Source organism: Streptomyces sp. NPDC002889, assembly GCF_042888425.1.
Taxonomy (GTDB): Bacteria; Actinomycetota; Actinomycetes; order Streptomycetales; family Streptomycetaceae; genus Streptomyces.
On sequence record NZ_JBIAPT010000010.1, the window covers coordinates 1 to 111,762 of the forward strand.

Consider the following 111,762-nt stretch of genomic DNA (forward strand, 5'->3'; position numbering starts at 1 on the left):
CTGCGCCCGGAGCAGGCGGCGTACATCGGTGTCGACGTCGAGGGCCCGTACAAGCCCGACCACTACCGCTACTGACCCACCGCCGCCGATCCACCCAGAGACCAGGCCCTCGCCACATCCCCCGGGCGGGGGCCTGCCCCTGTCCTTCGCACCGGTTCTTCGTACGGGTCAGCGCAGTGCGGCGATGGCCCACTCCGCGACGATCGCCACCGCGACGCCGACGCCGAGCACGGCCGAGGCCACGCGTGTACGCCCCACCCGGCTGAGTACCAGAGCGCTGCCCGAGAGGATCAGCGCGATGCCGTAGAAGCCCAGGGTGAGCACCGAGTGCGTGCTGCCCAGCCGCAGTACCAGAGTGACCGCCACCGCGATCATGATCGCGGCGGAGAGCGCAATGCGTACGTGGCGTGCCTGACGTGGTGTGAGCCCCTGCCGCTCCGGGCTCGTGTTGGCTTCTGACATGCCCGGAAGCCTAGCCTTCGTCCGCTGCCGCGGGTCGGACAACCCCGGTCATGGCCGGCCCGTGCGGACGCCGGCCGACCACAGCGGTGTGGTGCCGGTCAGCTGGCAGGCCATCAGATACAGGGGGATCGGCGGGGTGTACGCGCTGGAGGTGTCGGGCCGGCCGACGAGCCGGGGACTGGTGGCGGGCACCCGCGCCCCGCGGGCGTAGTGGGACGGCAGCGGCCAGGTCAGACCGACGTCCGAGCCGGCCGGTACGATCCACCACCACCAGTGGCTGTCGGCGTAGACACAGCCGTTGCGCGGCAGCCGTGCGAGAAGCCGCAATCCGTAGCGCGCGGGGACGCCCACGGCGTCGCAGCCGAGGGTGAGGGGCAGCCCGGCCGGCACGACGAGCCGGATGAGCCCGCTGTCGGCGCCCCTGACCGCGCCGACAGCGGGCCGACCGGCCGTGAGCGCACCGGTCGTGCTCGCCGCGGTCGTGCCCGCAGCGAACGTTCTCGCACCGAACGTGCCCGCCGCGCCCCGGGGTGCCCCGTCACCCCTGGCGGCGTCCTCTTGGCGTCCGCTCCGTGTGAGAAGCGCCGCCAGGTTCCTCAGCACGTCCAACCCGCGTTGCGGGGCAGTTCCGCCCAGACGATACGGCCGGTGCCACGCTCACAGTCGTACGTCCCCCAGGCGCTGCTGACGGCCTCCACCAGCAGCAGCCCGCGTCCACGCTCCTCCTCGACCGCACAGCCCTCCTGGGCGACACGGCACACCCGTGGTCCGGTGGGGGCCGATCCCTGGTCCTGCACGGTGATGCGCAGAACCCGGTCGTCGTTGTGGAGTTCGCAGGCGACCAGATGGCCCTCGGTGTGCACCACCGCGTTCGTGACGAGCTCGGAGACGACGAGCAGCGCGGTGTCGTAGGTATCTCCGCCGATGTCCCAGCAGTCCAGCTGCCCAGCCGTCAGTTTTCGGGCATGTGAGACGAATTCGACGCGCGCCGGCAGCTCGAAGCGGTACCGGTTGAGGTCGGTTCCCGAGTGGGGGTCCAGGAGCTGGGCAGTGAGCGCGTCACGGTTCACGCGACCACTCTCCCGCTGCACCACACACCTTGGCAAGGCCCACTATGAAAAATACAGAGTGGAGCATATTCATGGTTGTAGGGCCGTGGCACACTGCTCGCAACAGAGCACGTGGGGAGGATCCAGAAGTGAGTGAACCGCGCTCCGCCCCCACCGTGGGCCAGGTGGTTCTCGGCAAGCGCCTGCAGGATCTGCGGGAGCGTGCCGGTCTCAAGCGCGAGGAAGCGGCAAAGGTCCTGCGCGTCGCCCCCGGCACCATCCGCAGGATGGAGACCGCCGAGGTCGCGCTGAAGATCCCGTATGTACAACTGCTGCTCGCCGCTTACGGGATAGCGGACGAGGAGGCCCGCGGGTTCCTGGAACTGGCCGAAGAGGCCAACAAGCCCGGGTGGTGGCAGCGCTTCCACGACGTACTGCCGGGCTGGTTCAGCATGTACGTCAGCCTGGAGGGTGCGGCGAGCCTCATCCGTGCGTATGAACCGCAGTTCGTGCCCGGCCTGCTGCAGACCGAGGACTACGCCCGCGCGATCATGCTCGGCGGAGCCATCGGCCACACCGAAGAGGAGGAGATCGAGCGGCATGTGGCCCTGCGGATGGAGCGGCAGAACCTGCTGACCCGTCCGGACGCGCCCAGGTTCTGGGTGATCGTGGACGAGACGGTGCTGCGCCGTCCCGTCGGCGGGGCCGGTGTGATGAAGGCGCAGATCGACAAGCTGCTCGAGGGCGCCGAGCTGCCTCATGTGACCTTGCAGATGGCGGAGTTCAGGACCGGGCACCACCCGGGCACCTACGGACCGTTCGTGCTCTTCCGGTTCGCTGTCCCAGAGCTCCCCGACATGGTCTACAGCGAGTACCTGACCGGCGCCGTCTATCTGGACGCCCGCCCCGAGGTCGCCACGCACCTCGAGGTCATGGACCGTATGGCGGCCCAGGCTGCGACTGCGCACCGCACGAAGGAGATTCTCCGGGATCTCCGCAAGGAGCTGTGAATGGATCACATATACAACGGCATGCCCGCCGCCGAACTGGGTGACGAGGGCTGGCACAAACCGTGGAGCGGCGGCAACGGCGGCAACTGCGTCGAGACCATGAAGCTGGCCGACGGCCGGGTCGCGGTACGCCAGTCCGCCGATCCCGACGGCCCCGCACTGATCTACACGTCCGGCGAGATCGCCGCCTTCATCCAGGGCGCGAAGTCGGGCAAGGCGGATTTCCTGGTCAACTGACCTGTTGCCGCGGGGGGAACAGTGTCTCCAGGAACTTCATCGGCTCGCCGCCGTTTCCGGCCCAGTCGACGGTCCGCTACTCGATGGCGGGGTGCCGTGGTCCGGCGTCGCATCGTCCCGGGGCACCACACGCGGCGTGCCGAGCTTGTCGTACCGCGCCTGCAACACAATGCCGCGAGTGCGGCCCATATTCCGGTGGCGGGCGGGGCGCCACTCGGACATGATCGCGCGCATGGCCTCAGCGGTGACGAACATAGCGATCGACTGTGCAAACGCCTACCAACTGGCGCGGTTCTGGAGCGAGGTGACCGGACACCCGCTGGATCCCGAGGACGAACCGGGTGATGACGAGACCGAGATCATGCTGCCCGGCGGCCCGGCCTTGCATTTCAACGAGGTGCAGGAGCCGAAGTCGGCCAAGAACAGGCTCCATCTGTGCCTGCGCCCCGACACCTCGAGGGACACAGAGGTCGAGCGGCTGCTGAAGCTGGGCGCCTCCCTGGTCGCCGATCGCCGCAAGCCCGACGGATGGGGCTGGGTCGTTCTCGCCGACCCGGAGGGCAACGAGTTCTGCATATTGCTGGCCGAATCCGAGCGGGCCGCATTGTCCCCTTGACGTCAGCCCTTGCTCGAACCCGGCGTCAGCCCCGCGAAGTGCCGCTGCAGTGCTACGGCCTGTCCGGCGGATCATGTGATCCGTCTCGCGTCGGGCCATGGGGGTCTCCCGGAACGGAAGACCCCCTGCCCTTCCTGCGGGTGTTCTTCCGGTCAGCCTTCGGCGTTCCGGCGTCGCTTCCACCGGACGAGGCCCGCGCCGGCGGCCACCGCCGCGGCGGCGATGCCGGCGATCAGGCTGATGGGGGTGTCGCTGCCGGTGTCGGCGAGGTCGCCGTCCGGGTCGGGCTTGTTGTCGCCGGTCTCGCCCGGGTCGGTGTGGTTGGTGACGGTCGGGTCGGGCTTGCCAGGGTCGGTCTCGCCCGGGTCGGTCGGGGTCGGGTCGGGCTTGCCGGGGTCGGTCGGTGTCGGGGTGGGGTCGGGGGTGCCGCCGCCGTTGTCGTTCTTCCCTGCGCCGTTGCCGCCCGGGTAGGACGTGTCAGTGTCGCGGGCGGAAGTCACCGCGGGCGCTGCCTTCGCCGACCGGGCCCGGACCGTGCCGAGCCTGCCGAAGTCCGCCGGCATCACCCGGCTGGTCCACCCGGAGGCGGGCGAGCTGCGGCTCGCGTACGAGACGCTGGAACTGCCCGCCGACGACGATCAACGCCTGGTCGTCCACCTTCCCGCCGACGACACCACGGTCGCCGCGCTCGACGGCCTCACCGGCCGCCGCCCCGGGGCACTGCAAGCGGTCTCCGGCTGAAGCCGGGCCACGGCGCGGCGCAGCCCGACCCGCGCAGACCGGTCCTCAGGGCCGGTTCAGATACGCCAGAGAGGGATGCTCGGCCCGGTACGCGTCGAGCAGCCGCCGCGCCACGCTCACCGAGTCGACCAGCGGATGCAGCGCGAAGGCCTTGACCGCGCTCGCCCGCGAACCGCTCCCGGCCGCGGCCAGCACCTCGCGTTCGACGGCCTTGACCGAGGTCACGAGCCCGGACGCGTGAAAGGGCAACGGGTCCACCGCGACCGGATGCGCACCGTTCGCGTCCACGAGACAGGGCACCTCGATCACGGCGTCCGCGTCCAGTGCCGAGAGGGTGCCCCGGTTGCGGACATTGAGGATCAGCGTGGTGCGCTGGTCGCGGGCGACGGCCCGCATCAGGGCGAGGGCCACCTTCTCGTACCCGCCCGACTCCAGGTCGCCCTCGTCGCGCTCGCCGACGCCGGCGGCCTCGCGGTTGGCGGCCATGTAGGTTGCCTCGCGCTCGGCGAGAGTACGGCGCCAGGTACCCAGCGCGGGCGTTCCGGGGTGCTTCATCCTCTCGTAGAATCCGGCCTGTTGGGCCTCCAGGAATGCGCCCCGGGTCTGCTCCGCCTTCTGGTACGCGCGTACCGTCTCGCGGTTGAAGTAGTAGTAGTGCAGGTACTCGTTGGGCACCGCGCCCAGCGACCGCAGCCACTCGGGCCCGAAGAGCCTGCCCTCCTCGAAGGAGCCCAGGGCCTCGGTGTCCGCGAGCAGCCGTGGCAGCTCGTCGCGCCCGCCGACACGCAACCCCCTTAGCCAGCCAAGGTGGTTGAGGCCCACATAGTCGATCCACGCCGTCGTCGGGTCGGCGCCCAGCACCTTGGCGACCCGGCGCCCGAGCCCGACCGGAGAGTCGCAGATGCCGATGACCCGGTCGCCCAGGACCCGGCTCATCGCCTCGGTGACCAGTCCCGCCGGGTTGGTGAAGTTGATGACCCACGCGTCGGGCGCGAGCGCGGCGACCCGGCGCGCGATGTCCACGGCCACCGGGACCGTACGCAGCCCGTACGCGATGCCGCCCGCGCCCACGGTCTCCTGCCCGAGCACGCCCTCGGCGAGCGCGATCCGCTCGTCGGCCGCACGCCCCGCCAGGCCGCCCACCCGGACCGCCGAGAACACGAAGTCCGCACCGCGTACGGCCTCGTCCAGATCACGGGTCACGGCCACCTCGGGCGCGTCCGGGTCCGCGGCCGCCTGCTCCATGAGCACCCGGGCCACCGCGTCCAGCCGGTCGCCGTCCACATCGTGCAGCGTGACCCGGGTGACCCGGCCCTCACGGCGGTCACCGAGCAGCGCCCCGTACACAAGGGGCACCCTGAATCCGCCGCCGCCGAGAATCGTGAGCTTCATGCCCGTACGCTACTCGGGGCCTTACGCCGGTCAGCCCAGGTCGAGGGCGTTGCGCAGCCCCAGCCGGTACCGGGTGCGGTCGTGACGCTTGAGGACCTCGATCTCCGGGGCGCGGAACAGCGGGGTGATCGTGCAGCGGGCGGCCGCCGAGCCGGTGCGGTCCAGCAGTGCGTTGACGGCGGCGCGCGCGGAGGCGTTGGCGCCCTCCATCGTCGCCAGATCGATGTCGACGGACACGTAGTCGCCGGCCAGGAAGAAGTTGGGGATCGCCGTCGCGGCGCGCGGTCGGTTGTGGAACGTGCCCACCGGGTGGATGAGCAGCTCGTCGTCGTTGGTGGGGTTCGGGGTGCCGAGGCCGTCGACGCCCGGATCGAGGTACCAGGAGTGCAGGGCGCTGTCCTTGAGCACGGTCTTGCCGGTGTCGTTCACGGCCGCCTTCAGCTGGGCCCACACCTCCCGCGCGACCTCGGTGCGGGTGCACTGCTTCGCGGTCCTGCCGTACAGGATCCCGGGCCGGTCCCATTCGGAGATGTCCACGGAGAGGCAGTCGACCGCGTCGCCGTCGCCGTAGTCGGTGGCGAAGTCCTTGCCAGGCCAGTGCGGTGCCTGCTGAATGGCAGTCAGGGACCAGGGCGAGTCGATGCAGTTGAAGTGTCCATGGAGCAGCGGTGCGCTCTCGGTCAGATAGAACTGTATGCCCGTCATCCAGTCCGTCTCCAGTTTGTCGCACCGCGCGAGCTGCGGGTCGGCCGCCCGCAGCTGCGGACTCCATGTCCGCCGTGCATGCTCGACGGGCATCGCGCAGACGTAGTGGTGGGCACTCACCGAGGAGCGCACGCCCTGCGGGTCATCGATGACGGTGCTCGTGGCCCTTCCGCCGCCGTACGTGACCTGACGTACGGTCCAGCCGACGCGGAAGTCCACGCCCAGCGCCCGCAGATGCTTCACCCAGGGGTCGATCCAGGCTTCGTTGGTGGGGGCGTTGAGGATACGGTCCAGGGGGCCGTCGGCGCCCCGGCCCATCGCATTGAACAGGAACGCCTCGAGCAGTGCGGCGACCGTGCGGGTGCTGGCCTCCTCGGCCTTGGTCGCGACGATGTTGCGGGTGACGCCGACGGCCAGGATGCGCTGGTAGTCGTGGCTCATCTGCCCGGCCCTGACGAAGTCCCACCAGGGCGTGTGCTCCCACTTCCGGTCGCGCCGCTCGTCGCAGCTGGTGAGAAAGACCAGGACGCGGTTGACGAAGTAGGCCGCCTCATGGGGCGGTATGCCGTGCAGCGTCTGAAGCAGACCGGTCAGCGCCCGGCGGATGTCGTCGAGGGTGAGGTCGGCCGGTTTGTGCCCGGGCCAGGGGAGAGGCAGCCGTAGATCCTCGCGACCGGTGCGGGCGAAGGACATCTCGGAGGGGGCCACCAGGTTGTCCCAGACGCCGTTGGCGTTTCCGGGAAACGGGATGCGCCGCATGGTGTCCGGCAGGTTGTGGTAGATGCCGGGGATGAAACGGAAGCCGTGCTCGGCGGGTAAGGGCCGACGGCCGCCTTTTCCGCTGCCCGGAACATCCATGCTGCGGGCCTTGCCGCCCAGCGCCCGGCGCTCGTACACGGTGACACTGAAGCCCCGCTCGGCCAGCTCGTGCGCGGCGGTCAGCCCGGCGACGCCGCCGCCGAGCACGGCGACGGACTGTGCGGCCGCCGCTCCACCGGCTGCCGGTCTCGCGGCCGCGGCCGCGGCCGCGGTACCGGCCGCCCCGGCCGTGGCCAGTGCGGCGGTCCCGCCGACCGCGGCAGCCCCCGCCATGAAGGTGCGTCGTGAGGTGCTCGACCGGTCCATCCCCATCCCCTTACCGACGGTAACTGTCGCGTCCGGCGCAGGAGCATACGGAGAAGCCCCGTGACCCGGAAGCGCGCCGCGGGCCCATTCGTGCAATGGCTGGAAAATGGACTCATGGCCCGACGCATCTCACGCCCGAAGCAGCACACTGCCGCTCCCGCCCTCACCGCCGAATCGCCGTGCCCGTGCGGGTTGCCCGCGACCTACGGTGAGTGCTGCGGCCGCTTCCACAGCGGCGAGGAGTCCGCCCCCACCGCCGAGCGGCTGATGCGTTCCCGCTACAGCGCCTTCGCCGTCCAGGACGTGGCGTATCTGCTGAAGACCTGGCATGCGTCCACCAGGCCCCGCCATCTCGACCTCGACCCGGGGATGCACTGGACGGGTCTGGAGATCGTGGACGTGAGGGACGGCAGCGCGTTCCACTCGACCGGCACCGTCACCTTCCGGGCCCGCTACCGCCACCACGGCCAGCGGGGCGAGCTGCACGAGCGCAGCAACTTCGCGCGGCAGAACGGGGCGTGGGTGTACGTGGACGGCACGTTCGTGGAGTGAAACGCAGTGGCCGCTCGGCCCACGGCACGGATACCGTCCGATCTCCTGACCAGCCGTACCTGCCCGGAGAGCGATACCTGCCCATGAACAGCCGCCTCGCGACGACAACCCTGTGGCGCCCGACGGGCCCCAAGGAGCTCGAGCTGGTCCGGGAGTTGGAGTGGCGTGCCTGGCCCCCGCGGCTTCCGGAACAGCCGATCTTCTATCCGGTGGTCAACGAGGACTACGCGATCAGGATCGCGAGGGACTGGAACGTGCGGTACGACGGGGCCGGCTTCGTCACCCGCTTCGAGGTCGAGTCCGGCTTCGTGGCCCGCTACCCCGTCCAGCAGGCCGGTGGACGGACGATTCTCGAACTGTGGGTACCGGCCGAGGAGCTCGACGACTTCAACGCGCACATCGTCGGCACGATCGACGTCGTCCACGAGTTCCACTGAGCCGGCGCCGCCGCGTGGCCCCGAGAGGGTTACGCGGTGCGTCGCGCCGCACGCCACGGGTGCTGCGGTCCAGCCGGCCGGGTTCTGAGAGGTGTGGCGTGGTCGGCGGCGCCGACGAGCGAGAATGGGAACGTGAGTGCGAATATGGGGGAGACCCGCCCGCTGCTGACCGCAGCCCTGCCGGGTTCCGAGCTGCTGCGCTGGTACTGGACGCTGGCCGAACTGACCCGGCTGGCCCGGTCGATGCGAGTGCCGGCCACCGGAGGCAAAGCGGCACTGACGGCGCGGCTCGCGGCCGCACTCGACGGGGCGCCTCTGCCGGTCATGGTGCGGGCCGTGCCCGCCCGCCGTCCCCGAGCCGCCGCACAGCTCGCCGCGCCGGTCGGCGCGGGCACGGTGATTCCCGAGGGGCAGCGCTGCAGCCAGGTGCTCCGGGCCTACTTCGCTCGGGAGATCGGCCCGGCGTTCCACTTCGACGCCTTCATGCGCGCGTTCATCGCCGATGGCGCGGGACGGACCCTGGGCGAGGCCGTACGGCACTGGCACGACACGCGGGAGGCGGCGGCAGGGCCGCAGGAGGTCGGCGCGCAGTTCGAGTTCAACCGCTTTGTGCGGAAATGGCATGCCGGGCATCCGTCGGGTACGCGCGCCGAGGCGCTGGACGCCTGGCGGGAGCACCGGGCGAGGCCCAGGAACCGGGAACGGCCGGACGATTCAGGAAGGTGAGCCAGGCGGCAGCCGGTCTGCCGACGCGTGCGTGTGCGCGGTCACCAGGCCCGGCCCGGCCTCACCGTCAGTCGCGGGTTGTATGCGGCCAGTACCTTGTTCGCCCTCGCCAGCACGGACAGCGCGTGCTCCCGGTCCGCCCGGTCCTCGGCACACAGCGGCCCGCGGAAGCGGTACACCTCACGTGCGGCGCACTCTGCCTCGATCTCCGCCTGCAGCACATGCGCCGGCATGCAGGAGCCGATCAGCACGGCGACGCGATCGGGGATCGGCACGGGGATGAGGGGGGAGGCGGTCACGTGATGTCCTTGTCTGCTTCTCTGCTCCACCCCTCCATTGCTATCGGAGAGGCTTCCGGGTTTGTCGGCGGGGATGTCTCCGTGCGGCAACCGTTTCGGATCACCCGTTTCCGGATCGCCCGTTGATTTCTCTTGACGCGGGAGAACAGGAGCCGACCTGGATGTACGCGGGGGTCTGAAAAGGGCGAAACGGCACAGCGATCTCGCCGATCGCGTCCCGATCGAACTGCTCAGGGGGTCCGGTGTCGTACGAGAGGCGCGTACCGCACGCCTCGCCCGGCCGGCTGCCGGTGGCAGCACCGCCGACATACCTTACGCGAACGCCGACGACTCTCCCGAACCGGTGGCCCCCGGCGCCACGGGCGACGACGGTGGCGGGCAGCCCTTCACCGCCTTCGCGCGTGGCCGCCAAGTCGCCGCGACGGCAGGAGTGTTGATCGCAGCGGCGCCGGCTCCGGGTGGCCCGGTCGCGTTCATGACCACACCCCCCACGAGCGGACCGTCCTCGACCTCGCCGTATAGGCGGGACGGAGTGCAAGAGCGTCCCGATCCACGCCACATCCTCCGCCGCCCGTCAGGTCGAGGAATCCTCAGGGGCGGCGAGCCCGCCCCCTGGCCGCCCGGAGCCGGCAGCACGCCGAGATTGTGTCCACCGTCACACGAGAGGGCGACCGAGGAGAAGATCGGCCGTGGTGCCTTCCCCGGCATCCGCGCGCACCGCGCCGACCAGGAGCAACGGTGCACGGCACCTGCTCACCTCCCGGGACCGGACAGCACCTCGGACAGGTCGTACCGCAAGGGCTCCTCCAGCTGCGCGTACCCGCAGTCGGAGGGGTCCCGGTCGGGCCGCCAGCGCCGGAACTGCGCTGTGTGCCGGAACCGGTCGCCCTCCATGTGGTCATAGGCCACCTCGACCACCCGCTCGGGCCGCAGCGCCACCCACGACAGATCCTTCTTGCCCGACCAGCGGCTCGGCGCGCCCGGCAGCCGGGCACTGTCATGCGCGCCCTCCTCCGCCCACGCCGCCCAGGGATGACCTTCCGGCGTATCCATCCGCAGCGGCTCCAGCTCCTCGACCAGTTCCTCCCGCCGCTTCATCGAGAACGCGGCGCACACGCCCACATGCTGGAGGGCGCCGGAGCGGTCGTACAGGCCCAGCAGCAGCGAGCCGACGACCGGCCCGCTCTTGTGGAGGCGATAGCCCGCCACGACCACATCGGCGGTCCGCTCGTGCTTGACCTTGAACATCAGCCGGGCATCCGGCCGGTACGGCAGATCGAGCGGCTTGGCGATGATTCCGTCGAGCCCTGCCCCCTCGTACTGCTCGAACCACTCCTGGGCGAGCGCGGCGTCCGTCGTCGCCGGGGCCAGATGGATCGGCGGGCGCGCCCCGGCCAGGGCCTCGGTGAGCACCGCCCGCCGGTCGGACAGGGGGGTGTCCAGCAGGGCCTTGTCGCCGAACGCGAGCACATCGAAGGCGATGAAGCTCGCCGGTGTCCGCCCGGCGAGCATCCGCACCCGTGAGTCGGCCGGATGGATGCGTTCGGTGAGCCGGTCGAAGTCGAGACGTCCCTCATGGGCGATGACGATCTCCCCGTCCACCACACAGCGGTCCGGCAGATTGGCCAGCAGCTCGGTGACCAGCTCGGGAAAGTAGCGGGTCAGCGGTTTGCCGGTGCGGGAGCCGATGACCAGCTCGTCGCCGTCGCGGTGCACGATCGCCCGGAAGCCGTCCCACTTGGCCTCGTACTGCATACCGGGCGGGATCTTCTTCACGGCCTTGGCGAGCATCGGTTTCACGGGTGGCATCACCGGCAGATCCATACTGCGATTGTCCGGTATGCGGGGAATCTCGGCACGGCCTACGCTGGCGGGCATGGCCGGAGCGGTGGAACTGGAAGTGGGGGAGCGGACCGTCCGTGTGTCCAATCCCGACAAGGTGTACTTCCCCGAGCGCGGCTACACCAAGCTGGACATGGTCCGCTACTACCTCGCCGTCGGCGACGGCATCACCCGGGCCCTGTACAACCGCCCCACCACCCTGGAGCGCTATCCGGACGGCGTGAACGGCGAGTCCTTCTTCCAGAAGCGCGCACCCAAGTACCTCCCCGACTGGATTCCCACCGCGCACATCACCTTCCCCAGCGGCCGGTCCGCGGACGAGATGTGCCCGACGGAACCCGCCGCGGTGATCTGGGCGGCCAACCTCGGCGCCGTCACCTTCCACCCGTGGCCCGTCCGCCGCGACGACACCGACCACCCCGACGAGCTGCGCCTCGACCTGGACCCGCAGCCCGGCACCGACTACGCGGACGCCGTGCGCGCAGCCCACGAGCTGCGCGCCGTTCTCGACGAAGCCGGACTGCGCGGCTGGCCCAAGACGTCCGGAGGCCGTGGACTCCACGTCTTCGTCCCCATCGAGCCGCGCTGGACCTTCACCCAGGTCCGGCGCGCCGCGATTGCCTGCGGCCGGCAACTGGAGCGTCGTATGCCGGACCGCGTGACGATCAAATGGTGGAAGGAGGAACGCGGCAAAAGGATCTTTGTCGACTACAATCAGACGGCTCGCGACCGCACCATCGCCTCCGCCTACTCCGTACGCCCCCGCCCGCACGCCCCGGTCTCGGCGCCACTGCGCTGGGAGGAGATCGACGACGTCGAGCCCGAGGACTTCGACATCAGGTCGATGCCGGCCCGGTACGCGGAGGTCGGCGATGTCCACGCGGACATGGACGACCACCGGTTCAGCCTGGAGAGCCTGCTGGAAATCGCCCGCGAGGACGAGGCGGAGCACGGCCTCGGCGATCTGCCGTACCCCCCGGAGTACCCGAAGATGCCCGGCGAGCCCAAGCGCGTCCAGCCCAGCCGCGCCAAGAAGAAGACGGCGGAGCCCGCGGCGCGCGACGCGGAAGACTCCTAGACCAGGTGGACCAGGGGCGCGGATACGGCCACGGCAGCAGCCCCACCGCCGTGGACGGTGGGGCCGGCCGGCATCCTCCGGGCGCTCACCCCCGGGAGGGGATCACAGCTCCTTGATACGGATGTTGCGGTACGAGATCACATCCGTCGTCCCATGGACCTGGAGGCCGATGTAGCCGGTGGCGTAGCGCCGGCCGTCGGTGCCGGGGTCGTCGGCGCGCGGCGGGGTGAAGACCTGGCCAAGGGCGTTGTCGAACTCGTTGATCAGGACGCCGTTGCGCAGGACCGAGTAGTGCTGGCCCTCCACCCGGATCTCGTAGTCGTTCCAGGTGCCCTTCGGGGTCACGCCCACGCCGCCGAGGCCGACCCGGTCGAAGCCGTAGACCGAACCCGTCTTGTACATGTCGCCGTCGGGCCGGTCCAGGACCTGCACCTCGTGGCCGTACTTGATGGCGACCCACTCGGGACGGGACTCCTCCGCGTTGTTGTGGACGTAGGGGAAGCGCACGAAGACACCGCTGTTGGCGTTGCCGGTGCCGGGCGCGTCGTCCCGCCACTGCAGCTTCAGCGAGAAGTCCCCGTACTGCCGCTGCGGGAACCACAGCATGCCGAGACCGCCCTTGGTGGTGCCGCTGGTCATCGACCCGTCGGGATTGAGACCGAACGAACCGCCGCCCACGTGCTGCCACTTGGCGAACGATTCCTGGGTGCCGTCGAACAGGCCGCGGTATCCGCCCGTCCGGCCCGGCTTGCCGATGGCGGACTGCCTGGCCGCCCGGTAGATCTTCTTGTGCTCACGCCCGTCGACCACACCGTCGGCGAGCAGCTTGTCGAGCACCGTGTCCACATGCTTGAGGAACAGGGCGTGCGAGGACCAGTCCTTCTCGTCCTCGATCAGCTCGTTGACGGTGCAGCGACTGCGGGTCATCCGGTTCGGCACACCGGTGTCCACCGTGCCCACGATGACCGTCAACCGCTCGTCGTACTCGGGGCAGTTGGGCGCCGGCACCCCGCCGCCCCCGGCGACGGCGAACGACGCGCTCTTCGCCTCGGAGGTGTTGCCGGCCTTGTCCGTCGCCCGGTACAGCACCGTGTGGTGGCCGACCCGGTCGACGATCACCGGTGTGGTGTACGCGAGATACGGGCCGCCGTCGAGGGAGTACTCGACCCTGTCGAGCCCCGAGCCGGTGTCGGCGGCGACCACCGTCACCTTGGCGCTGGTGATGTACGCGCCGTCGGAGTTCTTCTCGCCCGAGACACCGGCCGTGGTCCGAGGCGGCGTCCTGTCCTCCACCGGAGGCGCGACGACCGCGAAGTCGACCGCCTTCTCGGCGGCCGCGTTGCCCGCCTTGTCGGTCGCCTTGAACCTGACCTTGTGCGTCCCTGTCCCGTGCACCATCACCGGCGCGGTGTACGGCTGCCACGCGCCGTCCGCCCCGGTCGCGTACTCGATGGTGTTGACGCCGGAGCCGGTGTCGGAAGCGGTCACGGTGACCGTGGCCATCCCCAGGTACCGGCCCTGCTCGTCCTTCTCCCCGCTGACCGTGGCCGAGGTCTCGGGCGCTGTGGTGTCGTCCGTCGGCGGGGTGGCGACGGCGAAGTCGACCGCCTTCTGAGCGGCGGTGTTGCCGGCCTTGTCGCTCGCGCGGTAGCGGATCCTGTGGGTGCCGACCCGGTCCACTACCACCGGAGTGGTGTACGGCTGCCAGGGGCCGTCCGCGCCCACGGCGTACTCCACCCTGTCGACACCCGAGCCGACGTCGGTCGCGCCCACGGTCACCGTGGCCTGGCCGATGTACGCGCCGTCGGCGTTCTTCTCGCCCTCGACCTTCGCCGTCGTCTCCGGGGCGGTGATGTCCTCGCCTCCGCCCTCACTGACGGTGAGCACGCCCTGCATGGAGCCATGGCCGGGGATGGTGCATTTGAACAGGTACCGGCCGGGTGTGAGCGTGACCTCGGCGGTGTGCCTGCCGCCCATGTCGTCGCTCGGATTGGCCAGGATGTTCAGCGGCACGTCGTGGTTGTACTCGGGGTCGGACAGGTCGAAGGTGAGCGTGTGCGGCATACCGGTGGTGTTGCCGGTCGCCCTGCTGTTCTCGAACACGATCGTCGTCGTCCCCGCGACCGCCGTGGTGGGGAAGGACAGATAGCGGTCGATGGGGTCGCCCGCCGTCCAGGTCAGTACCTGGGCGGCCGCGGTGCGCCGGTCGTTGTCGGTCGTGCCGTACGCGGTGGCGGACGTCAGCCCGACGACCATCCCCACCGCGGCGAGCAGCGCCGTCCAGAATCTCGCCGTTCTGTGTCCCGGCTGCCTGAGCCGTCCGCGTTTCACTGTGCCGCCGCCTTCCTTGCCAGCTGGTCCGCGGCCGGCGTCGCCTCGCCGCCCTTGTAGGTGACGCGCCACAGCGCGGACGCGGAGTCGGAGGTGAAGAAGCCGCGGCCGTAGTCCAGGACGTACAGCGAGCCGTCCGGGGCGAACTTCCAGTCCATGAGGTTGCGGATGCCGGCGGAGCCCACCGGGATGATCTTCTTCAGTGACTCGGCGTGCACCGGGATACCGCCCTTGCCCACCGTCCTGGGGTCGGTGAGCACCGCGTGCCGCGGCTGGTCGCCGTCGTAGAAGTCACCGACGAACCACTTGCCGTCCCAGTAGGACGGCCACTTGTCGGTGCTGGTGCTCGCCGCGTCGTAGCGGTAGACCGGGCCGTTCATGGTGGCCTGACCGCCGCCCTTGAGCCACGGCAGCAGCTGCTTCTGCTCCTCCGTCCGGTAGCTGGGGACGCCGCCCGCGTCGCGCGGGTAGTCGACGCCGCCGCCCTGCGGCGAGTACCAGATGGTGTTGGAGGTGATGGGCGGCAGGTTCACCAGACCGTCGTTGTTCGGCGACTCGTTCTTCGGGGCGTCGCAGTTGTACCAGCCGAGCGGCTTGCTCGGGTCCGGCAGATTCCGGTCGCGGTAGGGCTGCTTGTTGCCCATGCAGTACGGCCAGCCGTGGTTGCCCGCCTTGGTGATCGCGGCGAAGGTGTCGTACTTGGCCGGGCCCCAGGTGGTCGACGGGGAGCCGGCGTCCGGGCCGACCCACCCCGCGTAGAGGATGTCGGTGGCCTTGTCGACAAAGATGCGCGCCGGGTTGCGCACCCCCATCACATAGATCTCGCCGCGGGTCTTGCCGCCGCCCTCGTCAGGCTCCTGTCCGGTGAAGAGATTGCCCGCCGGCAGCGTGTAGCTGCCGTCGTCCTCCGGGTGGATGCGCAGGATCTTGCCATTGAGGTTGTTCGTGTTTCCGGCGGTGCGTCGCGCGTCGGCGAACGAGACGCCCTTGAAGTCGGGCTCCGGGTTGTTGCCTGAGTAACCGCCGCTGAATCCGGAGGAGTTGTTGTCCCCGGTGGCGATGTAGAGATTGCCCTTCGAGTCCCAGGCCATCCCGCCGCCCGCGTGGCAGCAGCTGTGGATCTGCACCGGCCACGTGAGCAGCACCTTCTCACTGGCGAGATCCAGTTTGTCGGTCGCGAGGTCGAGCGTGAAGCGGGAGACCCGGCGCTCGGCCATATGGCTGTCGCGGTTGATCCGCGAGTGCGGTGTCCAGTGAAGGTACACCCAGCCGTTGGTCATGAAGTCCGGGTCCAACTCGATGCCGAGCAGCCCCTCCTCGACCTTGACCAGCTCGTCGCCGCCGCCCTTGTTGCCGAAGACCGTGAGGGCCCCTGCCTTGGTGACCTGTTCGGTCCTGGGGTCATAGACATGGATCTCGCCCTGGCCTTTGCCGATGTCGGGTCTGTTCCAGTCGGTGACGACCGGCTTGCTCGAGTCGGCGCCGCCGCGCCCTATGTACAGCACCCGCCCGTCGGGGGCGACGACCAGGCCGTGCGGCTCGCCGATCTGGTCGTTCTGTCCGGGCTGATTGGGCCGGGTGACGCGCTCGGCGGTGTAGTTGGCATGGATCGTCGCCTTGCAGTCGGCCTGCGAGAGGCGCGTCGTCCAGGCCAGTGCGCCGCGCAGGTGGTCGCGGAAGTCCGTCTCCCCGAAGCTGTCGGCCGTACCGCCCATGCCGGTGTAGAAGGACCGGCCGCCGTCGTAGTCACGGCACCAGGAGACCGGATGGTCCCAGCCGTTGGCGCCGGCGCCGGGAGTGTAGGAGTTCTCCTTGAGCCGGGCGACCGTGTGCACGCTGCCGGACGGGTTCACCGCCCAGTTGAACCACCTGTCGGGCCGCTTCCACTGCAGGGGGAGCGACGCGGTGGCCGGGTGCCGGCGGTCGCCGACCTCGACCGTCGCCCGCTGGACCGCACTCGCCGCCCCCGCCGGACGGGCGCCGATCAGTCCGGTGAACCAGTCCGAGTACGGCTCGGTGCGGGCGGCGTCATGGATGCCGACGAAGCCGCCGCCGGCCTCCAGATACGACTCGAGACCGGCCTCCTGCTCCGGGTCGAGAACATCGCCGCCGCCCGTCAGGAACACGACTGCGTTGAACGTGCCGAGCCGCCTGGCGTTGGTGAAGACGGCAGGGTCGTCGGTGGCCACGGTCCTGAACCGGCCCGCGGCCGGCCCGCTCAGGCCGATCGTCTCGATGGCCGCAATACCGGCGTTGACGGTCGGCGACTCGTCGGTCGCCGAGGCATGGAAGACGAGCACCTTCACATTCGCCCCACCGGGCGGCGAAGGGAGAGACAACGTTGTCGGTGGTTCAGGATAGGGCCGGGCACTGGCGACGTTCCCGCCCAGCAGGGAGGCCGTCAGAGCGCCGACGCCAAGTACCGCCGCCAGAACGCCCTTTCGGGACCTTGATTTTGTCGACCGGTGATGTGGTGCGCGCTGCATGTGGTCACCCACCCCTCTTTGGTCACAACAACAGCCGCTGAAGCTAGACCTCTTTTCGCGGTTCGCCAATAGGTATGACCGCAATGGCACAAACTTTGTCCTGAGCGTGGATAAACGAAGATCACCGGGCTACCGTGAGGCCGTCCCCGGGGTCAACTGCGCCCCGTCAATCTCCGTACGCGACTGGGGAGTTCGATATGGACAGACGGCGCTTCAACCGGCGGCTGCTCACGGGTGGCGCGGTGGTGGCCACAGGGATGACATCGTTGTCCGTGGCCTCGTCCTCTCGTGCTGCCCCCGCGGTGGACGCACCGAAGACTGCCCCTGCCGGAGGCCGGATACGCCATCTCACGCTGTACGCGGAGAAACTGACGGACGGTCGGATGGGCTACGGCCTGGAGAAGGGCAAGGCGACGACCCCCGGCCCGCTGATCGAACTGGTCGAAGGCGACACCCTGCACATCGAGTTCGAGAATCTGATGGACGTCCCGGTCAGCCTCCACCCCCACGGCGTGGACTACGACATCGTCAACGACGGCACACGGTTCAGCAGGAGCCATGTCGAACCGGGGGCCACGCGTACGTACACCTGGCGCACCCATGCACCGGGCAGGCGCGCCGACGGCACCTACCGCCCGGGAAGCGCGGGCTACTGGCACTACCACGACCATGTGGTGGGCACCGACCACGGCACGGGCGGCATCCGCAAGGGCCTCTACGGTCCCGTGGTCGTGCGCAGGAAGGGCGACATCCTCCCGGACAAGCAGTTCACCATCGTCTTCAACGACATGACGATCAACAACAAGCCGGCTGCCGAGGCACCCGACTTCCAGGCGACGGTGGGCGATCGCGTCGAGATCATCATGATCACACACGGTGAGTACTACCACACCTTCCATATGCACGGTCACCGCTGGGCGGACAACAGGACGGGCCTGCTCTCGGGCCCCGACGACGTCAGCCGGGTGATCGACAACAAGATCACCGGCCCGGCGGACTCCTTCGGCTTCCAGATCATCGCGGGCGAACACGTGGGCGCGGGCGCGTGGATGTACCACTGCCACGTCCAGAGCCATTCGGACATGGGCATGGCCGGCCTCTTTTTCGTGGCCAAGCCGGACGGCACGGTCCCCGGATACGAGCCGCACCATCCGGCGGCCGCGGGTGCTCATGCCGGAGCGTCCGTCGCGTCCGGCCCCGCGGGTGGGCACCACCACTAGCGTGTGCGTGCTGGCTCGGTGGCACTGACCTCCTACTGGGAGGAGACAGGGAGAAGTCCGCGCTCGCCGAAGACCTTCTTGGCGACGAAGGTGGCGTTGAGGGCCTTGGGCATGCCGCAGTAGACGGCCGAGTGCAGCAGCGACTCCACGATCTCCTCCCGGGTGAGTCCGACGTTGAGAGCCGCGTTGATGTGGACTTCGAGCTGGGGCTCGCAGCCGCCGAGAGCTGTGAGCATGCCGAGAGTGACGAGCTGGCGGTCGCGAGGAGCAAGGCCCGGCCGGTCGTAGATGTCGCCGAAGGCCCAGGCGACGATCTGGTGGCCGAGTTCGGGGGAGATGTCGGCCAGCGAATCGACGACCCTCCGGCCGGCCTCCCCGTCGACGCGGGTGAGCACCTCCATACCGTGGTCGAACCGGTCCTGGCGGGCCTTCGCTGAGGACGAATCGGTGCTGCTCATGGGCGGCGGTCCCTTTCCTGTGGCTGGATGGGGGCGACAACGGTGCGCAGCGGCTCTTCGCCGACTGGGTAGTGACGGTAGGACGTGGAGTGCGCTTCAAGCCAACCCCTGGAAGCCGGCTCGCGTGCGGGCAACGTAGGCTTCCGGGCCGTGAGCGCGGTGGGCGGCGTCGGGAAGACGCGATATCTGGTTCTTCATGACTACGGGATGGGCGGACTGTGGTGGTGGGTGTGGGCACAGTCCGAGCATGAGATCGTCCTCGCCTGCGCCGAGGTCGAGGTGGTCACGGACGCGGAGACCGTACGGCGTGCACAGACCTGGTCCCTGGAGGAGACGAGTGTCGACGCGCCCGATCCCAACCCGTTGTCCGACCTTCGCGCGAAGCGGGACGCCCAGCGCGATCAGCCTGGTTTCGGTGCTCTGGCGGGCCGGGACCACGTGCACCTGCGGGAGCGGGAGGACGACGACGAAACGGTCTGCTTGACGGAAATCGGACCGGACGGGCGACGCCTGCGCCAGGTCGAGATCGAGCCGGACGGCGGCTGCGTCAGGACGGGCGTCGACGACTGGCCGTTCAACCCGCCCTACGATCTCCATGATCCGCGGTACGCCTCCATGGAGATCGGCCGGGAAGAGTTCGAGGAGGCGTGGCGCCGCGCCCGTCGCGTACCCGAAGGTTCCTGATCCGGCGCCCGCCGACGCCGGTCTCCCCGACACGCTCTGCTCACTCGCGTGCGTCGAGCGCGTCGGCGAGGTGCGGGTCGATGTGTCTGAGCGCCGCCACGGCGAACTGGGTCGTGAACTCGGCGGCCGATGACGGATCCAGCGAGTCGGCGACCAGCGTGTACCGCGCGCCCTCGACGACCAGGCCGACGACGTAGGAGGCGCAGAGCTCCGCACTCGTCCCCCAGGTGCCACGGCCGTGGCGCTTGGTGAAGTACCGGATCCGGCGTGTGATCTCCCGGGTGGCGGCCGACATCAGCCGTTGTCTGGCCTCGGTCGCCGACCCCGTCGCGTGCGCGCCGAAGAGCAGCCGGAATCTCGCCGGATGGACGTCCGCGTAATCGAAGAACGAGGCCACGCCCGCGCGCACCTGCTGTTCGAGCGGGAGATCGGCCGCTGCTGCGTAGGCCTCGAAGAGCGCGCTCGCCAAGGTGTCGGCTGCGAGGTCGGCGCATTTGCCGAACAGGTCCTCCTTGCTGCCGAAGTGTGCGTACAGCGTGGGTTTGGTGGATCTCGCGCGTGCGGCGACGACGTCCATTGTCGCCGCGTGGAATCCGGCCTCGCTGAAGACCGCGGAGGCCGCGTCCAGCATCTCCTCGTCGGTCGGGCGTGCCGCAGGGGGGCGGCGACGGACCGCTTGACGCTGTGGCGCGGGGCCGGCCTCGGGCAGGTGATCAGCCATGTCCACCACTTTACTTCAGCGTAAATCCGGATTACGGTTTTACTCCACAGTAAATGCGGTTGTGATCGACTCCCTGACTGGAGAACCGGCCAGGGCCTTGTGGAGGCTTTCATGCACCACACTCACCTCGTACGGCCCGCCGCGACCGCCGCAACGCGCCCTGTCCCTGCCCCGTCCCCGGGCTTCGCCCCCGACCGGGAGCTGACCGTCGCCGGCCCCTGGCGGCTTCCGCGGGCTCCGGACGCCTGCGGTCAGGCCCGCAGTGCGGTGTGCAGCACCCTGGCCGACTGGGGCCTGGACCATCTTGCGGACACGGCCGAACTCCTGGTCAGCGAACTGGTCGGCAATGCGCTGCTTCACGCGTACGGTCCCGTCCACCTCACCGTGGTCCGCCGCGAGGTCATCTGTTGCCAGGTCCGCGACGGCAGCCGGGAACTGCCGCAGCTCCGTTCGGCGCAGACCACCGACGAATTCGGCCGCGGCCTGCATTTGGTTGACCTGATGGCGAGCAAATGGGGCGCCGACCTCACACCCTGGGGCAAGGAAGTCTGGTTCGAACTTCCGGAAGCGCCGGATTCCCTCGGTGGAGGGTGGCACTGACCGAGGCGCCCTCGCGCGAATCGAGGCGCTTCGTCACACCACCGATTTCCCGTAGGGGAACGTCACCGCTCGATTCCGCCGATGCGTGCCGGAGGAGGTCCTCAAGAGCACGACCGTCCTCTCGGTCGCCTCGGCGAGTACCGCGATCAGCAAGGCCGTTGCTCATGCCGTGCTGCCCCGCCGTTCTTGACCCGTAAACCGTCCGGGCGCCGCCGCACGACCGTCACCCAGCTGCCGGCCGTCATAGGCGGGCGTCCGCCCCTATGTCCCGCTGATCCTGGCCGAGAGGGCGTTCCGCGGACCTTCGGGGCGGCTTCGCACGCATGAAGCGCCCTCGTCGCCGCGCCTGCTGGTCGCCGCCATCACCTGCAACATCGTCGACGCCGTCGCCGCTCTGACCGCCGGTACCCCGCCTCCTCCACCGCGTTGATCGGCATCGGTCTGGACTCCGTCATCGAGGTCTCCTCCGCCGCCGCGGCTCGGCGAAGTCCTGCTCGCGGCCCTGGGTGCGCAGGAAGCCGCGCATGGCGACATCGGCAGGGAAGACGGCGGTGGTGGCGCCAACCTCGCCGAGTCGGCGTTCTGGGTGCGCCGGTCCCGGATCGGTAGGAGACTCGGGACCGTCAGGCCGGGGGAATCCCGCAAAGGAGTGGACCATGCTCACCACCCCGTATGTCACCGGCACCCCGAACTGGATCGACCTGGGCACGCCCGACATCGACGCCGCGAACACCTTCTACAACGGCGTTTTCGGCTGGCAGTTCCAGTCGGCCGGGCCCGAGGCGGGCGGCTACGGCATGTTCCAGCTGGGGGGAAAGACCGCCGCGGGCGGTATGACCGTCCCCCCGGAACAGGGCCCTCCGGCGTGGAACGTCTACTTCCAGTCACCGGACGCCGAGGCCACGGCCAAGGCGGTCGAGGCGAACGGCGGCCGCGTCGTGGTCGAGCCGATGGACGTCTTCGACCTGGGCCGCATGGCGATCTTCGCCGACCCGGCCGGAGCGGCCTACGCCAGCTGGCAGCCCGGCAAGAACAAGGGCCTCGACAGCGTCAACGATCCCGGCTCCCTGGCCTGGCTGGAGCTCTACACCCCGGTGCCGGACGCCGCCCTCGCCCACTACTCGGCCGTCTACGGCTGGGAGACCTCCACCATGCCGCTGCCGGACGGCAGCGGCACGTACACCATGGTGAACCCGGCCGGAGCGGGCGAGGAGGCCATGTTCGGCGGCGTGGTCCCGCAGGCCGCCGACCCGCTGGAGGCGCAGGGCGACCCGTACTGGCTGCCGTACTTCACGGTCACCGACTGCGACGCCACGGTCGCCAAGGCCAGGGAACTCGGCGCGACGGTCCGGATGGAGCCCATCGACATGGAGGGCGTCGGCCGCTTCGCCAAACTGGCGGACCCGGCGGGCGCCAAGTTCGCGATCATGCAGGGGATCGAGCCGCAGGCTGCGTGACCCCGGGGGCGTTGATGCCTCATTTACTCGGCGTTTATTGCCGCGAGGCAACGTGTCCTGCATGCTGACCAACACCATCACCGACGAAGAACTCTCCTGGCAGGAGACCGCGTTGTGCGCCCAGGCAGGGCCGGAGTTCTTCTTCCCGGCCCCCGGCTCCTCCACCCGCGAGGCCAAGCAGCTGTGCGGGGCGTGCGAGGGCCGCGTGGCGTGCCTGGAGTACGCGCTCGAGCATGACGAGAGGTTCGGCGTCTGGGGAGGCCTCTCGGAGAAGGAGCGCCACCAGCTCAAGCGCGCGGAGAACGCGGCGCGTTAGGTGAGCCTAGGTGGTCCGCACCTTGCCGCCCTTGACCAACTCGGCCCGCTCGGCGAGCTCGTCCTCCGCAAGCGTCCCGTCCGGTACGGCTTCCCTGGGCGCGTCGGGAACGACGCGCACGGGGAAGTGCCCACCGACGGGCGACACGACCCCGCCGTACCGGATGTCACCGGCGAACCAGATCATCTCGGGCTGCGGGTTCTGCTTCTCCTTGAGGTACACGGAGAACGGCGTGAACCGCAGGATGGGGGCGTGGTCGTCGGTGAACTTGATCATGATCACCTTGGGGCTCTCGACCGAGCGGTGGGGGTACTCGCAGGGGTAGGCACGCCAGGGGTAGGTCTTGAGGATGGCGGCGTTGCGGCGGGTACGGCGCAGGGCGAGGAATGTGACGACCAAGGTCAGTGGGTAGAAGAGGACGCAGATGATGATGAACCCGGCCATTTTCGAGGGAGGCCCGGCAGTTGCCATACGAGCACATCCCACGCCCAGGAGCAGTACGCCGACCAGCCACGCTCGACGCTTGAGCACAAGGCGGCGCTGGCCGGTCGCGGTGGGCGGATGATCGAGCGCGGCTTTGGCCAGCGGCAACGCGGACGTCGGTGGCGTCATTGGAACAGCTCCAAGAGGCGGGAGGGGCGTCGGCTCGGCACGGCCAACGGCGCAGGTGGACTAAACGCCATCGTCTGAGCGATGCATTCGAGAATGGTTGTGTAGGACTCTGAGTGGCGCGTGGCCGCGCTGGTGAGATCGGCCACGGCGATATGTCCCCCTGTCGGGAACGGCACAGCTAGCCGTGCCTGGAACACCTCGCAAGGCGGCGCGTCGATTTCGGCATGTTCGAGCAGGTCAGTCGGTGGCGCTGCCAGGAGACCGGAAATCAGAACGGCAGGCATTCCAATAGGCAGTTCTACCTGCTTGACGGTATTCGTGCTCCAGGTGGGCGAGTCGGTAATTGAAAGTGCGGTCTGCGCGGCAGCCAACGCGGGGGTACGTGGCTCAATCCGGGTCACGGACAGCGAAAAGAGCGAGATGGACGCTCCGTCATTCCCGTCTGGATGCAGACCGATCGATGTATGGGCATCGGCTTGATCGCGCATCGCTACGAGAAGGCTGACGGCTACGCCGAGTTCGTTCATCGAGCGTTCAACAGCCTCCTCGGTGCCCAGGATTGAGGGCAGGACGACCCCGGCGACCATGTCGAAGTCTGCAGTGTCGAAGGCGGCTAGGTCGTAGTAGCCCGGTGGTAGGCGGAACCAGAGTGGGGGCGCGGAGGTGTCGGTTGCGGTTGGCATGAAGGCGCCTCATCGGTCGTGACTAGCGTGCAAGGGATGCCCATGCGTGGGCGGCTTTGGCGGCAGCGCTGGGCCCGTCGTCAAGCACGGCCCGCGTGCCGTCGACTCCCGTAGCGGTGTGGGCAAGAGACTCGTCGTCATCGAAGGGCGGGTAGTGAGTGATTGCAGCCCCTGCACCGGCCCCGGCGAAGGTGCACGTGACACCCTCCCTCACATACCGCGGCGTGCTCTGCAGCGCCCACTCGGTGAGCGGGTTCTCCACCTGGCGCAGCTCGTCTGTCGCGTTCCAGGCCCCACTGGCGAAGCCTTGCGAGCCGGCCCGCAGGGCAGCAATGGATCCCGGGTCCGCCACGGCGCCGGCCACATGGGCAGCGGCCGATGCAGACTTCGCCCCGTGGGCGATTGCCGCCACCCCAGGGACGGAACCGAGAGTATCGCCGGTCAATGTGACCGCACTGTCCCAGAAATCGGCGTCGAACTCCCCTTTGGTGAAGCCGTCCTTGAGAGACGTGCGCATCTTCGAGTCAGCCAGATGAAGTGTGAGGGCGCCGATGCTGGCACCCGTCGCGACCAGCATCAGGACGAGGCCGGCCGGCGGGAAGAACGGTCCGATGGCCACGGCCAGGAAGCCTGCGATGGCGGAGACGTCCGACAAGGCGTCCCCCAGGTCCTCGTCGATCCACTTCAGGAACTTGTCCAGCGCCCCCGGCTCCCGCGGTGCCAGTTTGTCCGTCGCCTCGTTCAGCGCCTGCGCGATCCTCGACGCCTCGGCCCGGTGCGTCTCCTCCAGCTCGCGTGCCTGGGTGCGGACCGAGGCCAGGGCGTCCCGGGCCTTCGTGACCGCATCGGCCGCCGCGGAGAGCTCGGAGGGGGGCAGGTCAGGCGTGCCGCGGACCGACTCGTGGTGGGATTCGGCGCGGGACAGGGCTGCCGCGTCGAGTTGGGCGCGGGAGTCGTAGCGCCTGGCGGTCGCCTGGTAGCTCACCAGGTCGTCGTGCCAGGTGCGCAGTTGGGCGGCCGCCTTGGAGATCGAGCGATGGGCGTTCTTCAGGTACCGCGGCAGGTCGCCGTCCAGCGAGTTCCGGAACGCCGTCGCCGCCTCGCCGTGCCAGTGCGTGCTCTCGCCCAGGAGTTGCTCGACCAATTGGTGCGCCGTGCCCAGGGCTGTCGCCGAGGTGGTGAGCTTCTTCTGGAGTGCGTCGATCGCCGAGGGGCTGCCCGGCACCGGGTCCCAGCCCAGATGCGGATACTCAGGCACGCACCTTCACCGCCTGGAACGCCGCCGCGATCGCCGTGTTGACCTCCACATAGCCGTGGTGGCTGGCCTTCACCCCGTCGTGCACGCTCTTGATCCGCGCACCCAGTTGTTCCGCGCCGTACTTCCAGCGGTCCTGGAAGCCGTCGCACGCCTCGTCGAGTTCCTTCGTGCCGAGCTGGTCGGCGCGGACGTGCTCCAGGGCTCGTCTCGCCTCGGCCAGCGAGGTCAGCGAGCGGCCCAGCTCACGGGAGAAGCGGCCGAGTTGACTCATGTCCACCCGAAGATCGTGATCCATGGCCGACCACCTTGGCAGATCATCGACCGAAACGGATAAATGCCGTACCCCGCACGGGTGGTGGGATATCCGGATGCTCACGTTGACGGTCGGTCGTTAGGATCGCCGCAGTCAGCGGGGGGCGACGGATGAACGACCAGGTCACGAACGACGAGCTCGAGGCATTCGACCGGCTGGTGCGCAGGCTGCGCGCTCTGCCGATCGAGAGTCCTGTGCGGATGCGGGGCGAGGAGATCGCCGCCGCCTTCGCGCGCGACAGCCGCAACCTTCGCCGCAAGGCGATCAGGCGAGCCCGCTCCGAGTCCGATGCGGCCCTGGCGGCCGGCACCGTGACGGGAGCACTCGACCGGCGTGAGGACGCCCCGCTCGAGGCCGTGAGGACGGACTCGAAGGCGGGCCGGGCCGTTGGTCACTACGCGCGATCCCGGCATTGCTATGTCTGCAAGGAGTTCTACCGACAGGTCGACAGTTTCTACCACCGGCTCTGCCCGCCCTGCGCCGCCGAGAACGCCGCACGTCGCTCTCTGTCCACCGATCTCACCGGTCGGCGCGTGCTGCTCACCGGCGGCCGGGTGAAGATCGGCTTCCAGCTGGCACTGATGATGCTCCGCGACGGAGCCGAGCTCCTTGTGACGAGCCGATTCCCCGACGACACCCTGCGCCGGTTCCGGGCGGCGACCGGCAGTGAGCAATGGCTGGAGCGGCTCACCGTCGTCGCCGTCGACCTGCGTGACCCGCGACAGGTGCTCGGTCTGTGCGAGCAGCTGCGCGCGGACGGCCTACCGCTGGACATCCTGGTCAACAATGCCGCCCAGACGGTGCGGCGGCCTCCGCAGTCGTATGCCCTGCTCGCCGCCGGTGAGAGCGGCGCGCCGGCCCCGGGCGTGCTCAGCGCGCCCGGTTTCGCGCCGATGACCGCGATCGGGGGAACGGCCGGCGCGCTCGCCCTCGTACTCGGCGACATGGGGGATGAGGTGGACGAGGCCGGGCTGCTGCCCGACCCCTCGGCCGACAACTCCTGGTCGGCACAGCTCGGCTCCCTCGACCCCCCCGAGCTGCTGGAGACGCAACTCGTCAACGCCCTCGCGCCCGCGCTGCTGGCCGACCGGCTGCTGCCACTGCTGCTCGCCTCGCCCAGGCCGCGTCGCTACATCGTCAATGTCACGGCCGTCGAGGGCCGGTTCGCCGTACGCAGGAAGACGTCCGGGCACCCGCACACCAATATGGCGAAGGCCGCGCTGAACATGCTCACCCGCACGAGCGCGCAGCAGCTGGCCCGCGAGGGGGTGCACATGTGCAGCGTCGACACCGGTTGGATCACCGACGAGAACCCGGCTCCGCGCAAGGCACGGATCGCCGCCGCCGGGGTGCGTACGCCCCTGGACATCGTCGACGGCGCGGCCCGCATCTACGACCCGATCGTGCGGGGCGAGGCGGGCGCACCGGTCGCGGGTGTCTTTCTCAAGGACTACCGCGAGGCCGACTGGTAAGGCGCGGTGACCGACTCAGCCGCCGGCGCGCGCCGCCATCCTGGCCTTGCGGGCCGCGAGCTTCTCGTCGAACTTGAGCGCCTCGGAGTCCAGCCCGCCCATGTACAGCCCGAGCTCGTCCTGGGCCTTCTGCCCCTCGGGGCCGAGACCGTCGATGTCCATGACCTTGAGGAAGCGCAGCACCGGCTGCAGCACGTCGTCGTGGTGGATGCGCATGTTGTAGATCTCGCCGATCGCCATCTGCGCGGCCGCCCGCTCGAAGCCCGGCATACCGTGTCCGGGCATCCGGAAGTTCACGACGACGTCGCGCACGGCCTGCATCGTCAGGTCGGGGGCGAGCTCGAAGGCCGCGCCCAGCAGATTGCGGTAGAAGACCATGTGCAGGTTCTCGTCGGTCGCGATCCGCGCCAGCATCCGGTCGCAGACGGGGTCGCCCGACTGATGGCCCGTGTTGCGGTGCGAGACGCGTGTGGCGAGCTCCTGGAAGGCCACGTACGCGACCGAGTGCAGCATCGAGTGGCGGTTGTCGGACTCGAAGCCCTCCGCCATGTGTGCCATGCGGAACTGCTCCAGCTTGTCCGGGTCGACCGCACGCGAGGTGAGCAGGTAGTCGCGCATCACGATGCCGTGCCGGCCCTCTTCCGCGGTCCAGCGGTGCACCCAGGTGCCCCATGCGCCGTCCCGGCCGAAGAGTGAGGCGATCTCGTGGTGGTAGCTGGGGAGGTTGTCCTCGGTCAGCAGGTTGACCACGAGGGCGATCTTGCCGATGTCGGTGACCTTGGACTGCCCGGGCTCCCAGGCCTGGCCGTCTTCGAAGAGGCCGGGGAAGTTGCGGCCGTCGGAGAAGGGCACGTACTCGTGCGGCATCCAGTCCTTGGCGACCTTGAGATGGCGGTTGAGCTCCTTCTCCACCACCTCTTCCAGCGCGTACAGCAGCCGGGCGTCGGTCCACGCTTCCGAGCTGCCGAGGTGGGCGGAGGCGATCGTCACTGGTACTCCTGGGGGCGGGAGACTTACTTACGGATTCGTAGGTTACGAAGCCGTAGGTTAAGCAGGTCGTGAGCCACTCGCCAAGCCCGTGCCCATGATGTCCGCTTACGTTTGGTTATGCGTACAGGTCACGGAGCCGCACCGAGAGACACGTCACGCATCCTTCGAGCTTTTCGAACTCGCTGATGTCGACCGGAACGGGCTCGTAGCCGAGGTCCGTGAACAGCTCGGCCGTCTTCGGCGCGCTGGCCGCCATCAGCAGCTTCCCGCCGCCGAGGAGCACCACGTGCGCACCCGACTCCTCGGGGACCGGCAGATGGCGCGGAAAGACGGACGGGGTGTCGACCAGCGGCGGGTAGCCGATGATCGTCGAGTCCGGCAGTGCCGTGACGGCCGACTTCAGATGCAGCACCTTGCTCACCGGAACGGCCACCACGCGCGCGCCGAGCGGCTCGAAGGCGGCGCGCAGCTGCTGCACACCGTCGGCGTTGGTACGACCTCCCCGGCCGACGTAGACCGTGTCGCCGACCTTGAGGACGTCCCCGCCGTCCAGGGTGCCTGGTCCCCACACCCAGTTCACCGAGCAGCCCAGCCGCGCCAGTGTCTCCTCGACGGCGGAGGTCTCCGGCCTGCGCGACTCGGCGCCGGGACGGGCGATCAGAGCGACATTGCGGAACATCACGACCGTGTCCTCGACGAAGACCCCGTCCGGGCAGTCGTCGGCCGGCGCGGTCTCGACGGTCTCCCAGCCGTGCTCGCGCAGTGTCTCGGCGTAGGTCTCCCACTGGGCCAGCGCCAGCTCGGGGTCGACGGGGCGGCGCTCTACATGGGTGACCAGCCCTTCGGCGAGACGCGGGCTGGGGCGGCGGATCAGCGCTTTCTGGCTGGGCACGGGTGGTTCTCCTGGTGTCTCGGGAGCCGGGCGCGCCCATCATGACCCGCGGCCGGGAGCGAGGGAATCCCCTGCGTATCCCCATCCCGCGGCTGCCCGGCCCGGCGGGGCCGGCGGGGGCCGCAGCGCCTGCCCGCCCCCGCCCTGCGTCGCCGGAGCCCGGGCTCGCCCGATGGGCGTGGCGACGCCCGTGCCGCCCGATCCTCGGGTGGACTTCCTCGTCGGGCCGCGCCCCGCCGTGCGCCGGGGACCGGGCGGATCGCGGCCTCGCCTGCCGTCCGTGTCCCGCCTGTGCGCGCGTCCGCCCCCGCCCGGGGACGGCGACGCCGCCCGTGCGCGCGTCCGCCCCCGCCCGGGGGTCGACGCAGGCCCTCGAGGGTCAGAGTCCGCCCCGCGGTCGCCGGAGACCCGAACGATCCAGGCTGCCCACACGGTCCGAGTTCCGCCTGCACCCCCCGGTGCCGTTTTGTCGGTCCGCCCCGCACGCCTGCGTCATGCCCGCCGCGCCCCGTCTCCCGCGGCAGGCGGCTCCGGCGGTCACCTCGCCCGCATCGTCTCCCGCACCGCCTCCTCCGTCGTCGGGAGCAGTTCGCCGTCCAGTTGCAGCCAGCGTGTGATGCCGATCGACTCCAGGAAGGTCACATCGTGGCTCGCCACGATCAGCGCACCCTCGTAGGACTCCAGTGCCGCCGTCAGCCTGCGTACGCTCGGCATGTCCAGGTTGTTCGTCGGCTCGTCGAGCATCAGCAGCTGGGGCGCCGGTTCGGCGAGGAGCAGCGCCGCCAGTGCCGCGCGGAACCGCTCGCCGCCCGACAGGGTGCCGGCCGGCTGGTCGGCCCGCGCGCCCCGGAACAGGAAGTGCGCGAGTCGCGCCCTGATCCGGTTGTCCGTGGCCTCGGGGGCGAACCGTGCCACGTTCTGCGCCACGCTCAGCTCGTCGTCGAGCACATCGAGCCGCTGCGGCAGAAAGCGCAGCGGCACCTCGGCCACCGCGTCGCCCGCGAGCGGCTCCAGCTCGCCGGCGATCGTCCGCAGCAGGGTCGTCTTGCCCGAGCCGTTGCGGCCGACGAGCGCGATGCGTTCGGGGCCGCGTACCTCCAACTCGCCCCGCACTTCGGCCCCGTGGAGCAGTCGCAGTTCGCTCAGCCGCAACACACCGCGGCCCGGATGGACCTTGGTGAACGGCAGCTCGACACGGATCTCGTCGTCGTCGCGTACCGCGTCCACGGCCTCGTCGAGGCGCTCCTTCGCCTCGGCGAGCTTCTCCGTGTGCATGATGCGGTGTTTGCCCGCGGATTCCTGGGCGGCACGTTTGCGGGCGCCCATCACGATCTTCGGTTCCCGCTTCGAGTCCCACATCTTCTGGCCGTACCGCTTGCGACGGGCCAACTTGACCTGGGCATCCGCCAGTTCACGCTTCTGACGCTGTACATCGGCCTCGGCGACGCGCACCATGCGCTCCGCTGCCTCCTGCTCGACGGCGACCGCCTGCTCGTACGCGGAGAAGTTGCCTCCGTACCAACTCACTTCTCCGTCATGCAGATCGGCGATCTGGTCGACCAGTTGCAGCAGTTGACGATCGTGACTCACCACGACCATCACCCCGGACCAGCCCGCCACCGCGTCGTAGAGTCGCCGACGGGCGTACAGATCAAGGTTGTTGGTCGGCTCGTCGAGCAGCAGCACCGCGGGCCGGGCGAGCAGCAGGGCGGCCAGCCGGAGCAGCACGCCCTCGCCGCCGGAGAGCTCGCCGATCGTGCGGTCGAGCCCGATGTGCCCGAGGCCCAGCTGATCGAGGGTGGCGTGCGCCCGTTCCTCCACGTCCCAGTCGTCGCCGACGGCCGTGAAGTGCTGCTCGCTCGGATCGCCCGCCTCGATGGCGTGCAGCGCGGCGCGGGTCGTCGCGATACCGAGGGCGTCGTCCACGCGCAGGGCGGTGTCGAGCACCAGGTTCTGCGGAAGATAGCCGATCTCGCCGATCGCGCGCACGGCTCCTCCGGTCGGCGCGAGCTCGGCGGCCATCAGCTTCAACAGGGTGGACTTTCCGGACCCGTTGCGGCCGATGAGCCCGGTCCGGCCCGGCCCGACCGCCAGGTGGAAGCTGTCGAAGACGCTGGTGCCGTCCGGCCAGGTGAAGCTGAGGGAGGAGCAGGTGATGTGGGTGGGGAAGGTAGACATAGGGGTCTCCCGGTTGCGTGGAAAGGGATGGGCAACGGGTGGAGACACCGACAGCGCGGGCGATGGTCGGCCGGAAGCGAAGAGAGGGAAGAACGGTCCCGGTCGGGCAGAGGACAGCGGATGCGCCGAGGTCGCACGCGGTGCGCACGGGCAGAAGCCGTGCCGCACGGTGTCTCAGGACCTCAGACGAGCAACGTCCTACTCCGATCGACGACAACAGAACCGTGATTCACGGTAGGAACAGGGGCGGGGGAGTGTCAACGGATTATCAGGCGGGGCCGGGCGGCCCTCCGTAGTGATGCCCGCCCGCCACCGGCTGCCCGCCCCCGGCCCGCCACGAGCCGGGACGCCGGGATCAGATGGCGTCGCGCAGCAGCTCGGTCAGATCGTGGTCGAGGTTCAGATACAGATGCTCGTGCCCGCAGGGGACCAGTTCCTGCACGCGCCTGAGGAAACGGCGCAGTTCGCCGGTGCGTATGTGCACCATCGCCATCCCTTCGGGGGCGTGGAACTCCAGCACCGTACGGTCGTAGCCGTACGGCCGGATCCGTACGTCCCCCACACCGGCCGCCTCATGGACGCCCGCGGCCAGCAGCTCACGGGAGAACGCCCATGAGATGTCCTCGCCCTCGAGCGTGGCGGGCGCCGGGAAGTCCAGTCGCACCGCGAACGGGTCCTCGCGGTCGTAGCGCAAGGTCGACGGAATGGACTCCATCAGGGGTGCCGAGGCGACCAGGCGGGCCTGAACTGCCTGCTCGATGACGGTGGACAAGGCACTGCTCCTCAAAAATGCGCGGCTCGCTGTCGGCTCCTTGACACCGGAGTAGACGGAGGAACCAGCGGTTTCGTGCATCGGGAGGGAGGGTGACCTGTGTCACCGTGCAGCAGGACGGCACCCTGGACGGGGTACGGCCGGTGGGCTAGCTTCCAGCGCCATGACGTCCAAGGGGAAGACGAGACGAGCGGTGTCGGTGGGGCTGTGCGCGGCCGCGGTGGCCGCGGTTCTGGCGGCGCCGGCGCAGGCCGCGCAGGCAGGACACCCGATGACGGGGCAGGACACGGCCCTGGCCTGGAGCCTGAAGGACACCGGGACCGATGCGCGCTTTCGCGGGCTGGCGCCCGTCAGCCGGAAGGTCGCCTGGGTGGCAGGATCGAAGGGCACGGTGCTGCGCACGGCGGACGGCGGTCGCACGTGGCTCGACGTGTCACCGCCGGGTGCGGCGGAGCTGGAGTTCCGTGACATCGAGGCGTTCGACAGCCGACGCGCGGTGGTGCTGGCCATCGGAGAGGGGGAGGCGTCCCGGGTCCTGCGTACCGACGACGGCGGGGCAACCTGGACCGAGTCCTTCCGCAACGCCGATCCCCGCGCCTTCTACGACTGCATCACCTTCTTCGACAGCCGGCACGGGCTGGCCATGAGCGACCCGGTGGACGGCAAGTACCGGATCCTGTCGACCGGTGACGGCGGCAGGTCGTGGAAGGTGCTGGCGGACGACGGGATGCCGGCGGCACTACCGGGCGAGGCGGGCTTCGCCGCGAGCGGCCAGTGTCTGGTCGCCTCAGGGCCCAAGGACGTCTGGCTGGCGACCGGCGGCGGTTCGACCGCACGGGTGCTGCATTCCGCCGACCGCGGTCTGCATTGGACGGTCGCCGAGTCCTCCATCCCCGCCGGGGATCCGGCGCGCGGTGTCTTCGCCCTCGCGTTCCGCGACCGCACCCACGGCATCGCGGTCGGCGGCGACTACCGCCCCGACCAGGCATCCCCGCAGGCGGCAGCCGTCAGCGGGGACGGCGGCCGCAGCTGGCGGCAGTCGAAGACGCCGCCGCCCGCATACCGCTCGGGCGTGGCCTGGCTGCCCCACAGCCGCTCCGTCGCACTCGCCGTCGGCCCGACCGGCACCGATGTGACCGTGGACGGCGGGCGCACCTGGCGCACCGTCGACACCGGCTCGTTCGACACGGTCGACTGCACTGCCGACTTCGGATGCTGGGCGTCGGGCGAGAAGGGGCGCGTCGCTCGTCTGGAGTTCTGACGGCGCGACCGCAGCCGCGGGCGTCAGGACGGCAACTGCTGTCGGAAACGGGCGAGTTCGGGTGCGGTCTTGGTCGCGATGAACTCCGTGATCCGGTACCTGCACACCTCGCCGATGACGAAGGGGTCGGCCGCCGCGATCTTCTCGATCCGCGCGCGGTCGTCCCCGACGGCGAGGATCACCCCGCCGTCACGGGGGTTCTTACGGCCGGAGGCGATGAACACGCCCTCCTCGTACAGGGCGTCCAGCCACTCCACGTGGGCCTCGAGCAGCTCGTCGACCTGCTCGACGGGCGCGGTGTAGGTCAATTCGAGTACGAACATGATCTCGAGGCTACCCGTCGGGTCGTAGGGTGGGCGCATCATGAAGATCGTGGAAGCGCCCGCCGACTGGCCCCGGAGCGAAGAGGCCGCCCGCGCGGTCCAGGACGAACTGCGTACGCGCGTCGTCCTGGGCGAGCCGGGGCCGCCGCCCGGCACCGGGCTGGTGACCGGGGTCGATGTCGCGTACGACGACGAGCGCGACCTGGTCGCCGCCGCGGCCGTCGTACTGGACGCGGCGACGCTCACCGTCGTCGACGAGGCCACCGCGATCGGCCGCGTCAGCTTCCCTTACGTTCCCGGGCTGCTCGCCTTCCGGGAGATCCCGACCGTCCTGGCCGCACTGGACGCGCTCACGGCCGGACCGGGACTCGTCGTCTGCGACGGCTACGGCCGTGCGCACCCGCGGCGCTTCGGGCTCGCCAGCCATCTCGGTGTGCTGACGGATCTGCCGACCATCGGCGTCGCGAAGAACCCTTTCGTCTTCACCTACGGCGAACTCGGTGACCGGCGCGGTGACTTCGCCCCGCTGCTGGCCGACGACGCCGAAGAGGTCGGCAGGGCGCTGCGCACCAGGAACGGCGTGAAACCGGTCTTCGTCTCCGCCGGTCACCGCATCACCCTGGCGAATGCCTGCGCCCACACCCTGCACCTGGCCCCCGACTACCGCATCCCGGAGACCACCCGCCGCGCGGACGCCCTGTGCCGCCGTGCCCTGCGCGAGGCCACGGCGGCCTGAGGCCGGTCCGGCGGCGGTTCCGGGCGTCGCACGGAGCGTGCCGACGAGACGCCCCTAGCGCGAGCTCGCCACCCGGAACGTGATGTCCGCCGTGCGAAGCCGCTCCAGCAGTGCGTCGCCCATTGCCACCGCCGTCGTCACCTGGCCAGAGGTCTTCGGCAGATCGTCGAAGGCCAGACACATTGCCGACTCGGCCAGCATCTTTGCCGTCTCGTCGTAGCCCGGATCGCCGCCCGCGACCTCCGTGAAGACCCGGCGGCCGCCGCCCTCGCCCACGAACCGGACCGTGAACCAGCTCTGCGCGCGGCGTTTGTGGCTCGGGCCGTCGCCCGGCTCGTAACGGTCCATCAGCCACCGCCGGGCGGCCGGAATCTGGGCGAGCGCGACGCCCGCGCCCACCGCAGCCGGCCCCCCGAGCGCCATCGGCAGCGTTTTCACCGCCGCGTAGTGGCGGTAACGGAAATCGGGCCCGTAGCGCTGCAGGACACGTGCCGAACGCGCGACTATCTGCCCGTCGATGGTCGGCAGCGGCAGCGCCCATGCACCGATCTCCCGGCTGAAGCGCGGCGCGCCGAGCGGTGCCCGTGCCCGGCGGCCGACCAGGCGTGGCTCGTGCAGCCGGCGCTCGTGCGCCGCGCGCAGCGACTGGCGGCCGCGGCCCATGGCGGTGAGCGCGGAGGCCATGGTGCCGCCGGAGAACATGGCGTTGGACCGGACGAATCCGTCGATGGTCACGGGCACGTCCTCGGGCAGTTGCCGCACGGTGAAGTACACGCCCAGATCGTGCGGCACGGAGTCGAAGCCGCACGCATGGACGATGCGCGCACCGGTTTCCCGGGCCCGCGCGTCATGCCGTACGAACATCAGGTCCACGAACTCGGGCTCGCCCGTCAGGTCGGTGTAGTCCGTGCCCGCCTCGGCGCACGCGGAGACCAGGCCCTCGCCGTACCAGACGTAGGGGCCGACCGTCGTCGCGACCACATGGGTGGACTCGGCGAGCTCCCGCAGTGCCTCGTGATCGTCCGCGTCCGCCACGATCAGCGGCAGCTGCGCGCAGCGGGGATTCAGCACGGACAACCGCTCACGCAGCTGCTCCAGCTTCACCCGGTTGCGCCCCGCGACCGCCCAGCGGCAGCCCTCCGGTGCGTGACGCGCGAGGTACTCGGCGGTCAGCACTCCCACGAACCCCGTCGCCCCGAAGAGCACGATGTCGTACGGGCGCTGTGCGCGACCGGTCCCGTTCTGGCTGTTCAATGGCCCCTCCGCCGTTACCCACGCCGATGTCGGTGGCTGAGGCTAGCGCGCGCGGCGGTCCCGCAGAAGATGCGTTTCCCATCAGTAACCTGGCGGGCGTGAAAGAGCTAAGCGCTCGCTCGGCCGAAGGCCTTGTGCACAGTGGAACGCGTTCTTACCATCATTGGTGTTACATCAGCAGTGTCACATCGCTGGGGGCTGGATGACAGCGTCAGGAAACGGTCCGTTGGCCGGGGTGCGTGTGGTGGAGCTGGCCGGCATCGGGCCCGGCCCGTTCGCCGCGATGCTCCTCGCCGACCTCGGCGCCGACGTCGTACGCGTCGACCGCCCCGGCGGCGCGGGACTCGCCATCGACCCGGCGTACGACCTCACCAACCGCAACAAGCGTTCGGTGCTCATCGACCTCAAGTCCGAGCAGGGCCCGGGCCAGGTGCTCGACCTGGTCGAGCGTGCCGACGTACTGATCGAGGGCTACCGCCCCGGCGTCGCCGAGCGGCTCGGCGTCGGACCCGACGAGTGCCTTGCCCGCAATCCGCGGCTCGTCTACGGGCGGATGACCGGCTGGGGCCAGGACGGGCCGCTCGCCCAGCGCGCCGGCCACGACATCGCGTACATCGCCGTCACCGGCACGCTCGGCATGATCGGCAAGCCCGACGAGCCCCCGACCGTCCCGGCCAACCTCGTCGGCGACTACGCGGGCGGCTCGCTCTATCTCGTCATCGGAGTGCTGGCCGCGCTCCAGCACGTCCACACCCCGGGGGGCACCGGCCAGGTCGTGGACGCGGCCATCGTCGACGGCGCGGCGCATCTGGCCACGATGATCCACGGCATGATGGCGGCGGGCGGTTGGCAGGACCGGCGCGGCGCGAACCTGCTCGACGGCGGCTGCCCCTTCTACGGGAACTACGAGACCGCCGACGGACAGTACATGGCGGTCGGGGCGCTGGAGCAGCAGTTCTACAACACGTTCATCGAACTGCTCGGGATCGAGGGCGAGGTCCCGGCACGTAAGGACTTCGACCGGTGGGGCGAGCTGCGCGACGCGGTGGCCGCCCGGTTCAGGACGCGTACCCGTGCTCAGTGGACGGCCGTGTTCGAGGGCTCCGACGCCTGCGTCGCACCCGTGCTCTCGCTGCGCGAAGCCCCCGCCCATCCGCATCTCGCCGCCCGCGGCACCTTCGTCGATCACGGCGGCATCACCCAGCCCGCACCCGCACCCCGCTTCTCCGCGACACCGGGGGCGGTGCTGCGCCCGCCCGCCCAGCCCGGCGCCGACACCGCGGAGGTGGCCCGCGACTGGGACGTGTCCAGCATCCGGCCCCAGGAGGAATGTTGAAGCGCCAGATCTTCACCGCCGAGCACGACGCCTTCCGCGACACCGTGCGCACCTTTCTCACCAAGGAGGTGCAGCCGCACTACGAGCAGTGGGAGAAGGACGGCATCGTCAGCCGGGAGGCATGGCTGGCGGCGGGTCGGCAGGGGCTGCTGGGTCTCGCGGTGCCGGAGGAGTACGGGGGCGGGGGGAACGACGACTTCCGGTACGCCGCCGTGCTCCACGAGGAGTTCACCCGGGCGGGCGCACCGGGCCTCGCCGTCGGACTCCACAACGACATCATCGGCCCGTACCTCACCTCGCTCGCCACCGACGAGCAGAAGCGGCGCTGGCTGCCCGGGTTCTGCAGCGGCGAGATCATCACCGCCATCGCGATGACCGAACCCGGCGTGGGCTCCGACCTCCAGGGCATCCGCACGAGCGCCGAGGACCGGGGCGACCACTGGGTCCTGAACGGCTCCAAGACCTTCATCTCCAACGGCATCCTCGCCGACCTCGTGATCGTCGTCGCGAAGACCACGCCCGAGGGCGGCGCGCACGGTCTGTCGCTGCTGGCCGTCGAGCGCGGAACCGAGGGCTTCGAGCGCGGCCGCAACCTCGACAAGATCGGCCAGAAGTCCCAGGACACCGCCGAGCTGTTCTTCAGCGACGTACGCGTCCCCAAGGAGAATCTGCTCGGCGAGCTCAACGGCGCCTTCCTCCATCTGATGACCAATCTTGCGCAGGAGCGCATGGCCATAGCCGTGGCCGGGATCGCCGCCGCCGAACATCTGCTGGAGATCACCACCGAGTACGTCAAGGAGCGCGAGGCGTTCGGGCGGCCGCTCGCGAAGCTTCAGCACATCCGCTTCGAGATCGCGGAGATGGCCACCGAATGCGCCGTCACCCGCTCCTTCCTCGACCGGTGCATCGAGGAGCACTGCGCCGGCGGGCTCGACGCCGTCCATGCCTCGATGGCCAAGTGGTGGGCCACCGAGCTGCAAAAGCGCGTCGCCGACCGCTGTCTCCAGCTCCACGGCGGCTACGGCTATATGAGCGAATACCGCGTCGCCAAGGCATTCACGGACGGACGAATCCAGACCATCTACGGCGGCACGACCGAGATCATGAAGGAGATCATCGGTCGTTCCCTGCTCGGCTGACCCTCATCGCACCCCGCCCGGGCGGCCTCCGGGACCTGCTCGGCCGACCCCTCACCGAAAGGCTCCTGACAGTGAGCACCGAAGCGTATGTGTACGACGCGATCCGCACGCCGCGCGGCCGCGGCAAGGCCAACGGCGCCCTGCACGGCACCAAGCCGATCGACCTCGTCGTCGGACTGATCCATGAGATCAAGGACCGCTTCCCCTCTCTGGACCCGGCCGCGATCGACGACATCGTGCTCGGCGTCGTCGGCCCGGTCGGCGACCAGGGCTCCGACATCGCCCGGATCGCGGCCATCGCCGCCGGGCTGCCCGACACCGTCGCCGGCGTACAGGAGAACCGCTTCTGTGCCTCGGGCCTCGAGGCTGTCAACATGGCCGCCATGAAGGTCCGTTCCGGCTGGGAGGACCTGGTGCTGGCCGGCGGCGTCGAGTCGATGTCCCGGGTGCCGATGGCCTCCGACGGCGGCGCCTGGTTCGCCGACCCCATGACCAACCACGACACCGGTTTCGTACCGCAGGGCATCGGCGCCGACCTCATCGCCACCCTCGGCGGCTACTCACGCCGTGACGTCGACGAGTTCGCCGCGCTGTCCCAGGAACGGGCCGCCGCCGCCTGGAAGGACGGCCGCTTCGACCGCTCGGTCGTCCCGGTGCGCGACCGCAACGGCCTGGTGGTCCTCGACCACGACGAGCACATGCGCCCCGGCACCACCGCGGACTCCCTCGCCGCGCTCAAGCCCTCCTTCGCCGGTATCGGCGACCTCGGCGGCTTCGACGCCGTCGCTCTGCAGAAGTACCACTGGGTCGAGAAGATCGACCACGTGCACCACGCCGGCAACTCCAGCGGCATCGTGGACGGCGCCGCCCTCGTCGCCATCGGCAACAAGGCGGTCGGCGAGCGCTACGGGCTCACCCCGCGCGCCCGGATCATCTCGGCGGCCGTCTCCGGATCCGAGCCGACCATCATGCTCACCGGCCCCGCGCCCGCCACCCGCAAGGCGCTCGGCAAGGCAGGGCTGAGCATCGACGACATCGACCTGGTCGAGATCAACGAGGCGTTCGCCGGCGTCGTACTGCGTTTCGCCGACGACATGGGCCTCTCGCTCGACAAGATCAACGTCAATGGCGGCGCGATCGCCCTGGGCCACCCCCTCGGCGCCACCGGCGCCATGATCCTCGGCACCCTCATCGACGAACTGGAACGCCAGGACAAGCGCTACGGCCTGGCCACCCTGTGCGTCGGCGGCGGCATGGGCATCGCCACCGTCATCGAGCGTCTCTGACCCCCGTCCTTTCGGTCCCTTACGGAGTAACCACAACCATGAGTGAGTCCACCACCATCCGCTGGGAACAGGACGAGACCGGCATCGTCACGCTCGTCCTCGACGACCCCAACCAGTCCGCCAACACGATGAACGAGGCTTTCAAGGCCTCCATCACCGCGATCGCCGACCGCGCCGAGGCCGAGCAGGAGTCGATCCGCGGCATCATCTTCACCTCCGCCAAGAAGACCTTCTTCGCGGGCGGCGACCTCAAGGAGATGATCAAGGCCGGTCCCGAGGACGCCCAGGACGCCTTCGAGGCCGGTATGGGCATCAAGCGGGCCCTGCGCCGTATCGAGACCCTCGGCAAGCCCGTCGTCGCCGCCATCAACGGCGCGGCGCTGGGCGGCGGTTACGAGATCGCGCTGGCCTGTCACCACCGCATCGCCCTCGACGCGCCAGGATCCAAGATCGGCCTGCCCGAGGTCACCCTGGGCCTGCTCCCGGCCGGCGGCGGTGTCACCCGTACCGTACGGCTGATGGGCATCGCCGACGCCCTGCTCAAGGTGCTGCTCCAGGGCACCCAGTACACGCCGCAGCGGGCCCTGGACAACGGCCTGGTCCACGAAGTGGCCGCGACGAACGAGGAGATGCTGGCCAAGGCCCGCGCCTTCATCGACGCCAACCCGGTCTCGCAGCAGCCCTGGGACGTCAAGGGCTACAAGATCCCCGGCGGCACGCCGTCGAACCCGAAGTTCGCCGCCAACCTGCCCGCGTTCCCCGCGAACCTGAAGAAGCAGACCGCGGGCGCGCCCTACCCGGCGCCGCGCAACATCCTCGCGGCCGCCGTCGAGGGCTCCCAGGTCGACTTCGAGACCGCGCAGGTCATCGAGGCCCGGTACTTCACCGAGCTGGTCACGGGTCGGATCGCCAAGAACATGATCCAGGCGTTCTTCTTCGACCTGCAGGCCGTCAACTCCGGTGCCAGCCGGCCCAAGGGCATCGAGCCCCGGCCCGTCCGCAAGGTCGCCGTACTCGGCGCCGGAATGATGGGCGCGGGCATCGCGTACTCCTGCGCCCGCGCCGGCATCGAGGTCGTCCTCAAGGACGTCACCGCCGAGGCGGCCGCCAAGGGGAAGGCGTACTCCGAGAAGCTGCTCGACAAGGCGCTCTCCCGTGGCCGTACCACCGAGGCCAAGCGCGATGCGCTCCTGGCCCGTATCACGCCGACCGCCGACCCGGCGGACGTCGCGGGCTGCGACGCCGTGATCGAGGCGGTCTTCGAGGACACCGCCCTCAAGCACAAGGTGTTCCAGGAGATCGAGGCGGTCGTCGAGCCGGACGCGCTGCTCTGCTCCAACACCTCGACGCTGCCCATCACGGTCCTCGCCGAGGGCGTGGAGCGGCCCGCCGACTTCGTCGGCCTGCACTTCTTCTCGCCCGTCGACAAGATGCCTCTGGTGGAGATCATCAAGGGCGAGCGCACCGGTGACGAGGCGCTGGCCCGCGCCTTCGACCTGGTCCGGCAGATCAACAAGACGCCGATCGTCGTCAACGACTCCCGTGGCTTCTTCACCTCACGGGTCATCGGCCAGTTCATCAACGAGGGCGTGGCGATGGTCGGCGAGGGCGTCGACCCCGTCTCCGTCGAGCAGGCCGCGGCCCAGGCCGGCTACCCGGCCAAGGTGCTCTCGCTGATGGACGAGCTGACCCTCACCCTGCCGCGCAAGATCCGCAACGAGACCCGGCGCGCGGTCGAGGAGCAGGGCGGTACCTGGGTCGCCCACCCCGCGGACGCGGTGATCGACAAGATGGTCGACGCCTTCGGCCGCACCGGCCGCAGCGGCGGCAGCGGCTTCTACGACTACGACGCGGACGGCAAGCGGGCCGGTCTCTGGCAGGGACTGCGCGATCACTTCGGCAAGGCCGGCGTGGACGTCCCCTTCGAGGACATGAAGGAGCGGATGCTCTTCTCCGAGGCGCTGGACACCGTCCGCTGCCTGGAGGAGAACGTGCTCACATCGGTGGCCGACGCCAACATCGGCTCCATCATGGGCATCGGATTCCCCGCCTGGACGGGGGGAGTTCTGCAGTACATCAACGGCTACGAGGGCGGGCTGCCCGGTTTCGTGGCGCGCGCCCGTGAGCTGGCCGAGCGCTACGGCGACCGGTTCCAGCCGCCGGCGCTGCTGCTCGAGAAGGCCGAGCGGGGCGAGGTCTTCACCGACGCCTGACCGCTCCAGTATTCGCCGGGACGGACGGGTCCACCACCGTGTGGGCCCGTCCTCCTGCCGTGCCGGGCCCGTTCACCTACACCGCCGCATGGGCACGGGCGCGGTACGCGGCGCACCGGCCCACGGTTTTCAAGACCGGTCGGTACGCAACGTGGCACGGTGCCACGACCTCGGAGAAGGGAGCCACTCCGCCCCTCGGATGGCCTTCCTGGCCGGAGGTTGGCCGTCCCGCGTGGGCCAACCAGGTCCTTCAGGGACGTGCACGGGCGAGTTCGTGGACGTCCCTCCACACGTGACCACCGCGTACAGCAGGTCGTCGTCGTACGGGTGCTTGGGCACGGTTGGGCGCGGACCTGTTGTCAGCCGTTGACGTCGAACGCCAGGGCGGCCAGTAGCACTACCCAACTGAGGGTTCCGACCACGCAGATGCTGTAGATGCGGCGCCGCAGCCACCGCGGGCGCCGTTCGGGGGCCGGCCACACCGTCTGCTGGAGGGTCAGCAGCAGCCCCAGCCCGAAGCCGCACAGGCCGAGGAGCGCCACGGGACCCGGCACGAGCAGGCCGTTGCCGAACATCCACGCCTCGTCGCCGAGATAGCGCACCGCAACCGAGGTCGGCTGGTCACCCTTGCACCACCAGGGACGGTCCGGCGAGTTGCCGTAGCACCAGCTTCCCGGCCGCGGCGGCACGTACGCGTCACCGCGGCCGCCCTTGAGCGTGACGTGCTCGATCTCCGGTCCGCCGTCGTCCGGACGGAAGGTGCCGGAGCACCAGTACGTCCGGACGACGTCACCGTCGGACGAGGTCGACTCGTGGTCCACGCACCGCTCGACCGCGAGCCGGCCCGGGGTGCCGACCCACCCGGCACCGGCGAGGACCTTCGCGCCGAACAGCCACGCCACGTACAGCCCAGCGATGGCCAGCGACAGGGCGAAATAGGCGGTGATGCCGCGAAACACCAGAGAGGTTCGGTCGCTCGTGGTGGCGGACTCCCCGTCCTGCGTCGCCATCAGACCCGACCTCGGCGGGCGCGCAGGGTGTGCGTCACGCGCGTGATGCCGTAGCCGAACAGCCAGGGCAGCGCCGTTGTGCCCAGGACCAAAACGTAGAGCACGCCAAGGAAGTCGTCCCTCTGGATCGGATCGTCCAAGTCGCCCAGGGGCAGCATCGTGTGGGTGACCGGAAACCCCACCGGCTCCAGCGGCACCAGCACCGACCACAACCGTGGCCGCCAGTCGGGTCTACGGGCGCACCACACCCCCAGGGTGCCCATGATGAAGGGCCCGAACGGCACCCACAGCGCCACCGGGACGAGCAGCAGCACCCACCAGTCGTCCGAAAACCCGGCCGTCATCGAAGCCCCCGTCGTCGTCCGTCGCGTGAGTCTCCTCCCCGCACCTCCTGGAGGCTTCAGGGGAACTACGTAATCGACTACGTAGTTTCAGCGGCCCGGACCGGGTCGTCCAGCCGCGGGAGCCTCACGGCAGCGCGTGCAAGTGTGGTCCCACCGCGCTCGACCACGCGTTGCCCGCCGCCGCGTCCCAGTTCGTCGACCAGGTCGTCGAGCCCGCAGGCGGGGATACGTCTTCGACGGCTTGAAGGAGCCGCAGTGCTGCGCCTGGCGGCACCGATGTGTTGCGTCGATGAAAGTCACGCGCCTGCGGTAGAGCTGGCTACAACCTGCATGGTCGGAACACCGGGTTCGGTGTGTGCGGCTGACACGGCGGCGAATCGGGCTGCCGAAAGGTACAGGTGAACGGCCTCGCCAACGGGCTGCCACACAGCCTCGGTAAGTCGCTCGGTGAGGGCATGGACGGCGTCGGCCACCGGTTGAGTGCAGAGGATGTGCACCTCGACGTGAAGCAGCCAGAGACGGCTCGTCAGGTCTGCGGCCTCCTCCTCGCCAGCGGAACGCCGCTCGCCGCTACATCATCTGGCGGAACAAGCACGCCGGCGACGAACGCCTCCGCGAGGTCGTGAACAGGGCGAACGTTGCCTGATGCGGCACTACACGATCAAGTCCTGTGTCCGGGCGGGGAGTCACCGACGTGACGGCTCCCCGCGAGTGTCACTGCCTCCTGCATTCGGAGCAGCAGATCACCGGGCTGGGGTTTCGGCGGTGACCCCGGCCCGGGCCCCTTCGATCTCGTTGATGTGGGCTTCCGTCCATTGCCGGAGCGCGGTGATGGGTTCAGCAAGGCTCTGGCCGAGCTTGGTCAGGGCGTACTCGACCCGGGGCGGGATGGTCGGGTGCACCGTGCGGGTGATGAAGCCGTCGGCTTCGAGGCTGCGCAGTGTCTGGGTGAGCATCTTCTGCGAGACGCCCTCGATCCGTCGGCTCAAGTCGGTGTAGCGCATGGTGCCTTCGAGGAGGGCGTCGACGACCAGGATCGTCCACTTGCCGGCGATGTGGTCGAGGACCTGGCGCGTCGGGCACTTCGCGGAGTAGGCGTCGGCCGGTAGTCCGGAGGATTCCACCACGGTCTTCATACCGGGAGAGTAGCGCACCAAAAGGTGCCCTCTTCCCTATGGAGAGTCCCTCTCCAATAGTGAGTGTCATGACGAATCACATGCTCTCTGTCGCGGACGCGATCCGCACGCGCCGCACCGTGCGCCACTATCAGCCCGATCCGATCCCGGAAGCCGTCCTCGCATCGTTGCTCGAACTCGCCGTCGAAGCGCCTACCAGCTGGAATCTGCAAGACCGGTCGATCGTCGTGGTCGCCAGTGACGAGGGCCGCGAAAGGCTCGCCCGGGCCACCGGAGGACAGCCGCAGCCGCAGGAAGCCCCCGTCGTGCTGGTCTTCGTCGCGGAGCCGCAGTCCTGGCGTGACGACCACAGCGACATCTACGAGCGGGCCCGGCGCGACGGAGCATGGAACGACGACTTCATCGCCATGTTCTCCGCGGCATCAACAACGTTCCAGGAAGACCTCGACAAGCGCGGCCTGCTCCGCGAGTACGCGGTCAAGGACGCAATGATCGCGGCCTCGTTCGTGATGCTCGCCGCGACCGAGACGGGCCTGGCAACGTCGCCGATGAACGGCTGGGACGAGGACAAGGTGAAGAAGGTGATCGGGATCGACGACCGCGACGACCTGGCCATCGCACTGCTCGTGTCCGTCGGCTACCCGGCGGAGGAACGGCGCCATCCAGGCCGGCGTCCCCTGGAACGCAACGTCTTCTACGAACGGCACACTGCACAACAGAGCACCGCACACCAGGAATAGGTATCCTGTCCAACTCCGCGTCCGGGGCCGGCAAGCAGGGTGTCCAAGATCGCCCAGTGAAGAATGACCCGGACACCCTGCTGACCGCCTTGTACGTGAAGATCGACGACGGCCTGGGGTCGGACCGGTGGATGGGCAGGCCACCCCGGTTGACGGACTCCGAGCTCGTCTGCCTGGCGGTCGCGGCAGGCACTGCTCGGCTTCGCCTCCGAGGCGCGCCGGCTGCGCTACGCGCACGCACACCTGGCCTCGATGCTCCCCCTACCTGCCCCAGCGGTCCGGCTACAACAAGCGGCTACGGGCCCGCGGGCCGCGTTGCCACTGGTCAAGAAGGCGATCGGCGCACCGACTGCGCGGTCGCTGGTCGCATTCGACCACTGACCACAGAGGGCTGATCGTCTAGGTCGTCGGGCTGTCCGGTCGGCGGAGCCCCCTCGCGTCGTGTTCTTCGTAGCGGTGCACTTGGCCGATCAGGCGGTGCAGCAGGCTGCGGGCAGCAGCGATGTCGGCTGAGGCGATGTCTGCGGTCAGTGCCCGATGGGCCGTGCTCGCGCGCGTGGTAATTCTCTGGAGCGTGGCACGTCCGAGCGGGGTGAGGGCCAGGAGCGGTGACCCGCGGTGGTCCGGGTTGGGCCGGAAGTCAGCCAAGTCCTCGCGGACGAGATCGTTGGCGACACGCTGGACTCCTTGACGGGCGATCCCGAGGCGGCGGGCTGCCCGTGCGACGGTCAGCGGCTCCTCGGAGACCGCGCTGAGCAGCTGCCAGCGGGCCTGGGTCTGCCCCTCGGTCGCCGCAATTTCCTCTCCCATCTTGCGAAGCAGGCCGGCAGCCTCGAACACGTCTGCGACCAGGAGGGCCAGCTCTTCCGGCACGTCACACTCTCCTCTAATTGACAACATGATGACAGCCTGGAAATCTGTTGTCATCCTACCGCGGCGGGTTCCCGCCCCGAACACCCAGCATTCGGAGAAGACGATGAGCAGCGCCACCGTGATCCTGCGGGCAGCCTTGGAGCGGGCGTCCGCTGTCCGGCCGAAGGCCGGCGGTTTCCCCTACCTCGCCGAGACGCTTCGCCAGGCCGGCGTCAGCCGCTGCCGGATGGCAGTTCCCTCCAATGCCATGCTCTACCTCACCGACGCCGGACCCGTCGCCGTCCAGGGCGAGCCGCTGTGTACCGGCATGGTCGACGTCGCGCCCTTCAACCGCGAAGCCCTCGTCGCGGCGCTCCGCAGTGACCAGGCCGGGGAGACCGCATTCCCGGAGTTCGTCCAAGGCTGCTGGAAGGCCGGTGTCATCTGGTACGACGTCGACCTGAACGCACGGACCTGCTCCTACTACGGAGCCGACGGCGCCGGTTACACCGAGACCTACCCCACCGTCGAGATCTGGCCTCAGTCTTCTAGCCCGCTTCCGCCTGCGTTTGCGTGCTGAACGCGACCCGCAGCTCTTCCCGCAGCGAGCGCTGGAACGCGGTCACCAGTGCCTGGATCACCATCGGCTGCATATGCGCCGACAGCGACTTCATTGCCGCCACATGGTCCGGGTCCGACTCTCGCTCCCGGTACGGGCCCCAGACCTCGTCCCGGAACAGCCGCGTCAGGTCGTGCGCCGCCGCCCGGGCGTGCTCCAGCAGGACCGTGCGGGAGGCGAGGATCGTCTCGTGCGCGATGGGTACGTCCAGCAGCTCCACCCCGAGCCGCAGCAGACCGCCGTCCAGACGGAACGCGTCCGGGGCACCGGGACGGCGGTCCAGTACGCCCATGGCCGCCAGCCGGTCGACGTCCTGGTCCGACAGTGGCCGTCCGGCCCGGCGCTCCAGCTCCTGCCGGGTGACCTGTTCGGCCGACTCGGGGGCCCACGAGGCGACCAGGGCACGGTGGATCGCCAGATCCTGCGCGCTGAGGTCCGGGGGCAGTTGCTCCAGATAGCGCTCGATGGCGGCGAGCGTCATGCCCTGGTGCTGCAGCTCCTCGATGAGAGCGAGGCGGGACAGATGGTCCGGGCCGTAGTGCCCCACTCTGCGCGCCCCGATCACGGGTGGCGGGAGCAGCCCGCGCGTGCTGTAGAACCGGATGGTGCGTACGGTGACCCCGGCGCGCGCGGCCAGTTCGTCGACGGTGAACGTCGGCTCCTCGGTCTCGGTCGCCATGGTCCTCCCTCTCCTGGAGCCCGGTACAACAGTATTGCTGTCTCACCATTGTTGTGAAAGTAGCGGGAGGGTGCCAAAGATCCATTGTCAGTGGTTGATCGTACGGTTGTGCCATGTCCGAGATCAGATATGTCCGGGGGGACGCCACCGCGCCGCACGGCAAAGGCGTCAAGCTGATCGCGCATGTCTGCAACGACCTGGGCGGCTGGGGCAAGGGCTTCGTCCTCGCCCTGTCGCGCCGCTGGCCCGAACCGGAAGCTGCCTACCGCCGCTGGCACCGCGAGCGCGCGGGCAACGGCTTCGCGCTGGGGGCCACGCAGTGTGTGCAGGTCGGCCCGTATCTGTGGGTCGCCAACATGGTCGGCCAGCGGGGCATGCGGACCGGTAGCAAGGGGGTGCCGGTGCGCTACGAGGCGATCGACGCGGCCCTGGCCGCCGTGGGCGACAAGGCCCTGGAGCTGGGTGCGTCCGTCCATATGCCCCGCATAGGCTGCGGGCTCGCGGGCGGCAAGTGGTCCCGGATCGAGCCGCTGATAGCCGCCCGCCTGACGGCACGGGGGATCGGGGTCACGGTGTACGACCACGAGGGCTGACCTCAGGGTCGGCGCCGTTGCGCGGCAGGTGGGGCGGCGCTAGGGGCGCTCGGCCGGGAGCGGCTTGAGCTTCGGCCAGCGCGTCAGCACACGGTCGCGCAGATCCGCGCACAGGCGGTTCACGCCCTGGAGGTCGCCGCGGTCCGCGGTCAGCTGTGCGACGACAGAGAGGCGGTGGAGCAGTCGTTGCCGGGCTGTCGCGGTGCCCCATGCCCAGTCGCGGTCCGGCAGACGCGCCAGGTGGTCGCGCGTCTCGCGGTCGGCCCGCTGCACCAGTGCGTCGCCTCGCAGCAGCCAGCCCGCGCACATGTCGGTGAGGTCGCCGTCCAGGGGCATGCCGGTCGCTGCCGCCCAGGTGGTGCGGTAGGCCGCCTCGGCGCGTCCCAGCAGCGGCTGGGCCGCCGTCGTGGCGCACCAGCAGGTGGGGAATCCGATGCGCAGATAGGCGAGTTCGACCAGGCCGCTGCCCAGCGAGGCCTGTTCGAAGTCGATGAACCTGACGCCGTCGTCGGTGTGCAGGTCGTTGCCGGGGCACGGGTCACCGTGCAACAGCGCGTGCCCGGGGGCCTGGGCGAGACGGTCCACGAGGTCGTCCAGCTCGGCGGTCGCGCCGCGCGGAAGGACAACCTCCAGCGTCTCGGCCAGGTTGAGGAAGGAGTGGACATCGGCCTCGGCGGGACCGGACCAGGCAGGTAGCAGCCCCGCGTCCGCCGAGGTTCCGACGGCGTGCAATCGTGCCAGGGTCGCGGCGTACTCGACGATCCAGTCGGGGGAGGGCCGACGCGACTCCACATGCTCCAGGACGACGACGCGGGCATCCGGATCGGTGCCCAGAACCGCGGGAACCACGGCCGGCTCCGCCCGCGCGGCCAGCCCCAGCGCGGTCACCTCACGCTCGTATCGCCCGGCCGCACCGGGCCCGTCGACCATCTGCTTGACGACCGCCGGTACGCCGTCCAGCTCGACCCGCCAGACACGAGAGCGCGGACTGCTGCTCAGCCTGTGAGCCTCTCCGGGCACCCCCAGGTCGGCGCGCAGCCCGTCCCCGAACGGCAGTTGTGACGTCATGGACTCACACTTTCAGGGGGCTTCCCAGCGGGCCACCGACTTGTCGAGCGTCGGCGTGGCTCAGTCCGCAGATACGCGAGCAACGCCCTCGAGCCTGAGCAGGAGGCCCGCTGCGGGCCTACATCTTCCACGGCACCGTCACCGTCGCGGCAATCCGGCTCTGGCTGCGTTCGTGAACCACCTGCCCGAGATGCACTGCGCGTTGGCTGAGGACGGAGCCGGTCAGCGCACGCTCCGCCCGGCGGCGTTCGCCTGCCACTCGCGGCCGATGGAGCGCATCAGCGCCGGGTACACCCCGATGTACCGGAAGGGCTTGATGGCGGCCATGTAGAGGGTGCCGAGCAGCCCGTTCGGCTTCACCAGGACGGCCATCTGGCCGTGGTAGCCGCCGGACCCGTCCGGGACCCAGCCGATGTGCATCACCGCGTGCACGGTCTTGTTGCCCATCTCGGCGGCCCACTCGTCGTCCCTCTGATAGAGGGAGCTGAACGGGGACGAGCCGAGGTCGGGACCCTGGGGGCCCTCGCGAAGGTCCGCGGGCAACCGGTCGCGCAGGGAAGGCAGCCGGGTGCTGATGCCGGTATCGGGCTTGTCCCAGCCGAGCAGTGCTCCGAGCTTCCAGCGGACGGCGAAGAGCGCGCGGGAGACGGGACCCTCTCCGTTCACCCCGCTCCTGATTCCTTCGGCGGTCTGGCGCACCAGCCACACAAGGTCGTCGGGTCCGCCGGGGGTGGGCAGTGCCCACACGTCCTCGACCGTGAAGTCGTCGGCGATCTCGTGGATCCGCCAGGGGCGGCCGGTGTGGGCGGTTCGGGGAAGTCGCATGAGCAGGCCCCTATCTATACGGTTGCGTATATGTCGAGCGTAGACCCATCTATACGCACCCGTATACTCGGGAGGGACGTGAGGAGGCACACACCATGGGCGCGACCCGCACGCCACGCGGCAAGTGGATCGAGGAAGGCTTGCGGGCACTGGTCGCAGGCGGTCCCGAAGCCGTCCGGATCGAGGCATTGGCGCAGGCACTCGGCGTCAGCAAGGGTGGCTTCTACGGGTACTTCCGCAACCGGGGCGCGTTGCTCACCGAAATGCTCGACACCTGGGAGTACGAGGTCGCCGAGAGCGTGATCGAGGAGGTTGAGAGCGGCGGGGGAGACGCCAGGGCCAGACTGGAGCGGCTGTTCGCCATCGTCGCCGCCACCACCGACGGGCCGGTGCGGGGCACCACCGCCGATATGGCGATCCGCGACTGGGCCCGCCGCGACGCGGCCGTCGCCGAGCGCCTGCGCCGCGTCGACAACCGCCGTATGGACTACCTGCGTTCCCTGTTCTCCTCCTTCTGCCCCGACGAGGACGAGGTCGAGATCCGCTGCCTGCTCGCCGTCTCGGTGCGCATCGGCAACCACTTCAACGCCGCCGACAACGGCAAGCGCAGCCGCGCGGAAGTGATGGAGCTGATCAGTCAACGGCTGCTGGAATAGCCGCCCCGCCATCGTCACCTGTACGTGGCGCCACTCTCACCCGGCTCAACGTGCGCCCTGGTCGGCGCCCACGAGCCTCGCCGACGGCTTCAGATTGAGTCTGCCCACAGCCTCGGACACGTCCCGGGGCCAGAGCCACAGCCGGTAGACCGGGTCGACGCGGAACCAGTCCTCGGGCCCATGGAGCATCCGGGTGCGCATGTCCACGCAGTAGCGTTCCCGCCAGGAGAACAGGTCACTGGGCTTCAGCTTCTTGTCGCCTTCGACCTTTCGCTTCGTCACCGCGTAAAGGTCCTCGAGCGCACGGTATTCGTACGCCAGCAGAGTGGATGGTTCCTCCCAGATGCCGCGTTGTCCCGCCATGGCCTTCTCGGCGGCGGACAGCAGGATCGGAAGGTCGAGTTCGCCCGGAACGGAGGGGTAGATGATGAACGTCGGTGACCAGCCGGCAGTGACCAGGTCGAGGTTGAACGTCGCCCGCTGTTCACGGGACAGGGCGGCCAGTTCCTTGGCCGTGTAAGCGGGCGCAATGTAGGCCAGCAGACGATGATTGGGATCGAACGGGCTGTCGGCGATGCGGATGAACAGGTTCCGTGGTTCTTTGCCGGGCCGTGCCAGCCGGTCGGTGATGTTCTGCTTGTTGAAGGCGGCCGCGGCGGTGCCCTGCTCGAACTGCAGGCTGCCCGCCTTCCCCGTTTCCAGCTTCGGGAGCACGAATTCGGCGAGCCCCGGGGTGATCGGGGCGACGCCCTGCCGGATCCACTTGGCCAGCTGCGCGAAATTCTCGTCGACCCGCGCCGCGCCCGCCTCGGTCCTGGCTGTCACTTCCGGGGTGTCGACGGAGAGCATGCGGACCGGCATGCGGAGGTTCGGGGTGTCACCGTCGTGCACGTCGACCAGTCGCTGCGAGCCGAGCGACGGCATCGTGGCACCCGCCGGTGACCACAGGATCTGTACGGGATCGATCATGACGAAACTCCCTGGAGTGGTTCGGAGTTCGCATGGCGCATGAGTGGCTGCTCTGCCAGGATCGCTCGGTTGCTGTGGGCGTGCAACTGCACCGTCGCGCAAGCTGAAAGAGGGCGTGGGGCAACGGCATCGGGGGCGTGCCCGGCGAACACGCCCCCGTTGCATGAACGGTGAATCAGTACACGGCCACGCCGTACGCGCTCAGTGCCTCCTGTACCGGCTGGTGGATCGCCGAGCCGCCCTTCCCGTTGCAGCCGGCGCTGCCCGAGTGGATGCCCAGGGCCGTGGAGCCCGCGAAGTGCGCCCCGCCGCTGTCGCCGCCTGACGAGCAGACCGTGGTGCGGACCATGCCGTAGACCGGGCCGTCGCCGTAGTTGACCGTGACGTTCACGGCGGTGACGGTGCCGCTGGTCACCTTGGTGGTGGAGCCGCTCTTGCTGATGGCCTGGCCCACGATCGCGTCGGCCGCAGAGGTGATGTCCTGGTAACTCCCGTTGTGGAGGTTGACCTTGCCCGGTGTCTGGACCCCGCCTGCGTAGCGGACGAGGCCGTAGTCGTTGGTCGGGAAGCTGGAGCCTTCGCTGGTGCCGATCGACGCGCCGTCGTCGGTCGCCGTCCAGCCGGTGGTCGCGCCGGTGCAGTGGCCTGCCGTCAGGAAGTAGCGGACCGTGCCCTTGCGGACGTTGAATGCCGCCGAGCAGCGGTAGTCGTCACCGTAGATGGCGTCGCCGCCCGCGAGCTCCTTGGTGAAGACGCCGGGCACCCGCGTGATGCGCACGCTGTCGCCGAGACGCGCGGCGACCGCCTTCATCCGTGCCATGGAGAGCGTGGAGACGGACTGATCGGCCTCTACGACCACCTGGTTGGTCCTGGGATCGATGCCCCACGAGGTGCCGGGGATCTTCGCCCTCGCTTCCAGGACGCCCATGGTGGACAGAAGCTGGGACATGCTGAGCTTGACGAGTTCGGCGCGGGCGCCGGCCGCCCGCACTTCCTCGGCGGAGGCGGCATCAGTCACCGTGACGACGAGTTCGCCGCTCGCGGTGTCGAGATAGGAGCCTGCGGTGCGCTCGCCGAGGTCATGCTCGATCGAGGAGCGCAGTGCGTACTGTGCGGGGGATGCCCCGACCCCCGGCGGGCCGGGGGCCGGGTCCTGGGCGCCCGCCGTGCCGGAGCCGAGCCCGAGGGCGGGCACGGCGAGCAGAAGGGAAAGGAGGATGCGCGCATGCGGCGTGCGTCTCATGGGGGGCTCTCCTTCGTACGAGTCCGTGGGGGGATTGCCGGTGAAGGCAATGTGGACTGCACCAGTCCGGAACGCGGACTCAACGTGGCATGGCCCTGACACCGACACAAGGAGGCGTGCGCGCCGTTGCGCCTATTGGCCGGAGGCGATCACCGGATAGTGGTCGGACAGGTTCGTGTACGTGTAAGTGGTCCCCCAGCTGGACACCGACCACGGCGCGCTCTGTTCCTTGATCACCTCATTGGTCCAGCCGGCCGGCCGTGCATGCCCGGCGCGGTGCAGGACGTGGTCGAGATCCTCACGCGGATCGTCCGGGTAGCGGTCCGCGGCGATCGAGTTGTCCTTGGTGTCGAAGGAGTACGCGTGCCCGGTGCGCGCATCGGCGCCGGCGAGCCCCGCGTCGGTCAGCATGGAGGCGTACTCCGTGGTGCGTGAGTCCACGTTGAAGTCGCCCGCCACGAGAACCTGCTCCTGGGCCGGGATGTTCTTGGCATCGAGGAAGGCGTCCATCGCGCGGAACTGGCGGCTGCGCATCTGCGCCGCCTCGCCCGTGTCACAGCCCGGGTCGGTCGACTGGGCGTGCGTACCCACGACGTGCACCTTCGTTCCGTTCACGTTCAGCACGACGTACACGAAGCCCTTGTTCGACCACCAGTCGGCGCCGCAGGCGTCCTTGTAGACGTACTGCTCCTTGCGGACGATCGGCCACTTGCTCAGCACCGTGACACCGCCGTCCTCCGGCGTGGTCGCCGAGTAGGCACCTCCGGTCGCGTCCCAGCCGTCCTTGCTGCGGCCCATCACGGGCGTCTGGTACGGGTACTGGGCAGCCGCCCTCTGCTTCAGTGCGCCCGACGAGGAGTTGTCGAACGCTTCCTGGAGCACCACCACGTCATTGCCCTGGAAGAAGGGGGTCGCCGGGATGGCGGCAGCCCGGTGGTCCTGGCCCCAGTTGGGGTAGAGAGTCCTGCTGAACAGGAACGCGTTGTACGTGAGCACCTTCAGGCGCGGTGTCCCGGCTGCCTGGGCGGCGGTGGCCGAGGGTGCGGCCGCGGCCAGCGTGGTGGCGGCGAGCACGGCGGACAGGGCTGCGCCGGGGATGTGGCGGAGCGCGGAGTGCAGCACAGGATCTCCCGTTCTACGGTGGGGGGTTCGACCGGTCGATGAACCGGCGCCGCACATCAAAGCAGCCGTAGTTACCTTCTGGTAATGGTCAGGTGCCCAGTTTCTTTCCGCAGCCGCAACGATTGCCTCGCGCACGGCGGCGTGCTGTGTCGCTTCTGACCGGAACGCCCGAACGTCCAGATGCGCTCGAGGAGTTCGGAGCAGCGCGGTACGCCGTGGCGGCGCAGGAAGGCGACACCCCTGTCCACGGGCCCGGGGGACCTCGCACGGAGAGATCGGCGCGCCTCGGGGAGCGCATACTGGAACATGCATGAACCGGGCATCGATCCGCGCGCCCGCCGAGAGCCTGGAGCGAGCAGATGAGCAAGGCAGCAGCAGATCCCCTGCCGCCCCCGCCCGGCGGTGTGCTGTGGAGCCTCGCCGGTGACATCCGAGCCCTGCTGATGCTGCCGGCCGCCCTCACCATGCAGGTCGCCCACCCGGCCGTCGGCGCGGGCGTCGATGAGCACTCCGTTTTCCGCACCGATCCCTGGGGCCGGGGCGAGCGCTCCCTGCGCTCCCTCCAGCTGTGGATCTACGGGGGAGAGGAGGCGGCCGCCGAGGGCCGCAGGCTGCGCGAGCTGCACCGGACCATCCAGGGCACCGACGCCCACGGCCGCCGCTACCACGCCCTCAGCCCCGCCTACTACTCCTGGGTCCACGCCACCGGATTCCCCGTCTACCGGCACGCAGCCCGCTATCTGGTGCGCCCGCTCACGGAGGCCGAGGAGCGGCAGCTGTATGCCGAGTGGCTCCAGATCGGCCGCATCCTCGGCCTCCGCGACCGGGACATGCCCCAGACCGTCGAGGAGTTCTGGCCCTACTACCGCAAGATCCTCGCCGACGAGCTGGAGGCGACCGTGGTCGTACGCGAACTGGTCGCCGTCGACCAGCCCGTACCTCCGCCGGACCGCGGTCCGTTGCCGCTGAGACTGGTCCTGCGGATGCTGTGGCCCGTACTGCTGCCCCCGCTCGCCCGCTTCCGTCGCTTCATGACCATCGGGCTGATGCCGCCCGACGCCCGCGAGGCGATAGGCATGGAGTGGAGCGACGAGCAGGAGCGCAGGCTGCGCAGCTTCGCCCGGGTCGTACGGGCCGTGGTTCCCGTACTCCCCGAGCGACTGCGCTACCTCCCGCTCGCCCGCGAGGCACGGCGGCGGGAGCGCGAGGCCGAGCGGCTCAGGCGCTCAGACCGCCGCGCGCGATGACGTCCGCGTACCAGCGGGCGCTGTCCTTGCAGGTCCGCCGCTGCGTCGCGAAGTCCACATGGACGATCCCGAACCGCTTGCTGTAGCCGTACGCCCACTCGAAGTTGTCCAGCAGCGACCACAGGAAGTAGCCCCGCACATCGGCGCCGTCCTCGATCGCCCGGTGCACGGCGGTGAGATGGGACCGCAGATACGCCACCCGCTCGGGATCGTGGACCTCTCCGGACGGATCGGCGTAGTCGTCGTACGCGGCCCCGTTCTCGGTGATCACCAGCGGTACGCCCGGCAGATCGTCGCGCAGCCGCGTCAGCAGCTCGTACAGCCCGTCCGCGTCCACCGGCCAGTCCATCGCGGTGCGCGGCCCCGGCGCGGGCAGGAAGCGCACATGCTGCTCGGCGCCCGCCCACGGTGAGGGGGCTTCACAGGAGCCCGCGGCCACGACGGTGGGGGAGTAGTAGTTGATACCCAGCGAGTCGATCGGCGTCGAGGCCACCTCGAGGTCGCCGTCGAGCACGAACGACCAGTCGGTGACGGGCGCGGTGTCGCGGATCAGATCCTCCGGCAGACGGCCGTGGAAGACCGGGTCGAGGAAGATGCGGTTGCCCACGGCGTCGATACGGCGCGCCGCGTCGAGGTCTGCTGCCGAGTCCGAATGAGGCCGCACCGCATGGAGGTTGAGCGTCAGCGAGATCTCGGCGGTGCTGGGCAGCGCCGCGTGCAGCACCTGCGCGGCCCAGCCGTGGGCCAGATTGAAGTGGTGCGCCGCTCGCAGCGATGCGACGTCACTGGTACGGCCCGGGGCGTGCACACCGGATCCGTACCCGAGGAAGGCGGCGCACCACGGCTCGTTCAGGGTGGTCCAGGTCGAGACCCGGTCGCCGAGTGCCTCGGCCATGATCCCGGCGTACTCGCGAAAACGCAGGGCAGTCTCGCGCTGTGGCCAGCCGCCCGCGTCCTCGAGCTCCTGGGGCAGATCCCAGTGGTAGAGCGTGGCGACGGGCCGGATCCCGGCTGCGAGCAGTTCGTCGACGAGGCGTCGGTAGAAGTCCAGTCCCTTCTGTACGGCGGGGCCGCGTCCGGTGGGCTGGACCCGTGGCCAGGCGATGGAGAACCGGTAGTCCGTGATGCCGAGTCGGCTCATCAGCGCGACGTCCTCGCGCATCCGGTGGTAATGGTCGGCCGCGATGTCGCCGGTGTCACCGTTGCGGACCTTGCCCGGGACCCGGCTGAAGGTGTCCCAGATGGACGGCGTCCGGCCGTCCTCGGCGGCGGCACCCTCGATCTGGTACGCGGCTGTGGCGGTGCCCCAGCGGAAGGCGTCCGGGAACCGGAGCGTCGCCGTCGTGTTCGGGCGTGCGTCGAGCGCGGTCATAAGGTGGAACTCCCAGGAAGTGAGTACGGAGGCGGCGGGGACCCGTGGGGGAGAGGCTGTGGCGTTGCGCAGTTCAGCCTTTGACCGCGCCCTGCATGATGCCGCCGACGATCTGCCGGCCGAGCAGACCGAAGACGAGCAGCACGGGCAGCGTGCCGAGCAGGGTGCCCGCCATGATCACGGACTGGTCGTGGACATAGCCGCCGCCCAGCTGGCGCAGGGCGACCTGGACGGTCGGCTCCTGTGACGAGAGCGCGACGATCGGCCAGAAGAAGTCGTTCCAGGCGGCCATGAAGGTGAGCATGCCGAGCACGGCCATGCCGGGCCGGGCGATGGGCACCACGATCGACCAGAAGATGCGGGCGGTGGACGCGCCGTCGACGCGGGCGGCCTCGATCAGCTCGTCGGGCAGCGACTGCATCAGGTACTGCCGCATGAAGAACACCCCGAACGCGGACACCAGACCGGGCAGGATCACGGCCTGCAACTGGTTCACCCACTGCAGCTTCGCCATCAGCATGAACAGCGGGATGACACCGAGCTGCGGCGGGATCATCATCGTTCCGACCGTGACCGCGAGCAGCGCACCGCGTCCGCGGAAACGCAGCTTGGCGAAGGCGAACCCGGCGAGGGTGCTGCACAGCACGGTGCCGATGGTGATCGAGCCCGACACGATCAGGGAGTTGAGCAGGGCCTTGCCGATGTCGGCCTCTTCGAGGACGGCCTCGAAGTTGCGGATCAGATTCGGTCCGGGCAGCAGGGTCGGCGGCACCTTGGCCAGGTCGGCGTTGGAGCGGCTGGCGGCGACGATCGTCCAGTAGAACGGGAACGCCGACACCAGAACGGCAAGGATCAGGAACGCGTACGTGAGTTTCCCGCCGTGCATCGTGCGCCCGGCCCGTCTTCTCCTGGGGCGCGGGGGCCCGGGGGGCGCGCCCGCGGCGGGCGGGGCGGTCGGCGGGGCGGCGAGCGCGGTCAACGGGCGGCCTCCTTGCGGGAACGGCGGCGCACGATCAGGGCGTTGACCCCGACGAGCACCACGATGAGCACGAACGTCACCCAGGCGATGGCCGCGGCCCTGCCCAGATGGAAGTAGCCCCAGCCCTGCTCGTACATATAGAGGCCGAGGGTCTGGTACTGATGCGAGATGCCGCCGGAGATGGAACCCTCGAACAGCAGTGGCTCACCGAAGAGCTGTGTCGCGCCGATCGTGGATACGACCACGGTGAACAGGATGGTCGGGCGCAGCCCCGGCAGCGTCACATGGAAGAACTGGCGCCAGCGCGAGGCACCGTCCACCTCGGCCGCCTCGTACAGCTCACTGGGGATGGTCTGCATGCCTGCCAGATAGATCAGCGCGTTGTAGCCGGTCCAGCGCCAGATCACGATGGTCGAGACGGCGATCTGCGAACTGATCGTGCCTGTCTGCCAGTCCACCGGCCCGGCGCCGACCAGCCCCAGCACATAGTTGATCAGGCCGAAGTCGCGGCCGAAGAGCTGGGCGAACACCAGGGTCGCGGCGGCGACCGAGGTCGCGTACGGCAGCAGCATCGCCGTGCGCAGGAACGTCCGGCCGCGCAACCGGTAGTTGAGCAGATGCGCCAGGCCCAGCGCCATCACCAGCTGCGGGACGGTGGACAGCACGCCGATGGTGAAGGTGTTGCGCAGCGCGGTCCAGAAGATCTCGTCGCCGAGGAGCGCGGTGTAGTTGCCAAGGCCCCGCCACTCCATCTCGCCCGGCGTCTGCAGCTCGACCCGGTAGAGCGAGACGAAGGCCGTGTAGATCAGGGGAAAGAGCCCGAAGGCGGCGAACAGTGCGAAGAAAGGTGCGACGTAGGCGTACGGGGAGAGCTTCCGCCAGGTCCGGCGCACGGCCGACGGCCGCGGTGCGGCCGAGGGCCGGGGCGGGCCCGGCTTCGCGGTGGCGGTGAGGGTCACGGTGCGGCCCTTCGAGGAGGAGGTACGGGAAGCTGCCAGGAACCTGTCGCCTCGGGCCGGTCCGGGTGCCGGGACCGGCCCGAAGGAGTCGCGTCAGCCGGTGGCGTTCTCCACGTTCTTCTTCGCCGTCGACCATGCCTTGTCGGGCGAGGTGCCCTTGCGCTCCACCTCGCTGAGGGCGTTGGTGATCTGGTCGGCGACGCTCTTGTCGTGGACCCCGAGGACCTGGACGGGCGCGGCCTTGGCGGCGTCACCGAAGATCCGGCCGATCGGGGCGTTCGAGAAGTAGGGGTCCTTGGCGTCCGCCACCTTGGCGATCGCGCCGGTCGAGGACGGGAAGTTGCCCTGCTCGGTGAAGAGCTGGGCCTGCTGTTCGGGGGCGGTGAGCCACTGGATCAGCTCGTACGCCTCCTTCTTGTGCTTGGCCGTGCGGGGGATGGAGAGGTACGACCCGCCCCAGTTGCCGGCGCCCTCGGGCAGCTTGGCGATGTCCCACTTGCCCTTGCCGGCGTCACCGGCCTGGCCCTTGATGTAGCCGAGCATCCAGGCCGGGCAGGGCATCGTGGCGAACGAGCCCGCCGAGAACGCCTGGTTCCACTGCGGTGACCACTGGTCGAGTTTGGCGCTCAGGCCTGCCTGCGCCGCCTCGGTGGAGGCGTCCCAGGCGGCCTTGACCGCCGGGTTGTCCTCGTAGATCAGCTTTCCGGAGGCGTCGTAGTACCGCTCCTTCTGCTGGCCGATCATGATCGCGTACAGGCTGCCCACGCTGTCCACCCACGCGCTCTTGGCCGGGGCCTTCTTCCTGTACTCCTTGCCCAGGGCCAGATACCCGTCCCAGGTGGACCACTTGGCGGCCAGCTCGGTGCGGTCGGTGGGCAGACCGGCCTGCTTGAACAGGTCGGTGCGGTAGCACATGGCCTCCGGGCCGACGTCCGTGCCGAGGCCCAGGACCTGGCCGTCCTTGCCGGTCGCCGCGGACCACTTGGCGGCGGCGAACCCGTCCTTGAGCTTGTCGGCGCCGTACTCTCTCAGATCCTCGAACTTGTCCGCCTGCTGCTGGGTGACGGCGGCGATCCTGCCCACCTCGATGCCCTGGACGTCGGCCAGGCCGCCTCCGCCGGCGAGCCGGGTCTGCAACGACTTCCAGTAGTCCTGCTCGTCCTCGGTGTCGCTCTGCTTGATCGTGACGTTCGGGTGGAGCTTCTCGTACTCCGCATAGAGCCCGGCCTCCTTGTAGCCGAAGGAACCGAACAGGTCGACGGTGAGAGTGACCTTGCCGCCCGCGCTGTCGGACGTGCCGTTCGAGGAACCGGATCCGCAGGCGGCGAGCAGTGCCCCGGCGAGCGCGACCGCACCCAGTCGGACGGCGGCCCTCTTGGCGGCTCGGTATATGGGCATGGGAAGCCTCCCTTGGCTTCGGTGTGAAGCGAGACCGCCTGGTGTGAGAGCGCTCTCAACGATGCGACTGGAGCGTGCCCCGATCTCACGCGCCCCGTCAAGACTCGAAGGCGTAACGGCTTGGACTCAGGCCCAACTGTCGTCCGTGTTCCATCTATTGACACCTGCGTTTCAGGAGTTTTACGTTCCTGGCACCTGAGAGCGCTCTCGGACCCCCTACTCGTGAATAACGTGAGGTGCCGTCCATGCCAGCCCCCCACACCAGACCAGCCGCCGTGCTGGTGCTGGCCACCGCCCTGGCCGGTCTCGGCCTGGGACCGGCAGCCGCTCCCGCGGCTGCCGCAATCGTCCCCATCGGTTCCGGCAGCTACTCCGACACTCGCCCCGCCGGCACATCGGGCCCGACCACCCACACAGGTGCGCCGGTCGTCCCCAAGGTCACACCCGCCGCCCGGAACCGCCCGGTGCCCACCAACGACTGGTGGTCCTCCCTCGCCTTCCAGCGCTACGGCGACAACCCGTACTCCACCCCGATGTACGGCCACCCGCTCACCTACCAGGCGACCGCCGGCGGACTCGAGGTGGGCTACCCGACCACCCCGGCCGTCGTGGGCGAGGGCCGCCAGTACGAGTACGCGCACAAACGCGATCTCACCCTGGGGCTCACCGGCCTCAACTCACCCGACACCAAGGCCGACGACTGGTCCGACTGGACCGTCACCCCGTACTGGTCCGACGGCACCCGCACCCTGCGGACCACGATCGGCCACGGCCTGCCGTTCGTATACGCCGAAGGCTCGGGCGCGGGCGCCCAGATCACCACCGCATCGGCCCCCGCCGTCTTCACGGACCAGGGCAATGTCCTCGGCATCACTGTCGCGGGCCACCACTACGCCCTGTTCGCGCCGGCGGGCAGCGACTGGACGGTGTCCGGCTCCACCATCAGCGCCGGCCTCGGCGCCAAGGACTACTTCTCCCTGGCCGTCTTGCCGTCCAGGGACGCGCTCTCCGCCTACAAGAAGTACGCCTACAGCTTCGTCACCGGATCCGCCGTGGACTGGAGCTACACCGGCGGCACCGTGAAGGCCACCTACAGCCTGACCACCGAGGCGAAGGAAGGCACCGAACGCGGCACACTCCAGGCGCTCTACCGCCACCAGTGGCTGCACACCACCGACCCGCTCACCCCGTACACCTACATCTCGCCGCGCGGCACCATGAAGGTCCGCGAGTCGGCGGCCTTCACCACCAGCCAGTCGGCCTCCGCCGTGCTGCCCGCCCTGCCGAAGGCGGACGGTGTGGACACGGCCCGGCTGCGCGGCCATCTGAACGAGGTCGCGAACGCGCCCGACCCCTTCTCCGGCTACACCGACACCTACTGGACCGGCAAGGCGCTCGGCCGGCTGGCCCAGCTGGTGCCCGTCGCCGACCAGATCGGGGAGAGCGCCACCCGTGACAAACTGCTCGGCCTGATCAAGGGCAAGCTCCAGGACTGGTTCACGGCGGGCGGCGCGAACGAGTTCAGCTACGACAAGGACTGGCGGACCCTCACCGGCTATCCGGCCTCCTACGGCAGTGACACCGAGCTCAACGACCACCACTTCCACTACAGCTACTACGTGTACGCGGCCGCGATCATTGCCCAGTACGACCAGGCCTGGGCCGCCGACTCCGCCTGGGGCGGCATGGTCAAGACCCTGGTACGGGACACGGCCAACCCCAGCCGCACCGACACCGCCTTCCCCTTCCTGCGCGGCTTCGACGTGTACGCGGGCCACAGCTGGGCCTCCGGACACCAGGGCTTCGCGGCCGGCAACAACCAGGAGTCCTCGTCGGAGTCCACCAACCTCGGTGCCGCGCTGGTCCTGTGGGGCTCGGCGACCGGTGACACCTCGCTGCGCGATCTCGGGACGTATCTGCTGACGACCGAGGCGGAGTCGATCGCCCAGTACTGGTTCGACGCCGACGAGCAGGTCTTCCCCGCGTCCTTCGGCCATGACACGGCGGGCATGGTCTGGGGCAGCGGGGCCGCCTACGCCACCTGGTGGACGGCCAACCCGGAGGAGATCCACGGCATCAACGTCCTCCCGGTCACCGGCGGGTCACTGCACCTGGGCGGCGAGAAGGCCGCGATCCGGCGCAACCTCGCCGAACTGGAACGTGAGAACGGCGGCCCGGCCGTCGAATGGCGCGACATCCTGTGGGAGTTCCAGTCGCTGGCCGACCCGGGCGCGGCCAAGGCCAAGTGGGACGCGGGCCATGCCGATTACACCCCCGAGCAGGGAGAGTCGAAGGCCCACACCTACCACTGGATCACCACGCTGGACACGCTCGGCGCACCCGACGCGACCGTGACCGGGAACATCCCGAGCTCGGCCGTCTTCACCAAGGGCACCGTACGGACGTACGCCGCGCACAACTACGGCGCGACGGCCCGCACGGTGACCTTCTCGGACGGCAGGACGCTCGCGGTCCCGCCCCGCTCCACGGCGACCGGCACGGGGACCGGCGGCGGCGATCCGGACCCCGACCCGGACCCCGACCCCGAGCCGCCGACGGGCAGCACCTTCCAGCTCCGCAGCGGCGGCGCGCTCACCACGGCCACGGGTGGCACGGCAGGCAGCGACACGATCGCATCGGCGGGCGGCGCCAACCACGACGGCACCCCGCACCAGCCACTCGTCTACGAGGCCAGGAACGTCAACGGCATCCTGACCCCCGGCGCGTCCACCGCCTTCCGCCTCCTGCTGGACGCGGGCACGGCGGTCGGTCTCGGCCAGCAGGCCAGGATCAGCTACGACCTCACGGGCGACGGCACCTTCGACCGGACGGAGACGTACCACTATTTCGCCACCGACCCGGTGACGGGCTGGGAGGAGTACGAACGGTCGCGCGGTCTCAAGGCGTCCACGGGGACGCTCGGCAACCTCACGGGCGGCACCGTGCGCCTGGAGGTGTGGAGCGCGATCGGAAGCGGCACGTCCAGGATCCAGACCGGTACGGACAGGTCCGTCGTGGTGATCCCCTTCGGCTGAGACGCCGGCCACAGGGGGTGAGGCGGGTGTCGGAGGTCAGGCCGACGCCCGCCGCACCAGCGTCGTCGGGGTGATCACCGAGGCGGGCGTACCGGCCTGCGTCCCGTGCTCGTTCAGCAGCCGCATCAGCAGCCGGACCATCAGCCGGCCCATGCCCTCGATGTCCTGGCGCACCGTGGTCAGCGCCGGACTGGTCCGCTCGACGACCGAGGGCATGTCGTCGAAGCCCACCAGCGCCACATCCTCCGGGACACGTACGTCCCGTTCGCGCAGCGTCCGCAGTGCGCCCAGTGCCATCAGATCGTTGGAGACGAACACGGCGTCCACATCCGGCCGGCGGTCCAGCAGCTCGGCCATCGCGCGGGCGCCGCTGTCCTCGGTGAAGTCGCCCTGGCAGAGCAGCGACGGATCGGCGTCCACGAGGACGTCGTGATAGCCGTCGATCCGGTCGAGCGCCGAAGTCTGGTCACGCGGGCCCGCGATGTGTGCGATGTTCCGCCGGCCCAGCGACACCAGGTGGCGCACGGCCTCGCGCGCGCCCCCGCGGTTGTCGCAGTCGACGTACGGGACAAAGAGGTCCGCCCCCGCCCCGGGACGTCCGCCGAAGACCGTGGGGATCTTCGCCCGGCCGATGATCGCCGGCAGTTCGTCGTCGTCGTGCAGCGAGAAGGCGAGCGCACCGTCGACATGTCCGCCGCCGAGATAGCGGGCGATCCGGTCGTGGTCCCCGGGCCCTTCCACCCACAGCAGCACCAGCTGGGAGTCGTAGGCCGTCAGCTCGCGGCTGATGCCCCGTACCTGCTGCTCGAAGAAAGGGTCCGAGAAGATCCGGAACTCGGGCTCCGCGATGATCACGGCCACTGCCCCGTTGCGCCGCGTGACCAGGGTGCGCGCCGCGTGGTTGGGCACGTAACCGAGCTCCTCGACCGCCTGGCGCACCTTGTCGGCCAGCGGCGGGCGCACTCCCGCGCCGCCGTTGACGACCCGGGAGGCCGTGGCCCGGGAGACGCCGGCACGGGCGGCGACGGCTTCCAGAGTGGGGCGGGCCCCAGCGGACTGCTCGGTCAAGGCGGGCGCTCCTCGTCTCTGCTTCGGTCGGCTGCGCACAACAGTGGACGGCGTGATGCCGCGAGGGACAGGATATCCGCCCTGTGTGAGCTTCTGAGAGCGCTCCCACCTCCTCCCGTCAGAAAATCGCACAAGGACGGCGCCGCCGCCCCGGACGGGACGGCGGCGCCGGGAGATCCTCCGGAGGGCGTCAGTGGTCCTGGTGGTCGTGGACGCCGTTCGTCGCGGCGATCTCCTTCCAGGACTTCGGCTGCTGGGGGGCGGCCGCCGCGGACCGCGCGGTACGCGCCCCCGCCGCGGTAGGTGCGGCCGGCCTGGAGGGCTCGTACAGCCACGTGTCGAGGAGAGCGGCCAGCGGCTTGCCCGAGATCCGCTCGGCGTACGCCACGAAGTCGCCGACCTTGGCGTTGCCGTAGGCGCGCTCGGCCGGCCAGCCCTTGAGGATCGCGAAGAAGTCCTCGTCGCCGATCTCGCCCCGCAGCGCCTGGAGCGCCAGCGCGCCCCGGTCGTAGACGGCGATGTCGAATTGCTTGTCCGGGCCCGGGTCACCGGGCTTGACCGTCCAGAAGACGTCGTCGGCCGGGTGCTGGGCGTAGACGTAGTCCGCGAGCTCCTGCGCCGTGCCCTCGCCCTCCTTCTCCGACCACAGCCACTGGCTGTACCGGGCGAAGCCCTCGTTGACCCAGATGTCCTTCCAGCCGTCCACCGACACGCTGTCGCCGTACCACTGGTGAGCCAGCTCGTGCACGACCACCGAGACGTTCGCGCCGTTCGCGAACTGCCGCGGGCTGTAGAAGGGGCGGGTCTGCGTCTCCAGCGCGTAGCCGCTCTTCACATTGGGGACGTACCCGCCCAGCGCGTTGAACGGGTACGGCCCGAAGACCTCGGTCAGCCACTCGGCAACCTCGCCGGTCCGCTCGACGCTGGCCCGCGCCGCGCCCGCGATGTCGCCGAGGTCCTTGCTGTACGCGTTCAGGATCGGCAGACCGTCCGCGGTCCTGTCGGTGGTGATATCGAATTTACCGACCGCGAGCGTGGCCAGATACGATGCCTGCGGCTTGTTGGAACGCCAGCTGAAGCGGGTCCAGCCGACCCGCGAACTCTGCGACTGCAGCACACCGTTACTGATCGCCTGCGTGCCGTCGGGCACCGAGACGGAGATGTCGTAGGTCGCCTTGTCGAGCGGGTGGTCGTTGCTCGGGAACCACCACACGGCCGAATCCGGCTCCTGGGCCGCGACACCGCCGTCCGGGGTGCGGTGCCAGGCGGTGTAGCCGTCGATGTTCAGCTCGGAGGGCTTGCCCGCGTAGCGGACGACCACCGAAACGGACCTGCCCTTCTCCAGCGGTGTGCCCGGAGTGACGACCAGCTCCCGCTCGCCCTCCTTGGCGAACGCCGCCTTTCTGCCGTTCACCCGCACCTCGCTGACCGCGAGGCCGAAGTCGAGGTTGAAGCGGCTCAGATTCTGCTGGGTGGTGACGAGGATCGTCGCCGTGCCCTCCAGGAGATCCGTGGTCGGCTGGTACTTCAGTCTCAGGTCGTAGTGGGAGACGTCGTATCCGCCGTTCCCGCTGGCCGGGTAGTAGGGATCGCCGATGCCCGGGGCCCCGGGCGAGGAGTTGGCGGCCGATGCCGGGATCGCCAGCAAGAGGGTGGCCGCGAGCGCGCTCGGGACGATGAGTCTGCGGTGCACGGATGCTCCAAGTCGTAGGGATGAGTGATCTCTTGGACCCTAGACACGTCCTGCGTTTCCAGTCAGGAGCGCGGCCCGGCCATTCACCTGATCGCCATAGGGCCGACATGGGGCACGGTGTCCCCTTGGTCGCCTCGAGGCGCTGACTGCACCCTGTTGCGCGGGAGTTGACCGCAGTACCGTCCGCCCATGCCGAGACGTGTGCGGGGCATCCGCTGTACGTGCAGAGCGCCGGTGGCCGTGGCGACGGCCGCCCCGCTGTCCCCGGCCTGCGCACAGGGCACGCCGGTACGGGAGAGCGGGCCGGTCCACTCGTACGAGCACGCGATCCGCGAGTCCATGGGGGCCGGCGCGCGGCCCGACGGTGACGGAGAGGGGAGAACCGGCCGGGTCACCGCCGATCCGGCCGGAACCAACCGTCCCGAGACCTGTGCGGACTTCGGTGGCCGCTCGGACATCCAGCCGGCCAGGGCCGTCGTCGACCGGCCGAACCCGTGCGCCCGCGGCCGCCCCGCCCGCGGCGGGAGCCGGCGGGCCGGGCGGCCCGGAGCACCGGCATGATCCGGCGAGGTGCCGGGCCTCGTCCGCCCCACCGCCGCGTGCACCGAAGCGATCCACCCCCGCGCATCCCGCCTCGGCGGGGTCGCCCCACCGCGCCACATCCGACCGATCCCGGGAGGCAGCCCCCGATGACGCCCCGCTTGCGTATCCGCGCCCTCGCCCAGTCCGGAGCGGCAGCCGCGCTGGCCGTGCCGCTGCTGGTCACCGCGCCCGCAGAGGCGGCGGGCACCGCGCCCCGTACCGGCTTCGAGGCCAGTAACGGCGAGCGCTGGACGAGCCCGGCCGAGGAACAGAAGTTCCTCGCCGCCGTCGACCGGGGCAGCGACCGGGTGGCGGTCGACCGGATCGGCACCACGAAAGGGGACCGTCCGCTCCAGCTCGTACACATCGGCGCGCAGCACGCCCCCCACACCGTGCTGCTGATCTGCAGTCAGCACGGCGACGAGCCGTCGGGCCGCGATGCCTGCCTGACCACGATCCGCGATCTCGCATACGCCAGGGACAAGGAGACCCGCCGGTTGCTGTCCCGGACCCATGTCCTCGTCGTGCCCACCGCCAATCCGGACGGCCGGGCGGCGGACACCCGGGGCAACTCCGACGGCGTCGACATCAACCGCGACCACATCGCCCTCAAGACGGCCGAGGGCCGGGCGCTCGCCGCCGTCATCCGCGACCGGCGCCCGGACATCGTCTACGACCTGCACGAGTACGGGGCCACCCCGCCGTACTACGACAAGGACCTGTTCGACCTGTGGCCGCGCAATCTCAACACCGATGCCGAGGTGCACCGGGAGGCGCAGACGCTGTCGGGGGCGTACGTCCGCCCGGCCGCGGCCGACGGCGGCTACAGCACCGGTACGTACGGCATCTGGACGGACCCGGTGACCGGTGATCCCATCAAGCAGACCGCGGGTGACGGCCAGGAACGCATCCTGCGCAACACCTCCGGGATCAAGAACGCGGTCGGGCTGCTCATCGAGAGCCGGGTCGACCCGCTGACCGAGCAGGAGAAGACGGACCCGGCACTCAACAACCGGCGCCGCGTCAGCAGCCAACTGGCGGCGCTGGAGGGTCTGCTGGCCTTCAGCGACGACCGGCGCGGCCGGATCGAGGCCGCGACCGCGAGGGCCAGGGCGACCGGCTTCGAGGACCGGGGTCCCGTCTATCTGGGCGGCGCCGACAACACCCCGGCCACCCCCGAGCAGACGCTCCAGGACCCACCGTGCGGCTATCGCCTCGATGCCGCGCAGTACGGCGAGGTGAAGGACGAACTGGCGCTGCACGGTGTGAGGTCACAGCCGGACGAGGGCGGCGCGTTCGTACCGCTGCGCCAGTCGCAGCGGGAGCTCGTCCCTCTGCTCCTCGACGCGCGCGCGGCCTATCACCTCGTATCAGGTGAACCGATCGCCGCCTGTTGAGAGCTGTGGTGCGCATCACATGTGGTAGGGGGTAGCGGAGCGAAAGCAGGTCCCCAGAACCGCGAAAGGTGCCGCTTGTGTCGCACGACGAACAGAGGTCAGGGCAACGGCGTCGGCTGCCGGTGAGGGCGGCTCTGCCGGGCCGCCACCCGCAGGAGGACAAGCCGCCCGTGACCGACCGGGTGGTGTTCGGCGTGACGGCCGTCCTCACCCTCGCCTTCGTGATCTGGGGGGCCGTCGCCACCAAGGCGCTGGAGAGCGCCTCGGACACCCTGCTGAACGGCCTGATGCACAACGGCGGCTGGGCCTTCGTACTGGCCGCCTCCGCCTTCGTGGTCTTCGCCCTCTGGCTGGCCGTCAGCCGCTACGGCAGGATCACGCTCGGCCAGGAACACGAGGGACCCGAGTTCCGCACCGTGTCCTGGGTCGCGATGATGTTCAGCGCGGGAATGGGCATCGGCTTGATGTTCTACGGCGTCAGCGAGCCGCTCGCGCACTTCGTCACCCCGCCGCCCGGGACCGACCCCGCCGACTCGGCGGAAGCCATGCAGACGGCCATGGCCACCACGCTCTTCCACTGGACCCTTCATCCCTGGGCGATCTATGCGGTGGTCGGCCTCGCCATCGCGTACAGCACCTTCCGGCGCCGCAGGCGGCAGACGATCAGCGCGGTCTTCGAGCCGCTGATCGGCAAGAAGCACGCCGACGGTGTGCCCGGCCGGGTGATCGACATTCTCGCGATCTTCGCCACGCTCTTCGGGTCCGCCACCTCCCTGGGCCTCGGCGCCCTGCAGATCGGCAGCGGATTCGGCGAACTGGGCTGGATGGAGAAGGCCGGCACCGGATTGCTCGTTGCCATCATCGCGGTGCTGACGGTGGCTTTCGTGTTCTCGGCCGTCTCCGGTGTCGAGCGGGGAATCCAGTGGCTGTCCAACATCAACATGGTGCTGGCCGTGGTGCTTGCCCTGTTCGTCTTCGTCGCCGGGCCGACCATCATCATCCTCGACCTGCTGCCGACATCGATCGCCGCCTACCTCGGTGATCTCCCGCAGCTCGCGGGCCGCACCGAGGCCACCGGCGGCGAGGGCGTCGCCGACTGGTTGAGCAGCTGGACGGTCTTCTACTGGGCCTGGTGGATCTCCTGGACGCCCTTCGTCGGCATGTTCATCGCCCGCATCAGCCGTGGGCGCACCATCCGCCAGTTCGTCGGCGGAGTGATCCTGGTGCCCAGCACAGTCAGTCTGATCTGGTTCGCCATCTTCGGCGGTACGGCGATGAGGCTCCAGGAGCGCGGACGGCTCGGGGAGGAGACGACGCCCGAGGGCCAGCTCTTCGGCGTTCTCCAGCAGTTCCCGATTGCGGGCGTGATGAGCCTGCTGGTGATGATCCTGGTCGCGATCTTCTTCGTTTCCGGGGCCGATGCCGCCTCGATCGTGATGGGCACGCTCTCCCAGAAGGGCACCTTCGAACCGGCCCGGCTCGTCGTCGTCTTCTGGGGCGTGGTGACCGGTGGTGTGGCGGCCGTGATGCTGCTCGTCGGGGAAGGCAAGGGCGACGCCCTGGCCGGTCTGCAGCATCTGACGATTCTTGTCGCAGCCCCGTTCGTGCTGGTGATGATCGGTATGTGCCTGTCCCTCATGCGCGATCTGCGCCTGGACCCGCTGATCATCCGTGGCGAGGTCGCCGAGGAGGCGATGGAGACTGCCGTGATCACAGGTCATGAGAAGTACGCGGGTGACTTCGAGATCCGCATCGGACGGGCACCCGTGGGCGAGAGCGGCACCGGTCCCGGTTCCGGATCGGGGACCGGGACCGGGACCGGGACCGGGACCGAAGACGATCCCGGAGCCGCGGGAGGCGGTGCCAAGGGCCCCTGACCGCTCTCGGCTGCCGCCGGACGGTGCGCACCTTGCCCCGCTGTGTCCGTGGTCGTGCGCCACAACTCCGCCGCCCGGCAGGGCCGGTGCCGCGGTGCGAACGCCCGAGTGCCCCCGAGTCCCTGGACGGTCGCGGACCCACGCGAGGACAAACCAGGAGTGATCGCGTGCACGGATCACGGCACAACTGGGGATACTCAGGACATGTCTGCCGAGTACGTGTCCTTCGCCCTGGCGCCGGCGATGCGGGCCGGGGGAGTCCTCGCCGACGGTGGCTACCAAGTGCACCGGGACTTCATGGACTTCATCGTCGACGGTCAGCCGTTGCTGTTCCGGCTCAGCGACCTCGACGCCGTCTCCCCACTTGCCTCCGACGTACCACCGGCGATCTTCAGCGCACAGGTGCGCACTCTGCTGCTCGAGACGGACTCCCCACTGGGCGGAGGCCGCTGTGTCATCTACGGCTGCCCGGAGTGCGAGGACATCCGGTGCGGGGCGGTCACCGCCGTCATCGAACGGGACGGTGAGGACATCGTCTGGCGGGACTTCGCCTGGCAGACCGACACCGCCGCCGACCTGGAACTCAACGGCTACCAGGGGATAGGTCCGTTCCGCTTCCGCGGCGACGAATACCGCACCGAGCTGCGGCGCCTGCTCCCGGACGATCCGGGCGGTGCCCCGGCCCGCCGCCGTGTCCTGCTGATCGGGGCACGCGTGGCCGTGCTCGCCAAGCTCGCCGCCGCGCTGCGCACCATCGGCATCGGTGCGGAGATCACGCACGACGCCGACGCCGTGCCGCCCGCGGAACTGCGCACCTACGGGGCGGTCGCCTTCGGACGTGCGGTGGGGGAGCCGGAACGGGCCGCCGTGCGTGCGGCTTTCGAGCGGGCCGAGGCTCCGGCGGTGTACGTCGACGGGCTCGCCCCGATCGTCCCGCTCCTGGTCGCGCAGATCGAACACGCCCTGGACCGCACTCCCCCGGAACGGCGGAGGCTGACACGGCTGAGCGCGACGGTGGAGGGCGCGGAGATCGAGGTGACGTCCGCGTGCCGCGTCCAGCTGGTCGCGTACCGCCTGGACCGCCTCTACCGCAGCCACGTCCAGCAGCTCTTCGACGGGATGCTCGAGCCGGGCCGCCACCGCATACCCCTGGACGCGAAGACGGTCAAGGGACAGTCCTTCGTCGTGGCACGCGCCACGGGGGGTGTGCTGGTCGCGCCTGTGGCGCGATGACGATGCCGAGTGACCCGGGCGGGCCGTCGATCGCGCAGGAGACACGCATCATCCTCCGGGACGGCTCACGCGGCAGCGCGAGCGCGCTGTACGGACCGTGGACGTGGAGACGGCCGGCGTGGCGGTCCGCCTCGCCGACCTTCCCCCGGCCCGGCAGCCCACCGTCGTGGTCCTCGCTCACGAAGGGACCGGGATCCCGCCCGAAGCGCTCGACCTGCTCGACGACCCGGCCACCGAGCCCCCGGAGGGGTCGCTCGCCCTGTACGAACCCGCCGGGCTCCTCTGACCTAGGATCTGTCCCCTGATGACTGCAACCCTCGTCGCCAAGGACCTCGCCGCCGGCCACGGCGACCGCTCCCTCTTCTCCGGGCTCGACCTCGTCGTCGCGCCCGGCGACGTGATCGGCCTCGTCGGCGTCAACGGCGCCGGGAAGTCGACACTGCTGCGGCTGCTCGCCGGTCTCGACACCCCCGAGGACGGCGAGCTGCGGCTCTCCCCGCCCTCCGCCACCGTCGGCCACCTCCCGCAGGAGCCGGAACGCCGCGCGGGCGAGTGCGTGCGGGACTTCCTCGCCCGCCGCACCGGTGTGGCCGCGGCCCAGGCAGCGATGGACGAGGCCACCCAGGGTCTGGTCGACGGCACTGCGGGCGCGGACGACGCGTACGCCGTCAGCCTGGAGCGCTGGCTGGACCTCGGAGGCGCCGACCTCGACGAGCGGGCGCAGGAGATCGCCGGCACGCTCGGCCTCACCATCGGCCTCGACCAGCCCATGGCCGCCCTCTCCGGCGGCCAGGCCGCCCGCGCCGGACTCGCCTCCCTCCTGCTGTCCCGCTACGACGTCTTCCTCCTCGACGAGCCGACCAACGACCTGGATCTGGACGGCCTGGAGCGGCTGGAGAAGTTCGTCCAGGGACTGCGCGCGGGCACGGTCGTCGTCAGCCACGACCGTGAGTTCCTCACCCGCACGGTCACCAAGGTCCTGGAACTGGATCTCGCCCAGCAGCAGATCACCCTCTACGGCGGCGGCTACGCGGCCTACCTGGAGGAACGGGAGACCGCCCGCAGGCACGCCCGCGAGGACTACGAGGAATTCGCCGACAAGAAGTCCGCCCTCGAAGGCCGCGCCCAGATGCAGCGCTCCTGGATGGACAAGGGCGTCAAGAACGCCCGTCGCAAAGCCGGCGACAACGACAAGCTCGGCCGCAAGTTCCGCAGCGAGTCGAGCGAGAAGCAGGCCGCGAAGGCCCGCCAGACGCAGCGCATGATCGAACGCCTCGATGTCGTCGATGAGCCGCGCAAGGAGTGGGAGCTGCGGATGGAGATCGCCGCGGCCCCGCGTTCGGGCTCGGTCGTCGCGACCCTGCGCGAGGCCGAAGTGCGCCGCGGCGACTTCCGCTTCGGGCCCGCGTCACTGCAGATCGACTGGGCCGACCGGGTCGCGATCACCGGCGCGAACGGTGCGGGCAAGTCGACTCTCCTCGGCTCCCTGCTGGGCCGGGTCGCGCTCGACTCCGGCGACGCCTCGCTCGGTCCGGGCGTCGTCGTCGGCGAGGTCGACCAGGCACGGGCGCTCTTCCACGGCACGCAGTCGCTGCTGGGCGCCTTCTGCGCGGCCGTCCCGGACACCGAGCCGGCCGACGTCCGCACGCTGCTCGCCAAGTTCGGCCTGAAGGCCGAGCATGTCCTGCGCCCGGCCACCACGCTCTCCCCGGGCGAACGTACCCGGGCCGCGCTCGCCCTGCTCCAGGGCCGGGGCGTCAATCTGCTCGTACTCGACGAGCCGACCAACCATCTCGACCTGGTCGCCATCGAGCAGCTGGAGCAGGCCCTGGACTCGTACACCGGCACGCTGCTGCTGGTCACGCACGACCGCCGGATGCTGGACGCCGTGCGCACCACACGCCGGATCGAGGTGGCCGACGGCAAGGTCACCGAGCTGTGACGCCGCGATAGCGATACAGCACGGCGCGATGCACCGGTGCGGGGCGGGCGGGACCTCCCGCCCGCCCCGCACCATGTCACTCTCAGCCGCGCCTGCCGCCGCCGTTCTTCGGGTCCACCAGGCCCGCCCGGCGCAGGGCGTCGGCCATCGCGCTGTTCGCCGGGGGCGCAGCCTGGCGGGAGGCGCCGCCCCCGCCCCCGCGACGCTCGCGGCCGCCGCCGGCCTGGCGCTGCTGCGGCGGCCTGCCCCCGCGGTCGCGCCTGGGCGCGCCCGGCTCCGGCGACTGCGCCGACGCGTCGTCGTCCAGACGCAGCGTCAGCGAGACCCGTTTGCGCGGGATGTCGACGTCCAGCACCTTCACCTTCACCACGTCGCCCGGCTTCACCACGTCCCGCGGGTCCTTGACGAACGTCTTGGACATCGCCGACACATGCACCAGGCCGTCCTGGTGCACACCCACGTCCACGAACGCGCCGAACGCCGCGACATTCGTGACGACACCTTCCAGCACCATTCCCGGGACCAGGTCGCCGAGCTTCTCCACGCCCTCCAGGAAGGTCGCGGTCTTGAACGCGGGACGAGGGTCGCGACCCGGCTTCTCCAGCTCCCGCAGGATGTCCGTCACCGTCGGCAGCCCGAACGTCTCGTCCACGAACTCCGTCGGCTTCAGCGACCGCAGCACCGCCGTGTTGCCGATCAGCGATGCCACCTCACCGCCCGTGGACTTCACCATGCGCCGCACCACCGGATACGCCTCCGGGTGCACGCTCGATCCGTCCAGCGGGTCGTCCCCGCCGCGGATCCGCAGGAAGCCCGCGCACTGCTCGTACGCCTTGGGGCCGAGCCGTGCCACATCCTTCAGCGCCCTGCGCGAGCGGAAGGGGCCGTTGGAGTCGCGGTGCGCGACGATGTTCTCGGCGAGCCCCGTGCCGATGCCCGAAACCCGCGAAAGCAGCGGAGCCGACGCGGTGTTGACGTCGACGCCGACGCCGTTCACACAGTCCTCCACGACCGCGTCGAGCGACCGCGACAGCTTCACCTCGGACAGGTCGTGCTGATACTGGCCGACGCCGATCGACTTGGGGTCGATCTTCACCAGCTCGGCCAGTGGGTCCTGCAGCCGGCGAGCGATCGAGACGGCGCCGCGCAGCGACACATCAAGGCCGGGCAGTTCCTGCGAGGCGAACGCGGACGCCGAGTACACCGATGCGCCCGCCTCCGAGACCATCACCTTGGTGAGGCCCAGCTCCGGGTTCCTGGTGATGAGGTCACCGGCGAGTTTGTCGGTCTCGCGGGAGGCGGTGCCGTTGCCGACGGCGACGAGCTCGACCGCATGCTCCTTGGCGAGGCGTGCCAGCTTCGCCAAGGACTCGTCCCACTTGTTCGCGGGTACGTGCGGATAGATCGTGTCGGTGGCGACGACCTTGCCGGTCGCGTCGACGACCGCGACCTTCACACCCGTACGGAAACCGGGGTCGAGCCCGAGCGTGGCGCGCGTACCCGCCGGCGCGGCCAGCAGCAGATCCCGCAGGTTCGCCGCGAAGACCCGTACCGCCTCGTCCTCGGCCGCCGTCCGCAGCCGCAGCCGCAGGTCGATGCCGAGGTGGACGAGAATCCGGGTCCGCCATGCCCAGCGCACGGTGTCGCCGAGCCACTTGTCGCCGGGCCGGCCCTGCTGCGAGATACCGAAGCGCGCAGCCACCAGACCCTCGTACGCCGAAGGCCCGGGCTGCTCGGAGGGCTCCTCCGGCTCCAGCACCAGGTCGAGAACATCCTCCTTCTCGCCCCGGAACATCGCCAGAATCCGGTGCGAGGGCAGTTGGGTGAAGCCCTCCGCGAAGTCGAAGTAGTCGGCGAACTTCGCGCCCGCCTCCTCCTTGCCGTTCCTGACCTTCGCGGCGAGCCGGCCGCGCGTCCACATCCGCTCCCGCAGCTCGCCGATCAGGTCGGCGTCCTCGGAAAAACGCTCCGTCAGGATCGCCCGCGCGCCCTCCAGCGCGGCCGCCGCGTCCGCGACGCCCTTGTCCGTGTCCACGAACGCCGCGGCGGCGGCGAGCGGATCCACCGACGGATCGCCGAGCAGCCCCTCGGCCAGCGGCTCGAGCCCGGCCTCCCGCGCGATCTGGGCCTTGGTGCGCCGCTTGGGCTTGAAGGGCAGATAGATGTCCTCGAGCCGGGCCTTCGTGTCGGCCGCCCGGATCTGCGCCTGAAGCTCGTCGGTGAGCTTGCCCTGCTCGCGCACCGAATCCAGGATCGCGGTCCGCCGCTCCTCCAGCTCCCGCAGATACCGCAGTCTCTCCTCGAGCGTGCGCAGTTGCGCGTCGTCGAGCATCTCGGTCGCTTCCTTGCGGTAGCGCGCGATGAACGGCACGGTCGACCCGCCGTCGAGCAGCTCGACGGCCGCCTTCACCTGCCGCTCCCGTACGCCGAGCTCCTCGGCGATCCTGCCTTCGATGGACGTCGTCACGGTTCCCCGACTCGCCTTCTCGTGCTGGCTGTGCTTGAGAGTGCATTGTGCCGGGTGGCCGGGGGCCGTGTCGCGCGCCCGCACAGTGCGCCTGTCGACCGCGTCGGCCACATCTGTGCACGAAAAGCGCACGGAAACGCACATTCCTCGTCACCGGTGACGGTGGCCCACCGCACCCGCCCGTCCCGGCCGGGGGCCTCGTACCTCGTTGCGGGGGCACCGCGGAAGCGGGGGCGCGGCCGACGCGGGACATCCCGTTCGCCCTCACGCCCGGCGTGTGAAGCGGTGGAAGAGGTCTCCGGTGTCGCCGACTCCAACGGGGCGGCAGCTCGTGACCCTGCCTGGTCGACGCATGACCGGGCGGGGCGTCCCGGCGCGCCCCGGCCTGTGCCGGTGCGTCTGCCGAAGACGTATGCCGCCGACCGCCCTGGGCCCGGCGTCCCACCCGGCCGGGCGTGAGCCCTGACCCGGGCTTCCTGGGAAGGCAGGCCGCGGCCGAGGGCGCATCATGCTCGGCGCCCTCGGGCCTTTCACACCCGGACGGGGGACCGGTACGGGTGTCAGGCCTTGCCCGTGGCGTCCGCGGGAAACGCGCCCGCGGCCAGTGCCGGCATCAGCAGGCCGCGGGCCAGCTCGGTCAGCCGCTCGACGCTCTCGGCGCCCAGGTGCTCGTACGGCGCGAGGTCGATCCGGTCCGTGTGGTCCTCCAGCTCGTTCCGCAGCCGGGTGCCCGCCTCGGTCAACCCGCCTTCGGCGTCCAGCAGTCCACGCTCGCGCAGCCGTCCCTGGGCGGCCTCCCAGTCGGTGCGCCGCCAGCCGCGGGTGGCCAGGATCCAGCGCGGTGCCATGCCCTTGCCGGTCGCGGTGTGGCTCACCAGTGCCTCCAGCGGGTCGAGCCCGGCGGACAGCAGTGCCGTGAGGTGACCGTCGCCGCGGTGCTCACGCAGCAGCGTCGCGGCGTGCCAGTACGCGAGGTGCGGTTCGTCGGGCACCGGCAGGTCGGCGTGCGCCGCGTACAGCGGCCGGGCATGCGGTGTGCAGGCCTCGGCGGCCCGCAGCGCGAGTTCCGCGGCCTCAGCCAGCTCCTTTGAGGCCAGCACCTCGGCACCCAGCAGCCGTTGCAGCGTGCTGTCCACGGCCCGCAGTCGTGCCTCCAGCACGGCCTCGGGCGACGCCGTCTCCCACACCGCGGGCAGATGCCCGGCGACCAGCTCGGGGTTGAAGTTGTAGAAGGTCGCGGCGACCACACCGGGACCGACGGCGCCCATCGCGGCGGCGCGCGCCGCGAAGTACGCCGCGCGTGCGTCCTCGATCCCGAGCCCGGCGAGCTCGGCGCCGAGGTCGGGGGAGAAGTAGACCGTCGAGTGCAGCGGGTTGATGACGTTGTGGCAGCGGCGTCCGGCGCGCGGGGGCAGAGAGGTCATGGCTGCAGGTTACCGACTGGTCGGTACGCGTGGAATCCCAGGTGGTCGTTGGCAGGAAAGGTGGGGTCCTCGTCATTGCGGCCATGCCCAGCGTCGCCAAGGATGAAGGGCATGACACAGCGACGACCCGTGCTCGCCGTCCTCTTCGACGGCGTGCAGAGCCTGGATGTGACGGGACCGGTGGAGGTGTTCGCGGGGGCGGCACTCCTCGTCGGCGACCCGGGTGCCTATCCGATCCGGACCGCGTCGCTCGACGGCCGGCCCGTGCGTACGTCGAGCGGCCTCACCCTGATGCCCGACAGCTCGCTCGACGCCGCCGCTGCCCCCCACACCCTGCTCGTACCGGGAGGTCGCGGCACCCGTACCGCTGACCCGGCGCTGATCGACTGGCTGGGCGACCACGCCCACGGTGCCGAGCGGATCGTTTCCGTCTGCACCGGAGCCGTTCTGCTCGCGTCCGCCGGGCTGCTCGACGGCCGCCGGGCGACGACCCACTGGGCCATCTGCGACCACCTGGCCCGCGAATTTCCGGCCGTCGAGGTCGACCCGGATCCGATCTTCGTGCGGGACGGAAAGATCGCCACATCCGCGGGGGTCACCGCGGGAATCGACCTCGCGCTCGCCCTGGTCGAGGAGGACCTGGGCCGGGAGGCCGCCCTCACCGTCGCCCGCCACCTCGTCGTCTTTCTGCGCCGCCCTGGCAACCAGGCACAGTTCAGCGCACAGCTCGCGGCCCAGACGGCACAACGCGAGCCACTGCGCGAGGTGCAGCACTGGATCACCGAGCACCCCGACGCCGACCTGTCGGTCGACGCGCTCGCGAACCGCGCCGGACTCTCGCCACGCCACTTCGCCCGCGCGTTCCAGGCGGAGACCGGCACGACACCGGGCCGGTACGTCGAGCGCGTACGTCTGGAACACGCACGACGCCTGTTGGAGGAGACCGTCCACGGTGTCGAGGAGGTCTCACGGGTCTGTGGCTACGGCACGCCCGAGGCGATGCGCCGCACCTTCGTCAAAGTGCTGGGCACCGCGCCCGCCGAGTACCGCCGCCGCTTCCATGCACCCGTCATCTGAACGCCACGTCGTCCGATGAAAGCCACGTCGTCCGGAAATCAAGGGGAACCATGCAGATCGCCATCCTGCTCTACGACCGCTTCACGAGCCTCGATGCCGTAGGCCCTTACGAGCTGCTCGCCCGGCTGCCCGGCGCCGAGACCGTGTTCGTCGCGGCGGAGACCGGTCCGGTCGCCGCCGACCAGGGCAGCCTCTCCCTCGTCGCCGAACGCCCGCTCACCGAGGTGCGCGCCCCGGACATCGTCCTCGTCCCGGGCGGCCCCGGTGCGCGCCAGGCCATGTACGACGAGAACGTCCTCGGCTGGCTCCGCGCGGCGGACGCCACCAGCACCTGGACCACCTCCGTGTGCACAGGGTCGCTCGTACTCGCCGGTGCCGGCCTACTGCGTGGCCGCCGCGCGACCTCGCACTGGCTCGCGCTGGACGACCTGGTGCCGCTCGGTGCCGAACCGACGGGGGAGCGTGTCGTCTTCGACGGCAAGTACGTCACCGCCGCCGGGGTCTCCTCGGGGATCGACATGGCCCTGCATCTGCTCGGCCGGATCGGCGGTGACGCCGTCGCCCAGACGATTCAGCTGCTGACCGAGTACGACCCGCAGCCGCCGTACGACGCGGGCTCACCGGACAAGGCCCCGGCGGAGATCGTCGCGTACTGGCGTACGAAGGCTGAGCAGTTCTCCCGCGACTGACCTCCTCGGGCAGGCAGTCGGACGGACCGTCCGCCGTCACACGGACCAGTCGAAGTGCGGCGTCCGCCGCTCCAGGAAGGCGGCGACACCCTCCGCGGCGTCGCCGCTGTTCCGGGCCTGCTCGGCCCAGTACGCCTCCCGGTCGGTGCACCTGTTCGCGAACTCCTTGGCCGCGCACTGGGTGAGCTGCGACCGTGTGGTCAGAATCCGGGTGAACTCCGCGGCCCGCCTGCCGAGCTCACCTGCCGGCAGTACCTCGTCGACCAGGCCGGTACGCAGCGCCCGCTCCGTATCGATCAACTCTGCGGAGAAGAGCAGGTACTTGGCGGCGGCCGGCCCCACCAGCGCGGCCAGTCGACGGGTCGAGGCCGCCGGGTAGACGAGGCCGAGTTTGGCTGGCGTCACACCGAACAGCGCGCCCTGTTCGGCGAAGCGCAGATCGCAGGCCGCGGCGAGCTGGCAGCCGCCGCCGACGCAGTACCCGCGTACGAGGGCCAGGGTCGGCTTGGGGAACGCGGCGAGTGCCTCCTCGGCCCGCACCGAGAGCGCCTGCGGGTCCTCACCCGGGTTGCGCAGAGAGGAGATGTCCGCGCCCGCGCAGAACGTCTCGCCCTCGCCGGTCAGCACCAGCGCCCGCACCGCCGCATCGGCCGCGAGTCCTTCGAGCAGCCCGGGCAGCGACCGCCACATGGCGGCGGTCATCGCGTTGCGCTTGGCGGGGTTGCTGATCACCACCGTGGCGACGCCGTTCTCGACGGTGTGCGTCAGCTGCGGCGGGTGCGGCTCGGGCGGTGCGGACGGTGTGCCGGGCGTGGAGGGCTGCATGCGCCGGATGCTATCCGGCACGTCCGAACCTACGATCACGCGCTCGGCCTCGGCGGCCGCTCCGTTGTGCGCATGGTCACCGAACCGCCGGGCGGGCGGGCGGATGCGGTCGATCCGGTCAAGCGGACAGAACAGGGCCAGGACCAGTCGCACAACTGACGCTGTCGTACGCACCCGGTCGGCAAGTGTCGATAGAGGCCCATTTCTGATCAGCCGCTCGGTACGGACCAACCGGCTACCAACACTGGTGGCGAAGGTCAGTGGCAGGGGCCAGTGGCCGACCAGCCGAGGGTGGGTGCCGGACTATGGACAGCCGCGGGAGCGTGCCGGCCAGGCAGCTGTCGTACGAGGGCGTCTGGCGATTCACCGCACCGGCGGTCGACGTCTCCGTACCACAGGCCCGGCACGCCGTACGGGACCTGCTCCGTCGGCAGCGGGTGCCCATCGACGACGATGTCGTCCACGGCCTGCTGGTCATCGTCTCGGAGCTGGTCACCAACGCCGTGAAGCACGCGGCCCTGCTCTCGCCCGAGGTCGCCGTCGAGGTCGCCATCGGCGCACAGTGGGTTCGGGTGTCCGTGGAGGACAACCACCCCTACCGCCCCAAGGCCCTCGAGACCGACTACGCCCAGACGGGTGGCCGGGGATTGTTGCTCGTGCGCGAGATCACCCTGGAGTCCGGCGGCAGCTGCGATGTCGAGCACACCGTGAGCGGCGGAAAGATCATCTGGGTCGAACTGCCGCTCTCACCGGTGCACAGCGGCGGCGCGGCGCCGATCTGAACGCCGCGCCGCCGCGCGGGTGGCCCTGCAAAGGGTTATCACCAGCCGACGGACGGACCCGTCAGCTCCTTGATCGCGGGCCGGGCCGCATCCAGCACCGTCATGAACCAGGCCGAGAACGGCGCCTGCTCATGCCGCTGCGCCAGCTCCTGCGGCGTCACGAAGGCTGTCTCGCCGACCTCCTCGGGGTCCGGCCGCAGCGGCGCCTGCACCATCCCGACGAAGAGATGGTTGTACTCCTGCTCGACCAGGCCCGACTCGGGGTCGGGGTGGTTGTAGCGGACCGTCCCCGCCTCGGCGAGCAGCGAGGGCGAGATCCCGAGCTCCTCGTACGTACGCCGGGCGGCGGCCGCGAACGGGGCCTCGCCCGGGTACGGGTGCCCGCAGCAGGTGTTCGACCAGACTCCGGGGGAGTGGTACTTGCCGAGCGCCCGGCGCTGCAGCAGCAGCCGCCCCTGCTCGTCGAAGAGGAACACCGAGAACGCGCGGTGCAGCTGACCGGGCGGCTGGTGGGCGGAGAGCTTCTCCGCGGTGCCGACGGTGTTGCCCTGTTCGTCGACCAGCTCGAGCAGGATCGCTTGTGAGGTGCCCATCGACGTGCTGTGCGCCGTGGCGGCTGGAGTGATCGGCATACCCATCCTTCGCATCGGTCCTCGGCCCTGAGGGGCTTGTCCAGTCTGCCGTACAAAAGCGGCTTGTCCGCACTTCTGCAGTCCGGCATGTCCGCCCTTCGGGTGTCGGCGCCCCGCCGGTGCACCCATGCGCGTCAGACCCCGAAAGCAGCCGGATAGCGGATCGTGCCCTGGGGCACGGCCCCCGACCCGTCGAGCATCAGGGCCATCAGGGCATCGTCGGGCACCTCGAAAGTCACCTTGATCCCGAACCGTGAGGCCCGCTCGAAACCGAACCGCGGGTAGTACTCCGGATGCCCCAGTACGACGACGAGCCGCTCACCGCGGGCCCTGGCCGCATCCAGCACCGCCCGTACGACGGCCTGGCCGGCGCCCGTCCGCTGGTACGCCGGAGCGGTCGCGACCGGGCCGAGCGCCAGCGCCGGCGTGTCACCCACCCGGCAGCGGGTCAGCAGGGCGTACGCCGCCACCGTGCCGTCCGGCGTCTCGGCGACATACGAGAGGCCGGGCAGCCACGCCTGCGCGTCCTGCCGCAGCGCGTCCACCAGACCCGCCTCGTCCGCGGTCGCGAAGGCCGTGGCGTTGACGTCCCGCACGGCCGGGATGTCGGCCGCCGTCTCCGGCCGGGTGCGCCAGCGTGTGCCGGCCGGGCGAAGCACGTAGCCGGTGTAGCCGTACTCGTCGCCGTGCTCCTGGCGCATGGCGATCTCCGCCCGGGTGGCGGCCAGGGCCTGCTCCATGCCCGGCGATGCGGGGTCAGCGGCGGAGGCACGCTCGCGGAGCGGGCCGTAGTACTCCTGCCAGTCGCTCTCCGGCTGCCGGTGCGCGCCGAACACGGTGTAGCCCGTGGCGAGCGCCGCCGCGCAGTTCTCGGCGGTGGTGCGCAGTGCGTAGTGCTGGTCCCAGAAGGCGCGGGCCTCGGCCGAGGGCTGCCCGGCCGTCCACTCGCATTCGGTCAGCACCAGCGCGCCGCCCGGGGCGAGCAGCCGCCGCCAGCTCGTGAGTGCGGTGTCGAAGCCGATGCTGTAGGCGGAGCTCTCCGCCCAGACGAGGTCGAAGGAGCTGTCGGGGAAGGGCAGGTCGCCCATGTCGGCGTGGAGGGTGCGGATCGCGTCGCCGAGCCCGCGGGCCTCGGCGGCCTGCCGCAGCTCTTCGAGGAACGGTTCGTGCAGATCGACCGCCGTCACCTGCGCACCGGCCTCGGCGGCCAGCAGCAGAGCGGACCGCCCGGGGCCGCAGCCCAGATCGAGCACACGCGGCCGCGGCGGCAGCGGTCCGGCGAGGGCGAGCAGCCGCCGTGAGGTGGCGTCGGACCCGGGGCCCTGCCGCGGCAGACCGTGGTGCAGGGCGAAGAAGGCGTCGTGCAAAGCGTTGTCGGACAACGTGAAAACCCTTGGGTGTGAGAGGGCTCCGGCCGACGGGCGAGATCGGATTCAGGTGCAGACGGATCGGATCACGGCCGGTGAGGAGCCCGGAGGCTGAGGGAGGACCGGGCGCTGCACGGGGCAGCCTTCACCGTGGCGGTCATCAACCTCAGCTCCTTTCAAGGGCGATGGGACTCCGGAGGTCGGGCCGGGTCTCGATGGAACACTAACAGCAGCGCCACCTCAGTGGCACAGCCTCGCCTCATGCTCCGCATGCCCGACCGGCTCCAGCTGGAAGGTGCAGTGCCCGACGTCGAAGTGATGGCCGAGGCAGCCCTGCAGATGGTGCAGCATCTTCTCGTTCCCCACCGCGTCGAGCACATCCTGGCTTACCACCACATGCGCCGAGAGCACCGGCATCCCCGACGTGATCGTCCAGGCGTGCAGGTCATGTACGTCCTCCACACCGGGCAGGGCGAGTATGTGTTCGCGTACCTCCGCCATGTCGACGTCCTTCGGAGCCGCCTCCAGCAGGACGTTCAGCGTCTCGCGCAGCAGCTTCCAGGTGCGCGGAACGATCATCAGGCCGATGATCAGGGACGCGATCGGGTCGGCGGCCTGCCAGCCGGTCGCCATGATGATCCCGGCCGACACCAGCACGGTCATCGAGCCGAGCGCATCCGCGACCACCTCCAGATAGGCGCCGCGCACATTGAGACTCTCCTTCTGTCCCCGCACCAGCAGGGACAGCGACACCATGTTCGCCACCAGACCGACCAGGGCGAACGCGACCACGACACCGCCCTTGGTGTCGGCCGGGTGGAGGAAGCGGTCGATGGCCTCGAAGAGCAGATAGCCGCCCACGCCGAGGAGCAGCAGACAGTTGGCGAGGGCCGCGAGGATCTCGGCCCTGGCGTACCCGAACGTGCGGTTCACCGTCGCAGGCCGGCCCGCGAAGTGGATCGCCAGCAGCGCCATCGCGAGCCCCACCGCGTCCGTCGCCATGTGCGCCGCGTCCGCGATCAGGGCGAGCGAGTCGGCCAGCACACCGCCGACGATCTCCAGCACCATCACGCCGAGCGTGATGGTGAGCGCGATGCGCAGCCGCCCCGCGTAGGCCGCGGCCGCGGTACCGGTCGGCGGCGGCCCGCCGTGCGTGTGCCCGTGGTCGTGCCCAGCCCCCATGAAGCTGCCTCCTGGTCGTCGGACGTGGTCTTCCGGCATCTGAAGTCAACTACGGGTGGGGGGTATGGGGCAACACGAGACTGAACACCGTTGTCATGTGCTCTGACCTGCGGAAATGACCGCAGGTCAGAGCGTCGGAAAGATCACTTGGCGGCCGCGTCCGGGTGCCGGAGCAACCAGCCCTCCCAGGCCGAGGCGACCATCTCGCGCACATCGAGCGAAGTGGTCCAGCCCAGCTCCTTGGTGATCAGCTCGACCGAGGCGACCGCTCGCGCGGCGTCGCCCGGCCGGCGCGGCTCGACCACCGGATCGATCCGGTGCCCGGTGACCTCGCCCACCAGATCGGCGAGCTCCCGCACCGAGACGCCGACTCCGCGGCCGATGTTCACCGTGAGATCTCCGGCGGCGTCCGCCTCGGTCAGCCGGCGCGCGACCGCGAGATGCGCGTCGGCCAGATCCGCGACATGGATGTAGTCCCGGATGCACGTGCCGTCCGGAGTCGGGTAGTCGTCGCCGAAGATCCTCGGGGCCTCACCGCGGGTGAGCCGGTCGAAGAACATCGGAATGATGTTGAACACGCCCGTGTCCGACAGCCCGGGCGTCGCGGCGCCCGCCACATTGAAGTAGCGCAGACAGGCGGTGGACAGTCCGTGCGCGCGCCCCGTCGCCCGCACCAGCCACTCGCCCGCGAGTTTGGTCTCCCCGTACGGGTTGATCGGCTCGCACGGCGCGCTCTCCGGGATGATGTCCAGGTCGGGCACCCCGTACACGGCCGCCGACGAGGAGAACAGGAACCGTTTCACTCCGGCCTCCACCACCGCCTGAAGCAGCACGGTCAGACCGTGAACATTCTCTCGGTAGTACTTCAGCGGCTGCTCGACCGACTCCCCGACCTGCTTCTTCGCCGCGAGGTGGACGACTCCGGTGACCTCGTGCTCGGCGAGTGTGCGGGCCACGGCCTCGGCGTTGAGCACCGATCCGCGCACCAGGGGGACCGAGGCCGGCAGCCGCTCGGGAATCCCGGAGGAGATGTCGTCGAGCACGACGACGCGCTCCCCGGCCGCTGTCATGGCATGCGCCACATGCGCGCCGATGTACCCCGCTCCACCTGTGATCAGCCAAGTCATGTCGGCCACCCTAGGCGCTCCACCCAAGGTCCCACGCGCGTACCGGCCTTCGTCCCGGCCGCGGTTTGGAGGGCGGGGTGTTGATCGACGATGATGATCCCGGCGGGCCGCCAGGGCGTAAACGGCCGGTGAACTCCCGCTTCCGTTCATCCGATAGCCTCTGCCGACGTGCCGCCGCCCGGGTGCCGGGCCGTGCCGCCGCACCAGCACCGTCAGCTCCAAGGAGTGAGTTCGTCTGTCGACCGCCATCCTCACCGGTCCGCCGGTACCCGGATCGTCGCTCGAAGGCGATCTGCGGTCGCTGGGCTTCGACGTACACGTCGCCTCGGCCGCCGAGGACATCGCCGCACTGATCGCCGCCGTACCGGGAGGCGACCGGGTCGCCGTCGTGGACCCCCGTTTCGTCGGGCATGTCCACGCCCTGCGGCTCGCGCTCACCGACCCGCGCTTCGCCGCCGCCGCCGTCACCGGCGCGCTGACGGCCCAGCCCGAGGCCCGCGCGGCCCTGGCCGACGCCGCGCGCACCGTCTCGGCACGGGTACCGGCCGGTGCCGGGCCTGCGGGCTGCGGCGGCCTCGCGGACGCCGTTGCCGCGGCGCTGGAGGCCGACGGCACCGCCGTGCACCACCCCGAGCTGGGCTCCCTGGTCGCCGCCGTGCCCACCGACGCCCAGGACCGTCACCGGGCCCGGGCCGACGTCGAGGCCGTCGACGAGGAGGCCGTACGGCTGCGCTCGGCCGTCAAGGCCCGCGACGGGTTCTTCACCACGTTCTGCATCAGCCCGTACTCGCGCTACCTCGCCCGCTGGTGCGCCCGCCGCGGACTGACCCCGAACCAGGTCACGACCGCCTCGCTGCTCACCGCCCTGATCGCGGCCGGCTGCGCGGCGACCGGCACCCGCGGCGGCTACATCGCCGCGGGGCTGCTGCTCCTCTTCTCCTTCGTGCTGGACTGCACCGACGGACAGCTCGCCCGTTACTCGTTGCAGTACTCGACGATGGGCGCCTGGCTGGACGCGACCTTCGACCGCGCCAAGGAGTACGCCTACTACGCGGGCCTCGCGCTCGGAGCCGCCCGCGGCGGCGACGACGTATGGGCGCTCGCGCTCGGCGCGATGGTCCTGCAGACCTGCCGGCACATCGTCGACTTCTCCTTCAACGAGGCGAACCACGACGCGACCGCGAACACGAGTCCGACCGCGGCCCTGTCCAGCAAGCTCGACAGTGTCGGCTGGACGGTCTGGGTGCGCCGGATGATAGTGCTGCCGATCGGCGAGCGCTGGGCCATGATCGCCGTGCTCACCGCTGTCGCCACTCCCCGGATCGTCTTCTACGCCCTGCTCGTCGGCTGCGGCCTCGCCGCTTGCTACACCACCGCGGGCCGGGTGCTGCGCTCGCTGACCCGCAAGGCCCACCGCACCGACCGCGCGGCCCAGGCACTCGCGGACCTCGCCGACTCCGGGCCGCTCGCCGAGACCGTCGCCCGCGCGGCCGCCGGAAAGGTGCGGGGCCTGCCCGGCCTCATACCCCTCGCGGCCGCCGTTGCCGGCGCCGCCGCCGTGGTGGCCACCGCGGCCTTCACCGGCTACGGCACCGTCTGGCCCGTCCTCGCCGCTCTTGTGTACATCGTCACGTCCGGCATCGCCGTCGCCCGCCCCCTGAAGGGCGCCCTCGACTGGCTCGTCCCCCCGGTGTTCCGGGCCGCCGAGTACGGCACCATCCTCGTTCTCGCCGCCCACGCACAGGTGAACGGGGCGCTACCGGCAGCTTTCGGGCTGGTGGCCGCCGTCGCCTACCATCACTACGACACGGTGTACCGCATTCGCGGTGGCACGGGCGCGCCCCCGCACTGGCTGGTGCGGGCGATCGGCGGGCACGAGGGGCGGGTCCTGACGGTCACGCTGCTGGCCTTCCTGACCGACAACGAAGACTTCACCACCGCGCTGACGGCCCTTGCAGTGGTCGTGGCACTCGTGGTGCTCGTCGAGAGCATCCGCTTCTGGGTGTCCTCGCAAGCACCCGCCGTACATGACGAAGGAGAACCCGCATGATCGGCCTTGTACTGGCAGCCGGTGCCGGACGACGTCTGCGCCCCTACACCGACACCCTTCCGAAGGCCCTCGTACCCGTGGACCCCGCGGGAGACGGGTCCACCACCGTCCTCGACCTGACGCTGGGCAACTTCGCCGAGATCGGCCTCACCGAGGCCGCGATCGTCGTCGGCTACCGCAAGGAGGCCGTGTACGAGCGCAAGGCCGCCCTGGAGGCCACGTACGGCCTCAAGCTCACCCTCGTCGACAACGACAAGGCCGAGGAGTGGAACAACGCCTACTCCCTGTGGTGCGCCCGTGACGTCCTCAAGGAGGGCGTGATCCTCGCCAACGGCGACACCGTGCACCCCGTCTCCGTCGAGCGCACCCTGCTGGACGCCCGCGGCAACGGCCGGAAGATCATTCTCGCCCTCGACACGGTGAAGCACCTCGCCGACGAGGAGATGAAGGTCATCACCGACGGCGACAAGGGAGTTCAGCGGATCACCAAGCTGATGGACCCGGTCACCGCCACCGGCGAGTACATCGGTGTCACCCTCATCGAGCCCGAGGCCGCCGCCGACCTCGCCGACGCGCTGAGGACGACCTTCGAGCGCGACCCCGACCTCTACTACGAGGACGGTTACCAGGAGCTCGTGAACCGCGGATTCCGGATCGACGTGGCCCCCATCGGTGACGTCAAGTGGGTCGAGATCGACAACCACGACGACCTCGCGAAGGGCCGTGAGATCGCGTGCCTGTACTGACCCGGCTCATCCCGTCCCCGGTTGTCGTCGACATCAGCTGCGGTGCCCTGAACAACCTGGCCGGCGTGCTGGCCGACCAGCGGATCTCCGCCTCCGGCAAGCTGGCCTTCGCGATCAGCGGCGGCTCGGGGCAGGCACTGCGGGAGAGGCTCTCCCCGATGCTGCCCGGCGCCGACTGGTACGAGGTCTGCGACGGCACCATCGATTCCGCGGTTAAGCTCGCCGACGACATAAGGGGCAGCCGCTACGACGCGGTCGTCGGCCTCGGCGGCGGCAAGATCATCGATGTGGCGAAGTACGCCGCGGCCCGCGTCGGCCTGCCGATGGCCGCCGTCGCGACGAACCTCGCGCACGACGGCCTCTGCTCGCCGATCTCCATCCTGGACAACGACAACGGCCGCGGCTCCTACGGCGTTCCGTCACCCATCGCCATGGTCATCGACCTCGATGTGGTCCGCGACGCCCCCGTGCGCTTCGTCCGCTCCGGTATCGGCGACGCGATCTCCAACATCTCGGCGATCGCGGACTGGGAGCTCTCGCACCGCGTCAACGGCGAGTCGGTGGACGGTCTGGCCGCGGCCATGGCCCGCACCGCGGGCGAGTCCGTGCTGCGTCACCCCGGCGGCGTCGGCGACGACGAATTCCTCACCGTCCTCGCCGAGGCGCTGGTGCTCTCCGGTATCGCCATGTCGATCAGCGGCGACTCCCGGCCCTCGTCCGGCGCGTGCCACGAGATCAGCCACGCCTTCGACCTGCTCTACCCCAAGAGGGCAGCCAGCCACGGTGAGCAGGTCGGCCTCGGTGCCGCCTTCGCGATGCATCTGCGCGGGGCCCGCGAGGACGCGGGGCTCTTCGCCGAGGTGCTGCGCAGACATGGACTGCCGGTGCTGCCCGAGGAGATCGGGTTCTCCGCGGACGAGTTCGTCCGGGCCGTGGAGTACGCGCCGCAGACCCGCCCGGGGCGCTTCACCGTCCTCGAGCACCTCGACCTCAACCACGACCAGATCAGGGACGCGTACGCCGACTATGCCAAGACCATCAGTAGCTGAACTCCGTCCGGTCGTTCACCCCGAGGGTGTCAAGGACCGGCGTAGCGGCGAGCACTGGGCCGGGCGCCTGTACATGCGGGAGATCTCGCTCCGCGTCGACCCGTACCTGGTGAACACCCGGATCACGCCCAACCAGCTCACGTACCTCATGGTCGTGGTGGGCGTCCTCGGCGGCGCCGTCCTGCTGATCCCGGGACTGACCGGCGCGATACTCGCGGTCGTTCTCTTCCAGATCTATCTGCTGCTCGACTGTGTCGACGGCGAGGTCGCACGCTGGCGCAGGCAGACCTCGATCACCGGGGTCTACCTCGACCGCATCGGGCACTACCTGTGCGAGGCGGCCCTGCTGGTCGGCTTCGGCCTCCGGGGCGCCGACGTGTTCGGTGACGGCGGCCCCGAGTGGCTGTGGGCCTTCCTCGGCACCGTCGCCGCCCTCGGCGCGATCCTGATCAAGGCCGAGACCGACCTGGTCGACGTCGCCCGCCAGCGCAGCGGTCTGCCCGCCGTCAAGGACGAGGCGTCCGTGCCGCGTTCCTCCGGGCTGGCGTCGGCCCGCCGTGCCGCGGCGGCGCTCAAGTTCCACCGGCTCGTCGGCGGTATCGAGGCCAGCCTGTTCATCCTGGTCATGGCCGTCCTCGACAAGATTCAGGGCGACCTGTTCTTCACCCGCCTCGGCATCGCGGTCCTCGCCGGCATCGCCGTGCTCCAGACGCTGCTGCACCTGGTCTCCATCCTTGCGTCGAGCAGGCTGAAATGACGGCACCCGTGAAGGCACCGATGAAGCTGGGCGCGGTCATCATCACGATGGGCACGCGCCCCGACGAACTGCGTGCCCTGATCGAGTCGGTCGCGCACCAGGACGGCGACCCCGTCCAGGTGGTCGTGGTCGGCAACGGAACCCCTGTGACGGGCCTGCCCGACGGCGTACGCAGCGTGGAACTGCCCGAGAACCTGGGCATCCCCGGTGGCCGCAACGTCGGCATCGAGGCCTTCGGCCCGTCCGGCTCGGACGTCGACGCCCTGCTGTTCCTCGACGACGACGGCCTGCTGCCGAACACCGACACCGCACAGCTGGTGCGCGAGGCCTTCGAGGCCGATCCGGAACTCGGCATCGTCAGCTTCCGCATCGCCGACCCGGAGACCGGGCTCACCCAGCGCCGCCACGTCCCGCGGCTGCGTGCCTCCGACCCGATGCGCTCCTCGCGTGTGACGACCTTCCTCGGCGGCGCGAACGCGGTGCGGACCAAGGTCATCGCCGAGGTGGGCGGACTGCCTGACGAGTTCTTCTACGCGCACGAGGAGACCGACCTCGCGTGGCGGGCGCTGGACGCCGGCTGGGCGATCGACTACCGCTCGGACATGGTGCTGTTCCATCCGACGCTGCCGCCTTCCCGGCACGCCGTCTACCACCGGATGGTGGCCCGTAACCGGGTCTGGGTCGCCCGCCGCAATCTGCCGGCGCCGCTGGTCCCCGTCTACCTTGGTGTCTGGGTGCTGCTCACGCTGCTGCGGCGTCCGTCGCTTCCCGCGTTGAGGGCCTGGTTCGGCGGCTTCCGCGAGGGCTGGCGAACCCCTTGCGGACCACGGCGTCCCATGAAGTGGCGTACTGTGTGGCGGCTCACAAGGCTGGGCCGACCTCCTGTCATCTGACAAGCTCGGTTCTGAGAGCATCGGGGCCGCCCCCGTTTGCCACGCATCTTGAACACGAAAGTTTCAACTTGTGAGTGACACAACCCATGACGGTGCCATCGCGATGAGCCCCACGCCATCGCCCGACGACGGCCTGTCACCGGCGCAGCTCGCCACCAAGTACGGACTGTCGGTGAGCGGCGCCCGTCCCGGCCTGGTCGAGTACGTCCGGCAGCTGTGGGGCCGACGCCACTTCATCCTGGCCTTCTCCCAGGCCAAGCTGACGGCCCAGTACAGCCAGGCGAAGCTGGGCCAGCTCTGGCAGGTGGCGACGCCCCTGCTGAACGCGCTCGTCTACTTCCTGATCTTCGGGCTGATCCTGCAGGCGAGCCGGGGCATGCCGGTCGACATCTACATCCCGTTCCTGGTGACGGGTGTGTTCGTCTTCACCTTCACGCAGAGCTCGGTGATGGCCGGTGTCCGCGCGATCTCCGGCAACCTCGGCCTGGTGCGCGCGCTGCATTTCCCGCGTGCCTCGCTGCCCGTCTCCTTCGCGCTGCAGCAGCTCCAGCAGCTGCTGTTCTCCATGATCGTGCTGGTGCTGATCGTGGTCGCGTTCGGCAGCTACCCCACGTGGTCATGGTTCCTGGTCCTGCCCGTCCTCGCGCTGCAATTCGTGTTCAACACCGGGCTGGCGCTGATCATGGCGCGACTGGGCTCGAAGACCCCCGACCTGGCCCAGCTGATGCCGTTCATCATGCGCACCTGGCTGTACGCGTCGGGTGTCATGTTCTCCATCCCGGTGATGCTCAAGGACAAGCCGGACTGGATCGCCGAGGTCCTCATGTACAACCCGGCGGCCGTCTACATGGACCTCGTCCGGTTCGCCCTGATCGACGGCTACGGCTCCGCCAACCTGCCCTCGCACGTCTGGGCGGCCGGTCTGCTGTGGGCGGCCCTGATCGGCTGTGCGGGCTTTGTGTACTTCTGGAAGGCTGAGGAGCGTTACGGCCGTGGCTGAGGACAGGAACGAAAAGCCCGACATGACCGCAGCCTCCCGCGTCCCCACGGTGATCGCCGACGATGTGCACATCGTCTACCGCGTCAACGCGGGCGGCGGCGGCCGCGGCAGCGCCACGGCGGCGCTGAGCCGGATCCTGCGCCGCGACAAGGGCGAGTCGCGGGGCGTGCGCAAGGTGCACGCCGTGCGCGGTGTCTCCTTCACCGCCTACCGGGGCGAGGCGATCGGCCTGATCGGAAGCAACGGCTCCGGCAAGTCGACCCTGCTGCGGGCCATCGCCGGTCTGCTGCCGACCGAGAGCGGCAAGGTCTACACCGACGGCCAGCCCTCGCTGCTCGGCGTCAACGCTGCGTTGATGAACGATCTGACGGGCGAGCGCAACGTCATACTCGGCGGCCTGGCCATGGGCATGTCGCGTGAGGAGATCCGCGAGCGCTACGAGGGGATCGTCGACTTCTCGGGGATCAACGAGAAGGGCGACTTCATCACTCTGCCGATGCGCACCTACTCCTCCGGCATGGCGGCCAGGCTCCGGTTCTCCATCGCGGCCGCCAAGGACCACGACGTGCTGATGATCGACGAGGCGCTGGCCACCGGTGACCGCCGTTTCCAGATCCGCTCCGAGCAGCGCATCCGTGAGCTGCGCAAGGAGGCGGGCACGGTCTTCCTGGTGAGCCACAGCAACAAGTCGATCAGGGACACCTGCGACCGGGTGCTGTGGCTGGAGAAGGGCGAGCTGCTGATGGACGGCCCGACCGACGAGGTCATCAAGGCGTACGAGAAGGAGACCGGCAAGTAGTCCGGCTCCCTTCACACATCGGACGGAAGACCCCCATCGCGGCCCCGCGACGGGGGTCTTCCCGCGCCTTCGGCCGCCGCACACCACGCCGCGGACGGTCAAGCCCGGGTCAAGTTCCGTGCCGTCGTGGAAGGTTGGGAAGCAGCGGTGTGTTCTACCGATGCGCGTCCCACCCCAGCGTGGAGGGGGGCGTTGTGCCACGTAAGCTGTACCGGTGCTGAATCGCGGAGTATGGGGCGGTACCCCGTAGGCATCCCGTCCGCCAGGCGGTCCCCCCTAGTCGGGACGACCGGCGGCGTGTCCGAAATAGGATGTATTGGTTCAGCAGTGTAGAACGGGAGATGTGACGGCCATGACGGAAAATCTCCAGCTCCGCGAAGCTTTCGCCGTCCCCGCGCCGGGCAGCCGGCAGTGACGGGCACCCGGCAGTCGCGTCCTTCGGCGCCCGCCCGTGCCACCCTCGACAAGGCCGCGCACGAGAACTTCCCCGTCGCCCCCTTCTTCCTGCCCCGGGCCTGGCGCAACGACCTGATGGCCGTCTACGGCTATGCCCGGCTCGTCGACGACATCGGCGACGGCGATCTCGCACCCGGCGGCGGCGACGCCAGCCATCTCGGTGTCGGCCCCGAGCACGCCGACGACCCGCTCACCCTGCTCGATGCCTTCGAGACCGACCTGCGGCGCGTCTTCGGCGGCACGCCGCGGCACCCGCTGCTGCTGGCACTGCAGCCGACCGTGCGCCGCTGCTCGCTCACCCCGGAGCCGTTCCTCGACCTGATCGCCGCCAACCGGCAGGACCAGCTGGTGCGGCGCTACGAGACCTGGGACGACCTGGTCGCCTACTGCGAGCTGTCCGCCAACCCCGTCGGGCGGCTGGTGCTCGGGATCACCGGCAGTGCGAGTGCCGAGCGGGTGCGCCGCTCCGACGCCGTGTGCACCGCGCTTCAGATCGTCGAGCATCTGCAGGACGTGAGCGAGGACCTCCTGCGTGACCGGGTCTACCTGCCCGCCGAGGACATGAAGCGCTTCCAGGTCACGGAGGCCGACCTCGCCGCGGCCACCGGGGGCTCATCGGTGCGTGCGTTGATCGCGAACGAGGCGCAGCGCGCCCGCGAGCTGCTGGACGAGGGCGCCGCGCTGGTGGGTGGCGTCCACGGCAGACTGCGGCTTCTGCTTGCCGGATTTGTCGGCGGTGGGCGTGCCGCCCTCTCCGCGATCGCCGCGGCCGGACATGATGTGCTGCCCGGACCGCCCAAGGCCACCAAGACCGCTGTGCTGGGTGAAACGGGTGCTGTCCTGCGACGAGCACGTGGAGAGAGGTGAGCCGGACGATGGAGGGACCGATCCAGTTGTCCGCGCCCGTGCAGGCCGCCTACAGCTACTGCGAGGCCGTCACCGGCCAGCAGGCCCGTAACTTCGCCTACGGCATCCGGCTGCTGCCCACCGACAAGCGCCAGGCCATGTCGGCGCTCTACGCCTTCTCCCGGCGCGTCGACGACATCGGCGACGGCACCCTAGAGCCCGACGCCAAGCGGGGCCGGCTCGAGGAGACCCGGGAACTGCTCGAGCGGATCAAGCAGAACGCCGTCGGCGAGGACGACACCGACCCCGTCGCCGTCGCCCTCGCCGATGCCGCGCAGCGCTTCCCTCTCCCGCTCGGCGGCCTCGACGAACTCATCGACGGCGTGCTCATGGACGTACGCGGTGAGACGTACGAGACCTGGGACGACCTCAAGGTCTACTGCCGCTGTGTCGCCGGCGCCATCGGACGGCTCTCTCTCGGCGTGTTCGGCACCCAGAGCGGCACGCGCGGTGCGGAACGCGCCTTCGAGTATGCCGACACCCTCGGACTCGCCCTCCAACTCACCAACATCCTCAGGGACATTCGCGAGGACTCTGCCAACGGCCGGGCCTATCTGCCCGCCGACGACCTGGCCAAGTTCGGCTGTGGTGCGGGCTTCCACCGTGCCACGCCGCCACTGGGTGCCGATTTCGCGGGCCTCGTCCACTTCGAAGTGCGCCGCGCTCGCGGCCTTTTCGCCGAGGGCTACCGGCTGCTGCCCATGCTCGACCGGCGCAGCGGCGCCTGCGTGGCCGCGATGGCCGGCATCTACCGCCGGCTGCTCGACCGCATCGAGCGTGACCCCGATGCGGTGCTGCGCGGCAGGGTGTCCCTGCCGGGCCGCGAGAAGGCCTACGTCGCCGTACGCGGACTGTCCGGGCTCGACGCCCGGTACGTCACCCGACAGACCCACCGGGGGCGGGTGTGACGAACCGCGTGTACGCCCATGCACGGTGGGCAACCCCCCACCGCACAGCCGCGTCCCTGACAGCGGCGGCTCGAAGGGAGGTCGTATGACGCACGACCCCATGATCGCGCGGCACGCGGTCGTCGTCGGCGGAGGCCTCGCCGGTGTCACCGCGGCGCTGCAGCTCGCCGACGCCGGCGTCCATGTCACCCTGCTCGAGAGCCGGCCCCGGCTCGGCGGCCTCGCCTTCTCCTTCCGCCGCGGCCACCTCACCGTCGACAACGGCCAGCATGTGTATCTGCGCTGCTGCACCGCCTACCGGTGGTTCCTCGACCGGGTCGACGGCACCCGGCACGCACCCCTGCAAAGCCGGCTGGACGTACCCGTCCTGGACGTGGCCGCCCCGCACGGCCCGAGGCTCGGCCGGCTGCGCCGCAGCGCGCTTCCCGTGCCCCTTCACCTCGCCGCCGGCCTCGCCGGCTATCCGCACCTCTCGCTCGCCGAGCGGGCGGGCGTCGCACGTGCCGCACTGGCACTGAAGAGCCTCGACCCGGCCGATCCGGCGCTCGACGGCATCGACTTCGGCACCTGGCTGGGCCGGCACGGCCAGTCCCCGCGCGCAGTCGAAGCCCTGTGGGACCTCGTCGGCGTGGCCACGCTGAACGCCACCGCGCCGCACGCCTCGATGGGGCTGGCCGCGATGGTCTTCAAGACCGGGCTGCTCTCCGAGCCGGGTGCCGCCGACATCGGCTGGGCGCGCGTGCCGCTGGGCGAACTGCACCACACGCTGGCCCGCAAGGCCCTCGACTGCGCCGGGGTACGCGTCGAACTGTCCACTCGCGTCCGGGAGATCACCCGTGGCGAGGGCGGGCGCTGGCACGTGGACGTGGACGGTGAGCGGCTGGACACGGACACCGTCGTACTCGCCGTGGCCCAGCGCGACGCCCACGCGCTGCTGCCCGAGGGCGCGCTGGAGGACCCCGACCGACTCCTCGACATCGGCACCGCCCCCATCCTCAACCTGCATGTTCTGTACGACCGCAAGGTGCTGCGCCGGCCCTTCTTCGCCGCACTCGGCACACCCGTACAGTGGGTCTTCGACCGCACCGAAGCCTCCGGTCTGACGGAGGGCCAGTACCTGGCCGTCTCGCAGTCCGCTGCCCGGGACGAGATCGACACACCCGTCGGCGAGCTCCGACAGCGTTACCTGCCCGAGCTGGAGCTGCTGCTGCCCGCGGCCCGCAGCGCCGAGGTACGCGACTTCTTCGTCACCCGGGAGCGGACGGCCACCTTCGCGCCGACCCCGGGCGTCGGCCGGCTTCGGCCGGGCGCACGCACCCGCCTGCCCGGCCTGTGTCTCGCCGGGGCGTGGACCGCCACCGGCTGGCCCGCGACCATGGAGGGCGCCGTGCGCAGCGGATTCACCGCAGCGAGCGCCGCACTCTCGGCGCTCGGCCGCCCCCATGAACATCCGCTCAAGGAGGCGGTGTGAGGACCAGTACCGGAACCAGAGGAGAGATTGTGCCGACAGTGCCCTCGGCGGGCGCCGCCGAAGACACCGCACACAGCGCAGCCAACGCGGAGAACACCGACATCCTCGCGTTGCTGGAACGCGGCAGGAACCTTTCCACGCCGGTGCTGCGCGCCGCCGTGGACCGCCTCGCCCCGCCCATGGACACCGTCGCCGCCTACCACTTCGGCTGGATCGACGAGAAGGGCCGCCCCGCCGACGGCGACGGCGGGAAGGCCGTACGCCCGGCACTCGCGCTGCTGTCCGCGGAGGCGGCCGGTGCCGCACCCGAGGTTGGCGTTCCCGGCGCGGTCGCCGTCGAGCTCGTGCACAACTTCTCGCTCCTGCACGACGACCTGATGGACGGCGACGAACAGCGCCGCCACCGCGACACGGTGTGGAAGGTGCACGGGCCCGCCCAGGCCATCCTGGTCGGCGACGCGCTGTTCGCTCTGGCCAACGAGGTGTTGCTGGAGCTCGGCACTGTCGACGCCGGGCGTGCGACCCGCCGGCTGACCACCGCAAGCCGGAAGCTGATCGACGGCCAGGCCCAGGACATCTCCTACGAGCACCGCGAACGGGTCACCGTCGAGGAGTGCCTGGAGATGGAGGGCAACAAGACCGGCGCGCTGCTGGCCTGCGCCGTCTCCATCGGCGCGGTGCTCGGCGGAGCCGACGACCGTACCGCCGACACGCTCGAGGCCTACGGCTACCACCTGGGCCTCGCCTTCCAGGCCGTCGACGATCTGCTCGGTATCTGGGGCGACCCGGTATCCACCGGCAAGCAGACCTGGAGCGATCTGCGCCAGCGCAAGAAGTCCCTGCCGGTCGTCGCCGCTCTGGCCGCCGGCGGGCCGGCCTCGGAGCGTCTGGGCGAGCTGCTCGCCGCCGATGCCAAAAGCAGTGATTTCGACAGCTTCTCCGAGGAGGAGTTCGCCACCAGGGCGGCCCTGATCGAGAAGGCCGGCGGCCGGGAGTGGACCTCTCAGGAGGCCCGCCGGCAGCACGCCGTCGCGATCGAGGCCCTGAGCGGTGTCGACATGCCGGAACGGGTCCGCGCGCAGCTCGTCGCGCTCGCGGACTTCGTCGTCGTACGAAAGAGATGATCACCATCACCTGCTCGATACGGATCGCAGTCGCCGGCCGGTGACCGACCGCGTCACCGGCCGACGGCCACCCCAGCACAGCAGAGATCCACTGCCACGAAGGGGAAGCCATGACAGCGACGACCGACGGAAGCGGCGGCCCCTTGCGGGCACGCGCGGCCGCGGCCAGTGAACGGACCGACACCCGATCTGCCGAGGCTCTCGCCCCGAGCGACATCCTGGAGGCCGCCCGGCGGGCCGCGGAGCGCTCGACCGGGCATCTGCTGGCCCGGCAGGACGCCCAGGGCTGGTGGAAGGGCGACCTCGAGACCAATGTGACCATGGACGCCGAGGACCTGCTGCTGCGGCAGTTCCTCGGGATCCAGGACGCCCGGACCACCGACGCGGCCGCCCGCTTCATCCGGGGCCGGCAGTGCGACGACGGCACCTGGGCCACCTTCTTCGGCGGGCCCGGCGAACTGTCCACCACCATCGAGGCCTATGTCGCCCTGCGGCTGGCCGGCGACCGGCCGGACGACCCGCACATGGCCCGTGCCTCGGCCTGGATCCGCAAGCAGGGCGGCATCGCCGCCGGCCGCGTCTTCACCCGGATCTGGCTCGCCCTGTTCGGCTGGTGGAAGTGGGACGACCTTCCCGAACTTCCGCCCGAGCTCATCTTTCTTCCGACGTGGATGCCGCTGAACATCTACGACTTCGGCTGCTGGGCGCGGCAGACCATCGTGCCGCTGACCGTGGTCTCCGCCAAGCGGCCGGTGCGCCCCGCCCCCTTCCCGCTCGACGAGCTGCACACCGACCCCCGGATGCCCAATCCGCCCAAGCACCTCGCGCCTGCCGCGACGTGGGACGGATTCTTCCAGCGCGCCGACCGGGCGCTGCACCTGTACCACAAGGTCGCGCCGCGCCGGCTGCGCCGCAGCGCCATGAACGCCGCGGCACGCTGGATCGTCGAGCGGCAGGAGAACGACGGCTGCTGGGGCGGCATTCAGCCACCGGCCGTGTACTCCGTCATCGCCCTCCACCTGCTCGGTTACGACCTCGGGCATCCTGTGATGCGCGCCGGCCTCGAGTCGCTGGATCGTTACGCCGTCTGGAGCGAGCAGGACGGACTGCCCGTGCGCATGGTCGAGGCGTGCCAGTCCCCGGTGTGGGACACCTGCCTCGCCACCATCGCGCTCGCCGACGCCGGACTGCCCACCGACCACCCGGCCCTGGTGAAGGCCGCGGACTGGATGCTCGGCGAGCAGATCGTGCGGCCCGGCGACTGGTCCGTACGCCGGCCGGGACTGCCCCCGGGCGGCTGGGCCTTCGAGTTCCACAACGACAACTACCCCGACATCGACGACACCGCCGAGGTCGTCCTCGCCCTGCGCCGCGTGAAGCATCCGCACCCGGACCAGCTCGACATCGCCATCGAGCGCGGTGCGCGCTGGAACCTGGGCATGCAGTCGAGGAACGGCGCCTGGGGAGCGTTCGATGCCGACAACACCAGCCCGTTCCCCAACCGGCTGCCGTTCTGCGACTTCGGCGAGGTGATCGACCCGCCGTCCGCGGACGTCACCGCGCATGTCGTGGAGATGCTGGCGTACGAGGGCAAGGCACACCACCCTCGCACCCGCCGGGGCATCCAGTGGCTGCTCGCCGAACAGGAGCCGAGCGGCGCCTGGTTCGGACGCTGGGGCGTCAACTACATCTACGGCACGGGCTCGGTGGTACCCGCGCTCACCGCCGCCGGGTTGCCTCCCTCGCACCCCGCGATCCGCCGCGCGGTCCGCTGGCTCGAATCCGTCCAGAACGACGACGGCGGCTGGGGTGAGGATCTGCGCTCCTACCTCCCCCAGAGACTTCGTCCCGGGGGGACCCACGTGAACCGCTCGATGGGCCGTGGCGCCTCCACGGCCTCCCAGACCGCCTGGGCGCTGCTCGCCCTGCTGGCGGCGGGGGAGCGGGACAGGAAGCCGGTTGAGCGCGGCATCGCCTGGCTCGCAGCGACCCAGCTGGAGGACGGGTCCTGGAACGAGCCGTACTTCACCGGTACCGGATTCCCGTGGGACTTCTCCATCAACTACCACCTCTACCGGCAGGTCTTCCCGCTCACAGCGCTCGGCCGGTATGTGCACGGGGAGCTCTTTGCCCCCCGTGCGGCCCCGCGCAAGGGGGGCTGATGGCGGATTCCGTGGAGTCCACCGGCTCCGCCGCGCCGCTGCTGATCGCCTGCGCGCTCGGCATCGAGAGGTTCGCGCTGCGCAGTGGCGACCACAGCGATGCCCGCGGCCAGGTGACCGTACTGCGCACCGGAATGGGTCCCGCGAACGCACAGCGCGCGGTGCTCGCCGCCTGCGGTGACGGGCCGCTTCGGGATGCCGCCGTCATCGCCTCCGGCTTCTGCGCGGGGCTCGCGGCCGGAATGCACCCCGGCGACCTGGTGGTCGCCGAGCGGACCCGGCTCGCAGGTGCGCACACCGTCTGCACCCACCCGGAGCTGCTGGTGAAGGCGCTGGCCAGGGCCGTGCCCGGTCGCACCGTGCACTGCGGGCTGTTGACCGGCGCCGACCATGTCGTACGCGGACACCAGCGGGCCGAGCTGCTGGCCACCGGCGCCATCGCGGTGGACATGGAATCGGCCGCCACCCTGAGCGGCGCACTGGATGCCGGACCACGTCCGGTTGCGGCTGTCCGGGTGGTCGTGGACGCTCCAGAGCATGAGCTGGTCCGGATCGGCACGGTACGCGGTGGAATATCAGCTTTCCGTGTTCTTCGTGCCGTACTCCCCGCTTTTCTCGAATGGCACCGTTCTTTGCTGCTCCCCAGGAGGTGAGCCAGATGGCCATGCCGCTCCGCCAGACCATCAGGGTCGGGACCTATCTCGTCGAACAAAAGCTCCGCCGCCGTGAGAAGTTCCCGCTCATCGTGGAGCTCGAACCGCTTTTCGCCTGCAATCTCAAGTGCGAGGGCTGCGGGAAGATCCAGCATCCGGCCGGGGTGCTCAAGCAGCGCATGCCCGTGGCGCAGGCGGTCGGGGCGGTGCTGGAGTCCGGGGCTCCGATGGTCTCCATCGCGGGCGGCGAACCTTTGATGCACCCTCAGATCGACGAAATCGTCCGGCAATTGGTGGCGAAGAGGAAATACGTCTTCCTCTGCACCAACGCTCTGCTGTTGCGCAAGAAGATCGAGCAGTTCACCCCCTCCCCGTTCTTCGCCTTTGCCGTGCACATCGACGGGCTGCGTGAGCGGCACGACGAATCGGTGGCCAAGGAAGGCGTGTTCGACGAGGCCGTGGAGGCGATCAAGGAGGCCAAGCGGCGCGGCTTCCGGGTCACCACCAACTCGACGTTCTTCAACACGGACACCCCACAGACCGTCATCGAGGTGCTCAACTACCTCAATGACGAGCTCGAGGTGGACGAGATGATGATCTCCCCCGCGTACGCCTACGAGAAAGCGCCCGACCAGGAGCACTTCCTCGGTGTCGAGCAGACCCGGCAGCTGTTCAAGAAGGCCTTCGCAGGAGGCAACCGGCGTCGCTGGCGGCTCAACCACTCGCCGCTCTTCCTCGACTTCCTCGAGGGCAAGGCCGACTTCCCCTGCACCGCGTGGGCGATCCCCAATTACTCCCTCTTCGGCTGGCAGCGCCCCTGCTACCTGATGAGCGACGGATACGTCCCCACGTACCGGGAGCTCATCGAGGACACGGACTGGAGCAAGTACGGCCGCGGCAAGGACCCGCGCTGCGCCAACTGCATGGCTCACTGCGGCTACGAGCCCACCGCCGTACTGGCCACCATGGGCTCGCTGAAGGAATCGATCAGGGCGGCCCGCGAAACCGTCACCGGGAGCCGATGACACCGCAGGGGAAGGGGGTTCGGCCGTGACGATTCTTCAGACCATGCGGGGGCCGCACGTCCTTGGTCCGCCGGGTGGGGAGGAGCTTGTCGAACTCACCCAGGAGATCCGCGAGTTCCCGATCCGGACGGTCGCCACAAGCGGCGGCCGTCCGGGCGCCGACCTCGGGCACCGGCCGGTCCCGATGGTGGAGGACAACGGCCGCAGCCGCGGAGTGGGCCGGGCGGTCGGACAGGCGCTGCGCGAGGCCGGTGTGGCAGGGCAGTCAAGGAGAGCTGAGCTATGACCGAGCGGCCCAAAGGCTTCGATCTGGCGGCGCTGCTCGCCGAGCGCGGGGCCGAACGCTACGACCTGCATGCACGCCACCTCAATCACCAGCTGCCGCGCATGCTGCACACCATCGGCTTCGACAAGGTCTACGAGCGGGCCGAAGGCGCGTACTTCTGGGACGCCGACGGCAACGACTATCTCGACATGCTCGCCGGCTTCGGGGTGATGGGGCTCGGTCGCCACCACCCCGTCGTACGCAAGGCCCTGCATGACGTCCTGGACGCCTCGCTGGCCGATCTGACCCGCTTCGACTGCCAGCCGCTGCCGGGGCTGCTCGCCGAGAAGCTGCTGGTGCACACTCCGCACCTGGACCGGGTGTTCTTCGGCAACAGCGGTACGGAGGCGGTGGAGACCGCGCTGAAGTTCGCCCGGTACGCCACCGGACGGACCAGGATTCTGTACTGCTCGCATGCCTTCCACGGGCTCACGGCGGGGTCCTTGTCGGTCAACGGAGAGCCGGGCTTCCGGGACGGCTTCGCACCGCTCCTGCCGGACACGGCCATCGAGCTGGGTGATCTGGACGCACTGGAGCGGGAGCTGCAGGGCGCAGATGTGGCGGCCTTGGTCGTCGAGCCCATCCAGGGCAAGGGCGTGCACGCCACACCTCCCGGATTCCTGCGCGCCGCCCAGGAGCTCCTGCACCGGCACAAGGCTCTGCTGATCGCCGACGAGGTGCAGACCGGTCTCGGGCGCACCGGGGACTTCTACGCGTTCCAGTACGAGGCCGGGGTCGAACCGGACCTGGTGTGTGTGGCGAAGGCTCTCTCAGGGGGCTATGTGCCCGTCGGCGCGACCCTCGGCAAGGACTGGATCTTCAAGAAGGTCTATTCGTCCATGGACCGGGTCCTGGTGCACTCCGCCAGTTTCGGCGCCAACGCCCAGGCGATGGCCGCCGGACTCGCGGTGCTCGCGGTGCTGGAGGACGAGCACGTCGTCGCGAACGCACGGGTGACGGGCGAACTGCTGCGCTCCCGTCTGGCGGCTCTCGTCGACCGCTACGAACTGCTGCACGCGGTACGCGGGCGGGGGCTGATGATCGGCATCGAATTCGGCAGGCCGGAGTCGATCAAACTGCGCGGCCGCTGGACCATGCTGCAGGCCGCCCGCAAGGGGCTCTTCGCGCAGATGGTGGTGGTGCCGCTGCTGCAGAAGCACCGGATCCTCACCCAGGTGTCCGGCGACCACCTCGAAGTGATCAAGCTGATTCCGCCCCTGATCATCGGCGAACGGGAAGTGGACCGCTTCGTCGAAGCGTTCACTGCGGTGATGGACGATGCCCACGGCGGTGGCGGCCTGATGTGGGACTTCGGCAAGACGCTGGTGAAGCAGGCTGTCGCGAACCGATGATTTTTGCCTGAGAGGCAAGATGTTTGCCTGTCAGGCAAACTTCTGCCCAAATGGAGCCATGACCAATCCCGCTGCCGGGGCCGGGACCGAGGGCCTGCCCCACGTCGCGCCACGCCTGCGTGATCTGCGCCGCCGCCAGAGGCTCACCCTCGAAGCCACAGCTCGGCGCGCCGGCCTTTCCCCCGCCCACCTCTCCCGGCTCGAGACCGGACAGCGCCAGCCGTCGCTGCCGATGCTGCTCGCTCTCGCCAGGATCTACGGTACGACCGTCGGTGACCTGCTGGGCGAGCTGCCGCCCGAGCGTGAGCCGGTTCTGCGGGCCGGCCGCCGGGAGCCGGCCGAGGTCGACGGCTGGGCCTACCACCAGGTCGGTTCCCCGGGCCGGGCCATGCAGGCCCTGCGGGTGGTCGTGCCCTACGGCGCCCAGGGCGATCTGGTGCGTGTGCATCCCGGCGAGGAGTGGCTGTACGTCCTCGGCGGACGGCTGCGGCTGACCCTCGGCGACACCGCGCAGGAACTCGCCGCCGGGGACAGCGCGCATTTCGACTCGCTCACCCCGCACCGCCTGGCGGCAGCCACGCCGGAGGGGGCCGAACTGCTGTTCGTCCACACCCTGCTGCAGACCCCCGATCCGCACCCGCACACCTGAGCCGCCGCGCCGTCCGCGCTCCGTCCCGATCCAGAACCGAAAGGACCGCCGTGCCGAAGAAGTCCGCCATATCCAAGAAGTACGAGGACCGCTTCCCCCGAGGGCTGGTCATCCGGCTCTTCGTCTATCTGATCGCCGGCCACCTGTTCGCAGGGTTCCTCTATCTCCTCTTCATGGTGGGCGGCGATCACTAGGACTCGAGCGGGTCACGCCTCGTCAAGGAGTCGCGCGCGCAGGCGCTCGCGCGTCTCGGGGGAGATCCCGAGGCCCTCGGAGAGGTAGCGCTCGGTGCCGCCCCATGTCCGCTCGATCTGGTCGAAGGCCGCGGCCAGGTACTCGGCGCGGGCGTCGAACAGCGGGCTGAGCAGCTCCATCACCTCGGGCGCCATCGCGGCCGGGGAGTCGTCCTTGCGCCGGACCAGGTAACGACGACGCGGGTCGTTGGACTTGAGGTAGTCCGCCTCGATCGCGTCCCGCTCCACACCGACCGCGAGCAGGGACACGGCGATCGAGAGGCCGGCTCGGTCCTTGCCGGCGGCACAGTGCATCAGCGCCGGGACGCTGTCCTCGGCGAGCGCGTGCAGCACCTGACTGTGCTCGGTGGTGCGCTGCTCGATGATCACTCGGTACGAGGCGATCATCCGGCCCGAGGCCTTGCCGTCAGCGAGGATCGACTTGAGCTGGTCGAGGTCGCCCTCGCGCACCATCTTCCAGAACTCGGCGCCGTCCGCCGGGTCGGTGAGCGGCAGATTCACATTGCGCACGCCCGGCAGTTCGACGTCCGGGCCCTCCAGCTGCTGGTCCGCGGCATTGCGGAAGTCGAAGATCGTGTGCAGCCCCAGCCCGGCGAGGAAGGCCGCGTCGCTCGCGGTCGCGTTCGCCAGATGGCCGCTGCGGAAGAGCCTTCCGGACCGCACCTGTCGGCCGTCCACGGTCGGCAGTCCGCCCACGTCCCGGAAGTTTCGAACCCCGGTCAGCTCGGGTTCTGTCGACGGGGCCTGCGGCAGCTGCTGCGTCACGTGGACTCCTGAGGTCACTGCCGCAGGCGCTGCTCGCCGACGGCGGCGTGGTGTGGTGCCGACGATACGACACACGGTTCATCAGGCAATCATCTCGACTGCCGCGCAAGGGCGTCACGGGTACGGACGCCGAGGCGCTCGTGGCCCGGGGCAGCCACCTCCTGGCCGTTCGAGACGCAGCCCGGCGGTCGCGAGGTCGCAGTGCTGCGGCGAGCGGCTGCCTGCGGTCAGGCTGCCGGGTGGAGGCACGGGCCGCGTACGAGTGCCTGGTGACCGGCGTAGCGCGCCGGACCGTGCTGCCGCATCACGGTCCGCACGCCGGGCCGACGGGCGGCAAGGATGCTGGGGTGGTCCGGCCGTGACGTGTCGAATGCCGTGCCGCGGCATGTGTTTGTCAGGGCCCGAGAGGGGTGTCGCACATTCATCGGCGGAAAAGGTGCTGTGTGAATTCAAGGGGGGCTCATGGCCCTGTCGGGGATGAATTCACGGGTGTCGCGAGGTGACGGGACGGGTCTGGAGAAGTGACCGGCGTCACTTTCGTTCTCTGTCGGCGAGGGCGAATTGCGCTGATCGTCGCGTGGCTTGATGTGCCCGTGGAGGTGTAAATCGGAAATGGGGCTTCTGTCCGAATTGACTGGTTCGGCATGGCGTGTCCCGATAGTGGGGGGATGGGATTCGGGCCGTGAGCGGGATCATATTCGTAACCGTCCGTGGCCGTGCTCCGGGATGAATTCCGCTGGCGGTGCGGGGGTCGAAGATCCGTAATCGACGGAGCGTAACCGGAAATCTCCGGTAATTCTGCCCTCCGGCATTGCTGGGTGAAAACGGTGGCTTGTACCGGCCTGTCGGACTCGCTTACGGTCACCGCAATCCGGACGGACCGCCTAATCCTGCCGCCGACCGGAATTCGAACCCATCCACGCGTGGCAGGAGCGGGGGACCCAGGTAGTACGCCGTAACCGAACAATTCGGACGGCTTGGGGTTAAGTCGGGCATCGCCCCGACCGGGCATCTCCAGCCCGAACCCGACAGCTCACCTCGCCGGCGCCGGAGAGGAAAGCGCCATGCCCGCAAAGGGTAAGCACCGTCGTCCCAGGACCAACCCGATCAGCCGCGGCTTCCTCGCCGCCGGTACGGGTGGCGCCGCCATCGCCCTCCCGCTGCTGGGTGCCGCCGGTGCCCACGCCGCCGGCAGCACCGCCCCCGCAGCCGCGACCGAGAAGGTCGCCGCGCAGGCCCCTTCCGCCTTCTCCACCGGGTCCGCCGCCCAGGCACCCGCCGGCAAGAAGGCCATCACGTACTCGGTTGTCGCCGGCGACTACCTCGCCAAGATCGCCGACAAGCACCATGTGCGCGGTGGCTGGCAGGAGTTGTACGCGGACAACCGCGAGGCCGTGGGCGAGAACCCCTCGCTGATCCACCCCGGGCTCAAGCTGACCATCGGTGCGAAGTCCGAGGCGAAGGCCCCTGCGACGTCCGAGTCCCGGTCCGAGTCCCGGTCCTCGCGTGACGACGCGCGCAACGCCTCGGCCGCCAGTGCCGAGCCGTCGGCCGAGCCGTCGGCCGAGCAGCCCTCGGCGCCCGAGCAGAGCGCGCCGGAGACCTCCGGGCCCTCGACGCCCGAGCAGCCCTCGACGCCCGAGCAGCCCTCCGGCTCCGGCTTCGCCGCGCCCATCAGCGGCGCCCAGATCAGCACCCCCTACCGTGCCGCCGGTGCCATGTGGTCCAGCGGTTACCACACCGGCGTGGACTTCGCTGCCTCCACCGGGACTTCCGTCAAGTCCGTGGGCGCGGGCACCGTCGTCTCCGCCGGCTGGGGCGGCGCGTACGGCAACGAGGTCGTCATCCAGCACACGGACGGCACCTACTCGCAGTACGCCCACCTCTCCTCGCTGTCCGTCTCCAGCGGCCAGTCCGTGACCGGCGGCCAGCAGATCGGTCTGTCCGGCTCGACCGGCAACTCCTCCGGCCCGCACCTCCACTTCGAGATCCGGACCGGTCCCGGCTACGGTTCCGACATCGACCCGCTGGCCTACCTGCGCCAGCACGGTGTCTCCCTCTGATCGCCCTGACTCCCTGACAGGTCTCGGGCCGTTGCGCCGACTCCCCCGTCACCGCTCGCGCGGGGCGGGGGAGTCGGTGTATTGCGGACCTGATCCTGCCTGGTGGCACAGATCACTTCGCGTCAACCCCTCCTTACGGTCGCGTAGGTCACATCCGTAAGGGAAAGATGTGGTCCCGTGGCAGACGATTCGAGAACAGAGAACAGTGGCGCATTCGGGTCGTACGCGGCGATCGGTGACAGCTTCACCGAGGGCGTCGGAGACCCGGGACCCGGCGGGACGTTCGTCGGATGGGCGGACCGGTTCGCGGTCCTGCTGGACGACCGTATGCCGGAGCACACATTCCGGTACGCGAACCTCGCTGTGCGCGGCCGGCTCCTCGACCAGATCGTGGAGGAACAGGTGCCGAGGGCCAAGCAACTCGCCCCGGACCTGGTGACATTCTGCGCGGGTGGCAACGACATCATCCGGCCGGGCAGCGACCCCGACCACGTCGCGGAGCGCTTCGAGCGGGCCGTCGCCGACCTCGCGGGCGCGGTCGGCACCGTCATGGTGACGACCGGTTTCGACACGCGCGGAGTGCCGGTACTGCGTCATCTGCGCGGCAAGATCGCCACTTACACCGCCCATGTCCGGGCCATCGCCGACCGCTACGACTGCCCCGTACTCGACCTGTGGTCACTCAAGTCCGTGCAGGACCGGCGAGCTTGGGACGCCGACCGGCTCCATCTGTCACCCGAGGGGCACACCCGGGTCGCGCTGCGAGCCGCCCAGGTGCTCGGACTCGAAGTGCCCGCCGACCCGGACCAGCCGTGGCCGCCGCTGCCGCCGCGCGGCGCGCTCGAGGTGCGCCGCGACAACATCCACTGGGCGCGCGAGTACCTGGTGCCGTGGATCGGGCGCCGCTTGCGGGGCGAGAGCTCCGGCGACCATGTCGAGGCCAAGCGCCCGGATCTGCTGCCCCTGTGACCCTGGTCGGCCGCGCACCGTATGTCCGGGACGCGTACGAGCGATGCGGTGGACCTGAGACGCGGACGGAGGGACCGCGCGGCAGACAGCGGCAGGCGAGCGGCAGTTGTCGGGGCGGGCCGGTCAGCGGGCGGTGGCGGTGAGGGCGGCGCGGTCGACGCCGAGTTCGCGGGCGAGAGCCTCGTCGGTCCACTCCAGCATCGCCGCGCGGGACAGGGAGCCGGCGTACGACGTCATCTGGACGGCCAGCCCGTCCAGGAAGGCCGTCAGCCGCCAGGCGGCCGCGGCCGGGTCCTCGCACGGGAACTCACCTGCGGCGGCGCCCTCGGCTATGACCTCGGTCAGCGCGGCTTTCCACTGCTGGTCGAGATCGCGGGCCACACCACCCAGCGCCGGTTCGCGCAGCGCGACCGCCCACCCTTCGATCCACAGTCGCCAGCCCTTGGCCTGCCCGGTCGGTGCGTACCAGCGCACCGCGGCGCGGAGCCGGCGCAGCGCGGAGGTGCGGCGTCCGAGCAGCTTGCGCAGATGGGCGAGGTCGCCGTCGGCGGCGTAGCAGAACGCTGCGGCGACCAGCTTCTCCTTGGTCGAGAAGTGGTAGAGCACCAAGGCGCTGCTCACCCCCAGGGACGCGGCCACATCGGCGATACGCACGGCCGCCACGCCTCGCTGCTCGATCTGCTCGACGGCGGCGCACAGCAGTTCCTCCCGCCGCTCCGCCACACTCAACCGGACTCTGCCCACAGCGTCACCCTACACAGCGGATCTTGGGACCGACCGCCCCTTTCGGCGGCCGATGCCAGGCTCGTCGTCCGTCCACCGCGGACCCGGTCCGCGGGTCCAACACGGCTGTGCCGCGTGGCCACTTGACCGCTCCTCGGCCGTGCCCCAGCCCGACGTGAACGGCACGTCCGCCACGCCTTGTCGTGCCGGACGTGCCGCATCAGCCGGCCCCGTGCCTGACGGGTCAGCCGGTGACCGCGGTCCGCGTCGCCGGCGCGGGGACCTCGCAGTGGTCCTTGAAGCCCTGGCTCGTCAACCCCAGTGCGGCGTTCATCCGCGAGCGGAGGTTCTCCACGGCGACCATGGCGGTCAGCTCGACGAATGCCGCCTCGCCCAGCGCCGCGAGCAGCCGGCCCGCGAGGTCGTCCCCGACCTCCGGCGGATTGGCTGTCATGGCCTCGGCGTACTCCATGACATCCCGCTCCAGCGGGCTGTACACATCGCTCTCGCGCCACACGGGCACATCGCGAACCTTGCGCGCGTCCATGCCGCGCCGCCGGCTCTCCCAGTGGCCGAAGTCCATGCACCAGCTGCAACCGATCGACGCGGCCGTGGCCATCACGGCCAGTGCCTTGAGGTCCTCGTTCAACTGGTTCCACTTCGCCACCGAGAGCTCGAAGCGGATGTCGGTCCGCAGCACCCGGGGGTTGTGGCCCAGTGCCCCGACGGGGTCGAGGACCCTCCCGTACGAGCGCTTGGAGTACCACTGGACGATGCGCAGGAACAGTGAACGCGGCGGGGTGAGCGAGATGCGGGCCATGAGGGGCCTCCATGTTCTGTCGTGACCGGTCCGGTCGGTCCGGTCGTCGTGCGGTGCGCCTGCACGGATACGACGGATGGGCAGCCCGTGGATGTGACATGCGCGGGCACTGAATGTGCGCGGGATCAGGAACACCGGAATGCGGGGAGGCGTTGCCTGGTCATGACGGAAATCGACGCACAGTCGGATGCGACGCCGGGTCCGGACCAGGGTTCCCAGCCGGACGCGCAGCAGGAGGCGCTGCTGAAGCTCGTCGCCGAGCAGGACGGCGGGGTCCTGGTGACGATCAAGCGGGACGGCCGCCCCCAGCTGTCGAACGTGAACCACGCCTACTACCCGCAGGAGCGGATCATCCGGGTGTCCATCACCGACGACCGCGCCAAGACCAGGAACCTGCGCCGGGACCCCCGGGCCGGCTACCACGTCACGAGTGGTGACCGCTGGGCGTGGACCGTCGTGGAGGGCACCGCGGACCTCTCGCCCGTCGCCGCCGATCCCCACGACGCCACGGTCGAGGAGCTGATCACCCTCTACCGGGACGTGCAGGGCGATCACCCCGACTGGGACGACTACCGGCGAGCCATGGTCGAGGACCGGCGGCTCGTCCTGCGCCTGCGGGTGGAACGGGCCTACGGGCAGCCGCGGGCCTGACCTTCGTCACCCACATGCGGGATCGATCCTGTCCCGCCGTACCCCCATGCACAGCCGTATCCCCCATGCACAGACGCACATAATGGGAAGTCCCCGAGCAACAGGAGGTGCCGTGACCGGCGCTGGTTCCCCCCGATCGCTGCGCTCCCGGCTGCGCTCGCTCCGAACGGCCGCTTTCGGCGCCGACCCGGCGGGTGAGCGGATGGAGCGCATCCGCCGCTCGCCGAACTTCGCCGACGGGGTGTTCCAGAATCCTGTGGGGGCGCGAACCCGCCCCTCCGGCAGCTCCATGGTCGAATTTGCCAAGATCTACTTCCAGAAGGAGGCGCGGGCGCGCCGGTCACCGATCGGGACCGTGCCCGTCCACCCCACCACGGTCGCCGACCTCGCCAAGCCTGCGGCTACCGGACTGCGGCTCACCTGGATGGGGCACTCCAGCGTCCTGGCGGAGATCGACGGCCGCCGGGTGCTCTTCGACCCGGTCTGGGGAGAGCGCTGCTCGCCCTTCGACTTCGTCGGTCCCAAGCGGCTGCACCCCGTCCCGGCTCCGCTCGCGGCCCTCGGCCCGGTCGACGTCGTCGTCATCTCCCACGACCATTACGACCACCTGGATCTGCCCACCATCCGGGAGCTGGTCTCCACGGACACCGTCTTCGCGGTGCCGCTGGGCGTCGGCGCCCATCTCGAGCGCTGGGGCGTGTCCGCGGACCGTCTCCGCGAGCTGGACTGGAACGAATCGACCAAGGTGGCCGGGCTGCGGCTCACCGCCACCCCCGCCCGCCATTTCTGCGGCCGGGGGCTGCGCAACCAGCAGCACACGCTGTGGGCGTCCTGGGTCGTCGAAGGCTCCGAGCACCGGATCTACCACAGCGGCGACACCGGATACTTTCCCGGTTTCAAGGACACCGGTGCCGAGCACGGCCCGTTCGACGCCACCATGATCCAGATCGGTGCGTACAGCGAGTACTGGCCCGACATTCATATGACCCCGGCCGAAGGCATGCAGGCCCACCTCGATCTCCAGGGCGGGCAGCCGGCCGGCGTGATGCTGCCGATCCACTGGTGCACCTTCAACCTCGCGCCGCACCCGTGGGCCGAACCGGGCGAGGGCACCGTCGCTGCCGCCTCGCGGGCCGGGGCGCGTATCGCGCTGCCCCGACCCGGGGAGCCGTTCGAGCCGACGGGCGAGAGCGTTCCTGTCGCACAGTGGTGGCGTTCCGTCGCGACCGCGCCCGCGGGTGGGTGGGGTGCCTCCGCCGGGACCGGCACCCCGGAAGTGGCTCCTACCGCCTGACCCGCCCGCGCCCGACTCCGGCCCCCCGCCGGCACCCGCCCCCGACCCCGCCGCCGCGACTGATCCGGCCGCGGGGTCGCGCGCCTTCGGGCTGTCGTACGAGACGTCATACCAGAGCGCGACGAATCACGGGCAACTTTGTCAACTGCCCCTCACCCGTGCCCGCTTGCCGACTACCGTGTGTGGCCGGCGAACAACGGTGGGCTCCTCCTGCATGCCCGGGTCCAGCGTCGAGCCGATACCGACCAATTGCACTACGTCGTTTTCCTGGGGCCCACGTACCAAGGACGCTGATGTCTCAACTACGAGCACCCGCCGCGCGGTCCGACCGCAGAGAGGGCGGGCGCCATGGCCGCCCAGGCGCCCGCTCCCTGTCGTCGTCGGGGAGAGCGCACCCCGCGCCGTCGTCGCCCGAAGCCCGCATACGCCCTCAACTCCTGCGCACCGCGGTCCTGCCCACCGTCGCCGCCGCCCTCAGCGGCGCGGCCGCGGTGATCGTCACGATCCGTGCCGCCTCCCCCGAGCCGACCATCGGCCTGTGGGTGTCACTCACCGCCATGGCCGCGCTCGCCATAGCGGCTGTCGCGGCCGCGGCGGTGGGCGCGGACCGTACGGCCGCATCCGTACTCGGCCGCTGTTCCGCACTGCGCCGTACGACCGCGCGCGGACACGGCGAGCTGCGCACCCTTGTCGACCAGCTCAGACGCGGTGAGGGCCCGCCCGCCCGCCGCGCGCCGGCGCCGGCCCCGAATGGCGGCGACGAGTTCGATCTGCTGACACACGAGCTGAGCCACTCGCACGACGCCGCCGTCGCGGCCGTGGTACAGGCATCCCGGCTCTCCAGCAGTGTCGGAAACGAACAGAAGGTCGAAGTCTTCGTCAACCTGGCCCGGCGGCTGCAATCGCTGGTCCACCGCGAGATCCAGCTGCTGGACGAGCTTGAGAACGAGGTCGAGGACCCCGAGCTGCTCAAAGGCCTCTTCCACGTGGACCACCTGGCCACCCGCATCCGCAGGCACGCGGAGAACCTGGCCGTGCTCGGCGGCGCGATCTCCCGCCGCCAGTGGTCCAACCCGGTCACCATGACCGAGGTTCTCAGGTCCGCCATCGCCGAGGTCGAGCAGTACCCGCGGGTCAAGCTGGTGCCTCCGATCGACGGCACCCTGCGTGGCCATGCCGTCGCCGACGTGATCCATCTGCTGGCCGAACTGGTCGAGAACGCAACCCTGTTCTCCGCGCCGCACACCCAGGTGCTGCTGCGCGCCCAGCACGTCACGGCGGGACTGGCCGTCGAGGTCGAGGACCGCGGCCTGGGCATGCCGCTCGGGGAGCAGGACAAGATGAACGCGCTGCTGGCCGACCCCGACCAGGTCAATGTCGCCCATCTGCTGCAGGACGGCAGGATCGGACTGTTCGTCGTCTCCGCCCTGGCCCGCCGCCATGGCATCGCGGTACGGCTCCAGACCAACATCTACGGCGGCGTACAGGCCGTTCTCGTCCTGCCGCAGGGCCTGCTCGGCGCCGACCCCGACCGGGTCGCTCAGCCCGAGGCGGTTGGGGCGCCGCACGACAGCACGCCCCGGATCATGGCCGGCTCGCCGCCCTCGCTGCCGTTGCCCCAGCAGGTGTCCGAGGCCCATGCCACGTCCGCGGCCCACGCCCATGCCCAGCCGCAGCCGCTGTCCCAGCAGGGGCACGTCCAGCCGCAGCGGCCCATGCCCGCGCAGCGCGAACCGGCGCCCTCCGTCACCGGGACCAGCCCGTTGCCCGTACGGGGTGCACACGGCGACCGCCCCAATCCGGCCGCCGCCCGCCCCGGCACGGACCGCCCACCGCAGCCCGATCCCGCGGAGAGCGCCCGTACCACGCCGACCGGCATCCCGGCCGGCCCCGTGGGACCCGGCGGCGTGGGCCGCCCCCAACTGCCCAAGCGCCGCAGCCAGGAACATCTCGTCCCCCAGCTGCGGGACACCCCCGCACCCCGCAGGGACGAGGACCACACCCTGCACGACCCGGGCCTGATGGCGGCCTTCCAGCGGGGCACAGGCCTCGCTGAGTCGCAGTCGCCCTCGCCCCCCGTACACCCCACCCAGCAGCGCACCGACAACACCCCCAAGGAGTAGATGACCATGGCGAGCGACATGCCGGCCGGTCATGTATCGGACCTCGACTGGCTGCTCAGCGGTCTCGTCCAGCGCGTGCCTTACACCCGCAACGCGGTACTGCTCTCCTCCGACGGCCTGGTGAAGTCGGTGCACGGCCTGGACACCGACAGTGCGGACCACATGGCCGCGCTCGCCTCGGGCCTCTACTCCCTTGGCCGCAGCGCAGGAGCCAGGTTCGGCGACGGCGGCGAGGTGCGCCAGGTGGTCGTGGAGCTCGACTCCACCCTGCTGTTCGTCTCCACGGCCGGATCCGGCACCTGC

Annotated in this window: 107 protein-coding genes, 3 pseudogenes and 1 riboswitch (1 of these 111 only partly in view); of the genes and pseudogenes, 62 read left to right on the plus strand and 48 right to left on the minus strand. The window is 70.0% G+C overall.

The genetic code is table 11. The features are described from left to right. Positions 1-75: adenosylhomocysteinase (locus tag ACFYWI_RS16405; RefSeq protein ID WP_389232602.1), on the plus strand; the 75-nt coding region annotated here is incomplete at its 5' end. Between the two features lie 93 nt (positions 76-168). Here ACFYWI_RS16405 and ACFYWI_RS16410 read toward each other — a convergent pair. The 3 genes from ACFYWI_RS16410 to ACFYWI_RS16420 form a co-directional block, all read right to left on the minus strand. Then, entirely contained in the window at positions 169-462 is a 294-nt protein-coding gene (locus tag ACFYWI_RS16410) for a hypothetical protein (protein ID WP_389231812.1), read from the minus strand. A gap of 48 nt (positions 463-510) precedes the next feature. Further along, entirely contained in the window at positions 511-864 is a 354-nt protein-coding gene (locus ACFYWI_RS16415; RefSeq protein ID WP_389232605.1) for a hypothetical protein, read from the minus strand. A gap of 194 nt (positions 865-1,058) precedes the next feature. Beyond that, positions 1,059-1,532: an ATP-binding protein gene (locus ACFYWI_RS16420; protein ID WP_389231815.1), complete on the minus strand. Its 474-nt coding sequence runs from the start codon at positions 1,530-1,532 to the stop codon at positions 1,059-1,061. A 128-nt stretch (positions 1,533-1,660) separates the two neighbouring features. On the opposite strand from ACFYWI_RS16420, the gene ACFYWI_RS16425 reads away from it, so the two are divergent. From ACFYWI_RS16425 to ACFYWI_RS16435, 3 genes are all read left to right on the plus strand, one after another. Next, positions 1,661-2,521: a helix-turn-helix domain-containing protein gene (locus tag ACFYWI_RS16425; RefSeq protein WP_389231818.1), complete on the plus strand. Its 861-nt coding sequence runs from the start codon at positions 1,661-1,663 to the stop codon at positions 2,519-2,521. Further along, on the plus strand, positions 2,522-2,758 hold the full coding sequence (locus tag ACFYWI_RS16430; protein WP_389231821.1) for a DUF397 domain-containing protein: 237 nt from the start codon (positions 2,522-2,524) through the stop codon (positions 2,756-2,758). A gap of 232 nt (positions 2,759-2,990) precedes the next feature. Next, positions 2,991-3,374 (plus strand): VOC family protein, encoded by a 384-nt coding sequence (locus ACFYWI_RS16435; RefSeq protein ID WP_389231824.1) that lies wholly within the window; start codon positions 2,991-2,993, stop codon positions 3,372-3,374. Between the two features lie 152 nt (positions 3,375-3,526). Here ACFYWI_RS16435 and ACFYWI_RS16440 read toward each other — a convergent pair whose 3' ends face one another. Further along, on the minus strand, positions 3,527-3,937 hold the full coding sequence (locus ACFYWI_RS16440; protein ID WP_389231827.1) for an LAETG motif-containing sortase-dependent surface protein: 411 nt from the start codon (positions 3,935-3,937) through the stop codon (positions 3,527-3,529). Between ACFYWI_RS16440 and ACFYWI_RS16445 the strand changes: the two are divergent. Continuing rightward, a pseudogene (locus tag ACFYWI_RS16445) lies at positions 3,870-4,115 on the plus strand (transcriptional regulator); the annotation flags it as partial. The gene ACFYWI_RS16440 and the pseudogene ACFYWI_RS16445 sit on opposite strands and share 68 nt — an antisense overlap. Positions 4,116-4,160: 45 nt before the next feature. On the opposite strand, the gene ACFYWI_RS16450 reads toward ACFYWI_RS16445, so the two are convergent. After that, the gene (locus ACFYWI_RS16450) at positions 4,161-5,507 is read right to left on the minus strand and encodes a 6-phospho-beta-glucosidase (protein ID WP_389231830.1); all 1,347 of its coding nucleotides are present in this window, start codon (positions 5,505-5,507) and stop codon (positions 4,161-4,163) included. 30 nt (positions 5,508-5,537) lie between these two features. After that, entirely contained in the window at positions 5,538-7,337 is a 1,800-nt protein-coding gene (locus ACFYWI_RS16455) for an FAD-dependent oxidoreductase (protein ID WP_389231833.1), read from the minus strand. A gap of 114 nt (positions 7,338-7,451) precedes the next feature. Here ACFYWI_RS16455 and ACFYWI_RS16460 point away from each other — a divergent pair, with 114 nt between their 5' ends. From ACFYWI_RS16460 to ACFYWI_RS16470, 3 genes are all read left to right on the plus strand, one after another. Further along, a complete protein-coding gene (locus ACFYWI_RS16460) occupies positions 7,452-7,889 on the plus strand; it encodes a YchJ family protein (RefSeq protein WP_389231836.1) in 438 nt (145 codons plus the stop codon). 83 nt (positions 7,890-7,972) lie between these two features. Then, positions 7,973-8,326, plus strand: coding sequence for a hypothetical protein (locus ACFYWI_RS16465; protein WP_389231839.1), 354 nt, complete (start codon positions 7,973-7,975; stop codon positions 8,324-8,326). 132 nt (positions 8,327-8,458) lie between these two features. After that, positions 8,459-9,052: a DUF6434 domain-containing protein gene (locus ACFYWI_RS16470; protein WP_389231842.1), complete on the plus strand. Its 594-nt coding sequence runs from the start codon at positions 8,459-8,461 to the stop codon at positions 9,050-9,052. 41 nt (positions 9,053-9,093) lie between these two features. Here the strand turns inward: ACFYWI_RS16470 and ACFYWI_RS16475 are convergent, their stop codons facing one another. Together ACFYWI_RS16475 and ACFYWI_RS16480 are read right to left on the minus strand one after the other, a co-directional pair. Next, entirely contained in the window at positions 9,094-9,351 is a 258-nt protein-coding gene (locus ACFYWI_RS16475) for a hypothetical protein (protein WP_389231845.1), read from the minus strand. 753 nt (positions 9,352-10,104) lie between these two features. Continuing rightward, positions 10,105-11,175: an ATP-dependent DNA ligase gene (locus tag ACFYWI_RS16480; RefSeq protein WP_389231848.1), complete on the minus strand. Its 1,071-nt coding sequence runs from the start codon at positions 11,173-11,175 to the stop codon at positions 10,105-10,107. Between the two features lie 52 nt (positions 11,176-11,227). Between ACFYWI_RS16480 and ligD the strand changes: the two genes are divergently transcribed. Continuing rightward, the gene (gene ligD, locus ACFYWI_RS16485) at positions 11,228-12,271 is read left to right on the plus strand and encodes a non-homologous end-joining DNA ligase (protein WP_389231851.1); all 1,044 of its coding nucleotides are present in this window, start codon (positions 11,228-11,230) and stop codon (positions 12,269-12,271) included. 102 nt (positions 12,272-12,373) lie between these two features. On the opposite strand, the gene ACFYWI_RS16490 is transcribed toward ligD, so the two are convergent. Together ACFYWI_RS16490 and ACFYWI_RS16495 are read right to left on the minus strand one after the other, a co-directional pair. After that, positions 12,374-14,527, minus strand: coding sequence for an OmpL47-type beta-barrel domain-containing protein (locus ACFYWI_RS16490; RefSeq protein ID WP_389232608.1), 2,154 nt, complete (start codon positions 14,525-14,527; stop codon positions 12,374-12,376). 71 nt (positions 14,528-14,598) lie between these two features. After that, the gene (locus tag ACFYWI_RS16495; RefSeq protein WP_389231854.1) at positions 14,599-17,088 is read right to left on the minus strand and encodes a ThuA domain-containing protein; all 2,490 of its coding nucleotides are present in this window, start codon (positions 17,086-17,088) and stop codon (positions 14,599-14,601) included. A 197-nt stretch (positions 17,089-17,285) separates the two neighbouring features. Between ACFYWI_RS16495 and ACFYWI_RS16500 the strand changes: the two genes are divergently transcribed. Then, positions 17,286-18,308 carry a multicopper oxidase domain-containing protein gene (locus ACFYWI_RS16500; RefSeq protein ID WP_389231857.1) on the plus strand — a complete coding sequence of 341 codons (1,023 nt, stop codon included), beginning with the start codon at positions 17,286-17,288 and terminating at the stop codon, positions 18,306-18,308. Between the two features lie 32 nt (positions 18,309-18,340). On the opposite strand, the gene ACFYWI_RS16505 is transcribed toward ACFYWI_RS16500, so the two are convergent. Beyond that, positions 18,341-18,766 carry a carboxymuconolactone decarboxylase family protein gene (locus tag ACFYWI_RS16505; protein ID WP_389231860.1) on the minus strand — a complete coding sequence of 142 codons (426 nt, stop codon included), beginning with the start codon at positions 18,764-18,766 and terminating at the stop codon, positions 18,341-18,343. 150 nt (positions 18,767-18,916) lie between these two features. On the opposite strand from ACFYWI_RS16505, the gene ACFYWI_RS16510 reads away from it, so the two are divergent. Then, positions 18,917-19,450, plus strand: coding sequence for a hypothetical protein (locus tag ACFYWI_RS16510; protein WP_389231863.1), 534 nt, complete (start codon positions 18,917-18,919; stop codon positions 19,448-19,450). A 40-nt stretch (positions 19,451-19,490) separates the two neighbouring features. Here ACFYWI_RS16510 and ACFYWI_RS16515 read toward each other — a convergent pair whose 3' ends face one another. After that, complete coding sequence (locus ACFYWI_RS16515; protein ID WP_389231866.1) at positions 19,491-20,171, minus strand: TetR/AcrR family transcriptional regulator; 681 nt, start codon at positions 20,169-20,171, stop codon at positions 19,491-19,493. A gap of 111 nt (positions 20,172-20,282) precedes the next feature. Here ACFYWI_RS16515 and ACFYWI_RS16520 point away from each other — a divergent pair, with 111 nt between their 5' ends. The 4 genes and pseudogenes from ACFYWI_RS16520 to ACFYWI_RS16535 all read left to right on the plus strand — a co-directional run bounded on the left by ACFYWI_RS16520 (position 20,283) and on the right by ACFYWI_RS16535 (position 22,544). After that, complete coding sequence (locus ACFYWI_RS16520) at positions 20,283-20,771, plus strand: ATP-binding protein (protein WP_389231869.1); 489 nt, start codon at positions 20,283-20,285, stop codon at positions 20,769-20,771. A gap of 274 nt (positions 20,772-21,045) precedes the next feature. Next, positions 21,046-21,248 (plus strand): annotated as a pseudogene (locus ACFYWI_RS16525) (cation transporter); the annotation flags it as partial. 179 nt (positions 21,249-21,427) lie between these two features. After that, a complete protein-coding gene (locus tag ACFYWI_RS16530) occupies positions 21,428-22,228 on the plus strand; it encodes a VOC family protein (protein WP_389231872.1) in 801 nt (266 codons plus the stop codon). A 61-nt stretch (positions 22,229-22,289) separates the two neighbouring features. Beyond that, positions 22,290-22,544 carry a WhiB family transcriptional regulator gene (locus tag ACFYWI_RS16535; RefSeq protein ID WP_389231875.1) on the plus strand — a complete coding sequence of 85 codons (255 nt, stop codon included), beginning with the start codon at positions 22,290-22,292 and terminating at the stop codon, positions 22,542-22,544. A gap of 6 nt (positions 22,545-22,550) precedes the next feature. Here ACFYWI_RS16535 and ACFYWI_RS16540 read toward each other — a convergent pair whose 3' ends face one another. The 4 genes from ACFYWI_RS16540 to ACFYWI_RS16555 are packed head-to-tail and all read right to left on the minus strand — an operon-like array spanning position 22,551 to position 25,392. Further along, positions 22,551-23,156: a hypothetical protein gene (locus tag ACFYWI_RS16540; RefSeq protein ID WP_389231878.1), complete on the minus strand. Its 606-nt coding sequence runs from the start codon at positions 23,154-23,156 to the stop codon at positions 22,551-22,553. Next, a complete protein-coding gene (locus ACFYWI_RS16545; protein WP_389231881.1) occupies positions 23,153-23,839 on the minus strand; it encodes a hypothetical protein in 687 nt (228 codons plus the stop codon). The genes ACFYWI_RS16540 and ACFYWI_RS16545 overlap by 4 nt, the downstream gene beginning before the upstream one ends. Before the next feature lie 22 nt (positions 23,840-23,861). Continuing rightward, positions 23,862-25,097: a putative T7SS-secreted protein gene (locus ACFYWI_RS16550; RefSeq protein WP_389231884.1), complete on the minus strand. Its 1,236-nt coding sequence runs from the start codon at positions 25,095-25,097 to the stop codon at positions 23,862-23,864. After that, positions 25,090-25,392: a hypothetical protein gene (locus tag ACFYWI_RS16555; protein ID WP_389231887.1), complete on the minus strand. Its 303-nt coding sequence runs from the start codon at positions 25,390-25,392 to the stop codon at positions 25,090-25,092. The genes ACFYWI_RS16550 and ACFYWI_RS16555 overlap by 8 nt, the downstream gene beginning before the upstream one ends. Before the next feature lie 128 nt (positions 25,393-25,520). Here ACFYWI_RS16555 and ACFYWI_RS16560 point away from each other — a divergent pair, with 128 nt between their 5' ends. Further along, entirely contained in the window at positions 25,521-26,882 is a 1,362-nt protein-coding gene (locus ACFYWI_RS16560; RefSeq protein WP_389231890.1) for an SDR family NAD(P)-dependent oxidoreductase, read from the plus strand. Positions 26,883-26,897: 15 nt separating this feature from the next. Here ACFYWI_RS16560 and ACFYWI_RS16565 read toward each other — a convergent pair whose 3' ends face one another. The 4 genes from ACFYWI_RS16565 to ACFYWI_RS16580 form a co-directional block, all read right to left on the minus strand. Beyond that, positions 26,898-27,872 (minus strand): acyl-ACP desaturase, encoded by a 975-nt coding sequence (locus tag ACFYWI_RS16565; RefSeq protein ID WP_389231893.1) that lies wholly within the window; start codon positions 27,870-27,872, stop codon positions 26,898-26,900. A 115-nt stretch (positions 27,873-27,987) separates the two neighbouring features. Then, a complete protein-coding gene (ddaH, locus tag ACFYWI_RS16570) occupies positions 27,988-28,764 on the minus strand; it encodes a dimethylargininase (protein ID WP_389231897.1) in 777 nt (258 codons plus the stop codon). Between the two features lie 537 nt (positions 28,765-29,301). Continuing rightward, entirely contained in the window at positions 29,302-30,942 is a 1,641-nt protein-coding gene (locus ACFYWI_RS16575; protein WP_389231900.1) for an ABC-F family ATP-binding cassette domain-containing protein, read from the minus strand. 355 nt (positions 30,943-31,297) lie between these two features. Beyond that, a complete protein-coding gene (locus ACFYWI_RS16580; protein ID WP_389231903.1) occupies positions 31,298-31,714 on the minus strand; it encodes an SsgA family sporulation/cell division regulator in 417 nt (138 codons plus the stop codon). Between the two features lie 163 nt (positions 31,715-31,877). Between ACFYWI_RS16580 and ACFYWI_RS16585 the strand changes: the two genes are divergently transcribed. Then, positions 31,878-32,975, plus strand: coding sequence for a WD40/YVTN/BNR-like repeat-containing protein (locus tag ACFYWI_RS16585; protein ID WP_389231906.1), 1,098 nt, complete (start codon positions 31,878-31,880; stop codon positions 32,973-32,975). 23 nt (positions 32,976-32,998) lie between these two features. On the opposite strand, the gene ACFYWI_RS16590 is transcribed toward ACFYWI_RS16585, so the two are convergent. After that, positions 32,999-33,298, minus strand: coding sequence for a YciI family protein (locus ACFYWI_RS16590; RefSeq protein ID WP_389231909.1), 300 nt, complete (start codon positions 33,296-33,298; stop codon positions 32,999-33,001). A 40-nt stretch (positions 33,299-33,338) separates the two neighbouring features. Here ACFYWI_RS16590 and ACFYWI_RS16595 point away from each other — a divergent pair, with 40 nt between their 5' ends. Beyond that, the gene (locus tag ACFYWI_RS16595) at positions 33,339-34,034 is read left to right on the plus strand and encodes an endonuclease V (protein ID WP_389231912.1); all 696 of its coding nucleotides are present in this window, start codon (positions 33,339-33,341) and stop codon (positions 34,032-34,034) included. Between the two features lie 54 nt (positions 34,035-34,088). On the opposite strand, the gene ACFYWI_RS16600 is transcribed toward ACFYWI_RS16595, so the two are convergent. Beyond that, entirely contained in the window at positions 34,089-35,288 is a 1,200-nt protein-coding gene (locus tag ACFYWI_RS16600) for a saccharopine dehydrogenase family protein (protein ID WP_389231915.1), read from the minus strand. 202 nt (positions 35,289-35,490) lie between these two features. Between ACFYWI_RS16600 and ACFYWI_RS16605 the strand changes: the two genes are divergently transcribed. From ACFYWI_RS16605 to ACFYWI_RS16620, 4 genes are all read left to right on the plus strand, one after another. After that, positions 35,491-36,624 carry a CaiB/BaiF CoA transferase family protein gene (locus ACFYWI_RS16605; RefSeq protein ID WP_389231918.1) on the plus strand — a complete coding sequence of 378 codons (1,134 nt, stop codon included), beginning with the start codon at positions 35,491-35,493 and terminating at the stop codon, positions 36,622-36,624. Then, the gene (locus ACFYWI_RS16610) at positions 36,621-37,763 is read left to right on the plus strand and encodes an acyl-CoA dehydrogenase family protein (protein ID WP_389232611.1); all 1,143 of its coding nucleotides are present in this window, start codon (positions 36,621-36,623) and stop codon (positions 37,761-37,763) included. Before ACFYWI_RS16605 ends, ACFYWI_RS16610 begins: the two co-directional genes overlap by 4 nt. 71 nt (positions 37,764-37,834) lie before the next feature. After that, entirely contained in the window at positions 37,835-39,049 is a 1,215-nt protein-coding gene (locus tag ACFYWI_RS16615; protein ID WP_389231921.1) for an acetyl-CoA C-acetyltransferase, read from the plus strand. 38 nt (positions 39,050-39,087) lie between these two features. Continuing rightward, entirely contained in the window at positions 39,088-41,262 is a 2,175-nt protein-coding gene (locus ACFYWI_RS16620) for a 3-hydroxyacyl-CoA dehydrogenase NAD-binding domain-containing protein (RefSeq protein WP_389231924.1), read from the plus strand. A gap of 359 nt (positions 41,263-41,621) precedes the next feature. On the opposite strand, the gene ACFYWI_RS16625 is transcribed toward ACFYWI_RS16620, so the two are convergent. Beyond that, on the minus strand, positions 41,622-42,272 hold the full coding sequence (locus ACFYWI_RS16625; protein WP_389231927.1) for a hypothetical protein: 651 nt from the start codon (positions 42,270-42,272) through the stop codon (positions 41,622-41,624). Then, a complete protein-coding gene (locus ACFYWI_RS16630; RefSeq protein ID WP_389231930.1) occupies positions 42,272-42,616 on the minus strand; it encodes a hypothetical protein in 345 nt (114 codons plus the stop codon). The genes ACFYWI_RS16625 and ACFYWI_RS16630 overlap by 1 nt, the downstream gene beginning before the upstream one ends. A 550-nt stretch (positions 42,617-43,166) precedes the next feature. Here ACFYWI_RS16630 and ACFYWI_RS16635 point away from each other — a divergent pair. Then, positions 43,167-43,262 (plus strand): annotated as a pseudogene (locus tag ACFYWI_RS16635) (transposase); the annotation flags it as partial. 97 nt (positions 43,263-43,359) lie between these two features. Here ACFYWI_RS16635 and ACFYWI_RS16640 read toward each other — a convergent pair. Beyond that, positions 43,360-43,752, minus strand: coding sequence for a winged helix-turn-helix transcriptional regulator (locus ACFYWI_RS16640; protein ID WP_389231933.1), 393 nt, complete (start codon positions 43,750-43,752; stop codon positions 43,360-43,362). Between the two features lie 68 nt (positions 43,753-43,820). On the opposite strand from ACFYWI_RS16640, the gene ACFYWI_RS16645 reads away from it, so the two are divergent. After that, positions 43,821-44,492, plus strand: a complete 672-nt coding sequence (locus ACFYWI_RS16645) for a nitroreductase family protein (protein ID WP_389231936.1) — start codon at positions 43,821-43,823, stop codon at positions 44,490-44,492. 399 nt (positions 44,493-44,891) lie between these two features. On the opposite strand, the gene ACFYWI_RS16650 is transcribed toward ACFYWI_RS16645, so the two are convergent. Next, positions 44,892-45,482 carry a MarR family winged helix-turn-helix transcriptional regulator gene (locus tag ACFYWI_RS16650; protein ID WP_389231939.1) on the minus strand — a complete coding sequence of 197 codons (591 nt, stop codon included), beginning with the start codon at positions 45,480-45,482 and terminating at the stop codon, positions 44,892-44,894. Here ACFYWI_RS16650 and ACFYWI_RS16655 point away from each other — a divergent pair. Continuing rightward, positions 45,469-45,924: a DUF1398 family protein gene (locus ACFYWI_RS16655; RefSeq protein ID WP_389231942.1), complete on the plus strand. Its 456-nt coding sequence runs from the start codon at positions 45,469-45,471 to the stop codon at positions 45,922-45,924. The genes ACFYWI_RS16650 and ACFYWI_RS16655 overlap by 14 nt on opposite strands. Here the strand turns inward: ACFYWI_RS16655 and ACFYWI_RS16660 are convergent. Then, entirely contained in the window at positions 45,893-46,642 is a 750-nt protein-coding gene (locus ACFYWI_RS16660; RefSeq protein ID WP_389231946.1) for a MerR family transcriptional regulator, read from the minus strand. The genes ACFYWI_RS16655 and ACFYWI_RS16660 overlap by 32 nt on opposite strands. 113 nt (positions 46,643-46,755) lie before the next feature. Between ACFYWI_RS16660 and ACFYWI_RS16665 the strand changes: the two genes are divergently transcribed. Beyond that, positions 46,756-47,235, plus strand: a complete 480-nt coding sequence (locus ACFYWI_RS16665) for a macro domain-containing protein (protein ID WP_389231949.1) — start codon at positions 46,756-46,758, stop codon at positions 47,233-47,235. Positions 47,236-47,274: 39 nt separating this feature from the next. Here ACFYWI_RS16665 and ACFYWI_RS16670 read toward each other — a convergent pair whose 3' ends face one another. Together ACFYWI_RS16670 and ACFYWI_RS16675 are read right to left on the minus strand one after the other, a co-directional pair. Continuing rightward, entirely contained in the window at positions 47,275-48,303 is a 1,029-nt protein-coding gene (locus ACFYWI_RS16670) for an aminoglycoside phosphotransferase family protein (protein ID WP_389231952.1), read from the minus strand. Between the two features lie 222 nt (positions 48,304-48,525). Next, the gene (locus ACFYWI_RS16675) at positions 48,526-49,128 is read right to left on the minus strand and encodes a DUF2867 domain-containing protein (RefSeq protein WP_389231955.1); all 603 of its coding nucleotides are present in this window, start codon (positions 49,126-49,128) and stop codon (positions 48,526-48,528) included. A gap of 95 nt (positions 49,129-49,223) precedes the next feature. Here ACFYWI_RS16675 and ACFYWI_RS16680 point away from each other — a divergent pair, with 95 nt between their 5' ends. After that, positions 49,224-49,784 carry a TetR/AcrR family transcriptional regulator gene (locus ACFYWI_RS16680; protein WP_389231958.1) on the plus strand — a complete coding sequence of 187 codons (561 nt, stop codon included), beginning with the start codon at positions 49,224-49,226 and terminating at the stop codon, positions 49,782-49,784. A gap of 45 nt (positions 49,785-49,829) precedes the next feature. On the opposite strand, the gene ACFYWI_RS16685 is transcribed toward ACFYWI_RS16680, so the two are convergent. The 3 genes from ACFYWI_RS16685 to sph all read right to left on the minus strand — a co-directional run bounded on the left by ACFYWI_RS16685 (position 49,830) and on the right by sph (position 53,118). Continuing rightward, positions 49,830-50,753 (minus strand): nuclease, encoded by a 924-nt coding sequence (locus ACFYWI_RS16685; protein WP_389231961.1) that lies wholly within the window; start codon positions 50,751-50,753, stop codon positions 49,830-49,832. Between the two features lie 175 nt (positions 50,754-50,928). Beyond that, on the minus strand, positions 50,929-51,996 hold the full coding sequence (locus tag ACFYWI_RS16690; RefSeq protein ID WP_389231964.1) for a S1 family peptidase: 1,068 nt from the start codon (positions 51,994-51,996) through the stop codon (positions 50,929-50,931). Between the two features lie 132 nt (positions 51,997-52,128). Further along, on the minus strand, positions 52,129-53,118 hold the full coding sequence (sph, locus tag ACFYWI_RS16695; protein ID WP_389231966.1) for a sphingomyelin phosphodiesterase: 990 nt from the start codon (positions 53,116-53,118) through the stop codon (positions 52,129-52,131). Between the two features lie 359 nt (positions 53,119-53,477). On the opposite strand from sph, the gene ACFYWI_RS16700 reads away from it, so the two are divergent. Then, on the plus strand, positions 53,478-54,365 hold the full coding sequence (locus ACFYWI_RS16700; RefSeq protein ID WP_389231969.1) for an oxygenase MpaB family protein: 888 nt from the start codon (positions 53,478-53,480) through the stop codon (positions 54,363-54,365). Here the strand turns inward: ACFYWI_RS16700 and ACFYWI_RS16705 are convergent. The 4 genes from ACFYWI_RS16705 to ACFYWI_RS16720 all read right to left on the minus strand — a co-directional run bounded on the left by ACFYWI_RS16705 (position 54,337) and on the right by ACFYWI_RS16720 (position 59,073). Further along, positions 54,337-55,737: a GH1 family beta-glucosidase gene (locus ACFYWI_RS16705; RefSeq protein ID WP_389231972.1), complete on the minus strand. Its 1,401-nt coding sequence runs from the start codon at positions 55,735-55,737 to the stop codon at positions 54,337-54,339. The genes ACFYWI_RS16700 and ACFYWI_RS16705 overlap by 29 nt on opposite strands. A gap of 73 nt (positions 55,738-55,810) precedes the next feature. After that, positions 55,811-56,716, minus strand: a complete 906-nt coding sequence (locus ACFYWI_RS16710) for a carbohydrate ABC transporter permease (protein ID WP_389231975.1) — start codon at positions 56,714-56,716, stop codon at positions 55,811-55,813. Then, entirely contained in the window at positions 56,713-57,675 is a 963-nt protein-coding gene (locus ACFYWI_RS16715; RefSeq protein WP_389231978.1) for a carbohydrate ABC transporter permease, read from the minus strand. The genes ACFYWI_RS16710 and ACFYWI_RS16715 overlap by 4 nt, the downstream gene beginning before the upstream one ends. Before the next feature lie 93 nt (positions 57,676-57,768). Then, positions 57,769-59,073 carry an ABC transporter substrate-binding protein gene (locus tag ACFYWI_RS16720; RefSeq protein WP_389231980.1) on the minus strand — a complete coding sequence of 435 codons (1,305 nt, stop codon included), beginning with the start codon at positions 59,071-59,073 and terminating at the stop codon, positions 57,769-57,771. A 245-nt stretch (positions 59,074-59,318) separates the two neighbouring features. On the opposite strand from ACFYWI_RS16720, the gene ACFYWI_RS16725 reads away from it, so the two are divergent. Then, complete coding sequence (locus ACFYWI_RS16725; RefSeq protein WP_389231983.1) at positions 59,319-62,108, plus strand: glycosyl hydrolase; 2,790 nt, start codon at positions 59,319-59,321, stop codon at positions 62,106-62,108. A gap of 36 nt (positions 62,109-62,144) precedes the next feature. Here ACFYWI_RS16725 and ACFYWI_RS16730 read toward each other — a convergent pair whose 3' ends face one another. Beyond that, entirely contained in the window at positions 62,145-63,176 is a 1,032-nt protein-coding gene (locus ACFYWI_RS16730; RefSeq protein ID WP_389231986.1) for a LacI family DNA-binding transcriptional regulator, read from the minus strand. A gap of 190 nt (positions 63,177-63,366) precedes the next feature. Further along, a complete protein-coding gene (locus ACFYWI_RS16735; RefSeq protein WP_389231989.1) occupies positions 63,367-64,869 on the minus strand; it encodes a M1 family metallopeptidase in 1,503 nt (500 codons plus the stop codon). 189 nt (positions 64,870-65,058) lie between these two features. On the opposite strand from ACFYWI_RS16735, the gene ACFYWI_RS16740 reads away from it, so the two are divergent. The 6 genes from ACFYWI_RS16740 (at position 65,059) to ACFYWI_RS16765 (ending at position 71,900) form a co-directional block, all read left to right on the plus strand. Beyond that, positions 65,059-65,430 (plus strand): hypothetical protein, encoded by a 372-nt coding sequence (locus tag ACFYWI_RS16740; RefSeq protein ID WP_389231992.1) that lies wholly within the window; start codon positions 65,059-65,061, stop codon positions 65,428-65,430. Between the two features lie 128 nt (positions 65,431-65,558). Next, entirely contained in the window at positions 65,559-66,848 is a 1,290-nt protein-coding gene (locus tag ACFYWI_RS16745) for a M14 family metallocarboxypeptidase (protein ID WP_389231995.1), read from the plus strand. A gap of 77 nt (positions 66,849-66,925) precedes the next feature. After that, positions 66,926-68,725, plus strand: a complete 1,800-nt coding sequence (locus ACFYWI_RS16750) for a BCCT family transporter (RefSeq protein WP_389231998.1) — start codon at positions 66,926-66,928, stop codon at positions 68,723-68,725. 204 nt (positions 68,726-68,929) lie between these two features. Further along, complete coding sequence (locus tag ACFYWI_RS16755) at positions 68,930-69,958, plus strand: oxidoreductase (RefSeq protein WP_389232001.1); 1,029 nt, start codon at positions 68,930-68,932, stop codon at positions 69,956-69,958. Positions 69,959-70,055: 97 nt separating this feature from the next. After that, positions 70,056-70,244, plus strand: a complete 189-nt coding sequence (locus ACFYWI_RS16760; protein WP_389232004.1) for a hypothetical protein — start codon at positions 70,056-70,058, stop codon at positions 70,242-70,244. Between the two features lie 18 nt (positions 70,245-70,262). Then, positions 70,263-71,900: an ABC-F family ATP-binding cassette domain-containing protein gene (locus ACFYWI_RS16765; protein WP_389232007.1), complete on the plus strand. Its 1,638-nt coding sequence runs from the start codon at positions 70,263-70,265 to the stop codon at positions 71,898-71,900. 82 nt (positions 71,901-71,982) lie between these two features. On the opposite strand, the gene ACFYWI_RS16770 is transcribed toward ACFYWI_RS16765, so the two are convergent. Further along, positions 71,983-74,367, minus strand: coding sequence for a Tex family protein (locus ACFYWI_RS16770; protein ID WP_389232010.1), 2,385 nt, complete (start codon positions 74,365-74,367; stop codon positions 71,983-71,985). 560 nt (positions 74,368-74,927) lie between these two features. Further along, positions 74,928-75,791 (minus strand): hypothetical protein, encoded by an 864-nt coding sequence (locus ACFYWI_RS16775; RefSeq protein ID WP_389232013.1) that lies wholly within the window; start codon positions 75,789-75,791, stop codon positions 74,928-74,930. A gap of 111 nt (positions 75,792-75,902) precedes the next feature. Here ACFYWI_RS16775 and ACFYWI_RS16780 point away from each other — a divergent pair, with 111 nt between their 5' ends. After that, the gene (locus ACFYWI_RS16780; RefSeq protein WP_389232016.1) at positions 75,903-76,868 is read left to right on the plus strand and encodes a GlxA family transcriptional regulator; all 966 of its coding nucleotides are present in this window, start codon (positions 75,903-75,905) and stop codon (positions 76,866-76,868) included. Between the two features lie 50 nt (positions 76,869-76,918). Further along, positions 76,919-77,557, plus strand: a complete 639-nt coding sequence (locus ACFYWI_RS16785; RefSeq protein ID WP_389232022.1) for a DJ-1/PfpI family protein — start codon at positions 76,919-76,921, stop codon at positions 77,555-77,557. 36 nt (positions 77,558-77,593) lie between these two features. On the opposite strand, the gene ACFYWI_RS16790 is transcribed toward ACFYWI_RS16785, so the two are convergent. Beyond that, positions 77,594-78,382: an enoyl-CoA hydratase/isomerase family protein gene (locus tag ACFYWI_RS16790; RefSeq protein WP_389232025.1), complete on the minus strand. Its 789-nt coding sequence runs from the start codon at positions 78,380-78,382 to the stop codon at positions 77,594-77,596. A gap of 305 nt (positions 78,383-78,687) precedes the next feature. Between ACFYWI_RS16790 and ACFYWI_RS16795 the strand changes: the two genes are divergently transcribed. Then, entirely contained in the window at positions 78,688-79,164 is a 477-nt protein-coding gene (locus ACFYWI_RS16795; protein ID WP_389232028.1) for an ATP-binding protein, read from the plus strand. A 38-nt stretch (positions 79,165-79,202) separates the two neighbouring features. On the opposite strand, the gene idi is transcribed toward ACFYWI_RS16795, so the two are convergent. The 4 genes from idi to galE form a co-directional block, all read right to left on the minus strand. Then, positions 79,203-79,796, minus strand: a complete 594-nt coding sequence (gene idi / locus ACFYWI_RS16800; RefSeq protein WP_389232031.1) for an isopentenyl-diphosphate Delta-isomerase — start codon at positions 79,794-79,796, stop codon at positions 79,203-79,205. Positions 79,797-79,930: 134 nt separating this feature from the next. Then, a complete protein-coding gene (locus tag ACFYWI_RS16805; RefSeq protein WP_389232034.1) occupies positions 79,931-81,178 on the minus strand; it encodes a GNAT family N-acetyltransferase in 1,248 nt (415 codons plus the stop codon). A 225-nt stretch (positions 81,179-81,403) separates the two neighbouring features. After that, positions 81,404-82,345 (minus strand): cation diffusion facilitator family transporter, encoded by a 942-nt coding sequence (locus tag ACFYWI_RS16810; protein WP_389232037.1) that lies wholly within the window; start codon positions 82,343-82,345, stop codon positions 81,404-81,406. Between the two features lie 143 nt (positions 82,346-82,488). Continuing rightward, positions 82,489-83,472: a UDP-glucose 4-epimerase GalE gene (galE, locus tag ACFYWI_RS16815; protein ID WP_389232040.1), complete on the minus strand. Its 984-nt coding sequence runs from the start codon at positions 83,470-83,472 to the stop codon at positions 82,489-82,491. A gap of 235 nt (positions 83,473-83,707) precedes the next feature. Between galE and ACFYWI_RS16820 the strand changes: the two genes are divergently transcribed. From ACFYWI_RS16820 to ACFYWI_RS16905, 18 genes are all read left to right on the plus strand, one after another. Then, positions 83,708-85,522, plus strand: coding sequence for a DUF5941 domain-containing protein (locus tag ACFYWI_RS16820; protein WP_389232614.1), 1,815 nt, complete (start codon positions 83,708-83,710; stop codon positions 85,520-85,522). Then, positions 85,519-86,268, plus strand: a complete 750-nt coding sequence (locus ACFYWI_RS16825; protein ID WP_389232043.1) for a sugar phosphate nucleotidyltransferase — start codon at positions 85,519-85,521, stop codon at positions 86,266-86,268. The genes ACFYWI_RS16820 and ACFYWI_RS16825 overlap by 4 nt, the downstream gene beginning before the upstream one ends. Then, complete coding sequence (locus tag ACFYWI_RS16830; protein ID WP_389232046.1) at positions 86,256-87,317, plus strand: iron-containing alcohol dehydrogenase family protein; 1,062 nt, start codon at positions 86,256-86,258, stop codon at positions 87,315-87,317. The genes ACFYWI_RS16825 and ACFYWI_RS16830 overlap by 13 nt, the downstream gene beginning before the upstream one ends. Then, positions 87,295-88,074: a CDP-alcohol phosphatidyltransferase family protein gene (locus tag ACFYWI_RS16835; RefSeq protein WP_389232049.1), complete on the plus strand. Its 780-nt coding sequence runs from the start codon at positions 87,295-87,297 to the stop codon at positions 88,072-88,074. The genes ACFYWI_RS16830 and ACFYWI_RS16835 overlap by 23 nt, the downstream gene beginning before the upstream one ends. Before the next feature lie 20 nt (positions 88,075-88,094). After that, positions 88,095-88,967, plus strand: coding sequence for a glycosyltransferase family 2 protein (locus tag ACFYWI_RS16840; RefSeq protein ID WP_389232617.1), 873 nt, complete (start codon positions 88,095-88,097; stop codon positions 88,965-88,967). Positions 88,968-89,037: 70 nt separating this feature from the next. After that, positions 89,038-89,967: an ABC transporter permease gene (locus ACFYWI_RS16845; protein ID WP_389232052.1), complete on the plus strand. Its 930-nt coding sequence runs from the start codon at positions 89,038-89,040 to the stop codon at positions 89,965-89,967. 22 nt (positions 89,968-89,989) lie between these two features. Beyond that, positions 89,990-90,766: an ABC transporter ATP-binding protein gene (locus tag ACFYWI_RS16850; RefSeq protein ID WP_389232620.1), complete on the plus strand. Its 777-nt coding sequence runs from the start codon at positions 89,990-89,992 to the stop codon at positions 90,764-90,766. 411 nt (positions 90,767-91,177) lie between these two features. Next, positions 91,178-92,089, plus strand: a complete 912-nt coding sequence (gene hpnC / locus ACFYWI_RS16855; RefSeq protein WP_389232055.1) for a squalene synthase HpnC — start codon at positions 91,178-91,180, stop codon at positions 92,087-92,089. 8 nt (positions 92,090-92,097) lie between these two features. Further along, a complete protein-coding gene (gene hpnD / locus ACFYWI_RS16860) occupies positions 92,098-93,036 on the plus strand; it encodes a presqualene diphosphate synthase HpnD (protein WP_389232059.1) in 939 nt (312 codons plus the stop codon). Positions 93,037-93,121: 85 nt separating this feature from the next. Further along, positions 93,122-94,507 (plus strand): hydroxysqualene dehydroxylase HpnE, encoded by a 1,386-nt coding sequence (gene hpnE / locus ACFYWI_RS16865; protein WP_389232063.1) that lies wholly within the window; start codon positions 93,122-93,124, stop codon positions 94,505-94,507. Positions 94,508-94,545: 38 nt separating this feature from the next. Further along, a complete protein-coding gene (locus ACFYWI_RS16870; protein WP_389232623.1) occupies positions 94,546-95,631 on the plus strand; it encodes a polyprenyl synthetase family protein in 1,086 nt (361 codons plus the stop codon). 110 nt (positions 95,632-95,741) lie between these two features. After that, the gene (gene shc / locus ACFYWI_RS16875) at positions 95,742-97,793 is read left to right on the plus strand and encodes a squalene--hopene cyclase (RefSeq protein WP_389232066.1); all 2,052 of its coding nucleotides are present in this window, start codon (positions 95,742-95,744) and stop codon (positions 97,791-97,793) included. Further along, a complete protein-coding gene (locus ACFYWI_RS16880; RefSeq protein ID WP_389232069.1) occupies positions 97,793-98,446 on the plus strand; it encodes a 1-hydroxy-2-methyl-2-butenyl 4-diphosphate reductase in 654 nt (217 codons plus the stop codon). Before shc ends, ACFYWI_RS16880 begins: the two co-directional genes overlap by 1 nt. 5 nt (positions 98,447-98,451) lie before the next feature. After that, positions 98,452-99,471 carry an adenosyl-hopene transferase HpnH gene (gene hpnH / locus ACFYWI_RS16885; RefSeq protein WP_389232072.1) on the plus strand — a complete coding sequence of 340 codons (1,020 nt, stop codon included), beginning with the start codon at positions 98,452-98,454 and terminating at the stop codon, positions 99,469-99,471. Between the two features lie 25 nt (positions 99,472-99,496). Further along, positions 99,497-99,757 (plus strand): hypothetical protein, encoded by a 261-nt coding sequence (locus tag ACFYWI_RS16890; RefSeq protein WP_389232075.1) that lies wholly within the window; start codon positions 99,497-99,499, stop codon positions 99,755-99,757. Then, the gene (locus ACFYWI_RS16895) at positions 99,754-101,148 is read left to right on the plus strand and encodes an aspartate aminotransferase family protein (protein ID WP_389232078.1); all 1,395 of its coding nucleotides are present in this window, start codon (positions 99,754-99,756) and stop codon (positions 101,146-101,148) included. The genes ACFYWI_RS16890 and ACFYWI_RS16895 overlap by 4 nt, the downstream gene beginning before the upstream one ends. A gap of 58 nt (positions 101,149-101,206) precedes the next feature. Beyond that, on the plus strand, positions 101,207-101,797 hold the full coding sequence (locus ACFYWI_RS16900) for a helix-turn-helix domain-containing protein (RefSeq protein WP_389232081.1): 591 nt from the start codon (positions 101,207-101,209) through the stop codon (positions 101,795-101,797). Between the two features lie 50 nt (positions 101,798-101,847). Beyond that, complete coding sequence (locus tag ACFYWI_RS16905) at positions 101,848-101,991, plus strand: DUF6126 family protein (RefSeq protein ID WP_389232084.1); 144 nt, start codon at positions 101,848-101,850, stop codon at positions 101,989-101,991. A 12-nt stretch (positions 101,992-102,003) separates the two neighbouring features. On the opposite strand, the gene ACFYWI_RS16910 is transcribed toward ACFYWI_RS16905, so the two are convergent. After that, a complete protein-coding gene (locus ACFYWI_RS16910; protein ID WP_389232087.1) occupies positions 102,004-102,816 on the minus strand; it encodes a tyrosine-protein phosphatase in 813 nt (270 codons plus the stop codon). A 904-nt stretch (positions 102,817-103,720) separates the two neighbouring features. Further along, positions 103,721-103,878, plus strand: a riboswitch (cyclic di-AMP (ydaO/yuaA leader). Between the two features lie 2 nt (positions 103,879-103,880). Here ACFYWI_RS16910 and ACFYWI_RS16915 point away from each other — a divergent pair. Then, on the plus strand, positions 103,881-104,879 hold the full coding sequence (locus ACFYWI_RS16915; protein ID WP_389232090.1) for a LysM peptidoglycan-binding domain-containing M23 family metallopeptidase: 999 nt from the start codon (positions 103,881-103,883) through the stop codon (positions 104,877-104,879). Between the two features lie 177 nt (positions 104,880-105,056). Next, positions 105,057-105,848 carry an SGNH/GDSL hydrolase family protein gene (locus tag ACFYWI_RS16920; protein WP_389232093.1) on the plus strand — a complete coding sequence of 264 codons (792 nt, stop codon included), beginning with the start codon at positions 105,057-105,059 and terminating at the stop codon, positions 105,846-105,848. A 123-nt stretch (positions 105,849-105,971) separates the two neighbouring features. On the opposite strand, the gene ACFYWI_RS16925 is transcribed toward ACFYWI_RS16920, so the two are convergent. Then, the gene (locus ACFYWI_RS16925) at positions 105,972-106,592 is read right to left on the minus strand and encodes a TetR/AcrR family transcriptional regulator (protein WP_389232096.1); all 621 of its coding nucleotides are present in this window, start codon (positions 106,590-106,592) and stop codon (positions 105,972-105,974) included. 223 nt (positions 106,593-106,815) lie between these two features. Beyond that, the gene (locus ACFYWI_RS16930) at positions 106,816-107,391 is read right to left on the minus strand and encodes a carboxymuconolactone decarboxylase family protein (RefSeq protein WP_389232099.1); all 576 of its coding nucleotides are present in this window, start codon (positions 107,389-107,391) and stop codon (positions 106,816-106,818) included. Between the two features lie 162 nt (positions 107,392-107,553). Here ACFYWI_RS16930 and ACFYWI_RS16935 point away from each other — a divergent pair, with 162 nt between their 5' ends. From ACFYWI_RS16935 to ACFYWI_RS16950, 4 genes are all read left to right on the plus strand, one after another. Beyond that, positions 107,554-108,042 (plus strand): PPOX class F420-dependent oxidoreductase, encoded by a 489-nt coding sequence (locus tag ACFYWI_RS16935; protein WP_389232102.1) that lies wholly within the window; start codon positions 107,554-107,556, stop codon positions 108,040-108,042. Between the two features lie 112 nt (positions 108,043-108,154). Then, a complete protein-coding gene (locus tag ACFYWI_RS16940; protein ID WP_389232105.1) occupies positions 108,155-109,336 on the plus strand; it encodes an MBL fold metallo-hydrolase in 1,182 nt (393 codons plus the stop codon). 293 nt (positions 109,337-109,629) lie between these two features. Beyond that, the gene (locus ACFYWI_RS16945; RefSeq protein ID WP_389232108.1) at positions 109,630-111,459 is read left to right on the plus strand and encodes an ATP-binding protein; all 1,830 of its coding nucleotides are present in this window, start codon (positions 109,630-109,632) and stop codon (positions 111,457-111,459) included. A gap of 6 nt (positions 111,460-111,465) precedes the next feature. After that, positions 111,466-111,762, plus strand: the 5' portion of a protein-coding gene (locus tag ACFYWI_RS16950) for a roadblock/LC7 domain-containing protein (RefSeq protein ID WP_389232111.1). 141 nt of this gene lie beyond the right edge of the window; only the first 297 of its 438 coding nucleotides appear in the window; the start codon lies at positions 111,466-111,468; its stop codon lies off the right edge, out of view.

What these genes read in the sequence shown, in the direction of transcription:
- idi (WP_389232031.1), bottom strand. Translation starts at nt 79,796, where the DNA reads ATGCCGATCACTCCAGCCGCCACGGCGCACAGCACGTCGATGGGCACC.
- ACFYWI_RS16740 (WP_389231992.1), top strand. Translation starts at nt 65,059, where the DNA reads ATGCCGAGACGTGTGCGGGGCATCCGCTGTACGTGCAGAGCGCCGGTG.
- ACFYWI_RS16810 (WP_389232037.1), bottom strand. Translation starts at nt 82,345, where the DNA reads ATGGGGGCTGGGCACGACCACGGGCACACGCACGGCGGGCCGCCGCCG.
- ACFYWI_RS16640 (WP_389231933.1), bottom strand. Translation starts at nt 43,752, where the DNA reads ATGAAGACCGTGGTGGAATCCTCCGGACTACCGGCCGACGCCTACTCC.
- ACFYWI_RS16850 (WP_389232620.1), top strand. Translation starts at nt 89,990, where the DNA reads ATGACCGCAGCCTCCCGCGTCCCCACGGTGATCGCCGACGATGTGCAC.
- ACFYWI_RS16690 (WP_389231964.1), bottom strand. Translation starts at nt 51,996, where the DNA reads ATGAGACGCACGCCGCATGCGCGCATCCTCCTTTCCCTTCTGCTCGCC.
- ACFYWI_RS16530 (WP_389231872.1), top strand. Translation starts at nt 21,428, where the DNA reads ATGCTCACCACCCCGTATGTCACCGGCACCCCGAACTGGATCGACCTG.
- ACFYWI_RS16495 (WP_389231854.1), bottom strand. Translation starts at nt 17,088, where the DNA reads ATGCAGCGCGCACCACATCACCGGTCGACAAAATCAAGGTCCCGAAAG.
- hpnH (WP_389232072.1), top strand. Translation starts at nt 98,452, where the DNA reads ATGGCCATGCCGCTCCGCCAGACCATCAGGGTCGGGACCTATCTCGTC.
- ACFYWI_RS16655 (WP_389231942.1), top strand. Translation starts at nt 45,469, where the DNA reads ATGAGCAGCGCCACCGTGATCCTGCGGGCAGCCTTGGAGCGGGCGTCC.
- ACFYWI_RS16795 (WP_389232028.1), top strand. Translation starts at nt 78,688, where the DNA reads ATGGACAGCCGCGGGAGCGTGCCGGCCAGGCAGCTGTCGTACGAGGGC.
- ACFYWI_RS16720 (WP_389231980.1), bottom strand. Translation starts at nt 59,073, where the DNA reads ATGCCCATATACCGAGCCGCCAAGAGGGCCGCCGTCCGACTGGGTGCG.
- ACFYWI_RS16505 (WP_389231860.1), bottom strand. Translation starts at nt 18,766, where the DNA reads ATGAGCAGCACCGATTCGTCCTCAGCGAAGGCCCGCCAGGACCGGTTC.
- ACFYWI_RS16680 (WP_389231958.1), top strand. Translation starts at nt 49,224, where the DNA reads ATGGGCGCGACCCGCACGCCACGCGGCAAGTGGATCGAGGAAGGCTTG.
- ACFYWI_RS16755 (WP_389232001.1), top strand. Translation starts at nt 68,930, where the DNA reads ATGTCTGCCGAGTACGTGTCCTTCGCCCTGGCGCCGGCGATGCGGGCC.
- ACFYWI_RS16685 (WP_389231961.1), bottom strand. Translation starts at nt 50,753, where the DNA reads ATGATCGATCCCGTACAGATCCTGTGGTCACCGGCGGGTGCCACGATG.
- ACFYWI_RS16660 (WP_389231946.1), bottom strand. Translation starts at nt 46,642, where the DNA reads ATGGCGACCGAGACCGAGGAGCCGACGTTCACCGTCGACGAACTGGCC.
- ACFYWI_RS16410 (WP_389231812.1), bottom strand. Translation starts at nt 462, where the DNA reads ATGTCAGAAGCCAACACGAGCCCGGAGCGGCAGGGGCTCACACCACGT.
- ACFYWI_RS16545 (WP_389231881.1), bottom strand. Translation starts at nt 23,839, where the DNA reads ATGCCAACCGCAACCGACACCTCCGCGCCCCCACTCTGGTTCCGCCTA.
- ACFYWI_RS16620 (WP_389231924.1), top strand. Translation starts at nt 39,088, where the DNA reads ATGAGTGAGTCCACCACCATCCGCTGGGAACAGGACGAGACCGGCATC.
- ACFYWI_RS16835 (WP_389232049.1), top strand. Translation starts at nt 87,295, where the DNA reads ATGCCAAGACCATCAGTAGCTGAACTCCGTCCGGTCGTTCACCCCGAG.
- shc (WP_389232066.1), top strand. Translation starts at nt 95,742, where the DNA reads ATGACAGCGACGACCGACGGAAGCGGCGGCCCCTTGCGGGCACGCGCG.
- ACFYWI_RS16775 (WP_389232013.1), bottom strand. Translation starts at nt 75,791, where the DNA reads ATGACCTCTCTGCCCCCGCGCGCCGGACGCCGCTGCCACAACGTCATC.
- ACFYWI_RS16790 (WP_389232025.1), bottom strand. Translation starts at nt 78,382, where the DNA reads ATGCAGCCCTCCACGCCCGGCACACCGTCCGCACCGCCCGAGCCGCAC.
- ACFYWI_RS16440 (WP_389231827.1), bottom strand. Translation starts at nt 3,937, where the DNA reads ATGCCGGCGGACTTCGGCAGGCTCGGCACGGTCCGGGCCCGGTCGGCG.
- ACFYWI_RS16540 (WP_389231878.1), bottom strand. Translation starts at nt 23,156, where the DNA reads ATGACGCCACCGACGTCCGCGTTGCCGCTGGCCAAAGCCGCGCTCGAT.
- ACFYWI_RS16840 (WP_389232617.1), top strand. Translation starts at nt 88,095, where the DNA reads ATGAAGCTGGGCGCGGTCATCATCACGATGGGCACGCGCCCCGACGAA.
- ACFYWI_RS16725 (WP_389231983.1), top strand. Translation starts at nt 59,319, where the DNA reads ATGCCAGCCCCCCACACCAGACCAGCCGCCGTGCTGGTGCTGGCCACC.
- hpnE (WP_389232063.1), top strand. Translation starts at nt 93,122, where the DNA reads ATGACGCACGACCCCATGATCGCGCGGCACGCGGTCGTCGTCGGCGGA.
- ACFYWI_RS16895 (WP_389232078.1), top strand. Translation starts at nt 99,754, where the DNA reads ATGACCGAGCGGCCCAAAGGCTTCGATCTGGCGGCGCTGCTCGCCGAG.
- ACFYWI_RS16930 (WP_389232099.1), bottom strand. Translation starts at nt 107,391, where the DNA reads ATGGCCCGCATCTCGCTCACCCCGCCGCGTTCACTGTTCCTGCGCATC.
- ACFYWI_RS16590 (WP_389231909.1), bottom strand. Translation starts at nt 33,298, where the DNA reads ATGTTCGTACTCGAATTGACCTACACCGCGCCCGTCGAGCAGGTCGAC.
- ACFYWI_RS16675 (WP_389231955.1), bottom strand. Translation starts at nt 49,128, where the DNA reads ATGCGACTTCCCCGAACCGCCCACACCGGCCGCCCCTGGCGGATCCAC.
- ACFYWI_RS16765 (WP_389232007.1), top strand. Translation starts at nt 70,263, where the DNA reads ATGACTGCAACCCTCGTCGCCAAGGACCTCGCCGCCGGCCACGGCGAC.
- galE (WP_389232040.1), bottom strand. Translation starts at nt 83,472, where the DNA reads ATGACTTGGCTGATCACAGGTGGAGCGGGGTACATCGGCGCGCATGTG.
- ACFYWI_RS16935 (WP_389232102.1), top strand. Translation starts at nt 107,554, where the DNA reads ATGACGGAAATCGACGCACAGTCGGATGCGACGCCGGGTCCGGACCAG.
- ACFYWI_RS16490 (WP_389232608.1), bottom strand. Translation starts at nt 14,527, where the DNA reads ATGGTCGTCGGGCTGACGTCCGCCACCGCGTACGGCACGACCGACAAC.
- hpnD (WP_389232059.1), top strand. Translation starts at nt 92,098, where the DNA reads ATGGAGGGACCGATCCAGTTGTCCGCGCCCGTGCAGGCCGCCTACAGC.
- ACFYWI_RS16535 (WP_389231875.1), top strand. Translation starts at nt 22,290, where the DNA reads ATGCTGACCAACACCATCACCGACGAAGAACTCTCCTGGCAGGAGACC.
- ACFYWI_RS16605 (WP_389231918.1), top strand. Translation starts at nt 35,491, where the DNA reads ATGACAGCGTCAGGAAACGGTCCGTTGGCCGGGGTGCGTGTGGTGGAG.
- ACFYWI_RS16825 (WP_389232043.1), top strand. Translation starts at nt 85,519, where the DNA reads ATGATCGGCCTTGTACTGGCAGCCGGTGCCGGACGACGTCTGCGCCCC.
- ACFYWI_RS16645 (WP_389231936.1), top strand. Translation starts at nt 43,821, where the DNA reads ATGACGAATCACATGCTCTCTGTCGCGGACGCGATCCGCACGCGCCGC.
- ACFYWI_RS16460 (WP_389231836.1), top strand. Translation starts at nt 7,452, where the DNA reads ATGGCCCGACGCATCTCACGCCCGAAGCAGCACACTGCCGCTCCCGCC.
- ACFYWI_RS16450 (WP_389231830.1), bottom strand. Translation starts at nt 5,507, where the DNA reads ATGAAGCTCACGATTCTCGGCGGCGGCGGATTCAGGGTGCCCCTTGTG.
- ACFYWI_RS16630 (WP_389231930.1), bottom strand. Translation starts at nt 42,616, where the DNA reads ATGACGGCCGGGTTTTCGGACGACTGGTGGGTGCTGCTGCTCGTCCCG.
- ACFYWI_RS16915 (WP_389232090.1), top strand. Translation starts at nt 103,881, where the DNA reads ATGCCCGCAAAGGGTAAGCACCGTCGTCCCAGGACCAACCCGATCAGC.
- ACFYWI_RS16785 (WP_389232022.1), top strand. Translation starts at nt 76,919, where the DNA reads ATGCAGATCGCCATCCTGCTCTACGACCGCTTCACGAGCCTCGATGCC.
- ACFYWI_RS16945 (WP_389232108.1), top strand. Translation starts at nt 109,630, where the DNA reads ATGTCTCAACTACGAGCACCCGCCGCGCGGTCCGACCGCAGAGAGGGC.
- ACFYWI_RS16595 (WP_389231912.1), top strand. Translation starts at nt 33,339, where the DNA reads ATGAAGATCGTGGAAGCGCCCGCCGACTGGCCCCGGAGCGAAGAGGCC.
- ACFYWI_RS16520 (WP_389231869.1), top strand. Translation starts at nt 20,283, where the DNA reads ATGCACCACACTCACCTCGTACGGCCCGCCGCGACCGCCGCAACGCGC.
- ACFYWI_RS16705 (WP_389231972.1), bottom strand. Translation starts at nt 55,737, where the DNA reads ATGACCGCGCTCGACGCACGCCCGAACACGACGGCGACGCTCCGGTTC.
- ACFYWI_RS16435 (WP_389231824.1), top strand. Translation starts at nt 2,991, where the DNA reads ATGGCCTCAGCGGTGACGAACATAGCGATCGACTGTGCAAACGCCTAC.
- ACFYWI_RS16745 (WP_389231995.1), top strand. Translation starts at nt 65,559, where the DNA reads ATGACGCCCCGCTTGCGTATCCGCGCCCTCGCCCAGTCCGGAGCGGCA.
- ACFYWI_RS16585 (WP_389231906.1), top strand. Translation starts at nt 31,878, where the DNA reads ATGACGTCCAAGGGGAAGACGAGACGAGCGGTGTCGGTGGGGCTGTGC.
- ligD (WP_389231851.1), top strand. Translation starts at nt 11,228, where the DNA reads ATGGCCGGAGCGGTGGAACTGGAAGTGGGGGAGCGGACCGTCCGTGTG.
- ACFYWI_RS16465 (WP_389231839.1), top strand. Translation starts at nt 7,973, where the DNA reads ATGAACAGCCGCCTCGCGACGACAACCCTGTGGCGCCCGACGGGCCCC.
- ACFYWI_RS16455 (WP_389231833.1), bottom strand. Translation starts at nt 7,337, where the DNA reads ATGGACCGGTCGAGCACCTCACGACGCACCTTCATGGCGGGGGCTGCC.
- ACFYWI_RS16665 (WP_389231949.1), top strand. Translation starts at nt 46,756, where the DNA reads ATGTCCGAGATCAGATATGTCCGGGGGGACGCCACCGCGCCGCACGGC.
- ACFYWI_RS16900 (WP_389232081.1), top strand. Translation starts at nt 101,207, where the DNA reads ATGACCAATCCCGCTGCCGGGGCCGGGACCGAGGGCCTGCCCCACGTC.
- ACFYWI_RS16500 (WP_389231857.1), top strand. Translation starts at nt 17,286, where the DNA reads ATGGACAGACGGCGCTTCAACCGGCGGCTGCTCACGGGTGGCGCGGTG.
- ACFYWI_RS16575 (WP_389231900.1), bottom strand. Translation starts at nt 30,942, where the DNA reads ATGTCTACCTTCCCCACCCACATCACCTGCTCCTCCCTCAGCTTCACC.
- ACFYWI_RS16560 (WP_389231890.1), top strand. Translation starts at nt 25,521, where the DNA reads ATGAACGACCAGGTCACGAACGACGAGCTCGAGGCATTCGACCGGCTG.
- ACFYWI_RS16515 (WP_389231866.1), bottom strand. Translation starts at nt 20,171, where the DNA reads ATGGCTGATCACCTGCCCGAGGCCGGCCCCGCGCCACAGCGTCAAGCG.
- ACFYWI_RS16880 (WP_389232069.1), top strand. Translation starts at nt 97,793, where the DNA reads ATGGCGGATTCCGTGGAGTCCACCGGCTCCGCCGCGCCGCTGCTGATC.
- ACFYWI_RS16670 (WP_389231952.1), bottom strand. Translation starts at nt 48,303, where the DNA reads ATGACGTCACAACTGCCGTTCGGGGACGGGCTGCGCGCCGACCTGGGG.
- ACFYWI_RS16480 (WP_389231848.1), bottom strand. Translation starts at nt 11,175, where the DNA reads ATGGATCTGCCGGTGATGCCACCCGTGAAACCGATGCTCGCCAAGGCC.
- ACFYWI_RS16430 (WP_389231821.1), top strand. Translation starts at nt 2,522, where the DNA reads ATGGATCACATATACAACGGCATGCCCGCCGCCGAACTGGGTGACGAG.
- ACFYWI_RS16625 (WP_389231927.1), bottom strand. Translation starts at nt 42,272, where the DNA reads ATGGCGACGCAGGACGGGGAGTCCGCCACCACGAGCGACCGAACCTCT.
- ACFYWI_RS16555 (WP_389231887.1), bottom strand. Translation starts at nt 25,392, where the DNA reads ATGGATCACGATCTTCGGGTGGACATGAGTCAACTCGGCCGCTTCTCC.
- ACFYWI_RS16700 (WP_389231969.1), top strand. Translation starts at nt 53,478, where the DNA reads ATGAGCAAGGCAGCAGCAGATCCCCTGCCGCCCCCGCCCGGCGGTGTG.
- ACFYWI_RS16780 (WP_389232016.1), top strand. Translation starts at nt 75,903, where the DNA reads ATGACACAGCGACGACCCGTGCTCGCCGTCCTCTTCGACGGCGTGCAG.